The following is a 115,343-nucleotide window of genomic DNA, read 5'->3' on the forward strand; positions in this document are numbered from 1 at the left end:
AACAGCCGCCCCTTGCTCGTCTCGACGATCCACTTCTCGTTCTTTAGCCCACGCCTTACACGCTTGGCAGACAGCAACTCAGTCAAAAAATGCTTCTTCAGCCAGCCCGCAATCTCGTCTATTAGCTGGTCCTCAGTCGTTAACGGCATTGAAATCCACCCTTTCTAATCAGCAGTTTGGATACCTATCCCTAAGGGAGCATTTGCTGACTTCTGATACCACCTGTTCCTCCCCGCCAGAAACGGGGTTGCAGCAAAATGTCACTGAATGGAGAACTCACCTGTTCATGAGGAGCGAGTATGACCGTAAGTTAGCCTTCGCGATTAAATTCCATGCCCCTCAAGTAATTCCTCCCAATTGCCAGCAATAACTTGCCGCTACTTATGATACAGTTCTCCGTATCATCCCAAAGGCGAAAAAAAGAATCTGATCTGTAAAAGATCAGACTCCTTATTTTAGCTCTCCGCCAATCACGAATAGCCCCTTTGGGCCGTCCAAAAGGGCTGTTCTTCCTGCGGCTATTGTGATTCGACTTCTGCCGCGACTGCTTCGGCTGGTGTCATCAAGCCTTGAACGGCGCCAAGAAACGGGCGTACGGACCTGATCATGCCGTATCCCAACTTCACGACCGGGACAAATCGCTGGATCATACCGAACAACCGTATGCCGCCGCCGAGTGCTCCCGTAGCAGCACCACCAAGTCCACCGAGGCCGCCAAATCCCCCGAACAGAGATCCTAATATGGGAAGAAAAGCTGATATTTGGGCGTCCGGCTTGCGGGAGCGGGAACGGACGGAAGACTTGCGCGATCGTGAACGGACGGATGGCTTACGTGAGCCGCTCCGTCTGCTGCCGGAACGACTGCCCGGGGCCTGGAGCCGGCTCTGTCCTGCTTAGACCTTGAGCCTTGATTCCCAGATGAGGTGCTCTGCTGAGCACCGACGCTAGCCAGCGCCAAGCCGCTGCTGTTCATGTCAGTAATGTAGCCGATGTAGGTTTTGCCGCTGTGCAGGGTGATACATACCGGCCGACCCTGAAGCCGTATAGCCTGTGTGAACACCTCTTTGGATTGTGCCATGGAAGTTCTTCACCTCGCTCACTGGTTATAGTTCATTGTACGCCAAGGGCGGACTACCTGCTTGTGCGAATGCAGCATGTGCACATGCCCTCTTCGCAGTGAAACACCAGTTCCCGGAGCCTGCTACCATTTGTAGGCAAACCAAAACCCCCTCAAAAGATACTTTCTTCAGAGGGGGCTTTCCGTCATTTATTTATACGAGCAGCTTCGATTACTTTACGATCGACATGATGACCGTGACGGCTTCTGCCCGCGTAGCTTTTTCTCCAGGCGCGAAGCGGTTACCGCTGACGCCTTGGATCAGTCCAGCTTGATAAGCCGCCGCGACGTAAGGTACTGCCCAGGAAGGGATATAATCCGCGTCGTTGAAGGCCAGCTTCGCAGCCGAATCAAGCGGCAGTCCGGCAGCGCGCACGAGAATAACTGCCATCTCCAAGCGCGTGAGCTGCTGATTAGGACGGAACGTTCCGTCCGTGTATCCGCTAATTAATCCAGAACCGACGGATTGATTAATCGCTTCAAGCGCCCATCCCGGGAATTGGCCTTGATCCGTAAAAGGAGTAATCTTTGATGTCCCCTTGATGGATAGCGCCCGAGAAATCATCGTTACGAATTCAGCGCGACTCACCTGCTGGTTCGGACGGAACGTTCCGTCCGCGTAACCGGTGACGATGCCTTTCGCAAGTGCTTTTTCAATTGAGCTTTTCGCCCAGTGGCCAGCAACATCGGTCACAGTCGAGGTGGAGCCTGTGCTGCTCCCGTACCACCGTTATTGGTATTTCCGTTATTGGAGCTCCCCCGTTAGGGCTGCCGCTATTACTGTTATTGTTATTACTGTTGTTAGCTGAATTGCTACTATTTCCAGTGTTAGTGCCAGCGTTTCCGCCATTACTTCCTCCTGTATTACCTCCGTTGTTGCCTCCATTACCGCCGTTGTTACCTCCGGTATTACCTCCGTTGTCACCACCATTTCCGCCGTTATCGCCTCCGGTATTACCTCCGTTGTCACCGCCATTGCCGCCATTGTTGCCTCCAGTATTACCTCCGTTGTCACCACCGTTGTCACCACCGTTACCGTTATTGGTCACGGCAATGGTCTCCGCAGAACTGGACTTTCCGTTAACCGCCTTGATGGCGAACTGGTAGGAATTATGCGGATCAAGTCCTGTGACGGTATAGCTGAAGGACGACGCATTTGCATCTGGGACGATTCTGGCATTCCAGTTCGGATCAAGTTGTCCATTCTTTTCGTAAATCCGGTATGCCGACGCCACGGAGCCGCTTTCCGACTTGCTCCAGGACAACACGGCCTGCCCATTCTGGATCGGACTCATCATGGCGCCTTGAACTGGACCTGGCTTGGCATCACTTTTGGTCAGGTTGAACTGATCGTATACATCCGTCGTACCCGTCTCTGTCGTCGTATAAGCCTTGAACGAAATGCTATCGTTCGTAATCGTAATGCCCGTGAACATCTCTTTACCTGGCTGCCCGTACTTGAATGCATACGGGAACGGTCCGCTCTTCGGCGTGTATCGTTTATCCCCTGCCGCATTACTCACAAGATACAAGGTTCCATTAGGGTTATCCATATTGCCGTTTGCGTCGACAGCTACCTTTTCAGGCACGTTGTTATACATTGGATACGTGCGGGTATAGGTATGGTCATGTCCACTTAGTACGACGTCAACGCCGATTTCATCGAACAAAGCGACAAGCTTGTCGCGGAAAAAGAGGACGTCACTATCCGAAGAGTGATTGGCCACTGAATATGGGGACTTATGGAACAAGACGATCTTCCACTTTTTATCCGTCTTGGCAGCCTCAGCACGAAGCCATTCCTCCTGCTTCTGATATACGGTGTCTATGTCTTTGGCTTCATTGTACTCCGTATTGATGACCATGAAGTGCGCCGGGCCGTAGTCAAAGGAATAGACCGATCCATCCGGCTTGGCCCCCGTATATGAGATGTTTGGCAAATTGAAATGATACCAGAAATTGTTGTTGGCTTTGCTCTCATGGTTACCCAGAGCCGGTACGAGTGGTGTATCTTTTAAGATGGAGTTCGGCTGGTTCAGTAACCACATCCATTGATTCTCGATATCCCCGTTATCGACAAGGTCACCCGTAATGGTGATAAAACGGGAATCCGGAAACTTTTTGAGGGCTTCATCAAGCGTGTGCTTCCAAGTCACGTATTCCCTTTCCGTCGTGCCCTGAGGGTCTGTCGTATACAGGAAAGTAAATGATTCCGGGTTCTGATCCGCCGTCTTAAAGGTTCCGATATCGCTCCAACGTCCCGCTTCGCCGTCACCGACACGGTAGCTGTATTCCGTACCTGGCTTCAGTCCGGTTGCCGTTACTTTATGGTCGGTATAAGACGTTTTTTTGCCTGCGCTTTTATCAGAACTCGATTGATAAACGTCAATCGGCATCGAATTTCCTTCGAAAGTCATGACACCCTCGGACGGCCAGTTACTGCCGGCAGCGCGAGATGCTTCAATCACTTCCACCTTCGTTCCCGTCACGGTTGGAATCGTGTACCAAGCGAATCCCTGGGAAGTTTGAACATCGCCGTTGAACGTCAGCGCGATCGCAGTTGGCGTCTCAGGTCCTGACGTAGAACCGCCGCCTGTTCCTGTATCTGTTGGGTTTGCAATCAGTTGCATATCAAAGTACAGATCCGAGCTGCTTTCGCTGCGCTGATGCACCTCGGCCGCGAGCGTGTTGACACCTTCGCGCAGAACCCCCTTCAGAGCTTGCGTTAGATCGGCCGTTTCGGTCACCGGCTCATCGATAGTCGTCGCGCTGAGCGTCTGGTAACCCGCTTCGCCATCCGGCATGTTGTAACGATAGACCTCTTGACCATTGGCATACAGAATGACGCCGTCGTCGATGCCAAAGGTTCCTACGATTTTTTTATAGTCAGCTAGACCCTTTACATTCATCGTCGTCCGGAAATACGATGTTATATATTTTTTGCTGCTGCTTGGCCCATAGCTGATGACTTGCTTAATACCGCCGAATACGGCCGTCGCTTTGGACACCGGATACCCAAGTGGAGCTGGGCCCGCGCTCCAGGCCGAATCGTTAAAATTCTCGGCGCGCCAGGCCGCACCTTGGTCGGAACCGTTATCGAGATATCTCCACGTCGAATTCGGAGCCATCAGCTTGATATTGGAAGTTTCAGCATTGCCGCTCTCTCCGTTATCATTGCTGCCATTTCCAGCGCCATTGTCACTACCATTGCCGCCAGGACCGCCGCTGCCGTTATTTTCATCTCCGCTGCCGGAACCATTTTGGCGCAGCTGTGCGGTAAGCTTCATGTCAAAATATAAATCTGAGCTGGATGCGCTCTGATTATGTACTTCCGCCGTAAACAGATTGTCGCCGTCCTTCAGCGCCCCCTTGAGGGTATCAGTCAGATCGGCATAAGTGACTACCGGCAGATCCTTGTTGGAGGTGGCCAGCTTACCGTATCCGACTTGGCCAACGGGCATTCCCGTCCGATAGATCTCTTGGCCATTGGCATACAAGATCAAGCCATCGTCCACACCAAACGTACCCTGAAAGGACGCGTAAGCATTGACGTCGGGGATGGAAATGATCTTGCTGAAATAAGACGTGATATGCTTGTTAGATGCATCGCCGCCAAAGCTGATGATCGTGTTGACTTTGCCAAACTCCTTGTCAGGCGCTACATCGCCCGAAGTCACTCCGCTTTTGACCTTGTATCCAAGGGGGGATAGCCCTACCGGCCAAGTGGAAAAATCGAACGCGCTCGTCATCGCCCCGCTGTAGTCGAGCCCTTCATCATTGTAGCTCCAGGTAGAGCTCGCAGGGATCAGATCCACGAAAGTAGAGCTTCCCGTCTGCACCATATCCGCTTCCGCTTGGACCTGGACACCCGGAAATGCCGCTGTAACAATCATAAAAATGGCTATCAACATTATGAGCCATTTCCGCCTATCAGATATACGCATCATATACACCTCACAGATAAGATAAGATTAGATCTTATCCTATCAGCGAATCATTCGGTAAATATTAATACCATGTAAATCATCTATAAAGTTATGAGACTCCACCCAAAATAACTCCTTGCTACAATTTCCCTAATTCATCTACAAACGCCACCAGACTGAATTGTTCCAACTGGTATAGACTTCTGCCTTCATTCTCACTACAATTGAATCAATGATTTGGAGATAACCATCACTTAACATAACCGGAGGTATACATCCATGATTAAGCATGGCGCAGAGTATTATATATCCAAGCTTGGGCTCGAACCCCATCCAGAAGGTGGGTATTACAAGAGAACTTTTGAATCTGAAGAAAAAACTTCAGATCAAGAATTGTCTGTTTCCTTTGAAGGGACAAGACTGCTGTATACAAGCATCTACTTTTTATTAGACTCCAATAATATCTCTCATTTCCATCGTTTGAAATCAGATGAGCTATGGTATTATCACGCAGGAAGCCCATTAACCGTACATGTTATTGATGAGAATGGAGAATATAAAGAGTTAAAATTAGGAACTAACTTGGATCAGGGAGAAGTCCCGCAAGTGCTGGTCCCCAAAAATAGTATCTTTGCTTCATCTGTTACGGATCAAGATACCTTTTCTTTAGTAGGGTGCATGGTTTCACCTGGTTTTGAGTTTAGAGATTTTGAGCTATTTACACAGGACGAGCTCTTGGCCGAATACCCTCAACATAAGGATGCCATTATGAAGTTGGCTTATGAAGTGATTCCAGTTTAGTAACTTCATTAATCGATAGGTTATATAAACAAAGACGTATAGGGAAGCCCTACTCTAAAATGGAGTATGATCCCAAATACGTCTTGTTCTATGTATCAGTATAATTTAGTTAGTTTCGAAAACCCGAATTTTCTCATTTAACAAATGGGCGTTATTGTAAAGAACTTCAGATGAAGCTGCAATCTCTTGCATGACCGCGGATTGCTCCTGCGTGTAAGCAGAGGCATGTCTGGCACTGTTTGCAATCTGATCAGATATGGAGGCAATCTCCTTTGTCTCAAGAAGGGTTTGCTGAATTTGCTCTCTTTGCTCTGTGACCACCTCAGCAATAACTTGAACAGTTTCAGATGTTTGACCTGCGGCATCTGTGATATCTATAAGCGCATGATTTACTTGTGCGCCTTTGGATGCTTCTGCGTTAATGGAGCTTACCTGACTTGTAATCTGATGAACTACAAGGCTAATCTGCTCCTGAATTTGTTGAATTAGCTTATTGATACCATCTACGGCCATCGTGCTTTGCTCTGCAAGCTTGCGAATCTCTGTTGCCACAACAGCAAAGCCTCGCCCTTCCTCCCCTGCTCTTGCTGCCTCTATTGAAGCATTTAGAGCAAGCAGATGCGTTTGATTCGCTATTTCTCCTACGATGACTGAAATATTATTAATCTCTTGCGCATCATGATCAAGCTGATTGACCATCTCGATAGATTGCTCGCTGGATTTCGCCAGCTTCAGCATTCCTTCCACAAGTGAATGAACAATAACTTCACTTTCCAGTAAAGTATGAGACATGTTCTGAGCCAAGGTACGGGCTCGTTCTGCTTTGCTGCTTACATCATGAGCCGCTTCTGTAATACGTTCTACAGTGGAGAATGTGTTCCTAGTCGATTCCGCTTGCTGATCCGCGCCTTTTGAAATATCCGTGATCGTATTGGATATCTCCTCGACTTGTTGTGTTGCTTGCAGAAGTGTGCGGCTTAGTTCAGATGCGTTGGAATTTGTATGGGCTGAGTTATTCGTGATCTCTTGAATAATAAGCCTGAGATTATTAAGCATCTTGGAGAATGATGTATATAGGATTTGGATCTCATCATTTGAACGGTGTTCAGGAATCACGACGTTCAGCTTGCCTGTTGCTGCTTCATTTACAGTTGCTGTTAGCTTGACCAAAGGTCTGACTAAGTACAGAGCAGCCAGCCACCCAAGCAGGCCTGTCCAGAAAATACCGAGGGCTAGAATGATAGGTATGTACAACACATCATCCATGTGGGGAGCAAGATAGTCTTTTAATACAAATATGAAAAAACCACTTGTACTATAGGTGACTAATGAAACACCAGCAATGCCAAGAACCATTTTTTTGATTAAGCTGAACTTCATCCACATTACCCCCGTACATAAATTGGAATAATACAATTACACAGAAATTTGAAGGTTAATCAGAAGAGTTTGGGTTCTAAGATTGTTCATGAGTCCAAATTGTTTGCATATATCATACCCTAATACTGGATGCTACTCAATAATTTTCCGTTCCTCCGTATCACTCGAATAGCAAATTTAAAGGACCCCATGGATGCCCCCAGTGCTACTCGCTACAGATCCCCTTGCCACATCACGTCATCATTTAGGACCCACTGTGTTCTTTTCCCCATGTACACAATACTTCCAGCACAGGCATCAGTGTCAAACCTTTAGGCGACAAAGTATATTCAACTTTAGGTGGGACCTGCGGATATTCCGTACGTACAAGTAAGTTGTCAGCTTCCAGTTCTTTTAACTGGGAACTAAGCATTTTGTGTGTGATGTTCCCCAATGCTCGCTTAAGTTCGCCATAGCGGAGAGTTTCTCTTTTCCATAGCCAGAACAAAATATGCATTTTCCATTTTCCATGAATTAATGAAATTGCATAAGAAAATGGCACAACATTAACCTCTTCTTGATTTTCCATTTTACACTCTCCTTTTAGATAGTATCTACCCTAAAAGTGCATACTATACGTTTAGTCTACTCTTTTTTATTATTAATTACGAACTATAAACGAAAGGAAGAAAAGAAGAATGGAAAATAACAATTGGAATTTCCTGTTGCCTTATACCTTTACCAAAGGGATTACTCTAAAGAATAGGATCGTCATGGCGCCAATGACAACTATGTCGAGTTTCTTCGATGGTTCGATAACGCGTGACGAAGTAGATTATTATGCAGAAAGAGCGGGAGGTCCGGGCATGATCATCACGGGCGTCGCGTATGTTGTCGAGAATGGAAAAGGGTTTGAAGGCGAATTGTCCATTGCCAAGGATACCGATATCAAGGGACTCTCCAAGATTGCCAACGCTATTCATAAGAATGGTACAAAAGCGGTTATCCAAATCTTTCACGCCGGTCGCAAGACCAATTCCAAGATTCTCAGAGGTGTTCAACCTGTAAGTTCAAGTCCCATCGCAGCCACACATCCCGCAGACTCGGAGACACCGCGCGAATTAACTCATGAGGAGATAGATGGTATTATCCAAGACTTTGGCAAGGCTACTCTGCGGGCGATTCAGGCTGGGTTTGACGGGGTGGAACTACATGGGGCAAACACCTATCTTTTGCAGCAGTTTGTTTCTCCGCATTCCAATCGACGGTTAGATCAGTGGGGTGGCAGTTTTGAAAAGCGGGTCCGATTCCCACTGGCAGTTATTCAAAAAGTTGCATCCGTTATCGCCACCCATGCAAAAGAGCCATTTTTACTTGGCTACCGTCTTTCCCCGGAGGAAATTGAAACGCCAGGCATTAGGCTGGATGATTCTTTAGCCTTTGCCCGGATGCTGGGAGATACTCCGATTGATTACCTTCATCTCTCATTGGCCAACTATAAACGGACATCCCTTCATGAAACCTCTGATCAAGAGCCGCTTCTTGACAAGTTTGTTCAGGTTATGGCCAATAAGAAGCCGATCATAGGAATAGGCTCAGTCGAACGTCCAGAAGACGCGGAAGCTGTTATTCATTCCGGTGCGGCTTTGGTCGCGATTGGGCGGCAATTGATCCGCGAGCCGAAATGGGTGCAAAAAGTGGAAGCGGGTGATTCGGACAGTATCCGCTACCTTCTCTCCCCGTCCGAGTTGGATGAACTGCAGATCCCGTTGGCTATGCAAACCTACCTTGAAGGGTCGTTCAGGGAGGTCATGCACTTTTCCACCGATGTACCAGAAGAAGATAACTATCAGAAATCTCTAGCTCCAATGGAAGGCTTTGAGAAGAAGATGTAAAGAATGAAAGTTTGAGAAAAGGCAGCCAATCACAGGGATTGGCTGCCTTCAAAAGTATTTTATTAGATTATCGTTCGCAAAAGTATTCTAAAACAAATTGACGGAATTGCTTAGCGATCGGTGTAAAGTAGCGTTTTTCGTACCAAGCTAACCCAATAGTCCACCTACAAGATGGTTCGACAATTCGAAGTATATGTGGATACTCCTCTGATTTAGGCAGCTTTGACACTTCAGCACGAAAGCAACACCTAACCCCTGCTTAACTAATTCAGTGCCATCGGATGGATACTTTATTCCATGTAAACGGTCGATTTTGTCAGTTCTTCATATTCTGAATCCGATTCTGCCAATCGTTTTGCCCCTTCTTGAGCAATTTTCCAGGCACTTGTCCCCATTAATAAATGCAACGGTGGTTCGGACATCTCCGTCAACTTCCATACCGCTTCCGCTATTTTGGCAGGGTTGCTTAAAATGCCCATCCGCTCTTCGGGAGTGGAGGCATTCATGTTCCGTAAATGCTCCACAACTGGACTAATGACCGGATGGTAGGGTGCGCTTATCTGAGGGACACCCATGGACGAACCTGCCCAATCTGTCGCAATCCCGCCGGGCTCAACCGTAGTGACCTTGATACCAAATGAAGCCACTTCTTTTGCCAGCACCTCCGTAAAACCGTTGACGGCAAATTTGGAGCTTTGGTAAGCGCCTAGACCTGCACTACCGAAGCGTCCGCCAATCGAGGAGATATTAATAATTGAACCTTGCTTCTGCTCTCGCATCATCGGCAGAACGGCTTTTGTCACATATACCACGCCGAAGAAATTCGTAGCCACTTGATTTTGAAAATCCTCGATGCCTATATCCTCAATAGAAGCAACATTGGCATACCCTGCATTATTGACAAGAACATCAATTCTGCCAAAATGGCTCAAGCCCTTTTGAACGGCTGACTGTACTTCTTCAACATCAGTAACATCCAGTTTGAGCGTGAGAACACGATCCCCATGTTTAGCCGACAATTCCTCCAAAGAAGTAAGATTCCGTGCGGTTGCAATAACACAATCACCATGCTGCAGAGCTATTGATGCAATCTCGTGCCCCAATCCTCGAGAACTGCCGGTAACCAACCAAACTTTGTTTCTCATTCCATTCACCTCTCATGGTTTTGTCAAGATGGAGTATAATAAATTCGAGTTACTCGAAGTCAATATAAATTTAGAAGGGGGTCATCCAATGTCTTATTCTGTAAAGGAAGTCGCCGAAATGTTCCGTATTTCACCTCATACAGTGCGCTACTATACAGATCAGGAATTAATACCCGGTGTCACGCGGGATCATAATGGTCGCAGGATGTTTGATGATGCTTCACTCGGCTGGCTGCGAACGATTATAGCGTTTCGAACCGCAGGGATGTCGATTGATATGATTCGTCATTACCTGGATCTATATAACCAGGGTGAGGAGACGATCCCCGCAAGGTACCAATTGTTAGTGCAGCAGCAGCAACTCACCATGCAAAAAATTGACGACCTCACGCATCAGCTAGAAGTTATTAATGAGAAAGTCCAATCTTACAACGGCTGGACTCATCCTGCCGGAAGTACCCCAATCAAAAAGGGGCGATGAATTTGCCGTTATTTATGACACGTTTCTCCGCGCTATCTGTAACGGTTTAAAATTAATGCCTGATTTTCGGCTACGGTTGTCGTAAGCTCAGGGTATAATAATTTCAATCTTAATGCGTAGGGGTTACAAATATGATCCATAACGAGGAACGAAAAATCGAATATTATAAAGCGCTTGTCGAGAAAAGATCTGACTATGAAGGCGTCTTCTATGTAGGTGTCAAATCCACTGGTGTGTTCTGCCGGCCGACCTGTCCTGCTAGGAAGCCAAAATACGAAAACTGCGAGTTCTATGAGACTGCGCAACAAGCGCTTCTGGCTTCCTTCCGTCCCTGCCAGCGCTGCCGACCCTTGTCGCACCCGAATCAAGTCTCGGATATCGTCCGACTGCTCGTTGAAGCGGTTGAGCAAAACCCAGAGAAGCGATGGAAGGGACGCGATTTCAAGGCTCTATCCATCGATGAATCCACTGCCCGCCGTCAGTTCAAGAAGCGCTTTGGCATGACATTCGTCGAATACGCTCGAGCACGTCGAATGGGACTCGCTCTGAAGAGCATCCGATCGGGGGAAAAAATAATCGATACGCAATTAGCTTCAGGTTATGATTCCAGTAGCGGATTTAGAGATGCATTTTCTCGCATCATGGGCGCCCCTCCTACTCTCCTTGATGACAGCCGTATTCTTAAGGCAGCTTGGCTGGATACGCGGCTTGGCCCTATGATCGCCATAACGGACGAGGATGAGCTGTATCTATTGGAATTTGTGGACCGTCGAGGACTAGAACGCGAGGTTGAACGACTTAGGAAAAGATTAAAAGCAGCCATCATTCCCGGCCAAACAAAACCTATACAATGGATTAAACACGAACTGACTCAATATTTCGAGGGTACGTTAACTGAGTTTAAGACCCTCTTCATCTTATCGGGTCACCTTTCCAGCAAAGCGTATGGGAGCAATTAAAGCAAATTCCACCTGGGGAAACTCGTTCTTACTCCGACATTGCGCTGAAACTTGGCAAGCCCACCGCATATCGTGCGGTAGCTCAAGCGAATGGTGCCAATCAACTGGCGATCGTCATTCCCTGTCATCGCGTGATCAACTCCGATGGTGAGCTCGGCGGGTATGGTGGCGGACTAGCACGCAAAGAGTGGCTGCTAAATCACGAGAAGAACAAAGTACATTCATAAATGAAGCCCTCGCCGAAATGCGAGGGCTTCTAACACATGCGTACCGCATGAAGTAACAAGTTATTTTTTCTTCACCGGAATCCAAATCTCCCCTGTAACATACTCTCCCGTGCCATAATACATCTCGAAACTAGGGCCTTCAACCTGTTCGTATTCCAATGTCGGAAACCATTCGGAATAAATCCGTCCCCATAACTTAATTAAATCACATTGTGGTTCCGGGAAAATCGCCACGTTAGTGCCGGGACAGAAAGTTTTGTAAATCTCTCCGGAATTTCAAGGCCTTTTGGCAAAAAATAACTCACCATGTATTTAAAAGATGTTCCAGTATGATCATATAAGGCAGCGTGCAAGATGGTGTTACTAAAGCGTCCCAGTAATCCATTCATCCCTTCAACACTGCCATCTACATCACATTGTTGACGGAATTGAGCAACTTCAGCATATACTTTTTGGGGATCGGAATTGACCAGACCATAAGCTCCAAACATCTCAAAAGGGCCTTTTGATTCGATGCGGTAATTCATTTCGATATCTCCTTTAATTGAAATATGAAAGGACATTCGAGGATAGGCTTTTAGAGAAACGCCTTTATCGCGCGCAGATATCGGCATGATCCCATGAAGATTCTTAAACGCCCGTGCAAACGCTTCTGGCGAATCATATCCATATTTCATAGCTACATCAATAACCTTTACATCAGTTGTTTGCAGATCAAATGCTGCCAATGTCAACCGTCGACGCCGAATGTACTCAGATAACGACACTCCAGTAATAAACGGAAACATTCGTTGAAAATGATAAGTAGAGCAACAGGCTCTCTGCGCTATTTCATCATATGAGATATTATCCGCTAGGTTTGTTTCGATATATTCCATGGCGCTATTCATCCTATCCAACCAATCCATCGTTTTCCCTCCTTTCAAGAGTAAATTCTATCGGAGATAAAAAATGAATACCGTGCATTTTCTGCACGAAAAAATCAGCATGTCGATTGACTAACACCTTACATATTTGCGTTTGAAACCGAGTTGCCCTTTATCTACCGCCTTTTGGATATTAACGGAAGCATCCAGGAACTTGCTTTTTGCCATACCCTGGTTGACTTCTACTGGGCCTACTTCCTTTGTGATCGCAATCGCCTTATCATGAAGTGGCAGATAGGATACTCCTACAGTATAGATGAAATTATTCATCGCGTATTTCGTACGTTCAGGGGCTTTATGAATCGTATTTTTAATAAGCTCCAACATATCGGCAATTTTCTCTTCGGAAAATTCACTATCTGGACGATTCCCGAGCAGCCAGCAATAGCAACTCCAGCCCGCCGACATTTTTAGTTCTACGTCACTTGTAATCCATTTATCTGAAACTTCTTGCGCGATATCCGTTTCTGCCAGAGTTACCGCCACCACATAATCCGATAACATATAAAAATAAGCCTTTTCAATCCACCGTTCAAAATCGGTCTCAGACATTGCTTTGGGATCCGCAATCACCCCGGCAAAGTACATAGCATCATAATTCCCTGTAGCATAAAGCTGCTCGGCCAATGGTTGATTACGTTTTATTTTTCTGAAGAGGGGCTTCATCGCACCTGTAGCCACGCCAAAAAGGGGTTCGTGCGCACCATTAGATTGGTATATCTTCTTAGTACGTTCCTTACCGAGAGCTTCAAGCTCCTGCATAACCATTTCTAAGTTCATTAATTGCACCTCATTTTAATGGGCTTGCCGTTAGTGATTAAGACATCTTAACTTGAATATATCATAAGGCGGCCATAATCCAATAAATTCAGAGCTAGGACTAGAAAGAATGAAGGCCATCCTCTACGGGATGGCCTATTACAATTATTCTATTTCCTCTGCTGCAGACGGCGTTATTGCAACGACTTTTCGAACTTCGTTTTGATTACCGCCTACCACCATTAAAACGTAAACATCATATTCCGTATTATCATCATCGAGTTCCACTTCCAGGGATAATTGTCCACTATTACCAATGTCCCTATTGCCATAAGCAATCACAGACTCCTCACTGCCTAGATAATCAAAATCAAAGATTTGATCTATTGTAGGCGCTGGTGCCCCACTCTTTAAAACGACGTAACGTACCTCACCTGGTTTATTAGTTTTAACAACAATATTTATTAATTTGCTGCCAGGTATCTCTCCTGTAATCGCTTTGGGATATCCATCGCTAAATACACTTGGAGTCTCATAGCTTACGGTCATGACATCGCTGTCCACATAACCAGGTTTAACTGCAATTGCTTTTATCGTTGTACTTTGCTGAAGCTCAATCGGCTCTATATATTTTGTACCGTTGGTAGATGAAGGCTCAGTTCCATCTGTTGTATAGTAAATAACGGCTCCCGAAGTCGTTGTCGTAAGCTCAAGCGTTGTTTCGTTCTCAAAGGTGGCAGTTGGTTTTGCAACTTTTTGCCGAACCGGAGTTGTTGGGACTTCAGTTTCCGGCGTTGTTGTTGGTGTCGTCGGTGTCGGTGTTGTCGTCGGCTTCGGTACCTGCGGCTGCTGTGCTTGATCCTGCTGCTGCCTTTGTTGTTCCAAAGCTTTTTGTTGCTCCTCGAATTTTTGTCTTTCGGCATCCGAAAGTCCTTGTTTATACAATTCTTCCGCTAGCTTGGCGGCTTCTTCTTGTTTCTTCTTGTTCTCCTGCTCAAGCCGCTCTCTTTCCGCTTTAATCTTATCTAGTAGAGCTTGGTTTTGTGCTTCACGCTGCTTATTTTGCTCCTCCTGCCGCTTTCTGAGTTCTTCCTCCAATTGCTTCTGCCTCTCCTGCTGTTGCTTCTCCTCGTCCGATAATTGGAGTGGCGGAACATTATTCAAATCGATCTTTGTATCGGATTGCTTATTAGCCTCATCGATAAGTGCCTGCAATTGGCCTGGTTCTATTAAATTCTGATCACGAGCCTGCTTTAAAATATTAGCAATCAGATTATCTAAATTATTCTGGTATCGATCCAGCTCGTCTGGAGACAAGCCACCCGGATTTTCGCCAGGGTTAGAGCCGGAAGCTGCATTCCTCATTCTCTCCAGCATCTCCGCATTTTCCTGAACTATTTTCTGCATATCCCTTAATATAGCTTCGATAACAGCAGGTGAAGCCTGATTAACGAAGTCAGACAGGTCAACTGGATAAGGCATACTTGGTATTGTCGAATCTGATCCTGGAAAAAAGTTCAGTTGCTGCCCAGGATATACGAAGACTGGATCCTGGCCGGTTCGTTGTCGCTTCCCTGAACCAGGCCGCTGTTTACAGAAAGAGTTGGTATCCCCGTAACCGGATTGATGACCACAACAAAATTCGTGCCGCGAACATCGGTCAGAGCCGTCGGCGTCAGGATGTTGAAACTATCCTTAGCATTCACCAGCGAGGACACATTGGCCGAAGCCAGCCCGCTCCATAGCATAAAGCTCGTGTGCTTTATTTGAGATGCATTACTTAAATCTGAGATGTACAGCTCCGAGTTTTCGCTAATCGTAATTTCATCCTTACGGTCGACCGTTTTTAATATCGCGCTCGTCTTCTTTTCTGTGCGAATATGATCGCCTTGATGAAGATTCATGCCATTATAGGCCCGAAGGGTCATGGCACCGCCCGCCTGAGTGATCCAGACCTTTCCTTTAATCTGTTCAATCACCGCCGCACGCGATTTGCGATCTGCTGCAGGCAGCTTATCAACGACTTCTGTTATTTCTCGCAAAATAACGGTTCTTGTGTTTGGATCCCATTTGACATCTGCTCCGAATGCCTCACTGAAAAACCGGACTGGAACATAGGCACGGCCATCCTTCGTATAAGGTGACGCTTCCAACTGCCGCTCCTCTTCCGCTCCCGCCGCGGTATTCCTGATCGAAATCAACTGACTTCCCATTTGCAGCCTGATTCTTGCCTCGCCCTTCGTCAATTCAATGGTACGCTGATTATCCAGAGATTCAACTTTATAGCCCATCGATTCGCTTAAGACTCTTACAGGCACCATCGTGCGTCCCTTCACAATTTCGGGCTGCGCGTCAAAGCCGATTACCGAATCATCAACCACAACCTTCACCTGATCATTGTGAGGCAGGTTAGTTGGAAGCTGGTAATATTCAAGCTCGCGGATTTTATTGTTATAACTGTCCGCAATGAGCAAGCTGCCATTCGGTAGAACCGCTACATCCATCGGATTATGGAGCAGGTTGTGACCGTTAATGCCATCTACATGACCAAACTGTGCAGGTACACCGGCAATTGTACTCACATTTCCGTCAGTAAGATAACGAATCGTATGGTTCAAGCTGTCGGCAATAACCAGTCCCCCATCCTCCGTTACGGCGATCCCTCTAGGAAACAGAAAGCGTGCCTCCGAACTTGCTCCATCCGCATAACCGCCTTCGGCATATAGTTGGCCTTTCGCATACACAGGCTTCTCCCCCGTGGACAAACCTGCCGCGGTTGTAACCGTACCTTTGGCCAAATCAATATATCGGATAACATGGTTGCCTGTATCGCTAACATATAAATTGCCTTTATGGTCGATGGCTATGCTGGTAGGCTCATTAAACTTGGATTCCGACAATTTACCGTCCGCATAGTCCCCTGCAGGAACCACGTCAGCCGGCTATAACTTCAACAACGCGATTAGATGGAGCGTTAAGTGTAGTGACTTGTCCATCCGGCGTTATTCGCCGAATCAAGTGATTCAACGTATCCGCAACATACAAGGTCCCATCTGCCGCAACAGCCACATCCTGAGGATGATAGAATCTCGCTTCCGTGCCCGTACCGTCTTCATCGCCGATAATACCATCCCCGGCAACCGTTGCTACCATTCCGTCTTTAGATATTTTTCGTATCCGATGATTATCGGTATCTGCTATGTATACATTACCTTCCAAATCCGTATCCATTCCCGAAGGACCGTTGAATACTGCGGTTTCCTTAGCACCATCGTGCCAAGCTCCCTCAGGAGTTACGTTGTCTTTCGTGCCAAGCATAAAGCCCGCATAAGTAGAAACCTTTCCATTCTTAACCTGACGGATAAGATGATTTCGGGTGTCCGCCACAAGCACAGAACCATCTTTCAAGACAGCGATTCCCTGAGGCATACGAAAAGACGCCTCTGATGCCTCACCATCCCAATCGTCAAATTCACCGCTCCCTGCAAATACCGTTACTTTTGACAGAGCTTCTTGGCTGTTGCCCAGGGACGACTCGCTTTGAATTCCAGCAGCCCCCGTGGATGAGCTTCCAATTAGTGTGAAAATCATAACAGCGACCAGCAAACGACTAAATACTACCCTCATATTGATCCCCTTTCACTTCATAAGTTCAAACTTCCACCCTCTATTCGGCTGAAAGACTAACCAGCCTTTGCTTTGCGACCTGAGTAATCCCATCAACTGGAATTTTTGCTCCTTATACCATTCCATCTATTTCAGAAATTATAGATTAAAATTTAATAGATAAATAGTGAGCGTTGTCATTAATTTTGTCATGTGACAAATGTATCATTGGGATTTATTTTTGTGGGGAGGAGTTCTGCTGACAAACCTATTTAAAAATGCTAGCATATTACCTAATAATGCCGACAGATTACTATGCGAAGCATGGAGGAATTGGGACGATGCTTGAGAACCGTCGACTTAAAGTCATAATGGAAGTCCAACAACAAATGCTGTTATCTAACTTTGATTTGAAACTATTTATGCAGACGATCTGCGATCGGATGTGCCTATTAACCGATGCCGACGGTTCTACCATCGAGATGCTGGCGGGTGATGAAATGGTGTATGCCGCCGTCAGCGGCACCTTGCAGCCTCATCTTGGAATTCGAATAAATAAGAACGGTAGTTTGTCAGGCTTGTGCGTGACGGAGAAGAAAATCTTGTATTCGCCAGATACACAGCAGGACGATCGCGTCAACAAGGAAGCAACTATGAAAGTCGGCGCGCGGAGTATGGTCTGCGTCCCCCTGTTCGAATCTAGCAACGCCGTCGGCGTATTGAAAGTCATCTCCGGCCGTCCTGATGCTTTCTCCAGCCGCGATATCGAGACATTGCAGTTGTTATCGCTCGCACTCGGTTCGGAGCTAGGCAAGCAAATCAGTTATGACGACAAAGTTCGGATTCTGAACGATTACGAGAAATTATTGATTCAATTAAGAGCCGAGATTGAAAGACGGGAAAAACTGGAGAGCGAGCTTATTCAATTGACAGAGCGCGATATTCTAACGGGATTGCTGAATCGTAGAGGCTTTAGCGATCGAATCCAAGGCTGGATTAATCAGGCTAGTCGAGAAGAAAGCTTATTCGGGGTGTTTTACCTCGATTTGAATAAATTCAAGCAATGCAACGATACTTACGGACATGATGTCGGCGATCTCGTGCTTGTAGAATTCGCGAATCGTATCAAGAAAGCAGTTGGCGAGTCCGACCTGATCGCACGCGTGGGCGGCGATGAGTTCGTGGTTGCGGCATGGCTGCAGGACGACTACGCCGGCTTGATGCAGGTTGCCAAGCGCTTGACCGAGCAACTAGAGTCGCCAATGCAGATTAAAGAGCTTCAACTGATGATGTCTACCAGCGTCGGCTGTACGCTATGGGCAGTAGGCAAGACGGAGCTCGATCTCATTCGCGTGGCGGACCAATCGATGTATCTCGCCAAGTCCAACGGCATCAACCGGATTGCGGTTAATGGGGAGCTCATCGGATACCCTTGACCCAATAATATGGGAGTTTGTGGTAACGATTTTTCCATTGGCTGGGGAGTTCACATATATCTCTCCAGCGCATTTGGGGGGGACATTGCAATAGCAAGTTCCTACATCATACACTTATCAAGTTGTTCAAGAACAAATGGCCAAGCTTGTTCATGTGCGTTCTTCGATTCCTCGTCAGGAAACCCCTTATGTGTCAGATACAATCGTGAACCTTCACCGTAGGATTCAAGTTCAACTGTAACAACCGTTTCCGCCCCCTTGGTTCCACCCGCTCCAGTAACCCAAGTAATCTCAACAAGATTATTTGGTACAAGCTTTAAAAACCTTCCGTAATGAGGGGATCGTTTACCTTCATATTCGGTTTCAAAAAAGAATGTTGTGTTAACCTCTCCTTGCATTATTACACTACCAGGTACTGCGAACCAATGGTCAAACTGGCTTGTCCACGCATTGAAAAGTACACTTGGAGATGTTTCCATTATCCGTATTACTTTTAGATTAAAAGGTCTTGTTGAAAGGTCTGGCATGCTAATAGGTTGCATACAAATTCCACCTTGTCGTTTTGATTTTTAGTATTATTTTATCCTCATGATGCTCGTTCTACAATGATTCCAGTTCTCCGCGTTGTCTAAAACAGCAAGTTCTCTTATAAGTGTTTTATCCTTTGATATGACCATGGTGAATTGTTATGATCTATGTAAGATTACGATCCATGACTTTTGAGGAAAGAAGAGAAGGAAATGATAGAAATTAATACTGAAGTGGTACGTCAATTAATCAATAGCCAATTCCCTGAGTGGAAGGACTTAGATATAGTACCCGTTGAAAAAAGTGGACACGATAACCGCACTTATCGACTGGGAAGCGAGATGACGGTTCGTCTGCCGAGCCATGAACGTTACGCCTCGGCGGTTGAGAAAGAACTAACCTGGCTCCCTATTTTCGAGCCTCTTCTGTCATTGCCCATTCCAGCCCCTATTGCACAAGGTGAACCGACGAATGAATATCCCCTTCCATGGTCCGTCAACCGATGGATTGAAGGCGATACCGTTACACATTCCAACATACTCGATTTAAACGGATTTGCCGAAGATCTTGCGGATTTTCTAAAAGAACTACAAGCTATCGATGCAAGCCAAGGCATACCATCAGGCGAACAAAACTTTCATCGCGGAGGAAACTTAGCGGTTTACGATCAAGATACAAGGTCTGTCATTGACAAGCTATCCGGCCAATTTGATCAAAAGCTCTTAACAGAAATATGGGAGCTTGCCCTTGCGACAAGATATCAATCTGCACCGCTATGGATCCATGGTGACGTGGCAGTGGGCAATCTGCTTGTGCAAAATGGGCGACTGTGCGGCGTCATTGATTTCGGAACTATGGGCGTTGGCGACCCCTCCAGCGATCTTGTGATGGCATGGAATTTTTTTGATGATGTAAGTCGCAACATATTCCTGAGCCGCATGGACTTTGAGCAGGATACTGTTAATCGCGCACGCGGTTGGGCTTTATGGAAAGCACTCATCACCTACGTTGGGAATGAACCAAGCTCTGAAGCCTCAAATTGGGGAAAGCATGTGGTCGATGTCATTATTCGAGACTATAAATCTCTAAACTGTCTGTAACGGCACGTTCTCTATATATGATAAAGGCCGCTTAAATAGCGGCCAAAAACTAAAATATACCCTTCTTCTTACCGGGATCCATACTTCACAAATGCCACATCTAGCCAATGATCAAGACTAGCAGCTATTAATAAATCTTTTTCAAAAGCTCAATAACTTCATCTAGGGTGAGGCCGAAGGATTTATAGTAGGCTGTGTCGATTTCCATTTGCTTTAGGATCATGTCATTGCGTATTCGCAGCTTCTCCTCTGAGGTAAATTCGGCTACAAAACATCCTTTACCCGTTACAGTATTGATCAACCCACTTCGTTCGAGCTCTTCCCAAGCCTTCTTAACAGTGATGACACTAACCCCAAGCTCCAGAGCAGCTTGTCGAATGGGCGGCAAACAATATCCGCTCTCCAACTCGCCTTTCAGAATTTGAGCGCTGATCTGTTCGAAAAGCTGCTGATAAATCGGTGTTTCAGATGTGTTCGAAATCGATACGTTCATAATATCTCCACTTTTAAGAATCGTCTAACCGCAATCCGATAGGCAATCAGGGTAAATGCAATAAATACCACGATGCCTACGATCAGAATGGATAGTTGCAGCCCCGTATTGTTAGCGCCGGAACCATTGAATATATTATACACGAACGGACTCTGGATTCCGATCCATTGCGTAACTCCGGCAAAAAGCATAGCGCCCGTAATGGAAGCGATCCCCGCCTTGCCGAATTTATAAGCTGTCTTGTAATACATGGGTATAAAAAATATGTTGAAGATCGCAAACATAACAAAACAGAGTCCCCAAAAACCCAAGTGTGGTGCGAAGAAATAGTAGGTCAGATTCGGGTATAATCGAAGCGTAATCATGCCATAGATCATTGCTGTTACAAGATGCAATAGTTCCAAGATGACAATAACGGCGACCCTTGCTTTCACGATATCTTTTTTAGTTACAGGCATCATTGTGGTAAACATCAAATCGTTCTGAGATCTAAATCCATTAAACGTGTTCGGTATCGTGATCCAGCAAAAATACAGCGGGACCAGAAAATAAAGCCAGCCGGGTACAAGCATTAATGCACCCATAAGGAACGGAAAAAGTAAAAACATAGGATTTACGCCTAACTTCAAATCCTTCATCACCAAGTTATACATACGTATCCTCCTTTTTCGCGAAATATATCATAATCTCCTCAAGACTCGGCGTGGTCGCCTTTATGTTGGAGGATGGATCGAAGTCTTTGGTATGGATCAATCCTGTAAAGCCAAATGAATTGACTTTATAGGAAATTAACCGTTCCTTCACTTGGCTCAACTGGCTCTCGCTACCGCTAAGTAATCGATAGGATTCCATAAAATCATGTTTCTCAGAACTGGCGATGATTTGCCCGTTATCAATGAAGGTAATAAAATCTGCGCATTTCTCCAAGTCAGATGTAATGTGTGTCGAGAAAAGAATACTGATCTCACCATCAACGACGAGCTCTTGAAAAATATCTAACAGATCGTCTCTTGCGACCGGATCGAGTCCACTTGTCGGTTCATCCAGGATGAGAAGCTTCGCACCATGGGATAAAGCAAGGGCCAAGCCGTACTTTACTCTCATGCCTGTAGACAATTCAGCAATTTTTTTGTTTTCATCCAATTTGAATCTTCGAAGATAGCTATAATAGGTGTCATCATTCCAATTCGTGTAAAATTTCTTGATGACATTTGTCAAGGTTCTTATCTTGCTTCGCGTATAGAAATCTAGGCCGCCGAATGCATATCCAATGTCTTGCTTCAATTCAATCTCATGTTCGGCGATGTTCTTACCCAAAATGCATACCTCGCCGCTATCGATATAAATCATGTTCAAAATTGATTTGATCGTGGTTGTTTTCCCTGCGCCATTGGCACCGATAAACCCCATAATATATCCCTTCTCCAGCTGAAACGATACGTCTTTCAACTGAAAGTTAGGGTATTTCTTATTTAAGTTTCGAATGTCTAATGCCAGCATACCGTACCTCCTCGTAAAATTGTGAATGTTGTGTATACACAATGTATCACAGTGCTTTTTATATAGTCAACTGATTTTTAGCCTGATTTTGGATATTTTTTATATAGCTCCAATTCGAAAAAGTTCGAACAAGCATGGAAAAAGCCGCTGAAAGAGCACGAAAACGTGTCTTTGAATCAGCGGCTGTACATAATAAAAAAACTTCAAGTCTTATAAAATTGAGAAACAAGCATAATCTACATAAAAGAGTGATTTTTTCTTCCTACTTATGATACGGTTACCTGGCAATTGCAATTGAAAGCGCAAGGAACGCCGAATACATCTATAATGACGATCTCGCTCTTTTATTCGAAAAACTATTTGACCATTTCCCCGCTGAGCCATCAAGCCAAAGAATGGTTGCCTTGCAAGATGGGGACGTTCTAGGAACTATGTCCATCAAATGGGAAGCCAAATCCAGCATGAAGCAACAGAAGAAATTACCTCCGTGGAAGAGCTTCGACATGATCGGAAAATGGACTCTCTTTAAAATGTTGCTCGGATTACATTTCTTAGAGCACAAGCCCCAGGCTAGAGAATGCTATATTTTAGACATTGTTGTCCATCCAGACCATCGGGGCAAGGGAGTTGGAAAGCTATTGCTGCAGTGGGCGCAGCATTTTGTGCAAACGGATCCCGCCTAGATGTGCTAAGCTTGTATGTCTCCGGTAAAAACAAACGTGCCAAGCATCTATACGAGCAGCTATCATTCCGAACTCATTTACAACAGAATAGTATAGCGCGACATCTTCTATTCAATGAATTGAAATGGGATTATATGATGATGAGATTAAAATAGAGAATATGCCAGAAGGACGCACCCAAGTCCCTTGGATGCGTCCTAATATTGATATCGAATTCTGTTATTTAGTCCTATTCTCGAATATAATGACCATTTTCTTGCTGCCTAAATATTCAACAGAAGTATTAAGCTGCTCCGACACAAAACGCACAGGAACAAAAGTGCTGTTATTCCTCAGTAGTAAAGGAGCATCTGACATCACGGTTTGCTCGTTTATCTTAACCTGCTTATTCCCCACACTCCAACGAATCGTTTTACCGTCCTTTTGAATCGTTACCTCTTTCGTACTCTGGTTCCAATTCACCTTTGCCCCAAGCTTCTCGGAAATGAAACGAATAGGCACGTAGGTACGGCCTGTCTGAATAAATGGCGCTGCTGTTATATTGTAGATACTATCGCCCACATAAGCTGTCTTGCTGCCGATCATCAAGCGTTGAGTCTTACGCTGAGATCTAATACCATAAGGATCCGCACCTAATTTGTTAAATATTTTATAGGTTTGGGTTCCTTGGCTTAGGTCCAAGTAGTTATCGTTCAACTGCAGTCCGTAGCGTTCCGCCCCCGTATCCCAATGAAAATCATAACTATTATGTTGAATCGGCTCCAGATCCCATACCCGGTTGTTGTTCAAATTCAGGATTTTTAGAGCTTTCAAATTTCTTAACGGTTCCAAATTCCACACTCGGTTGTTATCCAAGTAGAGCATATCTAACTTGTTCAAATGTTTTAACGGTTCTAAGTCCTTAATCTTATTGGAGGATAGATCCAATGTAAACAAGTTGGTTAATTTTGCCAAAGGGGCAAGATTCTCGATGTTATTGTTATTAGCAGATAAACCTTCGAGATTGTTGAATCCTTCTAGTAACTTAAGATCAGTAACCCGGTTTCCGTCAATCCCCAGATACGTTAGACTTTTGGAAAGCTTCCGTAGCGGCGAAAAATCCTTAATTTTATTGTTAGATACATCGAGATATGTCAGCTTTTTCATGCTGCCTAGGGGAGCTATGTCTTCTATCGCATTATCGCCCATTTTCAAATACGCTAATTCTGCGGCACTAGAGATCGCCCCAACATTCGAAATTTGATTGTGGTCGGCGTCCAATTCGATTAGACTAGGCAATTGTTTCACTACATCCAAGGACGAGATCTGATTCCATTTTACTTCTAGATACTTCAAATCCTTGAGAGCGGACAATTCCTCAATCGATGAGATTTGATTTGCTTTGAGGCTGAGATGACGGATCTTTGTAAGATTCTTTAGCGGTGTAAGATCAGTAATCTCATTAATGTCTAAATCGAGTTCCGTGATATTGACGGCATACTCCAATCCCTGCAGATCTTTAATTCCTTTACCTGATAACGATACATTGGTGAGTGACTCTAAATCCGCTTTGGTAAGTGGTTCATCGCCTTTTTTTCCTAACCAAGAATTTATCGCTTGTTCAAGATTTTTATCTTTAATAACCGATTCTTGGCTAAGCCCCTCCATCGAAGCTTGTCCCGGGAGGACCAAACTCAGGACGAAAATAAAAGCAAACAATTGCACAGCAATACGTTTCTTCATGATGACCATCTCCTCTGATGACTGTATTATGTTTAAATGACCTCGAGCTGCTTGATAAGAACAGACATTATGTATATCCGCTACGTTATCGACAAATTAGTATAACACCTACAGTCTTCTTAACGAATAGGAAAATGTTGGGTAACGTGGAGATGACTCATATATCACCAATTGTGTCTAAAATCTGAAATCAAATATTTATTTTCCTAAAAAATGATTGTGAAATTATGTACAAACTTTCAAATGCGATGTATAGTAGTTAACAAAGGTAGCTACTAATAAAAAAACTAAATATCAGACAACAAGTGATTAATTTCACAAAAACATTTCATCTAGTCCCTTTTACTTGTAAAATGAATTCATATAATTCGGTATGGGGTGAGATGAGATGGAAAAAGTAATTCAATTGTTGAAATCATTCAACTTTACAGAATCGGAATCGAAAGTGTATATCTCTCTGTTAAAAAACGGAGCGGGTACAGGCTATGAAATCAGCAAAAATTCCGCTGTGCCTCGTTCTAAGGTGTACAACATCTTGGAGATTCTCATGGAAAAGGGATGCATTGTCGTATCAAAGCAAACCAATCCTGTTCATTACAGTGCCGTTCCTATTGAAGAATTCATTGAGAATATCAAGAGCAATGTCAACGACAGTCTGACTGAAGTAAAAAAGGAATTGAAAAGCTATAACCAGACGATGGACCTCGAAAACTTTTGGTATATTCGCGGATATAAAAATATTTTCAACAAGTGCAAATTATTGCTGAGTGAAGCTAAGTCCGAGGTATATGTCCAAGTCTGGAAAGAGGATATTAATCACATTATTGAGGAACTACGTGCCGTGGAGGAAAGGCTTGAACGGTCGGTAATTATTCTCTACAGCACAAACCATGATTATCAAGTTCCGCTCACTAACTACTACAAGCATGGCTTTGAGGAAGAAAAACTTCAGGAAAGCGGCGGAAGATGGATTAATATTGTGGTCGATTCCAAGGAAATCCTGTTCGGTCATATTCAAAATGACAAAAATGCTGAAGTGATATGGACGCAAAGCACTCCAATGGTCTTCCTGGCCAAAGAAAATATTATCCATGACGCTTACTGCCTAAGACTGATTGATGCAATGGGCAAGGATGCCAAGAAGCAGTTTGGTAACGAGCTAAAAGGGATCCGAAGCATTTTTAACCAAAAAAACGTAAAGAAGGATAAACAAAATGACAGCTGCGACGATTATACTGACCCTGGTGGTCCTGATTAATGTTATTTTTGCCGTAAGGTTCATTGTAGATGTGGTGAAGCACCGGGAGGAAATCAAGCAAGAGCCAGGTAACGGCTTTATGCTCGCATTATCCTCAACCTTGATTTTCTTCTTCTCAACCTTTGGAGTTTCGGACTTTGCAATTTCATCTATCTTGTACCGGAAAACAAAATGGGTGTCCGATAAGAAACTTCCGGGAACTTTAAATGCACAGTGCGTGATCCCTGTAGCGGTCATGGCTCTGGCATTCATAACAGTTATTGATGTGGACATTGTAACCCTAGTTGTATGTATAGTAGCCCAGATTATCGGAGCCTATATTGGCCCTCGGATTGTGGTGAAGTTGTCCCCTTCTATCATTCGCAAATTCATCGGAATAGGGCTTGTGATTGCCACACTGCTCATCCTTGCCGGAAAATTCGGCCTGATTCCATCCGGAGGAACCGCTACTGGCCTATATGGCGGAAAATTAGTCATCGCTGCAATCTGCCTGTTTGCTTATGGAGCACTCAATAATATCGGAATAGGATCTTATGCGTTAACCATGGTTACGGTTTATGCACTTGGTTTAAATCCATTGGTTGCCTTCCCGATCATGATGGGGCTTGTACTTTTTCCGTTCCAATCGGCAGTATGCAGTTTATTAAATATGGTGAGTACAGCAGAAAAATAACACTGTTTGCAGCTACATTCGGAATTATTGGAGTTCTGATTGCCGTCTATATTGTAAAGGGATTAAATGTGTCTGCCCTTCAATGGGTTGTTGCCGCGATTCTACTATATAGCGGGACAAGCATGTTGATTAATGAGTTCAAGAATAAAAAAGCGGTTCAACAAGAAGCAGCATAATACAAAAAATAGAGGTGCATCAGAATGCTAGTTTTAACTAAAGAGGATATTCAGAAGGTTTTTTCAATGAAAGAAGCGGTTGACGCAAGTAAACAAGCTCTGCGTTTATATACAGAAGGAGAATGTACGGTTCCTTTACGCGTTAATATCGATGTTCCCAAACAACAAGGGCAAAACCTTTTTATGCCAGCTTATGTCAAAGAGATGGATGCTACAGGCATTAAAATAGTGTCTGTGTTCCCGGGCAATATCGAGCTTGGCAAGCCTTCTGTTCCGGCTCAAATGATTTTACTGGATGGAAAAACGGGCGAAGTGTGCGCCATTATGGATGGAACCTACTTAACGCAGCTTAGAACCGGCGCTGTCCAGGGAGCGGCTACAGATATTTTATCCAGAAAAGATGCCAAGATTGCCGTCTTGTTTGGAACAGGTGGACAAGCCGCGACGCAGCTGGAAGCGATGCTTACAGTGCGGGAGCTTAAGGAAGTGCGGGTATTAGATATCAACTATGATCGGGCAAAAGCGTTTGCCGAGTCGATGCAACAGCAATTTTCCGCATTCAACGTAAGAATTGTTGCCGCAAGTAACGGAGATGAGGCCATTCGGGATGCGGACATCATTACAACAGTCACGACATCTACTCGTCCTGTATTTGACGGTAGTCTTGTGAAAAACGGCACTCATGTTAACGGAGTTGGCGCGTATACGCCACAAATGCAAGAACTGCCCGAGCAGATTGTTCAGCGGGCCAACAAAATTGTTTTTGACACCAGCGAAGGAGTCTTGGCGGAAGCGGGCGATCTGCTGATTCCTCTAGAAAAAGGCCTCGTATCCAAAGAGGACTTCACCGGTGAACTAGGACAAATTATTCTAGGCCAAGTACAGGGTAGAAACAGCGATGAGGAAATCACGTTGTTTAAAACTGTGGGAACCGCTGTGCTTGATGTTGTGACGGCACAGTTGATTTATCAAAAAGCTCTATCTACAAACGTAGGACAACATATAGTAATTTAAACAGCAGCTATAACTTCATGATGGACCGAAACCAAAGAAGAATCCAATTAATATCAAATCCGGTATGTGATGAGTTCCCTGAGAGAATTCATCATATACCGGATTTACTTGTTCCGTATATGGTCAACCTATACAGATTCAAATCTGCGTAACAAGTCCAATGCCTCTTCATGATCAGGCTCAAGTCTTAATAATTCTCGAATGTAATTCAGAGCATCTTCTTCTAATTCCAACTCGAAACAACATATAGCTAGACAATAATATACGGTAGGTACAATTTCCTCCTCGTCTTCGTGTACCGATATTTCTAAGAACCGCTTGGATTCATCGTACATTTCCATCTCAAAAAGGACCAATCCCGCATCAAGTGCTAGATCATAACGCTGCTCCATCACGTAGTACGATGACCACATTAGATGGATCCCTCTCAAAATATCCTGCAGTTCATCATCGCTTGCATCTGGCAACAGACTCGAGATCTGCTTCGCACTCTGAATAAAGAATTCCGCATCATATCCACCCAAACGCCAAAAGCTTAAAATTTGCTGTAGACCCATACTATCGATCTTGTTGTCCATCCATTCCTTAATACTAAAGAACTCATCCGGACCAAAACGTTCAATAAATCGACGATAAGCTAATCTTGTATTGGAATAGTTCATTGGCGTATCCATATGGATGATACAACCTACATTAATATTCTTATAATGTTGCGGGGAAACAACGCTATGGCTCCTCTATTTTCAAAAACATGCTGAATCGCATGGTAGTTGGCTGTAAAAGAAAAACTTCCATGTAAAATTAACTCTGGTGGTCCCGAGAACTTCCAGTAATCCAGCAGGTGATCGCCCTTGTCTGCTGTTATTAATAGGAATCCCGCCGGGACAACTGATTCAAACGATCTAAACAAGTCAAGCCGGCAACTGGAAACAGGATATGTGAGTCTTCTAGTTGCTCCTGGTACACGGCTATGACATTTCGATAAGGATACGATTCATGCTCGTACTCTGGTGTCTTCCGATATTCATATTTCAAAGAAATTTGATTTAATACCTCGGATGGTTGAAGTGAATCCATATGCTCTGGATATTCCACAGACACATCCGCTTCATGAATATGACCATCGCCAACATAAAGTAACTCTTGCGGAATACCATCAAAAAAGTAATTTGCCACAATGATGATAGGTTGTGCTAGGTCACCTGCACTAATCGTTGTTCCTGATACAACTAAGTTGAGCACAGTATCATTAACAGCATCAAATTGTGCGAAATCAACTAATCCTTCAGTGATATAAGATTGTAACGCAGGATGCTCCTTCCAAGCCAGAACATTATTCATCGGCAAATCTGTCATCACATAGCGAAACGGCGGCAATGGGATCCTCGCATAATCTCTCAACTTACACAGCTCATGGACTACATGATAAGCAAGACGCCCCGCCCCTGCTCCAAGTTCCACAATCAAGACAGGCTCTGAGATATGTCCCTGACTCGCACGATCCTGAAGAAGACCAAATATCATTTCCGCATAGGAAGTAGCAATCATCGGATTACTCGTAATGTATTGAGGAACTTGGTCATTATTCCAAGCCTTCGTTCCTTTTTGTTCATAATACGCCCGCTGCAAGTCCCATATAGGCGCCTCACTAAAGCGATAGCTTTGTTGTTTATTATCTGTCATTTCATCTAGCCTGCTCTCTTTTAGTTACTTACTACATGGCTATTACATAAATCAGCTCTGCTTTAATAATAACCTTATTAGCGTTTAATACCTAATTCCATTACGCTCGGGAACGCCCTACTTATGAAATGGTGCACCGCGCAGTCTCGAGCGGCAAGTTTTTGAGAGGCCATCCGGTTGAATGGTCCTCTCTTTTCAAAATGAACGACAAGTTGGGCTTCACCAATGGCCTTTTTTCTCCTATAAATAATCTGTAAGAATCCGAAAGGCACTCTGCGTATTAAACGACATGATTTGTTTAACTAATTCTGCGTCTGGGTATTCTCTTTGAAGCAACCGGTGGGGACCAGCACTGTAGGAAATATGATGATACAACTTATAAAAAGCCATCCTATGGGGGTCCAGCTGAGTATTCTTTAAGTAACGCCTGTAGTTGTCGAACCGGAACTCCATGAAGCTGTGTTCGTATTCAGGATCGAAAAACAAGGCACCTTCAATATCAATAAGCCACGGACGCAACTGATTGTCCACCAGAACATGGTTCGGTCCCAGCTCAGCATGGATAAAGCTGTAACATGATCTTGCACCAATTTTTGCAGCTAAAGCTTCTATTACTTGGATAAACTTGTCATGATGTTTCCGAAATTCCGAAACATTAGCAGACAAATATTCCAGCTGCCTGGCAAGCTCCTACCAATATAGATAAATGGCACCCGGAAGGCGCTTCCGGGATCGGTTCATGCAGCTTGCCCCAGTGTTCTCTGGTTTGTTGATGCATTCGGTTCAGCATCCCGGAAAAATCATACATTTGAAATGGTTATCCGTATCACAAGTAGCGCGAAATCAAAAGGCACCCAAAAGGGTGCCTTCAAACTTTTTAGACTGAGCCAAATTCTTTTATTAATGTGCGCCGCTTAATTTAACTAGAATTTTTGCTTGAGATTTATCATTAATTAACGCCTCAAAACCTTGTTTAGCGATATTATCGATATCAATTTTACTTGTAATAATGGATTGTGCGGGGAAGTCTTTACTAGCAAGTAATTCAATGATCTCATTGTAAGTTTCATTACTGTATCCCACAGATCCCATTAATTTCACGCCGCTAAAGAGTAGGGAAAAAGGGACACTAAGTTGAATACTTTGAGTGTGGAAGCTGACAACCATCATTGTGCCACGGATTTTAGTTGATTGAATAGCTTGATTAAATGTGGATTCAACGCCTGCAGCCTCAATTGCAACATCCGCTCCATCTGGGAATAATTTACGGATCTCTTCAACAGGGTTCACATCTTTAGCATTAAAGATATGTGTCGCACCCAATTCAGTTGCTTTGTCGAGCCGACTTTCTAATAAATCGACAACAACGATATTAGAAGCTCCTGCCGTTTTTGCACCTAAAACAGCAAATAGCCCAACAGGACCTGCGCCATAGATAACGACCGTATCTCCTTCCTTTACATTTGCATCCTTAATGGATTGGAAAGATACAGCTGCCGGTTCTACCATGGCTGCTAAATCTAGTGGTAAATAATCTGGAATTTTAAATATCGTTTTCTGTGGAAGTACTGCGTATTCAGCAAAACCTCCATCGATTTGTGCACCAACCGCATCTAGAGTGATAAAACGTTCAATTTCAGCATTCGAGGGATCCTTAAACATCATTGGATAAATGCATACTCTGTCCCCTCTTTAAATTTCGTAACATTAGACCCAACCTCTGCAATTTCACCAGAAAATTCGTGTCCGAGTATCGTATTCAGATTCATTGGTACTGAACTTGGATGCAAGTATGCGTGCAGATCAGAACCACAAATACCAGCCCATGCCACTTTAACCTTTACATCATCGGGTTGTATTTCTTTAGCTTCTCTTTCCTCAATACTAATTTCTCTTTCACCATGCCACACGGCAGCTTTCATAAGAAATACCTCCTCGAAGATCAATCAAATTAATGAATCCGTTGTAGACAACATAGTGTCTATAAACTACTATATTCCTTGAGTTCCTTTCCATCAATCAGCAATAATAATGCGAATGACGTTTAGTAGACACGAATGAAATCAGTGTCGGAAAAGTCAAATGATTAGGGAGATCCGAGATGAATAAATCAATTGATCCGCGTGTTACCCGCACACGGCGGTTACTAATGGATGCCTTGACTGAACTTATTGTTGAGGAGGGGGTTGAAGCCATTACCGTTCGCGAAATCGTTCGGAAAGCGGAGGTTAACCGATCAACGTTCTACCTCCATTTTCGTGACAAACAGAACATAGTAAACCACATGCAAGATGATATCTTGAATAAGCTGTCGGAATCATTGAAATCCCCGATATACACCTATGAGTTAGCATTACATGATTATCAAGTCTCAAAGAAGCCAATCCAATCACATACTACGATGTTCGAACATGTTCAGAAGCACGCATCTATTTATCGGACTATGTTAATTGAAGGGGAATTTCGTGAACGTATCACGCAAGTCATCAGAACAGAGGCACTTCGATATCAGCCTAGTTTCTGGGAAGCAGCCTTTGTGTCAAACGGAGTAGTTGGGGTCATTCTTTACTGGTTAGAGAACGGCATGAAGGAATCTATCATAGAAATGAGTTTATGGCTCACGCGAGTATCTTTGTTTCCGTTGGGGAAATTCGATTAACACATTCTCCATCCCTTTTTTATACATCAAAGAGATTTGATCCGCGATGTATTCAGAGCTAAATTGCGTGCCATCCTTAATCCACCACATAATAATCCCAAGTAGTGACGATGCAATAATATCAATCGAAACTACTTCCCTGGTATATTGAATCTCTCTCGTGTTTCTACGCTTTTCTATCGTGTTTATTAATAGGTTAAACATATGTTTTTTGAATCCTTTGTTCTCAAATAGTACAGCTAAAATTTTTCGATATTCATAAAAATAATTTAAAAATGTAACCAACGTTTCCTGCTCATTGCTACTTTTCCCTTGCAATAACGGATCAATCTTCATCGATAGGTCATCAAAGATCTCATGTACAATCTGACGTAACAAGTCGTTAATATCCTCATAATGCAAATAAAACGTTGCACGATTTAGTTCAGCACGTTTCGCAATTTTTTGAACGGTCAGTTGGGAGATATCGAGATCTTCAGTTATTAAGGAAAAAACAGCATTTTTCAGCATCCTTTTCGAACGAATGGCACGCGGGTCTTCTTTTTTATATATAGACATTTTATCCCTCTATCGTCGATTATTTCTCACTTCATTAACAGATCAATCTATTCTGTTGATTAGTCAACATTTTTAAAGAGATTGTAAATAGGCATTTTTCTTAAATGTTGATATGCTCTATTTTATTGACACACTGTCGAAAAAGCAACGAAAAGAGGGCTTAATCTATATGCAAGAAGACAACAAGAAAATAAACAAAGGGATATTACTCAGCATTCTAATCGTTGGCTGTTTCTTATCAACATTGAATCAAACGATATTAAATATCGCATTAAGTAATTTAATGGATGTATTTCATGTATCGGCGACAACCGTACAATGGATTTCAACGGGATTCATGCTGGTCAACGGGGTATTGATTCCAGTTACAGCCTATTTAATGAAACGCTTTACAACGCGTCAATTATTCATAAGTTCCATGCTATTTTTATTAATCGGTTCGATGATTTGTGCAGCGGCACCAAGCTTTAGTGTGCTATTAGCAGGGCGTATGATTCAAGCTGCTGGTGCAGGGATTATTATGCCACTTATGATGAGTGTCGTTCTCGCCATTTTCCCAATTGAAAAACGCGGGAGTGCAATGGGCTTACTGGGACTAGCGATGATCTTCGCTCCTGCCATTGGCCCTACACTTGCCGGATTTGTCATCCAATATTACTCTTGGCGCTGGTTATTTATCGGTCTGATCCCGCTTATCGTCATCGTCATTTTGTTAGCACTGAAATATTTAGTAAATGTATCTGAGACGTCTAAGGCGAAGCTCGATATACTAAGTGTTGTTTTATCAACCGTCGGGTTTGGATTTATTTTATATGGGTTCAGTAGTGCAGGCAGTAAAGGTTGGGGCGATGTAATCGTGGTCCTTTCATTAGTGATTGGTATCGTTGTAACAGCCATCTTCTGTATTCGACAAATAAAATCCAATGACCCTATGTTAAATCTATCTGTCTTTAAAAATAAAATCTTTACGTTAACGTCTCTTATTAACGTTTTAATCACAATGATGATGTACGCAGATATGATTTTATTGCCTATCTACCTACAAAAGGGTCGTGGATTTACAGCATTTGATGCAGGGCTCCTCTTATTACCAGGCGCACTCGTGAATGCGTTTATGTCACCGGTCACGGGTAGATTATATGATCGCTTTGGTGCTAAGCCGCTGTTTATCATTGGTTTACTGTTTATTATCCCATCCATGTGGGCGGTAACGGATTTATCTGAATCGACAACATATATGTATTTAATGATTCGTACGATTGGGCTTCGAATTGGACTAAGCTTCATTACAATGCCACTCAATACGGCTGGATTAAATGCGCTACCCAAACAACTCGGTATGCATGGCTCCGCAGTGAATAATACCGTTCGCCAAATTGCCGGGGCGATTGGAACTGCTGTCGTAATTACGATTTATACCGCGCAGGCAACAAGCCATGCAGCTACAGTGATGCAGACCAATCCTTCTACTTCTGCTGATCAGCTTAAATCCCTTGCTTCTATCCTAGGTGCAAGCGATGCCTATTATTTCATGATGATTTTAGCTATTGCGGCGCTTGCCATCACATTATTTATGCCTATGAAAAGGAAGGCAAAGGTGGAAGAAGAACGCCTAGCATAAATGTTCCGTTTGCCTAAAATAATCATGTTAGACTTCATATAGCATCACAAAAGCCACCCCTATCCGCGTATGCGTTCGGCTGGCTTTTGTATTTTTCCTTTAGCAATAGTAACTATATCGACGAGAACATAGTAACATTGAAAGCCGCATAAATTGCGGTTTTTTTGTTTTAACGCAATACCGTCCGAATAGATAGATTCATGTATGATCATTTGTGTATCCTGATACGCTATGAATTTTTTTGAAATTTTACGAGAAATAAGTGAACCGAAATTCGGTTTTTTACGCCTTATCTATATAGAGACAAATGTGAAAGGAGAGACATTATGGAAGTGGAGAACGAACAACGGCTAATGGATGAGATTAGGCAGGGGAATAAAGACGCTTTCCGGACGTTGGTGAATCCGCTGATTCCGAAGGCTTATCGGACCGCATATATGATGCTGCAATCCAAGCCGTTGGCGGAGGAAGCGGTACAAAACGCACTAATTGAATTGTATTCGACGATCGTGAGCGGCAAAGAAATTAACAGACTTCATGGTTGGTTTAGTAGGTTGCTATCTAACCGGGCGGTTGATATCCCGAGGAAAGAGCAGGGCAATAAGTACCTCAAGTTGGATCATCTGAACGTCTATATTCCAGCGCCCAAACTAGACCAGTATACGCTCTCACACTGTCCCAAACCGGAGATTTGATTACTGTGAACCGTGATTATACACTTCCGTTGAAGCCTTGATCAGCAAGGCATAACTGAATCAATTTCATAATTTTTTGTTACATTTCCGATAGGTTCTCATCGGTAGTCAGGCAAAGACACGGCGTTACGCCTCCTGCCAAGCCTTGGCAGTCTGCTTTCCTCCCCAAGATCATTAGTTAGTTAAATTGCCAGCAGCTTAAGCTCAAGTTGCCGAATTGATAGCTACGGTGAAGCAAATTCGCTTGACGGTCTCTGTCTCCAGCCCCCATCGCCAGCAACAAGGGAATGAAGTGCTCATTTGTCGGCACAGCCTCCCCAGCGTAAGGTGCCAATTCCCTATAATGAAACAGGGCATCGAGATCCCATGCTTCCAGCTTACTTTGCAGCCAGTTATCGAACGATTCTGCCCATTCGTCAATCCCTTCCTTATACCAATTAACCACTCGCAAATTATGAACGGTCCCGCCGCTGCCTATAATCAGGATATCCTGCTCCCGGAGCTCGGCCAGAGCTTTCCCGATTTGGTATTGCTGTTCATTGCTCAAATATCGGTTTACGGATAGCGCAACGACCGGAATATCCACATTGGGGTAGAGCAGCTTGAGGATGGACCAAGCACCGTGGTCCAGCCCTCTTCTTCATTCAATACACTCTGTATACCATTCCTCGCAAACAACGCATGAATTTGTTCACTCAGGGAACGCTCCCCTTTAGCGGGATAAGTCATCTGGTATAGTTCGTCTTGGAAACCCCCGAAATCGTAAATCGTGCTATAAGCATCGACTGCGCTGACGGTCTGCGTCGATTGCTCCCAATGTGCCGAGAAAAGTACGATTGCTTTAGGTTTGGCCGTATTCTCCGCGAATTGACCCAAAAAATCCGTATATTTATTCCTGTCTAAAACTATCGAAGGTGCCCCATGCGCGAAAAAGTAAGAAGGCATCATATGATTTTCACTCCTTATTAGAATCCATGCCGGAATCACGACTCAACCAGCTCACGAAATCGCTTTGATTGTCCTCGGAGACGGCATGATTGGTTGGATAAAGGTTAAAGGTTAAGCGAGACGTTAAATTTCTAAAATAATTAGCGGTTTCATGGCCAATTCGAACCGGGAATACGGAGTCGAACTCACCCAGCTCCCAACGTAAGATTGCCGCGAATGCCGACAATAATAAAATCGTCAGCCAACGGTTCAACTAGACCGAACATGTTTTTCTCATTCGAACCTTTGCCATGTAGCGTGAAGATGGTCGGGTAACGTTTGTCCGGTTCCATGTTGGAAGGAAAGTGAATGTCATAGTGATAAGTCGGGTCCATATAACCGTTCTCCTTCGTGTTAGGCATCGTGTTTTTTTATCTTGAATAGGTAATCGAGTGATAATGGCGAACGTTCCGCAACAATCAAATAAATAGCAATAACAATAAAGCTCAGGTCTAATTCATAACCGGCCATTTGGCCGTTCCCTAGCAATCCGATGGAAAGCTTCGTCGTAAAGATCGCCCCAATGAGAATCATTACGAATATAGCCGATACATATCTAGTGTAGATACCTATAATCAACATAACTCCACCTACCAGTTCGATAGTCGCTACTACATAAGCCAATACTCCGGGTACACCTATGGAATTAAACCAAGCTTCAACATTGCTCAGTCCCATATGCAGTTTATCAATCCCGTGGGCTAGAAATAATATTCCGAGCACCACGCGAGCTATAGTGGATACAGTTGTATTTTTTGTCATTTAGATTCTCTCCTCAATATTTTTATTATTCATAGAGATAATTATTTTGTATTGCTAATATAACGGGATTAAGGTAGCCTGTCAATAAAAATATTGTTATTATAGATTTATATTCTGTATTACAAATATTCTGAGGAGTGAATAATAAATGAACATTGGCTCCAATATAAGGGCCATTCGCAAACGAAAAAACCTGACCATCGCACAAATTTGCGAAGAAACCGGCTTGTCCCAAGGTTTCATGAGCCAGGTAGAGACGAATAAGACCTCCCCGTCTATCGCTACTTTGGAAGGTATTGCTAAAGCTTTGAGGGTTCCCTTGGCATACTTGCTGCTGCACCAAGAGGAACGCATGAATGTTGTGCGCAAAGGCGAACGGAAGATCACAACAAGCGGGAGCGAAAAATTAAGAGTGGAGCATCTTAGCTCCACCAAGAACATGAAGATGAGGCTCGTCGAGTTGCCTCCCGGTGCTTCGACAGGCGATGCTCCGCATGCCCACGAGGGCGAAGAGATTCACGTTGTTGTAAAGGGAGAATCTGCGCCGAGCAAGGGGAGGATGCAGCTGAATTTGTAGAGGGCGATTCATTCAGTTGGAATGCTTGCACACCTCATCTCGTGCGAAATATAAGCGAGGAGACGGCTCTAGTTCTTATCTCTGTGTATACAGAGAGCGATCAGTCACAGGATTATATATAAATGTGAAAGAAGCATGGCGGGCGCATAGTTACGAACCTTTCAATATCCAATTCTGTTTCATAAATCTACACAGAAAGCCGCCGAAGTAATCGGCGGCTTTCTTATTGATGATTCAACTATCATTCCACACGCCCCACTAACATTCCAAAACATTTCCCAATGTAAGTTTTTCGCCGTCACTTATGGTATGGTTCACCGTATCATCATTAGAGCGATAACTAAAGGGGCACCCGATCAGCTGCCCTTTTCAACATATAGACGTCCATCCGCTTATTACCCCTCACCTCACAGGAAATTTCAATTATGTGTGAAATACATCCGTACCGATGCTGTCAAAAAAATTCTTGATCAGCATTGCTGCTACATAGCTTGCTTCCTCCAGCAAGAAATGCCCGCCGCATAACAGATGCGTTGCCACACATCTTAATTCCCTTTCAAAAAATTCCGCTCCCTTTAAGGTAAATATAAAATCGTTACGGCCCCAAACGACAAGCACAGGTGGTTGATACGTGCGCAAATATTGCTGCCAGATAGGGTACTGCTCCACATTCTTGCGATAGTCGTAGCCAAGAGCAACTTGTATCTCCTGATTACCGGGGCGATTCAGAAACATTTGATCCATGTAGGGTCCATCGGGACTAACCCTTTCGGGATAGCATGCTCCAGTAAAGTACTGCTTCTTGGTGAAGTCGAAAGAGGTTACGGTGGCTGCGAATTCCTGCTGCGTCCGGGCATCCGGGTGCTCCCAGAGCGCCTTGAATAAATCAAATGGCGTTCCCAATCCCTCGAAGTTTACGACGGAATTTTGAATGATAAAGCCTCGGACGCGATGAGGGTGCCTGACAGCTAACCGAAATCCGACGGGACCACCATAATCGTGACAGTACAAAATAAACTTTGAAATAGACAGCTGATCTAATAGTTGCTCAATAATGAGCGAGAACTGTTCAAATGTATAAGCGAAATCGCTGATTGAGGGCATGTTGCTGTACCCAAAACCGGGGTAATCAGGCGCAATAAGGTAGAAGCGATCTGCAAGCAAAGGAAGAAGCTCCCTGAACATATGAGATGAACTAGGAAACCCGTGGAGAAGCACCAGTGCAGGATTTGAAGGTGAACCAGCCTCGCGATAAAAAACCGATAAGCCTTGTACCGTTGCATATTTGTAACGAACCCATTCCGACATCCAACATACACTCCTTCCCAACTGTCTTATAATATGTATGAAGCTAGTAGGGATATAGACGATTGGATGCTTGCCTATGTCTGATTTCTTACAAAGTCTTACTTCTCTATTGGTTCTGTTAATTCTCTTCTAAGTAAAGCAATTTCATGTTTATACGGAGGATTTTTGTATTTAATAGGTCCAATAGATGGGGTTTCAAGCAGTTTGGGGAGATTAGAAAGCTCCGGATGGTGAACAATATAGTCCAAGGCATGCAGACCTATAAATCCATGTCCGATATTCTCGTGCCGATCTTTACGGCAGCCACGTTCGTTCTTGGAATCATTAATGTGAAGTACTTTTAACCGATTAAGCCCAATGATGCGATCGAACTGATCAAGCACGCCGTCAAAGTCATGGACAATATCGTATCCGGCATCATGAACGTGGCAAGTGTCCAGGCAAATTGAAAGACTCTCATTGTAAGTTACTCCATCTATAATACGAGCAAGTTCCTCAAAGCGAACACCACATTCCGTCCCTTTACCTGCCATTGTCTCTAACGAGATTTGAACCTTTTCATGCCGGGTAAGAACTTCATTTAGCCCCTCAATGATCTTATGGAGCCCTTTGCCTACTCCTTCTCCAACGTGTGATCCGGGATGCATCACAATCTGTTTCGAACCTAATGCTCCCGTCCTGTCCATTTCATCGCGCATAAAGGCAATGCTATGACTGAATACTTGATTGTTCACGGAATTTCCCAGATTGACCAGGAAAGGAGCATGAACAACAATATTACTGATTCCATGCTCTTTCATATGTGCATGCCCCTCTGAAATCTTGTAATCAGAGATCGGCTTTCTTTTCGTATTTTGTGGAGCACCGGTGTATATTAGAAATGTATTAGCTCCATAAGAAGCAGCCTCTTTGCTGGCTTTAAGCAACATCTCCTTGCCGCCCATGGATACGTGACTTCCGATCAGCATGTATTGTCCCCCGAACGTTAAACTGGATATTTTCAGCGTTTACGGGAAGATAAGATGTTATACATCAGGCAATAAACGACTCAAACGATGACATTCGACCCTAGTCCACAACTCTCTATCTGGCCAGTGTTGCTTGTTGTCTCATCTGTTGTTTTGAACAAGCATACTGTTAAAGAGCCAGCGAAAGTTCCAGCTGAAATACTGGGGCAGATGCCAATCCTCATAGCCCTTTAATACCCCTTGTTCCAACCAGTAAGACTCTGATTTTCCGCTTGTTACAGCTATAGAAACATAAGCGATCGTTTCCTCCAAAAAGCGTATGACATCCGTGATTCGATCCGAGTTAGACACATCGCCGTGTCCCGGAACGATAGTATTGACCTTAAGGTCTTTTTGAATGCGTTTGAGAATGCGTATCCAAGCGTATGGATTACCGTATGGCATGACTGGAATCGTCTTAGTCGATATTAAATCGCCAGCGATCAAAGTTTGCTCTTCTGGTACGTACACAACAGCATCACTTAAAGAATGACCGCCTCCGTAAGATAAAACTTCGATAGTTCGCTTCGTTCCTTGAATAACGAGTTTATCTTCAAAAGTTATCGTAGGTATCACTCTACATAGAGAAGGGATGGCATCATACAGGGCTCGTTGTACGGAAAGATCATTGTCGATTTCGGTTAGCATGTGAGGATCTCTTTGCTGTGAACGTACATGATTTAGGCTAGTTATTAACTTTTCAATGTTTTGTTGCATATGATTAATATTCACTTCGTCCATATCAGACAGCAAATCTCTTGTCCAAACGGTAGATATAAATTCGCTTTTCATAAATTCCTGATTGCCGTTGACATGATCTCCATGAAAATGTGTATTCACGACATATTTAACCGGTTTGCTTGTTAATTGTTCAGCAGTCTGACGTAACAAAGCACCAGAATGCGGTAGGTTGGTTGTATCCACTACAACGGTTAAATCCCCAAGATCAATAATTGCTGCATTCCCCAGAGAACCGCTGCCTGGAACCGAAATAGCTCCCAGATACCTTCCGATGCTTGTTGAATTGTGAAATATTCGTTGTCCATTGTTATCCCCCTTTACTTGTTTGTTGTTCCCTGTATTTCCGCTAGTAAATTTAACTTACAAGTTAGAGTCGACTAGAAGTCAAGGAATTTTATAAGGCATAGTTAGGGACGATTGTAAATTTGACTTTGGGTTAACTGCAAACTGTATAATAGTTTTCAATATTAGCAAATAAAAAGGAGGGGCAGAAATCGGATGCTTACGATAAGTCAAGTGTCAGAAAAAACGGGATTAACTCCTTATACGATACGTTATTATGAGAAAATTGGGGTACTACATGAGCCCAAGCGTAGAAATGGAGGGGCACGTGTCTACAAAGAAAGCGAGGTCTCCTACATTCAATGTCTAAATAAACTAAAAAAATTAGGCTTATCGCTTGAGGAGATTACGGAATTTACTCGTGAGGGCTGCGTGATGGATAAAATTCAACAAGGGGAGAATCTTTCTAATTATACTCCTACCTTAGAAAAACGGATGGAAATCCTTGAGAAGCATTTGATGGGACTGGAAGCTAGGCGGCAAGAAATTGATAACATTATTTCTCTCACCGAAGAGAAACTTGCCCTGTACCGAGAACTTACGAAAGAAGTCATAGTAGATACTAAGTAATAACGGCGTGATCCTGTGTGAAAAGCCACTATGAATATTATCTTAGTGACTTGTCTTCAAAACCCCTTTCGAGGGGTTATTTTCATTTTCAGGATTCGTCCATATACCCGGTTAAACCGAAAATTTCTCCCTACTTGTAGTACGGTCCCCCGTAACGGGTTTATCAGCGAAATGCAACGCGTGCTTGCCGCGGTGTGACAGCTCCTAGAAATTTCTCCCATCACAGCGATCGAACTCCAAAATAATACAATTCGTAACATGACACAATTGATGACAAATCTCACTATTCGGCTAAGGAAAATTGTTCTATCATTTCTGTAGCAACAGTACCTATCATTTCTGCAGTTGAAAAACTCATACGGGTAAAAGCACAATACCCGCCCTATTAATTGTAAAATACCCAAACAAATTATTGAGCAGGAAGTGCGCATGACTGGTACAACGATAAAGAGTGGGAGGATAAATATTGCTAATATGTTTGGAGATTATGCCCAAGGGGACGAACGATGAGGTTAAAAATTATAGGTTTATTGATGGCGGTGCTGCTGTGCTTTAATTCTGCCATCTGCTTTGCCGATAGTGCAACAACAGCTACGAAGACTTCAGCCAACTTTACAGACTTAAAAGATCTGGATGCTGCAACAAAAGCCAAGTTCGACGCCATGATTAGCGCTGGGATTTTTGATGGCGTCAGCGATACGACATTCGGGCTCAAAGATGAAATGAACCGCGCCCAATTCGCAAAGGTTGCAGCATTGCTTATGGGTCTTGAAGTCAATAAATATCTGAAGACGTCCAGTTTCAGCGACGTTAAAACGGATGATCGCGCCAACGGTTATGCGCTGCCCTACATTGAAGCACTCAAAAATGCCGGCATTACGGATGGCTATGGCGAAGGTAGATACAATCCGGCTGGCAAAGTAACCAAAGAGCAGCTGGCCACGTTCTTGGTCCGAGTGTTAGGCAAGGACGCGGAAGCAAAAACGAAGACTGGCAACGATAGTACGGTATCCAAATGGGCCCAGGGTTATGTCTCTCTGGCGTTGAAACTAAATATATTGTCTAATGGCGCGAACGGAAAGTTCGGCGGCCAGGCCAACGCAACCCGCGATCTACTCCTTCTAGGCGCATACGAAGCCAAACAACAGTACGTTCCGCTGGATAAGCCGTCGGAGAAGGAAACGCCTTCGGAAAAGGAAACACCTTCACCCGCTCCAACATACGTGCCAACTCCAGTGGTCATAACGCCGTCGAAGCTCGCAACACCTACAGCAAACCCTGCTAGCGGTGCGACAGTTGCCAACAACAGCACTGTAACCCTAAGCAGCACGACAAGCGGCTCAACGTTCTACTACACGACGGACGGATCGGTACCTACGACAAGCAGCACATCTGGCAGCAACGTAACGATTACAGGCGCGCCTAACGATACTGTAACGGTTAAGGCCATCGCGGTTAAATCCGGTATGGTTGACAGTAACGTAGTAACGTTTACGTATACGCTCCAAGATCAAGTGGCAACACCTACAGCAAACCCTGCTAGCGGTGCGACAGTTGCCAACAACAGCACTGTAACCCTAAGCAGCACGACAAGCGGTGCTACGTTCTACTACACGACGGACGGATCGGTACCTAAGACAAGTAGCACATCTGGCAGCAACGTAACGATTACAGGCGCGCCTAACGATACTGTAACGGTTAAGGCCATCGCGGTTAAATCCGGTATGGTTGACAGTAACGTAGTAACGTTTACGTATACGCTCCAAGATCAAGTGGCAACACCTACAGCAAACCCTGCTAGCGGTGCGACAGTTGCCAACAACAGCACTGTAACCCTAAGCAGCACGACAAGCGGTGCTACGTTCTACTACACGACGGACGGATCGGTACCTAAGACAAGTAGCACATCTGGCAGCAACGTAACGATTACAGGCGCGCCTAACGATACTGTAACGGTTAAGGCCATCGCGGTTAAATCCGGTATGGCTGACAGTAGCGTAGTAACGTTTACCTACACGCTCCATAATCAAGTGGCAACACCTACAGCAAACCCTACTAGCGGTGCGACAGTTGCCAACAACAGCATTGTAACCCTAAGCAGCACAACAAGCGACGCAACGTTCTACTACACGACGGACGGATCGGTACCTACGACAAGCAGCACATCTGGCAGCAACGTAACGATTACAGGCGCGCCTAACGATACTATAACGGTTAAGGCCATCGCGGTTAAATCCGGTATGATCGACAGTAGCGTAGTAACGTTCACCTACACACTCCAAGATCAAGTGGCAACACCTACAGCAAATCCTGCTAGCGAAGCGATAGTTGCCAACAACAGCATTGTAACCCTAAGCAGCACAACAAGCGACGCAACGTTCTACTACACGACGGACGGATCGGTACCTACGACAAGCAGCACATCTGGCAGCAACGTAACGATTACAGGCGCGCCTAACGATACTGTAACGGTTAAGGCCATCGCGGTTAAATCCGGTATGGCCGATAGTAGCGTAGTAACGTTTACCTATACACTCCAAGATCTAATGGCAGCAATTCAAGCAGTAAATGATGCAACATCCACTGATGATATGTTTGCCGCGTTACTGTCTCCGCATTTGAACCTCGATCATACGGATTTTACGTCATTGGAGGTTTATGAACGGGAAATCGTAGCCCAGTATCTCCTCGATAATAGAGGATCAGGCTATGCCGATCGGGACAGCATCTCGCAAATATTCGTTAATATTATCGATATGATCTTAGATGATTGGAATGATATCGTCGCAGATGCAACTGCTCTTATAATTGGCTATGCTCCTGGAGATAGTATGAGTACCGTTACTCAAAATATTACCCTACCGACTATTGGTGCTTACAAAGGAGCTAACATTACTTGGACCTCTAGCGATCCCAATGTTATTTCTACCACTGGTCAAGTTACTCGTCCAGCACAAAATACATCAGTGTCTTTGACAGCTCTGCTTAGAAACAGATATGAGCATTTTCAAGTTGAGTTTTCTCTAGAAGTTATGGGAACTGCAAACCCGTAGATCCATAATGGTTTTTAGTAAAATTCAAAGGGATTCAGCCCTTAGGAGAAATCCTAAGGGCCTTTTCTTTGAGGAGATATCAATGAGACAGCAGGTCATTTCAGATAATGATCATCATTACATCAAATAGGCTCCTATTATTAATGAGTTCGATCTATAGGTTTGATTGGGGTGACAGTGCCTAAGGACTGCGCCTGCCACGAATTTCGCCCTACTTATGATACGGTTCACCGCAATGGCTAAAGGGCAAGTTAGAGTGGTTTCTTTGTTTTGTATTTCAAAAATATGCTTTTATTGAATCATTGAGTCGTCTCTTCATTTCATTGCGCACATGCTCAGGTTCAATGCATTGGCATTTATCTCCGAAGCTCATTAGGATTCCGTAACCATAATCATCTTCAATAAAATCAAAATATGCATAGAATTTGCCATTACCGAGGGGAGTAATGTTCTCTTCTCCGCAATAATCCAATATCCGGTCGAGGATGGAATGGTCAAGCTGCAATTTTATTTTTTGCATTTTCCTGGACATGGTATCTGTAAACTCTGAAAAAGCCGGGGAACCTCACCCATGGTAAAACGGTCTTCTGTTCTCTCCATTTCAGATATGCGGGATAGCTTGAATACCCGAAATTGCTGTCGGTTCAAACAATACCCCTGCACGTACCAATGATTTTCTTTCAATAATAGACGATGAGGTTCCAGGGTCCGCTTGACCTTGTCTCCTTTAGCGCTTAGATACATAAAAGACAGTATGCTGCAATTTTCCAAGGCTGTTCGAATCACTTCAACTTTGGTCTGCAGATCATTGCTGCCTAGCCAAGCGGATAAGTCAAAAGAGATTTGGTTGGCTTTCAGCGTAATTTCATGCTGTTTATCCTCCGGGATAAAGCTCTTTACTTTGGCCAGGGTAGCAGTGGTTTCCTCACCGGATAATGTATTGGATATAAAGCCAAGCCCCATCAGCATAGCGGTAATGTCCTTGACCGTAAAAAAACCTTTTTCTATCTTATACTGATTCATGATCCCAATTCCCCCGCCTACACCGGAGCTGGTCACAATCGGGATACCTGCTTGATTAATTGTTTCAATGTCACGATAAATGGTTCTAAGTGAAACTTCGAACAGCTCGGCCAGCTCTTTCCCGCCCATCTTCTCTCTTTGCAAGAGCAGCATAATGATAGCAATCATTCGTTCCAGCTTCATAATCATCCCCCTGAAGTTTATGTACTATGACTGACATACAAGCTGTCAGCGATACATTGCTATACTAAGTTTATCAAATGCTAAGGAGGAAATATAAGTGGATTATAAGAACGAATTTTACCACATATTAGACAAGACCAACGAAATTGCTCTGGCAACAGCGGTAGCAGGTCTACCCAATGTAAGGATTGTCAACTTCTGCTATGATGCCAGCAAGCCGGGAATCCTGTATTTTGCGACGGACAGGGAGAATCAGAAGGTGGCTGAGTTTTCTCAAAATAACAATGTTGCCTTCACAACCGTCCCCTCTGACGGATCTTCCGTGCCGCATGCCCGCTCCAATCATGCAGTTGTACATAAGAGCAGGTACACCATAGAAGAGATCAAGGACCTGTTTTCCCAAAAAATTCCCGGATATGATGAGACGCTCGCAGCCATTGGCGACACATTGGATGTTTTTGAAATCCACATCAAGGATGTTTTTGTCATCGTGGATTATGAGACTGCCGGAGTGGTTTCTTTTGAGGTATAGCACTGCCAGAAATTCAGCATTCGACGTTTGTTATCGCAGTGTATACGGACTCAAAATAGAACTCTATTGCTTCGGAAACATCGGGACCACCAGCCTTTGATTGGATGATCTGATCATACTTAGCTTTTCTATAACGTTAAGAATGGAACTCATATGGTACCTCCCCTTGCAAATCGAATCAAATCCAAAATCTTGAATATATCATATTCTTAACCTAGTACAAAGACCCCTTTTTCGAGGGGTCTCCTTTTCAATAAGAAGGGTGTATTTTAAAGCAACTTAATCAGCTCTTCTAGCTCATCAACCAATACTTTTGCAGATTCAAAATCAGTATTTTTTAAAGCCAATTCTATTTTCATTTCAACTGCTTTTTTATTTTGTTCAGCTTCTAAATAGTCTTTATTAAAATGACTAGCATAAATCATCTGTCTAAATTTACGCATACTCATTTTTCTTATCGTCTTATCGTCGATGATTAAAACATAATCCATACCATTTACAACAGAATAGAAATCATGTGAAATCATGAGAATCGCACCTTTATAGTCTTCAATGGCTTTCTCCAATGCGATTTGTGAATAGGTATCTAAATGGCTTGTCGGTTCATCTAGAAGCAATACGTTTGCTTTACTGGCAGCAACTTTGGCCAATTGAAGCGTATTTTTTTCTCCACCAGATAGAGATTCTATCTTCTGATTAACGATTTCTCCTTCAAACCCATAGCCAGAAATATACGATCTAATCTCATCATACGTTTTAAACCCAGCATCGATGAATTCTTCGAGTATTGTATTAGAATCCTTTAGCATTTCGCCTTGAATCTGAGATAAATAAGCCACTTTAACATCAGCATTTATTTCAATTGAATCCTGATTGTTTTTATAGATATCTCGGAGTAAAGTCGTTTTCCGGTACCATTTGAACCAATAATGGCTACTTTATCCGTAGATTTTATCTCAAAGTTAACATGGTCTAGCAGCAGCTCATCAAAGGCAACACGATAATTATTAACATTTACAACAACGGTATCTTCCATTTCATGATCCATATCAAAACGAATATTCGGTTGCTTCATATCAACAAATGGCGCTTTAATTCTACGTGCTTCCAATCTTTCTTGAAACTTAACTCTGGCTTTTAGTGCTCTCCCTCTAGATGCATCTGCATCAACAGTCGCGATAGCTCTAAGATTATCAATGATGTTATCGTATCTCTCAATTTCTTCTTGTTCAGCGACTGCGATTTCTTGCAACTCAATTTTAGTCTGAAGTAATGAGAAGTTATAATCAATATATCGCCCTTCAAACTCTTGGATCTCTTTATTTTCAAGGTGTATAATTTTGTTGAAACAATGATTCAATAGATATCGGTTGTGCGTAACAACTAGCAGCATTCCTTTGTGAGAATTAATAAGATCTCTTAGCGCATTTAGGTTTTCAAAATCTAAAAATACATCAGGTTCGTCCATAATCATTAAGTCTGGACTACTAAGCATTTCCTTCATCACTTGAATAAGTTTGAATTCCCCACCACTCAGATCGGATACCCTAACATCTTTTAAATTCATGAGGTTTGCTAGATTTAGTTTCTTATTAATTTTGCTCTCAAAATCATCCCCACCGATTGAATCAAATGCGTCTAAAGCTAATTGATACTTTTCTAATAATGAATCAATATCCGATGATGTTTCCATCTCTGTACAAATAGATGTTATTTCATTTTGTATCTTAATAAATTCTTCCGCTATATATTCAAAAACTGTTGTTTCTTTCGTTTTATCTTGTTGGGGGAATTGACTTACATGCCCAATTTTGCAATTCGGGTCAACTTCTAATTTGCCCTCGAACAAATATCTTTCTGGATCCATCAGTATATCTATTAATGTACTTTTCCCATTGCCACTCGTTCCTATAAAAGCGCAATGTTGTGCCTCTTCAAGCGTAAATGAAATGTTTTTATATAGTTCTTTTTGCGGGAATGAGTAAGATAATTTATCAACCTTTATCACAGTATTACCTTCCTTTCTAACTAAAATAGTGACTATTATTAGGTGTATTACAAAATATAGATTTTGAGTGTAACACTGTTTACAACCAACTTCAAACCATTTGAATCCCATCGCTTGGAGTATCGGTAAAAAGTTCCACACTGCCTCCTGACAAATAGCCTAGCTGTTCCATTTCTTTCGAGTTGTATTGCCGCTACTTATGATACGGTTCAGCTTAACGGGGGCATCGGCGATAATTAAGAAAGGAGCAGCCAAGGATGCTCCTCATTCAATCACTTATTTATCACCTAGCTTTATCCCCGCTATTCAACCTGTTATGTACATGAAAAGTTACCTTTGTCCCTGTACCTAACGTACTTGTGATATGAAGTCCTGTTCCGAAGTGCCGTTTTAATCGCTGATCCGTATTAATCAATCCGACCCCTGAACGACTATCTGCTTTTCTTTCAAATATTCGTTGCAATTGAGCCTCGTCTATTCCGTCCCCATCGTCTTCAACGGTTATCTCTGCATGCGTCTTATAGACAAGAATCCGAATTAGAATCGTTCCTCCACGATTACGCTTCATTATGCCATGTCTTATCGCATTTTCAACGAGAGGCTGGATCGTAAGAAATGGGACTTTTATGTCCCCGCAGCCATCTATCTCCCAAATAACCTGTAACCTTTCTTCAAACCGAGCCTTTTCAATATATAGATAAGAACGCACTAGACTTAACTCCTCTTCGATCGGAACAAGCCTATCCATATTTTGGAATTTAAATTTATTCCTCAAAAAATTGCTGAATTCATCGAGCAAATTACGCATCTTATCCAAATCAATATCGCTTAAAGCTACTACAGCATTCAACGCATTAAATATAAAATGAGGCTGGATTTGCGCTTGCAGCCATGCAGCTTCTAATCGCAGTTGTTCCCGAACGGATCGTTTAATCGTAGTTAACGCCTCGATCCGCGATTTTATTTCTATTGCTTCCACTGGCTTCGTCACATAATCGTTTGCCCCCGCTATAAAACCGCTCTGAATATCTTTCGGTTGACTTCTTGCGGTAAGGAGCAATACAGGGAGCTCCGTAAGTGTAAACCGCTCACGAATCATTCGTGTCAGCTCATAACCGGACATTCGCGGCATCATGATATCGGAGATGACCAGATCCCATTCCTTTGTATCTAGTACAGCCAACGCTTCTTTACCGCTCGTTACCATCATTACCTCATATTCGTCCGGTGGTAGTATGGCTTCAAGCACTTGAAGATTGATAGGGTCATCATCAACAATTAATAGGATCGGACGGTCACGATTCATTTCTAATAAAGTTGTTGGTTTCGCAGCCATCGGGATATCTGCCTTTTCCGCTTTTATCGAAACATTTTCTTGAATCGGCTTGAATTGTAATGGTAAAGAATCAAATGAGTTCGTCACATCATTCTCTTCCACCACTTTCAAGTCTGCTAGCTCTAATGAAAATGTAAATGTTGAACCTTCTCCTAAAGCAGAAGACACATCTAACGTACCCCATGAAGCTCAACTAGTTGCTTGCTTATGCTTAAACCTAACCCAAAGCCGCCTTCAATCATGGTCACACTCGTACTGCCTTGCTCATACGGACGGAATAAGCGCTTAAGCATGTGCTCATCCATTCCGATCCCCGTATCAGCAATCACAATATACGCTCTTCCGTCTTTGGCAAAAGCTTGAATCGAAATTGTCCCTTCATTCGTATATTTCACAGCATTATGAAGTAGATTGAACACGATTTGGATCACTCGATTCTCATCCGCAATTACTGGGGAAAATCTTCGGAAATCTGATTTGCAATTTGGACAGACTTTACTTCTGCATTAAATTGCAGCATATCCATTACTCCGGTCACGATCGGCTGAATAAATATGACTTTTTTCTGTAGACGCGGATTGCCTTCCTGTAAGCTCATTACATCAATTAAGTCGTTTAATATCCATGTCAGCCGACGTCCTACAGATAAGACCGTTTCAAGCTCCTTGATGCTCCGTTCCTGCAATAAATGCTGCTCCCTTTGTAAAACAGATTGTGACATGTTAAGAATGCTATGCAGCGGATTTTTAAATTCATGCGAAGTGTTTGCCAGAAATTGATCCTTATGATCATTCATTCTTTGCAAGGTTGCAGCAAGCTCTTTGGTGTTCGCATGCATGATAAAGTAACCCTTAAACCATTCAGAGGCTAAACACCCCATCGCAATAATCATATCGAACGGATAGTAGACAAGACTCAAACCGCTATCCAACAAGATTAACGACCAAAGACAATGGTTCATCATCGCAAGAAAAGAGAAAAGCAGTAAAAGATTGCTCTTTAAATCTTTGATTACTTTTTTAAACATTGTAATCAGCGTAATAACTCCAGCAGTACCAAGTAATAGATAATAAACCGGAAAGAGCATAATCACTTGAGTTGGATCTAAAAACAAAGTGATGCCAGCAGTCCCTAGATTCATTACTTTATAGACAGGGTACATCCTACGCCAATATGGAAGCTCGCGATGATTCGTACACTGGAGCAAAGCATAGGCTGCAATAACGAAAGCAATATTAGCCACCCTGAAATCCCAATTAACCCCAATGTAGTATAATTGATGGAACAACTTCTCATCCGTACTAAAGACACTCATGATCGTTACACATAATGCAAGCAAACTGAAATAAAGCAGCTTCTTTTCCTTATTTCCTAGCAAATACAAAATAAGCGCATAGACAGCATGCATAATAAATATAATCGCTGCCAAAAATTGCATAAAAGTGGAAGCTTTCGTCTCTTTGGCAATGGCTTCTTTTGAACCAAATTTAACGGATCGAACAATGCCCCCGCTTCGACTATCCACATAATTTGCCGCCTGAATGACGAGTTCGATTACACCGTTGTCATCTGCTGTAAAGGTTGTAGAATAAGGTAAGTCCTTCGAAATATATTCATCCTTTGTTGTCGCTACCTGTCCGGATTTAGTAAGCAATCGACCGTTTACATATAATTCTGATGCAGTGCGTACGCTGGGTACACGAATACTATAATTAAGGTGCTTTGCTGGGTCTACATAAAGACGCAAACGATAAGAGCCATACCCGTATGGAGATGGCTTGTCAGCATGCAAAGCTTCACTCCATCCTCCCGGTACCTGAATATGCCTTGGCGCATTATCGCCTAACAATTGTTGCCGACTACCATCTATCAACCATTGCGAAGGATAAAACTCCCATTCGCCATCAAGTAAGAGAATGCTGCCATCTTCTGCATTCCAATTACGCAAATCGGATTGCCCATTATAAATTGACGCCTGTTTGGGAACATGAAACGATTCCATCCACAAAATGCGCAAACCGGTTAAAACAACTAATATGGAGACTAGCAATAATATAATATAGCTCTTTTTCATTTGATATTTAGATGAGTGCGTTTCCAAGAAGTATTTCTCCCCTAGTCATTTTCTTCTAAGACATTTAAATAAGTACTTACTGTCCATAATTTATCACAGTTAATATAGCAGAGAAACGGACGATAGAGATATCTTTATGTCTATTATATAGAATTGCCTACTTGGAATTTCGCGAGCTTGTTGTTCAAAGGTAATTTCTAGGTGCCGTCAAGCCGAGGGCCTCGAGCACGCAAGCGAGCCTCCCGGAAACCGTACTGTACACTCCTTTTCACTACTAATGAAGTTCCTTATCGATTATATGTTGTGACTTCCTTTGTACAACACCCATCCGAGCATAGATATGAAGAGCGACAGCCTTACAATCTCTCCTGCATCACTCACTACAGCTGTTATGATAAGAATAACCACACACCTTGGGGGATTAAGCCAATTAATTCGCCCTATTTATGATAAGGTTCAGCTTAACGGGGGCATCGGCAAAAAAAGCGATTATTCCCTTTTAATAGTGGAGTTATCTTTGGGCTTGAAAATTTTAAATCAACCTTCTATAATTTGCTTAAAGCAAACAAATTATTGGAGGGAGTACAATCAATGAATGCAAATAAAGAAATGATGAAAGAATTGGCTTTGACTATGTTGACTGTTGCTCATGAAATTAAAGATCTGCAGTCCAGAGGGATCGATCAGGTAACGGCTCTCATCTTGGATTATTGTCATACGCACGAGGCAGTTCGTGCCTCCGACATCGCAGCCGTCCTTGAAGTAAACCCGTCCTCCATTACCCGTCGAATTCAAGCCTTGGAGCAAGACGGGGTCATTCGTTTGACCAAAGACCCTGCCGATCAACGCTCCGTTCTTATTAGCGTTACGAGCGATGGCAAGCGGCTATTAGATACTTTGACTGAACAGGCTACTCATTTATTCTCCTCAATAATCGGTCATTGGGACGCGGATGATATCCAAGATATAACGAATTTAATGTCCAGATTCTCAAATGAGCTAACAAGCTGGAAGGCGAAATACCCCATAAGCGATAAAAAAGCCCATCGCAGAAAAATAATCCAATCCTGGAAAACGGAAAAGCCGTAATTAAGTAAATGAACAGGCTCTGCCTGATTCTTTACACTTATATTTGCTTAACACAAACAAATTTAATGAGAAGGTGAATTAAACGTGGCAAAAAGCAATACAGGCTTGATTTTAACCGGATTGTTGATCAGTCTTTTCGTTGCCGCATTAGATCAGACTGTTGTGTCTACAGCCATGGGAACGATCGTTGCTGATCTTGGCGGAATCGATAAATATGTATGGGTATCATCCGCTTACTTCATCGCGGAACTCGCAGGCATGCCGATTTACGGTAAACTCTCGGATATGTTCGGACGCAAACGTTTTTTTGTGTTCGGCGTATTCATCTTTCTTCTTGGATCGATTCTTTGTGGACTCGCTCACAATATGGTTGAGCTTAGTATCTATCGAGCTATTCAAGGTATCGGGGGTGGTGTTGTAGAACCTATTGTCTTCACCATTGCCTATAGTATTATTCCGGATGAAAAAAGAGGACGGATCGGAGGATTATTCGGGTCGGCATTCGGCTTGGCAAGCATTCTGGGGCCCCTATTGGGCTCCTATTTAACGGAGATGCTTGGTTGGCGCTGGATCTTTTATCTCAATTTGATCCCGGGACTGATCAGCCTGGGTTTGGTCATTTTCTTTTATCGGGAAACCCATACCCGCTCCAATCAAAAGATTGATTGGCTGGGAACGTTCACGCTTGTAGGTTCTCTTGTTTGCTTGTCTTTTGCCTTGGAGATGGGAGGGAGTGAATACGAATGGACTTCTCCTGTCATCGTTACATTATTTTTCATGTTCGTACTGCTGTTCTGTACCTTCTTATATGCCGAAAAGAAAGTGCCGGAGCCGATCATTTCATTCCGAATGTTCAAGAACAGACTCCTCTCCACATGCCTCCTATTGGCATTTATATATGGAGCAGCCTACATTGTTGTAATCGTGTATATGCCCTTATTCGTACAAGGTGTTATGGGACGACCAGCAATCAATTCTGGATTCATTTTGATACCTCTGCTTCTTAGCTCGATCCTAACCAGCATGACCGGTTCGACGCTCATTAGGAAAATCGGTTATCGCGTTACTATGCTGATATCTGGATGCGTCTACGCGAGCGGCGTTTTTCTTCTGATTCGAATGACCGAGGACACGACACCGTTGTTGTCTGCTCTCTACATGATCGTTATCGGAATTGGGGTCGGCTTTTCTTTCTCTGTCCTAAGCATTGGGACGAATCGGAGCGTCGACGGGGCTGAGCGGGGAGCCGCAAACTCCATTCTAACGTTTCTGCGCGCATTCGGCATGACCGTCGGCATTACCGTATTTGGCATCATTCAGAAGAATTTGCTGACCAATCAGATAAGCAAGTTGCTATCCGATAATGAAAATGCAAAGGGGCATCTGCAAAACCTGAATCCGGAAGCTCTGCTGACGCAGGGAGGGCGTTCGCAAATCCCTGATGATTTATTGAGAAGGATGACCGGAGCGTTTGCCTACTCGCTCACTCACATGTTTATGTGGTTATTTGTTCCCGCGACGTTAATATTGGTCTTTGCTCTTCGAATGAGCAAGGAGAAACAAGTTGCCAACGGTCGGCCTTATGGACAAACCGATTAAGACCAAGGGCGGTTCGCTTAAGCATCAGTAGTATCACTCTACATGTTTCGCGGCTAAGGCCAAAAATTTCGCCCTACTTATGATACGGTTCAGCTTAACGGGGGCATCGGCGAAAAATGCGCCTAAGTGTGCCGCGCGGCATGGCAATAAACTCGTCAGTTGCTTGCCGCCGCGCTACTTCGTCTTTGTTCTTAACAGCGTCATGACGAAATAAATCGGCAGCATCGACTTAGTGAAACACGAAAATATATAAGTTGATTTTACTTATCAAGAATTATTAAAAAAGAGTTGATATTTATGCCTATTTGTTTTAAACTTATGAAAAAACATACCGATTGAATGTTTTTAGGAGGGGCAATTTGAGGAAAAAATATACAGCAAAGGAAGTCAGAAACTTAATACTAGATACTGCTTCTGTTTTATTTATTGAGAAAGGGTATGAGCAAACTTCTATCAGTGATATTGTTGCTGGATTGGATGGACTCACTCGGGGTGCTATTTACCATCATTTTGAATCCAAATATCAAATTATTGTAGGAATCGCAAAAAGGTTTATACCAGAACAAGATTTATTAGATTCTATCGATGAGCGAGATGATTTAAGTGGTTTAGAAAGAATTCAAAACATTTTACTCGAAACTATGTTTAATGAGGATATTACGAAATCGACAGCAATTTCGTTGTCCTTACTTAGGGATCCAACTTTTATTTCGATTTATAACACTCAAATTTGCGAAGTTCTGGCTCCAAAAATAGAAAAGTATATTAATGCAGGTAATGAGGATGGCTCTATCACAGTACCACAACCAGAACAAATGGCAGAAATCATTATTTTATTAACAAGTACTTGGTTCATTCAAGCACTATTTCCAAATACAGTTGAGACGTTTTTTGAAAAATTAAAAGCTGCTCAATATGTGTTAAAAGAAAGTGGAGTAAATGTTATAAGTGATGAAGTCTTTTCAACAATCTTACGGAGGCTACTAAGTAAAAAAAGGAGTAAGTAATGAAAAAAACTTCAAAAATTTTGGGGATTATTTCACTATCAATACTAATCATTATTGCATTGTTTTTTGTAGGAGTTTTTATTAACAATAAAATTCAACTGAGTCGTGAAGGAAAGAAGATAGTTTCTTACGGTGAAACTGTTGTTATAGATGGAAAAAAAATGCAATTCCAGATCTCTGGGAAAGGTGAAAAGACAATCGTTTTATTACCTGGCTATATGACAGCTGCACCAATAATTGATTTCAAACAACTGATTAATGAGTTAGAAAAAAATTATCGAGTTATTGCGGTAGAACCTTTTGGGTATGGTTTAAGTGATGATACGGACAAAGAAAGATCTGTTGAAAATTTAACCGAGGAAATACATGAAGTTTTGGTTAAGCAGGGAATTAATAAGTATACTATTATGGGGCATTCTATTTCAGGGGTCTACTCTCTTGAGTATATTAAAAAATATCCTCATGAAGTTGAAGCTTTTATAGGAATTGATAATAGCCTTCCTTCACAAGGGGGTGCTGATGATAATAAAGAGGGGACCATTGAATTTTTAAGTAAGTCGGGACTATTCCGATTACTCTCAAATATGAACGCCAACATGTTGAACATTCCGGATGTGGGAGATAAACTAGGTGAACAGTATAAATATATATCACTTAAAAATATAGGGTCAAAAGCAACAATGAATGAAGGCAAATCAATGCTAGAAAATTTTAATAAAACTGCTGAGATACAGTATCCTAAAAGTCTACCCGTTTTATATTTTTTGGCTACTGAAAGTACTGATACTGATGATAACTGGTTGAAGATTCATCAAGACATGGTTAAAAATAGTGAAAAATCAGCTATTAAAATAATAAAGGGAGGACACTATTTACATCATACTGAATCAAAGCAATTAGCTGAATTTACTGCATCTTTTTTAGAATGATAATTTATTAAAACTTTATTGACAACTGGACCCAATCTGGCGATTTTACGGTATCCTTAAGGTCTCACTCTCAAAGGATAAAATCCCTGAAAGGGTTATAGACCGTAGTCTACCCGATTTCCGAGCGGACAACGGCGAAAAATGCGCCCAAGTGTGCCGCGCGGCGGTATTCCGAGCTTCAAAACGACTTGCGTTTTGCAGGTAAGCTCTGTAACGTAGAGCTTACCGAACTACTGCCAAAAACCACGAGAGCCGAAGCAACCGGGCAATTCCTTCATAATCCCTCTCAAATCATTCACCGAAGTCAAGTTTGTAATTAGTCCCGCTCCTCCTCTATGCTTTACTCGAATCCGAACTTGTACAATATGGGGGAATGGGCTAATGGAATGGGATGAATTACGGAGTCGCTCCGATAGGCTTTATGGCACTCAAGCATCTGATGCTGGTTTAACCGGGCAATCGATTGACGCTTATCAAGTTGAATTGCTCAAGCTGTATGATCGCTGGACTGGAGTAAATACAGAAATCTCCTTGCAGGGTAATTCCGTGTGACCAGCATGTGCCCAGAACAGGTGTACGATTCTCGACCCAAATGAATCCAGATAAACCAAAACCACCAATAACCCGAAATGGCATTGGTGGTTTTTCGTTTTTAATTATTGTTAAATGCTTGAATTAGCTCTTTATTGATCCGCTTTATGATCTCAATCTTATTACTATCCAGATTGCTTATCATGGCAATAAACTCGTCAGTTGCTTGTTGCCGCGCTACCTCGTCTTTGTTTTTAACAGTGTCATGACCAAATAAATCGGCGACATCGATTTGGAGAGCTGCATATATTTTCTCCAAAGTATCTATGGTGAAGTTCCGTTCTCCCGTCGCCAAGATGATCTCCGTGACCTTCTCACTGGACTTATCCGTTACGGATGAATCTCTCATGTAAATGCTTCTCTAATGCTCTTCCACCTGTGGTCCAAGAATTCAACTTAACCCCCATTAAAGTAGATAGAGTACAAAATTCAGGAATTATTACCGACCAAATTATTGACTATATTTCTACAAGTAAGTATGTTATTGCAGATTTAACTGGCGAGAGACCTAATACTTATTATGAAGCAGGTTTTGCACATGCATTAAATAAAGAAACTATCCTGACTATAAAAAGGGGAGAAAAGATTCATTTTGATCTTTCAAGTCATCGTTTCATACAATTGGAAACTGAAGCAGATCTACGTAAACAATTAAGAGATAGATTCAGCAATCTGACTAGTAATAATGATAAGTAATTTTGAGGGGTCGCTAAGTGTATTTTACTTAGCGACCTTTTATGTTGCAGTAATTACGCATAACGTCGTATTCACGAACTGCGTAAATCCCCCCGATTTACTTATATCCCTGAAATTTGCAATAAATCCGACTCACTTATAGTAGCACAATATGGGAAAATGTAGCGCAATATTGCTTCCTTATCAAAGCAAAAACCCCTCAACCCAAAGGCCGTAGAGGTTAAAATTCAATCTATTCCACAAGCGCACTAACACTTCAAACTTCAATTTTTCGCCGTCACTTATGGTAAGGTTTGTCATTTATGCCTGCCTGAAAAATACTTTGTCTTCGTTATATTTGGCCTTGCCTTCATTAATGATATACGTTTCATAAATTTCTCTGTGGATAGGATCTTCAACGATACAAACTTCGATTTTCGTTACTTCGTCTCTATGCATTCTGATCGGGGATACGGTATCCTCAAAATGTTTTTTTATTCTCGGTCTAAGCTTTCTGGCTTTTCCGACGAACAACAATTCATCTTTATCGTTGTAAAACATGAAAATTCCACCTAACTCTCTAGTGATCAGGTGAAATTCCGTGAAGCCGTAAATGTTGCTTTCCTGTGAACCAACCTGTTTGGTAATGGTGACATTAGGTGTGGGAATGATGATATTGATCATAATAGTCTACTTCCTTTACTTGTATTAGATTGTGTACTGTGCTCGTACTTCAAGCATACTACATGGTATCACATTATACCCAACTTCTTACGATGCTCCATGAGCGTATATGGAAAATCGGTAGATTTCATGGAGTTCGAGCACCATCATACTCTTCAGGTCCAAGCCCATAAGAATCCGTCGCGGTCCCAAGCAATTCTGCCGCCGTGGAGTTTGCGGAAAGCCTTCTTCACCTCTTTAGACAGCGATGTATTTCCATTCTCATTCACGAATACGAATTGTTCTCCGAAATGGGTCTTCACATATTCAATCGCATCGGCCTGGTATAGCGTTCCCGTAAACCTGATTTCCTTGACCATCCATTCCGCCACTTCCTGTGCGGTTACTTCCATAGGATTATTCTCCTTTCTACTCGCTTATTGCCCCATTGCTGGGTGTGAGGTGAGAAAAACGCAAAAATGATGACAAAGCTGCGCGCAAGATTCGCTGATGGTAGTAGGAAGCCAATAACAACGAAGACCTAACACATGCCTGCTGCGCATTCGCCTGACATCAAAATCCACATACCTTCCAACATTCCTCAGACAACTTCACCAATATTATTTTTCGCCCTACTTATGATACGGTTCACCATATCATCTATAAAGCGAACTTAACTCCTATCAAAAGAACTCGTCCATAAGGTAATAAGTGCATCACAAAGAGATCGAGCTAACCTTTGATGAGAAGATTGAGGAATACTTCCAAACTATTGCCCCTTCCGCTAATGATGAAGCAGAGGGGCTTTTTGTGTTCCTAGCAAAATAGTTCGTAGTAAGTAGAAGATTATGATAGCAATCTAATTTTTTATATCGTATGATTCTTAACATACAATAAGAGTTTGCAATAATAAGCTTCATAATATATATCTTATTACACTTTAGGGGAATAAATTTATATTTTCCGTACGGGAGTTTTTTCGGAATGGAGAGACTATGAAAAAAATTATTGCCTTTATGATTGCATTACTTATACTGTTCACCGGATTCGCAACACCAGGTTATGCATTATCAGATTCGCAATCTGATTCAATACAAACATTGTTGGATGATGCAAGCCGTATATCAGGTGTACCGGGAATGTCAATCTCAATACTTGCGAACAATGAAGTGCACTACTTTTCTTCTGGGTACGCAGATCGCGAAAAGGGACTGTCGGCAAGTGAAAATACTCTATATGAGCTGGCTTCGGTAAGTAAATCCTTTACCGGCATGGGTATTCTGCTGATGGAAGAACAAGGACTGCTGTCAATGTCAGACTCTATCCATAAATATTTGCCTTGGTTTACGTTAAAGTATCAGGGGAAACACGTTGATATGCAAAGTATGACACTCAATAACTTTTTACACCATACTAGCGGCTTAACAAATGGCCCTCACAATCAAAACATTCCACAAGGCAATACGCCGGATATGTTGCAAAAAACCGTAGAAATGCTCGTAGATTCTGAATTGTCGTTCTATCCTGGTGAGCAGCATAATTACGGAACTGTTAATTATGACGTATTAGGTCTGGTTATTGAGATTGTGTCGGGACAAAGCTATGAAGACTTTATGAAGGAACAGGTATTTCAGCCGTTGGGTCTTCACCAGACGTATGTTTATAAAGAAGATGCTCAAGCCACCGGACAGTTGGCACAGGGCTACCGTTCTTCCTTTTTTATGACAACTCCATATAACGCGCCAGATTATTCCGGGAATAAACCCGCAGCCTACATCATTTCTAGTACAAAAGATATGGCACGTTGGATGGGCATACAGATGGGTATTGTGCAGGATATACCTGAAATATTCCATACAGTTATCGAAAAATCACATCAGGGTGATATGTCTGTTCCGGCTGTCAACGAAATGTATTATGCGGCGGGCTGGTCGGTAAACGCCAACCAAACGATTATAGAGCACCCAGGGGGAAATCCTGAATTTCGGGACCGAAATGGCCATATTGCTAAATGAACGAACAGCCATCTGCTTGCTGACCAACGGCGCAAATATCAATAGAAGCATGGTACTAAAAGTTAAAGATATATTAGACGGCAATCTGACGCAGTCATATGGAATAAGCGGCACACAGCTTTTGGACATCATTTTGTCGTCTACCACAATTATTCTTTGCCTATTGGCTGTTCTGTTCTTTCTCTTAGGATTACGCAGAAAGAAAACGAATGAGCGGCAGCCAATGACAAAAAAGCGAATAATCGTAACAGCTATTTTGCTGATTGCTACGATTGTCCAGTGTATTATGTTCTATGCATTAGATTGGTCAGCGATACTAATTTGGCAAACATATAGTGTTCTTACAGCTTTGATTTCGTCGGCATTATTAACAGTAAGCATTACATGGTTTGTATACACTCACCGATATAATGCCTCGCTCCGAAAATAAGCATTCCATTCGTTCGCCTTATTGAAAAAACGCGAAGATTTCTTTTAATGAGAGAACAATATCAGCAAAGAGGAAGTGCCAGGCACCCCCTATTTTCGAGCTTGACAAAATTGATGAAAATGAAAGAATAATTACCTGTTATACCGTCGAAAACCCGTAAGAAAAGAAAAGAGACTCCTTGCGGGAATCCCTATAATCGAAGTTTAAAATAATCATTTCCCTTCTCTTATTCACTCGATCTTGAAGAAACCCAAAGATCATTTCTGCATATGCAGCAACGATCATGGGATTACTCGTTAGCGATTTGATTTATGCCTCGCATTTAAAACGTTCTGACTTTTGATGAGAATTAAACCCTAAATGATTGAGAAATACAGTAGCTCCTCTCTCCTAAGGATCAGGGAAACAATAGACCCAGATTTATGCAGTACCAAAAATCCTTTTAACGATTCTTTTGTTGTTTATATTTCCTTATTCTGTAATATTTTTTTGCGATGTTGAAATTTTAGCCCTTCTTCAGATGAAGCGATCAATATTCCAAGCCTTCTTAATCGTGTCTCTTCTTTCTTGGCGCTCATTACCCACCAGATAGAATCTCTTTTATAGGATGGTGGTAAATTAGTGAAGAATAGCCCGGCTGTTTGATTTGCCTTGATTTGTTCTTCATATTCTTTGGCAAGTTCCACGTTTCTTTGTTCAGAGGAATAGCCTTGTGCATCGGTTCTGTTGTTAAAGACGTGCATTCCTTCTGGTCTCATCTTTCCAAGCTGTATTAGTGCTTTTACCTTCTTTACGTTCACAGCACTCCATACACTATTTACTTTGCGCGGAGTAAAGCGAATCTTATAGCTTTGTTTATCAATGGTTTTTCGTATACCGTCAATCCACCCAAAACAAAGAGCGGCATCTACTGATGCAGACCAAGTAAGGCTTGCACGCCCTGTACTTATCCCAAAATAGCCCACCCAAATTTCACTAGCTTCAGCATGATGTTCTTCTAACCAATCGTTAAACTCTTCTTGGTTGTTGAAAAAAACTACATCTCCCATTGTTCCAGCCATTTTAAAATCGCTTGGTTTGTTTCTTCCGGCTTTTCTTCCTGGATCCAATGACCGCAATCCAGATTGACCACTTCCACATTGGGCACGAACTTTGTCAGGTTTTCAGACTTCGCAACCACATCCCGGTCGCCGTAGATCATGAGGGTCGGCTGCTGGATGATTGGGTTCACTTTCGCCAATAAGCGCCAGTTGCGGTCAAGGTTCCTGTACCAATTTATGCTGCCCGTGAACCCTGATGTTTCAAAAGCGGAGACGTAAACGGCTAGCTCGCTTTCGCTCAATACGGGCTCACCGAGCGGTGTTTCTGCTCTGGCGAGATTGATCAACGCCATACCTGGCTCAGGTGCTCTGAGAGGCTCGTTCTTCCGGTACAGGTTGCGAAGGAACCTGTATGTATTGTCTTCGAATACGGCGTCCGCGACGCCTGGCTGTCGATTGAAGTGGACGAAATAGAAATCGCCGCCAAGTATTTCTTCCATGAACTCGATCCAGGGTTTTTCTCCGCGCTCTTGGTAAGGCAAGCTCAGATTTATCACTTTATTGACGCGGTTTGGATGCAACAAGGTCAGTCCCCAAACGACGAATGCACCCCAGTCATGACCGACAAAGGTAGCGTCCTCGTATCCATAGTGATCGAGAAGCGCGATGAGATCACCCGACAAGTGTTCAATGTCATAGTCTGTTACTTCGGTCGGACGGGATGAGTTGCCGTAACCCCGCTGGTTGGGGACGATGACATGGTAGCCCGCTGCGGCAAGTGCGTCCATCTGATGGCGCCAAGAAAAGGCATGCTCTGGCCAGCCGTGGCAGAGTACAATAGGTTTTCCTGCGTTTCTCGGCCTGCTTCAAACACTTCGAGTTCCACACCGTTGGCTGAAATATGGGTGGGCTTGGGGAAATCGGTTGGATTAAACATTGAATTAAAACCTCCTTCTTGTGATACTTGTAGTATATTGGATAAAAGGTGACATCAAGGTGTCACCTTTCTGAAATCATGTAAAAAAGAGGGCAATTATGGACAAAGTGGAGAGACTCATTTCGATTATCATGATATTGCTGAAAAAAGAGGTTGTTTCTACAACGGAATTCTCACAACTATTCAATGTCTCCAAAAGAACGATCCTTCGCGATATGGAAACATTGAGCTTATCGAACATCCCGATCTACTCTGTCAATGGGGTCAAAGGGGGCTACGGCATAATGGATGAATACAAGGTTGATAAACGCCTTTTAAGCAGCTCCGATTTACAGAATATATTAACTGCGCTCGGCGGATTTGAACAAATCCTCCGTACTGAAGAAGTTGAAAGAACGATAAAAAAAATAGAGGCAATGGTTAGTCCATTGTCTCTAAATCGTTCCATTCAACTGTCGTTTTATGATTGGGAAGGTCGGTCCGAGATTCTTGAAACCTTAAAGACATGTCAAGAATCCATTTCAAAAAAGAGGCTGGTTTCGTTTGATTATACAGATAAGGGCGGGGCTGTAACGAATAGAATGGTCGAGCCCTATGAGCTGCATTTTAGCGAATCGAGTTGGTACTTGAAAGGATTCTGTTTACATCGACAGGGATATCGAACTTTCAAGTTATCTCGGATCGATCATATTACTATGGATGAACGCGCGTTTCATCCTAGAGACGATTGGTCAGAGCAAGTACACGAAGCAAATTATCTACCTGAATTCGTCACGATTAAGGCATGGATATCGCCTAGCATAAAAGATTTAAATCATCGAAAGGTATGGTCGAAGAAGTATTGAAGACCATAGTTCTGGATTTTTATTAGCAACCATTTATGTCCCACAAAATCGTATGGGATTTCAACTTTTAGCAAGCTTCGGCACTCATCTAAAAGTTGTAGAGCCCAAAACCTATGTTGAAGACTTTCGAAATTATTTATATCAAATGATAGAGAACTATTCCTGATATATTTAGCATTAAAGCTTCAACCTTCAACTCAACTTTCCGCCCTATTTATGGTACGGTTCTCCGTAACATCTATAGGGCGAATTAGATTATGAACGGTAACGAAAAGCATGCTCCCCTAGAGGCCGCAAGGCTTACATCCTCCTTAATCTCGACCATTTTATTAAATCGGAACATAGTAGACGGTCAGAGTTCCCGAAAGCGGATGCTTCTACTCCGCCGCTTCCGCCAACCATACTTGCATAGCCGGAGATTCTGCCCGATTCAAACGTAGGACGATTTCGGTTTTATCTCATCCGGCGGCATGACTTCGACAAGGACGCATACTGACTCTCGCAGTTGATTCAAGGCAAACACGCCTTCATCATCGAGCATTTTCATCGCCAGCTCCATGGCCTTCAGTCTCAAATCAAACTCGTGATTCCCTTCATCATTCTCAAGATCCGCATTGAAAGGACGCTCGATAAATCGTTGTTTAACGTGATCGAAGTTCTCATCCCCAAAACAACAATAGTGCGAATCGGCGTAGGACCATTTGATGAGTTCTGCAATCGTCGATCCCGGTGTGTCACTTTCGTCTCCTTGCCTGGCCGATTCTATCTCCAAAGCTTCCCACGACCAGGCGGAGATGCTTGGCGCATGTCCCTCGCCAGTAGTATATAGCGTACAGTAATAGTAACGTTCACCATTTTCAAAAAGAGCGCGAAAAGGCGTTCTGGCAGCATCGGCAATCTCTATCGCCAGCGTCTCTATTTCTTGCATCGGCTTCATGACAACGCCCCTCCTCTCCGTTAGTCGATCAGCTCAGATTATTTAAGAACGCTCGTCAATCAGCCGTTCTAGAAACTCCGCAAACGTTGAAGCATACTCGTCGATCAAATCATTCATGAGATCATAACACATGACCGGAAATTCTCCCTGACTATCTCTAGCAGACGTATCAAAAAAATAAAGCTCGTCGCTATCCGGCACGAACAAGTCCAGTCTGTGGGGAAACCGGCTACCCACCATTCTTCAGCTATATTCAGTCTGTGTATATAAAGAAGGTCGCCGTCGTAATACTCTCTGTGTTCCGGAGCAGCAATCGTTAGAATATTCCGCCATTTAGCCCGGCATAACCATAATGAATCAACCACCAGCGATAAGATGGCGGCAGGCGGAATCCTAATTCCTCTTCGGCTTCTGCTATCCAGCTTTCTTCCGCACCATGACCAGGAAACCATTTTAAAGCGGAAGTCGTTTTCAGTTTTTCTGCCAAACGCTCATACATGAGTTCGATCCTCTCTTCCTATTCATGAGTTTATTGTAAGTTTTGAATATCTCTCCTGCCTTCTACAAATGATATGGCAGCGCTTTTCCTACTACAAGGTTGTCAGGATGAACGTCAGTTGGCTCATAGTCATTCATGCGGAGAAGGATATACTCAATTTCTTCTAATGGCATCTGCAATTTTTGGCTGACTTCATAAAGACCCATGTCTTGCGAAAGAAGTTTCCGTGCTTGATTTATCTTTCCATTTAGCCAATTGTTTTTAAGCATCCATTTTTTCACCAGGTCCAGTAGTTGATTTTGGGTTTCCTTATCTGCATGCTGTTTATATTTAGCAACGGACTCTAACAGATAGTTATAGAGGTAAATACCTAATACCTCACGTTGCTCATGCTTGGACAACCGTTGATACTGCTCATAACTAATGCTGATATCTAAATCGAGGGTATGATCCCTGCTATCAAAACGTCTGGATGTTTTTCGACCATAACTTTCAGGTAAAACACGCAATACAAAAAAGATATCATAGGGAAACTTCCATGTATTTGCTAATTCCTCTAACGGTAGCAGTTCATCTCTCAATTGACCCACACACGTTCCATGTGTATCCAGAGTAAAAACTAGTTTCATGCATACCTCCCTCTCCCACACTTCAGGAGCACCCAGATCATCTGTTATTTCCTGAGATCGCTTCGCACCCTTTCGACAAGAGCCACTGCTCCATAACGGCAAACGCCTGTTGTGCATCCTGTTCATAGAAGACGGCCACCTCTTGCTGGTAGGCATAATTCAATCGTACATAGCCACCTAGTTGCCGGTAGAACAGGAAGCAAGCATATTGGGTCTCAATGGACAAATCAGGTGGAAAATCCGCTTGGCACATTCCGGCAAGATCGGGCAGCGAAAGCTGGTCCTGCCCTTGTGGTAAACGCAAAAAGAGATGGCTCCGAGTGCCCGTCCACGGTTCATAATAGACAGCCTCCTCTTGACTGATTCCATACACCTGACGATATACTTCGTCCAGCACCAAGGCGTACATTCCATCGTCTTCCTGCTCGCGTACCTGCAAAGAAATCGCCTTTACGTGTACCGCGTGCCGAGGTAGCCAGAGCAGCCCAGCCGTCTGGGGATGCACTGCCAGAAAATCACCATCCACCGTTGTACCTATTACGATGCACTCGCCGATCTGTTGCTCAGTAATGGGGCTGTCTTCGTCATGCTCCCATAACCCGTACTCGGCAAAAGGTTTAAGCACCTCCGTATCTGGAAACTGGACATTCAACCACCCTCTGTAAGTCCCTTCGCCGAATCGCCGCAAAAACCGGAGGTAGCCCGGTGGATAAACAGTGGCGTCTTTCTTCGTAAGTGCTTGGTTTCGGCCATCAGACAGCGGTTTTGGTCGAGATACAATGTACATAAATACTCCTCCTGTTACCATAATGATCAATAGGCATAGCTCGGTTTGAAATGAAACGGACCTGCACTTCGCTTTGGAATGAAGCAGCAAAATACAAATCTGAACAGCAGTTACCATAATTGGTATAATCTGTACCGAGGCTTTCGTTTAGAAGTTTAGCGGTGACCGCCAGTCAAGAGACGGTTATAAGCTTTTTTGTTTTGAAACTCCACCATACCGCCGAACATGATGCAACGAGCAATACCCAGGTACAGATAAACTTTATCGCAAACATTATTTCGGCATTCCTCCATTATCCTTAATTATACATAGGTTCAAGTCAACAGGTCTTCTACCGCACGATGGTCCGACTTTATTGACAGCTAATTAAATTTCACAACAGAACTCGCTCCGAGTAACTTAAAATTAGGGTTGATTTCACAGGCAGACGAGGTAGAGGGGGAGAGGGATTCTGGAGAAACGAAGTGGTCGCCAAGACTACTCCCTTTTATTGAAAACCCAATTTTAATAAAGATTGTTGTATTTCCTGGTCTGCTTTACTTTTGAAAGTTGCAAACTCCACTGAAGATAAAGAATTTGGAAGTTTCTGATTGATAAAGGAATCAAAATCGATTGCCGTTTTGAAAATGTGAAGCTTGTGCAGCAAAGGCAGTTGCTCCATTCCCATCAAACGAGTCAAGCCTTTACAATTCCTGATAGATAGCTCCTCCAGTGCCTTCATTTCCTGGTTAAAGCTGATTTCTTGCAGCTGGATTTGATCCTCAATAACAAGTCTATTCAGGGCTTGAAAGGCCGTAATATTGGTCAGATCATGAAAACCGCGGACTCTACTGATTTCCAGGTCCTCGATTTCATTCTCTTCAATTTCCTGAATATGCTCTCGGCCTCCAAGCAAAATGCGAAGGTTCTTCAGCTTCCTCAGCCGGTTAATAAAATGTAACGGCAGTTTGCTGATCGAATGCAGCGCGAGGTAATTCAAGTCCTCCAGATAACCTATTGCATCAAGGTTTTTAACCTTGCCCCTACATGCAACTCTTCCAGATAAGAGAACTCTTTAAAATATTGCAGGTTAAGGATCTTTTTATCCGAGATAATGTTTAAAATTTTTAGAGATCGCAACGTATCAATCCCCAAAATTTCCGAATTCTCCAGCTCGTATATGCCTAAGCTCAAACTGTACAGGTTATCCAGCTTGGCCAATGCTTCGGTGTGATGGGCCTGGACGAGACTATTGAGCTGCAGCATTTTGACATGGGGAATCCGCAAGAGATTTTGACAATCAAAAGACAGGGAATAGTGGGCGTAAAAACGTACTCCGAAATCCTCATCCCAGCGCGCGCAAAGCTCATCCACTTCTTCCAAGATGGAGCCATAAAACTCAGGGTGAGAGAACTGGACAATTACTTGGTTGCCGCCACGTAAGTCCTGCTCGATCTGAACCCGGTCCAGCGCAATAGGATTATTGATCAGTATTCTTTTTTCCATATTTTGCGCATTCGTAAATCCTCCTATTTGATCACAAGTCCATATTTACTGAAAATCCACGATTTGCTCAAGTCGTGAATCGCATCATGGCTTATACGCACAGAGGGCTTTTGCTCCTTCATAGCATCTACGTCATGCGCCGAGAAGCGAAGCGGCTTTGTCACTTTTTTAATAGCGCCCGTTATTTCATCGAAAAACGTATATGTTAACGGCTTATGGTCCCGGATATCCTCATAGATATAATACTTCCCTTTTTTATCTTCCAAATCTATTTGAAAGCCTTTAGGAAATGAAAGCAAGATACACGGCAGTTCATCCTCTGCCCATTGTCCGCAATATGGAAAATGGACACCTTCATTTCTCGCAAAAAATCCGGAGCTTTCATCATCAAACGCAACAGAAATGGAATAAACAAAGAAGGGGTGACAATCATTCCTTTTCTCCTCTGCCGCAAAATACTGATAATATGTCTGATACGCCTCATACACCTGATTCTGATCATGCTCTGTGTGGGCATAATTAGTAAGATGAAATTGCGCTTGCTTATGTTCAAAAAGCTTCAAAACGCTTTTAAACTCTTCCGGACTTATGAAGAATTTAAGTTTATAAAATCCGCTGTTCTTTAATTTGTCCATTTCTTTTCTCTCACCTCCGCTCTTCATCATCTCTATTTAAAGCAAGGAAGCGTGCCTATACAGCTCATGTATTTTCAAATTCATATTTCTCAAATCGTTTTCTGAGCGTTTCTTCGTGCGGTATCCACTCCGAATCACTCCATAAAGACATTCTTATGAGTTCTGACAGCTTATCTACGGCTTTTTCCGGACTCGTGATGCTAATCAAGTCTTCAAAATCCTCATTACGGATATCCAACGCTTTCCGCAAGTAGTCATTATTAAGACGCTCTTCTTTGAGTTGTTCATACTCATCCCTCGTCCACTGTTCACAAAAGATTCTTTCGGCCTGAATGTCTCCATTCTCGAAAAACGACAACTCGAATATTTCCTCATTCATATATCCGGTGGTCATCACTGGCTCCTCGATAAGCCGGGTCAACGTTTTGCCGATCTCCTTCACCGTACCCCATACAAAATAATCGTGGAGCACGCTGATCCAGTTCTCGTTGCTTTTGCTTACGTACATGACATCTTTGGTCTCTTCAGCCTCATTATTTGGCTTGCCTAATACTTTGGCATGCCCATCGCTTAGCTCTCTTAATGCTTCGACAGTCTTCTCAAGGTTTTTCGACTTGATATGCAAATTTGCGAATGATCTTCCCACGAAATGGCCTCCTCTAATCGCTTACTTACTCAGCCTGAATCTTGAATATATCCTACAGATTTGCTCAATGTATGTCTCTTATTTCCATTATAGTAATCTAATCGCTTGTCATGAGTCTACCTACTTTTCACCTGAATTTTGGAAATGGCAAGGGTAGAGATATAGTCTTGTCCTTTCAGCACAATCTCCAGCTCCTTCCCTACGCGCTCCGCTCCCTCATTAAAATAAAAGAGGGTGTCCCTCCGTCATTTTATGACTTTTGGGACACCCTCTGTCGAACTATTCAACTTCCCCTACAACACTCTCCAACTGTCCACAACAAAATTTTTCGCCGTTACTTGTGGTAGGGTTCACCCCGATTGATCTTCACCGCGCGATAAATCTGCTCGGTGAGCACCAGCCGCATCAGCTGATGCGGCAGCGTCATGCGCCCGAAGCTGAGCTTCTGCTGGGCGCGACGCAGCACTTGATCGGAGAGCCCATGGCTCCCTCCGATCACGAACGCGACATGGCTCGACCCGTAGGTGCCGAGCCGGTCGAGTTCGGTGGCCAGCTCCTCCGAGCTCCAGAGCTGGCCGCCAATAGCGAGCGCGACTACATGCGCGCTCTCTTCACATGCGCGAGGATGCGTTCGCCCTCGCGCTCTTTCACGATCGACACCTCGGCTTCGCTCAAGGTGTCCGGGGCTTTCTCGTCCGCAACCTCAATCATCTGGAATTTGATGTAAGGGCTCAGGCGCTTGGCGTACTCCTGAATGCCCAGTACCAAATACTTTTCTTTTAATTTGCCCACAGCAATAATTTGAATCAACATATAAATCCTCCGTCCCGACGATTAGTCCATTTCATTCATTTATTGAGAACGCCCGCGGGGCGTGATCAGTCTGCCTGGTTCTAACGAAACGTGGTATCGCTATTTGCGCCAAAAAGGGCTGTTAAAAATTCTAACGAAACAGGGTATCACTATTAATCTCAAAACACAGATAAAAGCCTGAATTCAGCCCAAATAACGATCTCCAGTTTCGTTAGATTCAAATAGTCCCGTTTTTACTTCAATAACGATATGGAGTTTCGTTAGAGATAATTAAAGTTCTAAGTTACCCGCTCCATTTTATCAAAAATCCCCATTAAAGTATCCCAGGCCGCGCAATAAACCTGCAATACATCTCGTACTTCCTGCATATCCATATATCAGCATGGCTCTAACCCCCATCCCCATCACGCGATCTGGAGGTACTTTGAATGAAACCTAAATATGTACGAGAGTTCTTCCTCTTCCCGACATCAGTATCATGTGCGTAATCTTTCTGATCAGCTTCGGCTTTCTGATTCCAAACCTAGCATCCGTAGGCCCATGGATTGCTCTAGTTATCGGCATGGTCGCCTATTCTGCTGCAGAGTACTTCATACATCGCTTTCTGTTTCATATAAGAACCCCAAAGAACCCATTCTTTCTCAAAATGATTAAGCGGCTTCATTATGATCACCACGCAAGTCCAAATGACCTACATTTGTTGTTCCTGCCCTTATGGTACTCTCTTCCGAACATCGCCATCGCCGGGGCAGCAGCCTACCTTATCTCATCAAGTCTTGTGATTACAAGAGCCTTTATTGCAGGAATAATCTTATTCTTACTGTTCTACGAATGGAAGCATTATATCGCCCATCGCCCAGTCACCCCGCTCTCCCCGTGGGGACGATGGATGAAGAAAGTCCACTTATGGCATCATTTCAAGAACGAGAATTACTGGTACGGTGTCACGAACCCCGTCTTTGACTTTGCACTCAGAACCTTTGAAGACCAGAAAAACGTAGAACTAAGCCAAACCGCACGAAATCTGGAACAACGCGGTGATAAAAAGCTTGATCTATAACTATTCCCCTCTCTAACCGTGCATTGAAATACCACTAAACGATTTCAGCCCGACAAACGCAAGGTTTGCGGGCTGATCTTATCATCACTGCTATTTCTTAATATTCGCCAGTTTCTCCTGGGCCATGCGGATCATCTCTCGGACCATAGAGCCGCCGATCTTACCGCCGATTTTCCCGACCGATTCAGTCGTCAAATCGCTGTTATCTCCCTCCGTCAGCGGAATACCCATCTCCTCCGCTACCTCGTACTTTACATCATCCGGATGGTTGGGGTCTACGTCATAGCCCTCTTTTCTCATCACTTCAGCTTTAAATGACTGCATTTGCTGCTCAACCCCGGGCACGGCATACCTTCTGCGTCTTCTAGACATATCCTCTGAATCACTCTCCACATCTATTTTGGCCTAATATGCCCTGATTCAGCAGAAGATATCCTCCATAAGGTGGTTTTTGAACACGCACTATACGTCCTTTCTTTGTACCCATCTAGTGACAGCGATCCTAACATTCGCAGGTTTCCCCTAATTTGAGACGGTGGTAGCCGCCATACCACTCATCAGCACCTTTTAACTTCAACCAATTGGCGTCGCCTGACAACACCTGCTGTCCCAAATCAGTTAAGCGAATTTCGCATTGTCTAAAAGACGGATCGGTATGCTTATAATCAGGAAAAGTATCCAAGCCCTGAATATGCAGCAGCGGGTAAGACTCCTCCGTCATCTTCCGCAATCGGTACCAATACTCTAGATCACCCATGCCAAGCACATGCAGCCGATCGCCTACATGATGAAACAACTCGTATGGATGAACAATTCCCGCCGACACAGCTTCTAACGTAACTTGTTCAATGATCCCGACTCCATTATCTCTAGAAGGAATCCTGTCCAAATGAGCCCGAAATGCAGCCTGTACAAAAGGTAATGCCTCCGTGTCTTCTTCGACGACCTGGACATGCTTACTCCATTCCTCTGATGTGTACGCCTCCCACACTTTTCGCCCTAATTGAAGCTGGTCCGGCCCAACAGACTGCCATGTCCCTGACAATGTCTGAAGCTGCTTCGCAGAGAGCTGCCCTAATCCCGGAACAACTCGATACCCGGATACGCACCGATACACAACAGATTTAACTTGGTACTTCCCAAGGATTGATGGGAGAACCAGTTCAATAGATAACAGAGCATCGTCTGATCGAACAAGTCATGCTCGAACCATAGAATAACTTCATCATAGTTAGCAAAGTTTTGGAGGACCTGTTCCTGCTCTTTACAACCCTGAATATACACTTCCGGAGGAATCCCTAGTGTTTGTTGCAAATATTGAGCACGCTGCTTAAGGTTGTCCCCACTCATCTCCCGAAATACGGGACCATGAGGATACACCTCTCTCCATACCAGAATCTCTCCTTGAACTCCGCTCTCTTTCAGCTTATCAGCAACAGAATCCCCGTTTACAATATGCAACATTTTACTGCCTCCTTCATAGAGATCGAGAAATACGGATATAAAATCAGCAACATGGAGCGAATTTTTCAGCATACGCCGCGCGTCGAACAATCTTTTCTTCAGTGCAGACACAGATACACTTAAATAGTCAGAGATCTCTTGGACGGAATAACCTTGAAAGTAATACAGTTGTACAGCAATTCGCATATTAGGTGATAATTGTGCAATAGAGGAGTATAGAATCTTTTGCATCTCTCTTCGTTCCACCAAATCTGCCACGCTGGATTGTTCACTCACAATTTGCTCTACTTCATGAATGGGTACGATGGGAAGCTGCTTTCGACGCAATATTCGATAGCATTGGCGCTCTACAATCACCTTGAACCAGCCTGGAAAAGCCGCCTGCTCACGAAGCTTAGGCAAATTCATAAATGCTTCCGCAAACGCCTCTTGAACAGCGTCTTCCGCTAAATGCACATCGCGTAATATTTCATAAGCAACGGTCAGCGCCATCCCTCTAAACTGCTGTACAATGTACTCCTGTGCTGCCCCTTCACCGCGCTTCGCGGCCTCTATCCATTGAAGCACTTCTTGATGTCCCCCTTCATCCGTCTTCTCCTATTCAAGTGCCGATAACGCTTCAAATGGTTACATATACAATTTCACTTAAGACACTTCGCATTTATGCAATATCTCTCTATACGAACTATGAACATAATCATATCAAACTTAAAATATCCTCTAAACACAGAACCTGTAAAATAGGTTAATATAAGACTATAACTATGTAGGACATTACATATTCGGAGAAAGTTACGGTGATGACATGAATATCAAGGACGCTCTAATCCTTCTATTCACACATGGGCTGCCTATTCTATTTTTTGCTTATATGGCCACGGATGTATTGCTTCGTAATAAGAGAAAGGTAGAGCATATCCTGCTTAGTCTCATCTGCTTATGTTATCTTCTTCTATTCGCTGAGGAATATGTTAGACATCAGGTCCCGCTAGAATATAGCCCAATCCTATCCGCTGTATGGTTAAGCAGTACGGGAATTCTAATTCCGGGATTTGGTGCCCATTTCCTAATCAAACTCACACATCTCGACCAAAAAATGCCGCGAGTGATCTACCCTTATGTTTTTTATTTGCCGCTGCTCTTTGTTGTCATTAATCTTGCAACCGGTGCTGACCTAATATCATCTCAACAATTCTACGAGCAAGGCATGTGGAAGCTGCCTGTTTATAATACCGGATACTACATAGCCATGACATCCAGTGTGGTTATGGACCTCCTCTTCTGATTCTCCTCATCTTTGCCAAAACAAAAGCCGATACAAACGAACAGAAATCCATCTACAATTTGTTGATCAGTGGGATTATCGCCGTGGTGATCTGGCATGGTATGTTTGGCTTTATTAATTACGGTGCCATCCTACCGCCTTATCCGTATTTATACAGTGGTATCATATGGTGCTACTTTTTGCGTCAAACGATGAGAAAGCATGATTTTCTGAGTTTGTATGATAAGCGATATGAGAAGCTATTTCATATGAATCCCGATCCAATCGTTCTTGCCGATCTGAAAGGAACGGTCAAAGAGGCAAACCCTAGGGCACTGAACTTATTGGGCTTAGATAAAATAAATTCCGTACCTATATTGGATTTGCTAGGCAGTAAGATTAAAGATCAAATTCAAGCCAGAAGAGTAATCCGCCATGATGAGACGGAGCTCCTGCTTGAGAGTACATCATTCACTCTACAAGTAGACGCCGATTATGTATGGGTTGATAATGAACAGCATGTGCTGCTGATTCTCCGTGATATCACGATGCAGAAGCAGTATCAGGAGGAAATCCAGTTTCTTGCCTTCCATGATCCTCTTACACGGATGCCGAATCGGAGATTCTTCCATGACAAATTGAATGAAGCCTTGGCAGAATCGGAGCGTAACAACGAGACACTCGCCCTCTTCCTGATTGACCTCGATAAGATCAAATGGCTTAACGATAATCTAGGACATCTGCCGGTGATGAAGTGCTAAAGCAGGCCGCCCGTATTATTAACGAGGCCGCGGCTCCCCGTGGCATGACTGCCAGAATGGGTGGAGATGAGTTTATCATGTATATTGGCCACTCACCTTCGAAGCAAGAGGTCCGCGATATTACGGATAGAATGCAGATCAGCCTATCCAAATACATGTCCAGGTATGGAGTAACTCCTGTTGGCATGAGTATTGGAATAAGCTACTACCCAGCTGATGGTATGGATGGACAAGCCTTAATCCATATTGCTGATAACGCGATGTATCAAATTAAGAAGAGTCGTTCAATACAAGAACATAAAGGAGCTGCCTCGGTTTAAAGCCAGCAGCTCCTTTACTCTAAAACACTTTCCTATAAGTTAAAATCGATTTGAGAAATGAATTATAGCGCCTGGAATAACCTCTCCCCTTTGGTCGCAATGTACTTATACATCATACCGCATACCACCAACATCATGACTCCAATACCCGACAGGATGAGATTGACGTTCACGTGGGATAGGAGCAGCAATACGGCAATGGGTATCACTATGCTGACAAAGTTCAATAACATAGATACGTATACCGATGCACACTGCTTAATCACAGTGACTTCGCTGGTCCAGTCTAGTTTAGGAAACTTCAAATTAACGATAACTCCGAGCATAGCTGAATAGCATGCATAGATCATTGGGATCACAAGCAATAGCAAGCTTTCAATCCACCCGTACGCAAAGATATCATGAGCAGCAGACAGCTAATCACCGAAATCGGAATGGTGACGGTAAGATTAACCGCTACTTTGCTAAGCAGGACAGTCTTTTTTGATACGGGCGAGCTTTTGAGTATCCATAGATGGTTACCTTCCAGAGAAATCGAACTTGACGCTGTACAGCTTAATACGATAGTCAAAGAAACGACCATTGGAGCCATTCTACCCAAGTATTCAGACAATTGTGGAATTTCTAGCAACTGTCCAAGATTCTCCGAGCTAATAAACAAGAGGGCAATCGACGCCACAAGCAGAAAAATTATAATGATACTCGTATTCAGCACATATAAGGAAGAACTGAAGTATCGACGCAGCTCCTTAATATACAAAGCACGAAAAGGAGAAGATGTTCTTAGTGACCTCATCACATATTTACTTCTTGTATGAGATGTCGTCAAACCTGTGTGTATCGCTTTATATCTTGTGCCAAGTACTATAGAGAACAAGATGAACGCCAGGACCGAAATGGCAATAAATAATAGCAATGGACCGATCTGATAGGAGCAAACGGCATCTACATACATGGCTGCAAGAGGATACATTTTAAATATCATATCCGCCAATTGTGTACTCATATCGGTAAGCACCTGCTCATTTCCATTGATACGGAACGAACCGATCATAACACCAATGATTACAACCATAGTTAGGATGAGGCCAATCATTCGACTCGCTCTAAATCGCGAGGATATCCAGCTGATCAGCGCACCTATAAGGGTAGCCGCAATAATGGGCAATAACGGAATGAACAGGACTGTAACTAGAAAAAACAGATAGTATACAGCTTCAGGATTCACTTTGATCGCATACACCGCACCAGCAGGCACAATTAGTATCAAAGTGAAAAATAAATTCAGCACATAGAGATGTAGAACACGACTCGCTACCACATGGCTTGTTTTAATGGGTAACGACATGACCAGATCATAGTCTTTATAGCCAAATAAGACTCCGCTAGCCTTATAGATCGTTGTAAAGAACCCGACCATGGATGCTGCCGCCATCATAATAGCTAATAATAGATCCATACGTTCTATTTGTTCAAAGGTCTGTGCCAGCCCGTAACTGTACCCAAAGGAAGTTGCTGCAATCAAAACCATTCCTATTACAATACTGATGCTGAGTAGAAGAAATTTACGATTTTCCTTAACATCGTGTGCGTGCAATGCTTTATTCAATCCAAATGTGGATAGCAGCTGTACCTTCATTAATCTCCATACATTCATCATTTATCTATCAACTCCAGGAACACATCTTCAAGGCTGTGATCACCCTTCACATCCTCTGTCCTTCCATGGGTGATCAACTGACCCGCTTTGATAATAGCAATCTTATTACACAGCTTCTCAGCCACATCAAGTACATGGGTGGAGAAGAAGATGGCACTACCATTCCTGCACAAGTCTGCCATGATCGTCTTTAACGTGTGAGCAGCCTGCGGATCAAGCCCGACAAAAGGTTCATCCAGAACCAATAGCTTCGGCCTATGAATCAGAGCGGAGATGATCGCAAGCTTCTGCTTCATACCATGAGAGTACGAGGAGATCAAATTGCCTAAACTGTCAGTAATCTGAAAAGCATCGCCATATTTCTTAATCAACAGCTCACGATCTGTTCGTGAGACGCTATAGAGATCGCCAATAAAATTCAAGTACTGTATGCCCGTAAGATGATCGTATAGGTCCGGGTTGTCCGGAATATACGCAGTAACCCTTTTGCAGGCAACGGGGTCCTTCTTGATCGAGATGCCGTCAATTTCTATATCCCCTTCTTCAAAGTCTAGGACACCAACCACTGAACGGATCGTCGTCGTTTTTCCTGCACCGTTATGTCCAATGAAACCGTAAATATCACCTTTTTCAACCACTAGATTCAAATCATCTACGGCCTTCTTGCCACCCTTATAGCTCTTCGTAAAATGTCTTATTGTGAGCATCTTCCCTCACCTCTCCATAGGCGTAATATACAACTTAGCGCAGCATTCTAGCTTCTTTCTATCCGCTTTGCTAGTAGAATAACTATAATACGCTTAGCCTATGCAGAACGTTCAATTGTATCCGCTATTAAATAGTCCCTCCGCCGATAATGACGCACCCATAAATAAGAGCATCACCTTGCTTCATACCTCATGCCCCCTTTTTAGCAGCCTCATTTCCGTTCATACCTTGACTGCAAGTTTCTTGTAACTTCATCATTACTTCGATTATACAAAATGACGTAACGTCACTTTCAAGAGTTTATTTCATGAAGCGACCGCGATAATAAAACAAGCCCTCCCCGAATGGGAAGAGCTTGTTGTTCTTCATATTTTATGATCACACAACCAAAAACTTGGCCTCATGATCGCATTCTTCACATTTTACTGGTGGATCCCAATCAATAAACTTCGTATGTTCTAGATCCACAACGTCCGGTGCTTCTTCAAACTCTTTAATGAACTTATCGATTGCTACATCTACATGATCTTTGCACACTACATACATATACCTAAAGCATCCTCTCTGTTGCCGCAGCTTCTCAAAGCATACGCTTCTATAATTACAGATTGCCCTGTATCTGTTCTACCATACTCCGGTGCAAAAAGGAACCAATTTGCACATACTTCTGCGTGGAAAATATGTCCCCGCCTCCTATGGGTATCCTCCTGACGATAATCAGTTACCTTCTTGACTTAAGTCAATGAACGGAATCCAGCTCCTATCTAAAATAAGAGCAGATATCTTCATACAGGAGGTTTATTCTAATGAAAACTGTTAAAAAATTATCAGACCAACGGATATCTGCGTTAACTGCCAGTACATCACTAATTGTCATGGCACTCGTAGCATTCTTTGCCTATGGCTTCATTCATGGACGCCTTGTGGTACAGGATAATCCGGCACTGACATTTCAGAACATCCTTGCCTCGGTCAACCTGTTCAAAGCCGAGCTCCTCGGATGGTTGATCATTCTAATCTGTGACGTTATCGCTGCTTGGGCGCTCTATATCGTCCTGGCACCCATCCACAAAGGTCTTTCCCTATTTGGAGCCTGGCTCCGACTTATCTATTCCGCCATGCTCGGTATAGCTATCCTGAATTTAGTGTTTGTACTACTGCTTTCCAAGAATATCCCTTATTTATCTTCATTTGACGCCAGTCAGATTCAAGCCCTAATGATGGTATCTCTTGAAGCATTTCAATCAATCTGGTCGATCGGCTTGATCATTTTTGGAGGACATCTTCTCATTGTGGGCTACTTAGCTCTCCGATCTGGCAACATTCCAAGAATCATCAGCATTCTCGTGCTGCTTGGAGGAATTGGTTATATTTCTATTCACTTATGCAATATCTTTCTACCAGACTATAGTAAATGGATCTCAACTCTTACCCTTATATTCACACTCCCAATGACTCTAGGAGAGCTGGGACTAGCCATCTGGCTGCTATTTAAAAATCCTGCTCGTGAATCCGTCTCTTGATTCGACTTAATGACTCTGGAGTCATGCCGAGATAACTGGCTAATTGATGCTGAGGTACACGTTCGGCTAAATCAGGCCTTCTCCGCACTAATGCCTTATACCGCTCTTCAGGTGTAGAGGAGATGAATGAAGACCATTCATCTTGAACCTCCCCGAGGTTCTCCTCTACCATTTTGCGGATCATCGTCTCCAGTTGTGCATATTTACTGAACATACCCTGTTCCATATCAAGATCACCAACCACCAATACACAGTCTTCCAGACAAGTTAAAGTGTAAGGGGACGACCGATCCTGTCTATAATAATTGAAAATAGAAGCAGCTTGCTCTTCGGTATAGAAATTAGAGGTCGTCTCTTTCCCTGCCTCATCGATGAAATATTGCCTTACACATCCCTTCAGAACAAAATAGCATTTCGTTGGAACGTCCCCCTGCCTAAGGAGTACTGTCCCCTTCTTATATTCCTCCATACATATATCATCAATAATCGCTTGCTGTTCTTCTTCGCTAAGCGTTGTAAACTTAGACAGATACTTCATTAATATGCTTCTCATTGGGATCCCTCTCAGGTTCAGAAATTACGATGAACTTCATTCTCTATTTGTTATAGACTATAACATGAAATGATTTAGTCCCATAGATCGCCTTAATTAACAATTGACGGCTTTGGAGCTATCAAAATAAAATTGGAATATATTATGAGGATTAAAGAGCTTCCCTCGAACGTTCACAAGCGAAGATGAGTGATTCGAATTAGCAGGCTCCATAGAGAAAAAGGGGACGACAAATGCGAAAAATAACGGTAGCCGCATTGATCATTTTTTGCGGTTTGTTCATTCTGATGACAACGTACCAGCTGGCTGCCAATCGATCCGTTGAGAGCAGCCTTCCTGAAGCTGTGAACGGCAAAATGGATTTATCACAATGGAACTTCGCCACGGACGGCAGCGTACGCTTGGATGGAGAATGGGAATATTATCAGGATCGGCTACTGAATCCAGAAGATCCTAAGGCAGAGAATCGTCCTCCGGTGATGACGGGATATGTTCACGTACCGGATCAATGGGATCGTTATAAGGTCGTAGGGGGAAATGAATCTGCTTATGGACAAGCTACTTTCAGGCTACGAGTCGTACTACCGGAAGATAAAGGGCGGATCTATGGGATCAGACAGACCAATATCAAAACCGCTCATAGACTGTTTGTGAATGGCCTAGAGATCGGCTCTCGCGGGCAACCTGGGACGGACAAGCAGGCGACAGTGTCCTCCAATGCACCTTATGTTCGTTATTTCTCAGTAGACGGTAATACAGCAGACATCATTATACAGGTCGCAAATTATCGGTATTTTCAGGGTGGGATAACCCATTCAATATACTTAGGAGATCAGAAAGACATCCAATCTGCACGTGAGATGGCCGTTGCCAAAGATTTGATCGCTGCTGCGGTGTTCTTGTTAATGGGCAGCTATTTCATTGTACTGTTCTGGATGCGAGGACTTGAACGTTCTTGGCTTTATTTTGGCTTATGCTGTCTTTCGATGTGCCTGTTCACGTTGACACACGGCGAGAAAATCACGACACTGCTTCTTCCGGGAATCCCTTATGAGCTATATACCAAAATGCAAGACTTTACCGGTGTGTCATCGGAACTATTTCTACTATTATATGCGAAGCATTCCTTCCCCGGTCTGTTCCACAAACTCGCGTTGCGAGGATTTGGAGCGCTGATTGCTGTACGAATGTTGGTCATTCTAGTGACTCCGGCATCTATTTTTTCCCATTTAAGCAACGTAAGTTTCGTCTTGACCTTTGTAGCGGTTCTTTATGTGGTCTTCATAATGGCTGTAGCTGCGATGCGAAATATGGAAGGTTCGGTATATATGCTAATCGGAGCGCTGTCGCTGCTTACAATGGATGCGGTATCCACCCTGCAATTTTTCGGAGTTGCGGCAGCCTCTTCCGTTCAAAATACCGCATGGATATGTTTTGTTATCGCACAAGGGCTGTTATTGTCCGGAAGGTTCGTGAATGCATTTAATACCGTACATGAGCTTTCGAATCGGCTGCGTTCCATGGACCATTTGAAGGACGAATTTCTGGCCAACACGTCCCATGAGATGAGGACACCGTTACACGGTATTATCAATATTGCCCAATCACTGCTGGAAGGCGCAGCAGGTCCAATGACGCCGCAGCAGGAGGAGAACGTAGCGCTTATTGCAAGTTCCGGCAAGAGAATGGCTAATCTAGTGGGTGATCTGCTCGACTTCTCCAAATTGAAGCATGGAGAGCTCGTTCTAAACCACCAGTCCGTTGCTTTACGTCCGATTGTACGCATTGAATTGGAGTTATTCCGCCATCTGGTGGGAGATAAGCCAGTCAGTCTTATTGACCGTACCAGTAATCGGCACTTTGTCTACGCAGATGAAGACCGCTTGACGCAAATTTTGAACAATCTGCTCGGAAATGCACTAAAGTTTACTGCTTCAGGGGAGATCATCGTATCAGCGAAGGAAGAGGACGGCTGGCTGGCGATATCCGTAGCGGATACCGGTATTGGCATTCCGCACGATAAGCTGGACACGATATTCGAATCGTTCGAACAAGCTGGCAGCTTGATAGCCCTAGAGTATGGTGGTACGGGGCTTGGGCTTAGCATTACAAAGCATTTGGTCGAATTGCACGGCGGAACGATTCAAGTGAAGTCAGAGCCCGGTAAAGGTTCCGTATTTACGTTTACAGTGCCGCTTGCCACAGCGACGGATAAGTATGAGGATGAGATGGAGAGGGATAGTTCCGATGCTTGGCTGGAGACGGCAGCCGCTTCTCATGCCTCTTGGGTGCAACCTATTAGGCTGGAGGGTGATGGAGCTTTCACCATTCTTGTTGTGGATGACGACGCTACCAATCGACAAGTGCTGCTCAACTTTTTATCGATGGAGAAGTATACGGTTATTGCCGTATCCAGTGGGATTGAGGCGATCCGCCAGCTTGAGCGTAACCGGCGAATTGATCTGGCGGTTGTCGATCTGATGATGCCTGGCATGTCCGGTTACGAGGTATGCCAGAGCATTCGCAAGCGATTCTCGCTATCCGAGCTGCCGGTGCTGCTGCTCACGGCAAGAAATAGACCGGAGGAAATCATGGCAGCGTTCGATGCCGGTGTTAATGACTTTCTGGGCAAGCCGGTCGAGGCGGGTGAGATGAAAGCTCGTATTCGGACCTTGCTAAAGATGAAGAAGTCAGCTAGCGAATTAGTAAGCGCCGAGATGGCCTTCCTACAGGCGCAGATCAAGCCCCATTTTCTGTACAATGCACTAAATACGATCTCCGCTTACTCGCTTGATGATGCACAAGCTGCCCGGGACTTGCTGGCCAAGTTTAGCCAGTATTTGCGACGCAGCTTTGATTTCAGAAATCTGGACAGACTGGTTCCGCTGCGTAAAGAGCTCGAGCTTGTAGAGGCGTACCTATCGATTGAGAAAGCCCGTTTTGGAGATCGTCTACACATCGTGTACGACATAGAGGATAATGTGAACTGTCTGCTACCGCCACTCGTCATTCAGCCGTTAGTGGAAAATGCGGTGCAGCATGGCTTGGCCAACCGGAAACAGGGAGGTACAGTTATCCTCTCCATTCGAGCGGTAAAAGACAATGTCGTTATAACGGTAGAAGATAATGGATCAGGGCTTCAAAAGTCTCTCGCGGATCAATCACCTGAAAAAAGTGAAAAGGCAAACAGCGGCGTTGCACTGAAAAATATCCAGCAACGGTTGATGCGAATCTACGGCCACGGTTTTAACATGGATAGCAAGGCGACCGGAGGTACGGTCGTTACGATTCATATTCCGAAGGGAGAACACAATCATGATTAGAGTAATGGCGGTCGACGATGAACTGCCAGCATTGAGAATGGCCGAAAGTGTACTACGAACCTTCGACGATGTGCAGATTTGCGGTCTTTATAATGATCCGGAGGAGCTGCTAGAGCAAATGGACACGGTGGACGTGGACATGGTGTTCATCGATATCGAAATGCCCGGCATGAGCGGTCTTGAGTTAGCTGGCCGGATTCAAGAGCATAAGTCCGACGTCGCTATTGCGTTCGTGACAGCCTATGAGCATTATGCGGTCGATGCTTTTGAGACGGAAGCGCTCGATTATGTGATGAAGCCAATAACGGTGGAACGGTTACGTAAAACATTGGATCGGGTTACCAAGAAGCAAGGGGCAAGAACTGTGAATACACATTTGAAACGCGTGTCTGTTCAAAGTCTAGGGCGATTTGCCGTGGAATCCGAGGATGGAAAGAAGCTGAAATTCCACAGAGCAAAGACGGAAGAGATGCTTGCCTTCTTACTTCATCAACAAAATCAACCCATTTCCAAAGAAAGTATAATGGATGCCATGTGGGGGATCGAGACGCCGAGCGGGCGCAGTCAATGCTGTATACGACGATGTATCAGCTGCGCAAAGAGCTAGAGGCGTTCGGATTATTCGAAGTTATAGAGCAGAGTCGAGCTGGTGGGGGACGTTACCGTTTATTATGGGCTCCGGACAACTGGGATTACGATGAGTTTGAGATCATGTACCAACAATTCATAGAAAGCAATGATAGGACGACAGCAGCAAGCGCAATAGAGTTGTATAGAGGCGGGTATTTGACAGATAACGGATATGAATGGGCGACGGAAAAAAGGATCGTATTGGAATTGAAGGTCGTCGAGCTGCTGGAATATATGGCCGATTACGAGGTTAAGCAGCGCCGATTCGGGTCTGCATTATCACTCTTGCAAAGGTGGGAGAATTTACAGCCATATACGATACGTGTTCATGACAAAATTATTGCGCTCCATCTACTCATGAGCAATGCGGACGCGGCCGACGCGCATGAGAAGAAAGTAGAAGACTTGTTTGCCAGCGAATTGGGCATTTCTCCGGACATTGATAGGAAGATATTGGAGCTACATCCTTTGTCAGTATTTTAAATAGAATGAAAGCGGCTCTCCCGACTACAGGACGGGAGGCCTTTTTGTTATGTTCAAATTCGGTTCAAATTCGATAAGTATAATGTCGAACAGAGGCGAATAGGGAAAGAAAATGATTTAGTTACCACATATCTATCTCTAGAAGGAGGACATGATGAGAACGAAGTTTTTCAAAGGATTTCTGATTTTCAGCTTAATGCTGCAATTATTTATCAACGTATTTGCCAATCCGGTCGCTCAGGCGGCATCTCTTGATATTCGGGACAACTACACGATTTCTACGGTTGCCGGAACGGGGGTGGCTGGAAATGGTGAGAAAGGGCTAGATTTGTATATGGCTGGCCCCCAGGGCATAGCTCTCGATTCGGCTGGCAATATATACTTTGCCGAATTCAGTTCCCACAGAGTTCGCAAGCTTGCGCCGAATGGTCAAGTAACAACGGTCGCAGGCAATAGTATCCCCGGCAGTGACGGAATGGGTGGAGCGGCCACGGCAGGTCAGCTCTATAGTCCAAGAGGGATTGTGCTGCTTGGCCACAAGCTGTACATTGCAGATCAAGGAAGCAACACGATTAAAATGGTTGATTTGGATACCGGAATCTTAACCAAGATCGCCGGAACAGGAACTGCTGGGTTTGCGGACGGCCCGGCTGCGAATGCGCAATTCAATAGTCCTTATGCGATTGATGCAGATACAAACGGAAATTTGTACATTGCGGATTACTCCAACTATCGTATCCGGAAAATCGATAAGAACGGCAACGTTACGACCGTCGCAGGGAATGGAACTCAACCGGCGCAAGGCACTGCCGACTGGGTTCCGAATAATATCGACGCCCTGTCTGCCAAACTATTGAGCCCTGTATCTATTAAGATAGATAAGGTTGGAAATATCTATTTCGGTACAAATGCGAATCTCCTCCAAAAGGTAGATGCATCAGGGAAAATATGGAACGTAATAGGTAATGGGTCATTGGGCGACCCAAACAACGGAGCCACAGCCGCCTCGGTGGCGTTTGCCCCGCCAATGGGATTGGATATCAAACCTGGGACGAATGAAATTTACATAACCACGACTTTTTCTAGGAAAATATACCGTTTGGATGCTGCTGGAAAAATAAATACAGTCGTAGGTAGGGAACTTATCCACCCGTCAATAAGGACGATGGACCTGCGTCGACCAGGGACTTAGATTATCCGACTTTCGTGAATTTCGATTCGGAAGGCAATCTATATTTTGAAGATGCCCAGAAGATTCGAAAATTGACCACGGATGGTCAGATCGTTACATTGGCGGGACAAGGTACTATGGATATACAAGGGATTGGTCCGGCAACTTCGGCACAGCTGGATCATCCCGAGGATGTAGTTGTCGATGCCAATAATAACCTCTACATATCGGATCCGGGGAATCATCGGGTCATGGAGGTTTATGCGACGAATGGAAGAATGATTCAATATGCAGGAACAGAAATTCAAGGGGACACCCAGGTGACGTACGCAAGAGCCTCTCATTTCAATCGTCCGAGCGGACTGGCCGTCCGAGGCGTTGGATCTTTATATATTGCCGATTCTCTTAATCATCGGGTTCGTTCTACCGTCCCGGTAGCTTATGGCGCCATGATGACCTCAAGTTATGGCGCCGGGAACGGTACTTCGGGCTTTAGCGGAGACGGCGGATATAGCATGGCTGGGCAGTTGAACTCGCCTTCCGGAATGGCCATTGACCCTACATCGTCTTCGCAGGATTATTATATTGCGGATACGGTCAATAACCGCATTCGCAAAGTAACAGGTAATACGAGCAATATAATGACTTATGCCGGCAACGGGACGGCAGGATATACAGGCGACGGCGGGAGCAGGGCGGGAGCGCAATTGAATGCTCCTCGCGGAGTGGCTGTCGACAGCCAGGGGAACGTATATATTGCCGATACGGGCAACCATGTAGTTCGGAAAGTGGCGAAAGCGACGGGAATCATCACAACCTTCGCCGGGAGTGGCGAACAAGGGTACAACGGAGACGGCGGTCAGGCTTCTTCGGCTCAGTTGAGCAGCCCTTGGGATTTGGCTTTTGACAAATATGACAATCTCTATATCACGGACACAGGCAATCACGCGATTCGCAGAGTGGATCTAAATGGTTCAATCATGACCGTAGCCGGCAACGGCGAGGCAGGCTTCAGCGGAGAAGGTACTTCAGCGTTGACTGCGAAATTGAACAGTCCGACAGGTATTTTCGTCACAAGCAAGGGCGAAATCTATATTGCAGATCGCGATAACAATCGGGTTCGCAAGGTTGTCCAGCAGACAATAGCCAAAGCGAGCGCTAGTATTACCTCGCACATAACGGGGAATGCGCAGAGCGTTGCCGTAACCGTCAATACGTTCGGAGTGGTAGACGGATCAGCTGTCACCGTTCAACTCGTGGATGGCAAAGGTAATGCTGTTGCAGATGTTAAGGGTACAGGTTCGATCGCAAACAATTCGGCAGTTGTCAATGTCACGATTCCTGCGGCGGTGAACGGCGGCCAGTATCGGTTCAAAGTTCAAGTCTCGGGTTTAGCCGAAGAGAAAAGAATCGACTACCGTATCAAATTATTCCCTGCCGATCATGCCGACTTGCACGATCTTGCGGTGAACGGCGCCACTATAGCCGGATTTGCTAAGGATACGCTGGAGTATGATGTGGAATTGCCCTTTGGCACGATAGAAGCGCCGACAGTGACTGCCGCTTCCGAAGCCGAAGATGCGAGCGCCGTCGTCACTCCAGCCGTCAGCTTGCCGGGTACAACGACGATCGTCGTCACCGCGGAGGATGGAACGACGACCAAGACGTATCACGTGAACTTTACGCTAGCGCTCAATCCAGCTAAAGCTATAACTGGTTTCGTCTTCGACGGCTTGAGTCCAACCGTAGAGGGAACGGTTGACGAGGCTACGAAAACCGTTGCGGTTACAGTTCCATACGGAACGGACGTTACAAATATCTCTCCGACAATCGTTCATACGGGGGCCACCTTATCTCCGGAAAACGGCGTAACGCAAGACTTCTCCAGCCCGGTGACCTACACGGTAACGGCAGCTGACGGAAGCACGGCAAACTATGTTGTAACTGTCACGATCGGGGATCCATCTACCAACGCCGACTTAAGTAATCTAACGGTTGATGGAATAACTATTAACGACTTTGCTTCGGATACGACTACTTATGATGTCGTATTGCCGTACGGAACGACCGAGGTACCGATCGTAGATGTAACGGTTCACGATAAGGGGAAAGCGAATGCCGTTGTTGCCCCAGCTACGGATCTGCCGGGCACAACGATGATCGTCGTTACCGCAGAGGATGGAACGACGACCAAGACGTACCAGTTGAATTTTACGGTCGCTTTGAATACGGCTAAAGAAATAACCGGATTTCGCTTTGACAGCTTTAATCCAACCGTAACGGGAACAGTATACGAAGATGCAAGAACCATTACGATCATAGTTCCTTATGGAACGGACCTTACAAATCTGTCGCCAACAATTATTCATACGGGAGCAACCTTGTCTCCGGCAAGCGGCGAGGCGCAAGACTTTCTACCCCAGTGACCTATACGGTAACGGCAGCTAACGGAAGCACGGCCGATTACGTCGTGACCGTCACAATCGGAGATCCTTCCAGCGATGCAGATTTGAGCCATCTTACGCTGTCCGCCGGAAGCCTTACGCCTAAGTTCATAGCTTACGGGACAGATTACGCCGCAACCGTAAGCAATGCAACGTCCAGCGTTACGGTTACGCCTACCACATCTCATGCTCACGCCAGCGTTGTCGTGAATGGACAGCTTGTCCATAGCGGAGCAGCTAGCCAAGTGATCCCGCTGGCAGTTGGGACAAACATGATCACAATCATCGTTACAGCTGAGGACGGGATAACGACTCAAACCTACACCGTAATGGTGACGCGTCAAGCGGCTTCCGGCAGCGGATCGTCCGGATCATCGTCTCCAACTCATACAACTACGACAGAAATCATAACAGTCGATGTAACTGCAGGCGACAAAGGGGGCGTGTATAAAACCATAATCGAACGCACCACCAATTCGGATGGAACGAAGAGCGACCACGTAACCCTTTTGCCAGAGAAAGCGAAAGAAGCTATAGACAAAACAAAAGCTGCAGGCGCCGATACGGTGCGTATCCTCATTCCCGACACCAAAAATGAGGTGAAGGAAGTTCGCGTAGATTTGCCTTCTCAGGCCATTCGAACGATAGCGGACAGCGGGTTGGCTCTACAAATTGATACGGACAACGGTATCATCACGATTCCGAACGGTTCCTTGCAAGATATGAATTCTGATCTTTATTTTCACATTGTGCCTATTAAACAAGAAACCGAGCGCAAGCAAGTGGAAGAGAGAGCGAAGAAAGAGCAAGTCGTTCGAGAAGCGTTAGGCGATGGCAGCGTAAAAATTGTAGGCCGTCCGATGACCATCGAGACGAATATGAGCAGTCATAAAGTTCAAATTACACTGCCGATAGATCGTTCGCTGCTCCCGCAGGATGCGAAGGACAAAGAAACGTTTTTGGAGAACCTGGTCATTTTCATTGAGCATAGCGACGGAGAGAAAGCTCTCGTTCGATCGGTTCTGGGCGATTACCCGGATGGAAGACTGGGCTTAACCTTTACGATTGAGAAATTCAGTACATTTACGATTCTTAATATGGACAATTGGTCCAAGTATATAGCTGCGGGGCAAACAGACGCCAATGGATCACATAAAGCCTATATCAACGGATATCCGGATCACACCTTCAAGCCTGCAAACTCGCTTACTAGAGCAGAGATAGCTGCGATCCTGTCTCGCATACTTGAAGCTCCGCAAGCGAAAGCCGATATTTCTTACCCTGATGTATCTCAGAAGCATTGGGCCAATGACGTTATTGCTCAAGCGAGTCAGACCGGGCTGATGAAAGGATATCCGGATGGCAGCTTTAATCCCGATGGAGTGATTACACGGGCAGAAATGGCGGCTATCTTGGCAAGATGGATGCAACTAAACGGAACACCAGATCAGAGCTTTACAGATGTGCAAGGTCACTGGGCGGAGCAGGTTATTGCTCAAGTGAACCAGGCTGGGTACATGACCGGTTATCCGAATGGCAGCTTCCAGCCAGACAAAGCGTTAACACGGGCCGAGGCTGTGGCGATAATCAACAGAGTAATTAAACGCGGGCCTCTCTACGGAACAACGTTCAAATCTTGGTCAGACGTTGCGGACGATCATTGGGCATTGAATGAGATCGAAGAAGCTTCACTAGATCATCGCTATGTCGCTCGTCCGGAAGGCGGGGAAGAACAAACGAAATAAAAATGGTGATGTTGTGGGTCTAAAGGACGAGCTTGTTCTACTAATAACACACGGTTTGCCCATTCTATTCTTCACATATATGGCAACGGATGTGTTACTACGCAACAAGAGAAAAACAGAGAATGTGCTGCTATGCCTTATCTGCCTATGCTACCTTCTTCTTTTCGCCGAAGAATATGTTAGGAACCAGGTCAGTATCGAATATAGCCGGTTGCTCTCTTCCGTCTGGTTTAGCAGCACAGGAATATTAATTCCTGGTCTCTGCTTTCATTTTCTGTTCAAATTGACTCGCTTGGAAGCGAGCATGCCAAGGATTGTTTATCCTTATATATTCTATCTACCACTGCTCCTTATCATCGTTAGCTTTGTAACAGGTGCGGAATTGATCTCGGCACAGCAATTTTATGAGTTAGGCATGTGGAAGTTGCCCGTCTATAACACAAGATATTACCTGACGTTGACGATCGCCGTCATAACAGAAATTCTATTTCTCATTCCTCTATTTATTGCCAAGCAGAGGGCAGATACGGATGAGCAAAAGTCGATCTACCATTTATTAATTATCGGAATTATAGCTTCTATAATCTTGAATTGCGTATTGGGCTATATCAACTACGGCGGGAATATGCCTCCATATCCCTACATATATAATGGAATTATATGGTGTTACCTTTTGCGCCATACGATGCATAGGCATGACTTCCTTAGCTATTACGATAAACGGTATGAGAAGCTATTCCATCTGAACCCCGATCCGATCGTACTTATCGATCTTGAAGGAAAGATTAAGGAGGCCAACTCTGGAGCAATTAACTTATTGGGGGCACATACGATAAGTTCGACCCCTATTTTCAATCTATTAAGTGATCGGATCAAGGAACAAATACATGACAGGAAGGTAATCTATCATTATGAAACTAAGCTCCTGTTAGAAAACAAACAACCCCTTCTACAAATCGATGGAGACTATGTATCAGTGGATAATGAGTTGCATGTCCTCTTGATTCTCCGGAATATTACGATGCAGAAGAAGTATCAGGAAGAAATTCAATTTCTGGCCTTTCATGACCCGCTTACTCGAATTCCGAATCGGAGATTATTTCATAAGAAATTAAACGAGGCCCTATCGGAAGCGCAGCAGAGCAACGAAACACTGGCTCTGCTGCTTATCGATCTTGATCAAATGAAGTGGTTAAACGATAATTGGGGACATTTGGCCGGGGATGAAGTGCTAATACAAGCAGCCCGCATTATTGGTGATAAAGCTACTCCATACGGAATGGCTGCAAGAATGGGCGGGGATGAATTTATAATGTATGCCCGTCATTCGCCATCAGAATACCAAATTCAGGCGATAATAAGCGAGATGCAACTTGCCCTTACTCAATATATGAAAAAATTCTTCGGAGAAACATCTGTTGGAATGAGTATCGGTGTAAGCTATTACCCTGCTGACGGTACTGATGGACAAACCCTAATCAACATAGCTGATAAAGCTATGTATCAAATGAAGAAAAGCCGTTAACGGCGTACAGCCCTCCTCTATATCGATTCCAATGTAGAGCAGACATGATCATATTGAGAAAATAATAAGGCGCATGAGCTGATAGAACAGCTTCATGCGCCTATATGTTAGCCGCTGCTATACGCGGCTGAGTATACTTATTATCTATCACCAAGCCCGGATTCGATCTCTGAATCGGACGGCTTATCCGTCAGCTTACAGTTAAATGTCTGCAGCTTGCCATCGCGATAAAAAGTGATCTCTAGCGTATCTCCGACCTTCTTCTGGTCGTACAAATACTTGCGAAGTTCCCGTGTCGAAGCGACGGGTTCTTTATCCAGTTGCACGATAACGTCGTTGAGCTGCAATCCCGCTAATTTACCTGGACCATGCGCTTCTAGTACGATGACCCCAGACGTAATATTCTGCGGTAACTTCAACTGCTTGCGCTGTTCAGCATCAATTGGAGCATAAGGATTATCAAGATCTAGCGTATATACCCCGAGATATGGACGGATAACCTTGCCATACTGCATAATACCGTCCACCGTCTTCATCACATCATTTACCGGAATAGCAAAACCGAGACCTTCCACGCCCGTATCGGAAATCTTCATCGTATTAATCCCAATCAGACGGCCCTTTAAATCCACCAATGCACCACCGCTGTTGCCCTCATTGATCGCAGCATCGATCTGAATAACTTTCTGTTCCCAATCATAGACCCCATCCTGGTTAAGCGATATGGGAATCAGACGGCTCGTATAACTAATGATCCCCGACGTCAATGTCCCCCCAAGTCCGAGCGGATTTCCGACGGCAATGACCGTCTCACCGGCCCGCAGTTTATCGGAATCGCCAAGATCAATCACTGAGCTAATCCCTTTGGCATCTATACTCAGCACAGCTATATCATTAATGGAATCCTGACCAACAATCTCCGCCTCTCGCGACACACCGTCGCTGGACACGACCTCTAGATCATCCGCCCCGCTAATCACATGACTATTCGTAATAATATAAGCCTTGCCGTCTTCTTGCTTGAAGATCACCCGGACCCCAGTGCTGCATCCTCATTAAATTTTCTACTGAATTCGTTATGATTCAGAATGCTTACCACACTCGGAGCCACTTTAGCGGCTGCTATGCTAATCCGGTTGAACGGATCGCTTGGATCCTCGCCAGTACTAACCGTATTGATTAAATCCACAGGGGTCTTCACGGGGTGAAAGCCGAAAAAAACACTAAACAGCATCACTACAAAGGTTGCGCTAAGCAAAGAGGAGATCAATGAGACTTGCCAGGTGGATAAGCCCTTCTTCCTTTGCTTCGGCGCCCTCCAGCCTTGCTCCTGTTTCGGTGATCTACGCAAATGCCGTCTAGATATCTTTGTGGAGTAAAAATCATCATCGAACAATCCCATCAAGTCTCCCCCTCCATGACTCTGCCCTAGGTATATGTATATTTCTCATCCAGTTCTTCGGCTGGTCAATCCCATCAGAGTCGTAAGTTCCCCTTCAAACTGTATGCCGGTACAGCAAAGCCATATGACCACACAATTACCAATTTATTTGACGTCAACATCGACCTATAAGTTTCATCTCCTGAAGCCAATTTCTAATCTTTTTGGGCTGATCAGGAATGTTTGTCCCAAATCTGGACTACACTACTTCTAAGCGATAGTTTTATAGAATCTAGCCTATAGTTTTATTCTATCATATCCTAAGCTATACCGGATGGGACTATAGTATTTTCCAATCAGGGAAATTTCGCTAGTAATCGCTTACAAAATAACTTTTTTCTGTTCTCTACTACTGCTACCAATTTAATCTGATATACAAATATCTCTAAAGGAGCAATACGCCTATGAATTCCAATTCCTTCTCTCCATTACAAGAAGTCCATATGCTGGCCAAGTTAGCCGACATAAAAGAAGAGCATTACCATCAACTGGTAACGCTCAGCGCAATAATAGAACTATTAATCGAGAAAGGGATGATTACCCGGGCCGAAATTGAGGCAAAAGCAGTCGAGCTGAATTCTTTTATAAGTCAGCCACCGTATCCCACGGTGTAGGTCGATCAAAATAAGTGTCGCATAATTTAAATTCGCTGTCCTTATAGAAGCAGCCGCGGTCCTCCATGGCGCCCCGCACCGACATTCTAGCCAGATCCGGTATGTTATGCTCACGGCTCAAATGAGCAAGATAGATCCGCTTGATCCTTCCGCTCAGAATCTCGCTCATCAATTCGCCTGTCGCTTCATTGGACAAATGACCCATATCGCCGAGAATACGCCGTTTGATATTCCACGGATATCGTCCCATACGCAGCATCTCGATATCATGATTCGCTTCCAGCACAATGACATCGGAATCGGCTATCGACATTTTCACTTTATCGCTGGCATAGCCTAGATCCGTACATACGCTTAGCTTCTCCTTACCGTCATAGAAGCAGTAAGCTACAGGCTCAGCGGCGTCATGTGAAATGCCGAAGGATTCCACCCTAAGTGAACCGAAATCCCGAGTCTCACCCGTCCCGAGGATTCGACGGTTCTCTTCGGCAATCTTGCCGACTGCCTTCTCCATCGCTCCCCAAGTCTTCTCATTTGCATAGATGGGGAGGTTATATTTCCTCGCAACCGCTCCAAGTCCTTTAATATGATCCGAATGCTCATGCGTTACCAGGATTCCCTGGATCTCTTCACCAGAGACCCCACGTTCCCCAGCAGCTCATCAATACGCTTTGCGCTAAATCCGGCATCGATCATCAATGTCGTCTCTCCATTAGCAACCAGTGTCGCATTCCCCGTTGATCCGCTTGATAATACTGAAAATCGTAGACCCATTTCCCCATTACTCCTTCGCTTTCTCTGTATTCGGACTGATGACGTCCCCGCTGATTCCCTGCACGTAATACTCTTTGCCGCTCTCCAGAATAAACCGCCAAGCCGGCGATGCAGGAAGGTGGGCATCCGAATTGAACACCTCGCCATAATAACCAAGCTCTATCTCTGTAACGACCGCACCATCCGGAAGGAAGTTCTCGATCAAATTACCAAGAGCTTTAGAAGCGGATAATACCCGTTGCTCCTTCTCATCCCCCGGATCGCTGATCTCAATCTTAGGTTGTGTATACGATATAATTTTCTGCTCGCTGTAATAAAGCGTAAGATTAATCTTGAATAGTGGCCATTTACCATCGACCAGAGGGTGCAGTATGAATTCTCCAGCCCGGCTGGCCGCTTCATCATACCGGTATTCCCCGATATCGGGGATACTTCCCTTCAATGCGTTAACCAATTCCTTACTCGTAAAGATCAGCTTGCTATCTACAGGAGACTCTAGATCAATCATCCGGTCGTTCTGATCCCCGTCTAAAAAGCGATAAGAGATCTTCGGCAACGCAGGCGTATCTCCCGGAATTTTCGCCAGAATCTTGATCCCCTTCTCATCCATCGCCTTCTGAATGTTGCTCTCCAGTGAAGTGAAGTCCAGATTGGAATCCGCCTGCTCCTGCAGATCATTCCATAGCTGATAACCAAGTACCAGATTTAGCAGCAAAAAAGCATAGATCAACACATTCTTCGCACGGCTCCAATCCATCCTTCAGCCTCCTTTCCAATCTCCACACGTACATTAAATCATTAAGCTGTAGATTGGTTTTCTCACGACACTTTAGCCCTTATGGCAGAATTCTCGTGGCCCCGTTCTGCAACTCAGCAACCCACATCGGTGTCAACTTGAGCCCCTCCTCACCAAGCGAAGGGAGATAAGCAGGATACAAGCGCTTGATAACGGATTCTCGGCTTAACAGTTCAAGCTTCTTCCGCAGTTCTTCCCGCCTGCTAGCTGTACAACCTTCTTATCCGAGCCCTCCCCGATCGAATAGATCAGTGACCGCTCATAACCCATAATTGTCCCTTGGCGAAGTTCAAGCGAGATAACGCCGTAGCGGAAGGTCGATTGATCAATGATTGGGAACGCGCCATACTGTCCAGAACCATAATACTGCTGGAAAACAACCGACTGTGATTCCATGCTGGCCCCTTCATTCTGATCCAACCGATATTTCCCGTTCCAGCCTCCATGTTGATTGACGAAATCGACAGCAGACAGCGCATTCCGACCTGGACTGCTCTCACCAGCTACAGCCGCCGCTGCAGGGTCCGTATAATTGATCCAATTACGGCCCTGACGCACCTGCAAGCTCCGCCTACCGTCCGTATAAATCTCCGATCCATCCTTCTCGCGAATATAGCGGGTAATACTTGGATCAAAGAACAGACTGCTCTGCATCTGCTCTGTAGAGAACAATCCTACGGGCAGTGTCGTCTCGACCATTTCAATCGGCTGCTCCGGAATGTAATATCCTTTCTCCATCGTATAAGAGATCCAATCCTTGCCGAAATCAGCCTGTTGCTTCACGTCCTGTACCGTCAAATCGGCCTTGGTCGCTTCATAGACGACATCACCCCGTGAACTGAAGAAGAATACTCTTACCTGATCCTCCGTCTCGGTGCTGTAAATCAAGAGCCGGCTTATGCTCTCACCTTCGAACAGCGGATCTTTGGCAATCTGCATCACCTTCTGCAGAAGCTCCACCGGAACTCCTTTGCCGAAATCCAGTTCAAGCCCGACCTGATCGCCGCGAATTTCCGACCAATTGATGTTCTGTACGGGATAACGTTGGAACCCGTCGAACTGCCGACCCTTCAACCGAGAGTAGATCAGGTTATAGAATGTCGATTCTGGATAAAAGACCGTATGGCGATTATTGCCCAAATGAACGGTAATCTGTGAAGGATAGAGCAGTTCATCGGCTTCCAATTCCGTCCCCATATTCTCGGTCTTCACATAATCATTTGCCGTCTTCACAACCGGATCGCTGCCCGGTAGACGATAAATTAAGAAATAACTCTGGATCAAACTGCAGACAACAAGCAAAACAAGTGCCAGTGATTTTATATTTTCCCTCATGGCATCCTGCCCCTTGTTCCTGCAGCGGCAGTGTGAAGGTCACTTTCGTCCCTTTGCCCAGCTCCGATTGCAGCCAGATCGTTCCACCATGCGCTTTAACAATTTCCCGGGCAATGGACAAACCGAGGCCTGTACCGCCCATATTTCTTGAACGGGCCTTGTCTACCCGATAGAAACGCTCGAAGATTCGCTCCTGATCCTTCTTCGGAATCCCCATCCCGTTATCTTGTACGGATATGGCCAGCATTCCATCATGCATGTCCCTTGCTTCAAGAGAGAGCGTCCCGCCCTCCGGCGTATACTTGAGTGCATTAGAGATCAGATTGTCCAATACCTGGTCGATCTGATCTCGGTCAATCCATACAGTGCCTACACCGTTGTCTGCACTCAAGTTAGGCTTAATCCCCTTCTCCTGCATCTGGAACGAGAAACGGTCAGCAACTTCCTCCAACATATCCATCACATTCATCGGACGCTTGCGCAGTTCAGCCTCCTTCGAATCGAGCCGCGATAAATGCAGCAGATCCGTAACGAGCCGGATCATCCGTTCCGTCTGGTTCTGGATTACCGAAGCGAACTTTGGACCAAGCTCCGCATCCTGCATAGCGCCATCCTCCAGCGCCTCCGTATAGCTCTTGATCGTTGTTAGCGGTGTACGCAGCTCATGAGACACGTTGGCTACGAATTCACGACGTGATGCTTCCAGCTTCTCCTGCTCGGTCACGTCCTGTAACACCGCAATCGTACCGACAATCCCGATCTCGCGGCGATGAATCGGCGTGAAAGTCACTCGAATCATGAACTCATCGCCCTCAAAAGTCTCATTCTCCAACAAAGTAGAATGCATTGTTCCCTGAGCCAGAATGGCCTGCTCTTCCTCTGTAAGATGAAGCAGCTCCATAATATCCATATTGCCTGCCAGCTCTTCATCAACCATAAGCATCTCGCTTGCACGTCTGTTCATGAGAATCACCTTATTATTCTCATCCGTGGCGATAACACCATCGCTCATATTGGTCAAAATCGAAGCCAACTTTTCCTTCTCCTCTTCGTTCTGAGCGAGTGCATCACTCAGCCTGCTCGTCATGTAATTGAACGCCTTGCTGAGCTGGCCAATCTCATCACTACCGAATTCGGGCATCTTCTGGTGGAACCGTCCTCCGCCACAGCCGTCGCACGCCGCGTCAGTTCCTTGATCGGCGCAGTGATCGTATGCGCGAGAATGACTCCCAGTACGGCTGTCAGTCCCAGTGCCAGCAATATTCCGGATATAAAAATATTGTTAATCCGCTCCATCGTCGCATATAACTCGCTCATCGAGGCAGCGATATAGATCGCTCCAACGATCTTGCCGTCGCTGACTACGGGCTTGGCTACGACCTTCTTGCGGATGTTGTCATCATCGATAATATACTCCTCATTGTCACGGATACCCTGTAGTGCACGGCTGACCACCGTCTGTGTGTTCTTTGTGCCGACATAATCAGCATGCGACGGCTTAGAGGTCGTCAGTACTTTGCCACTGGCATCGAGCACCTGAATCTCCGCTCCATTGATCGTGAACAGGTTATTGACCAATACACGCAGATTTTCCATCGACTCTTCCGCCGACTCCCCGACAACGCCCAAATTCTGTGCCGCCAGTACGGAGAGTAACTCCGCCCGCTCCTGCAATTCCTTCGTAAAATTGCTGGTTAACGAGGTCTTCATTGCGCTCACAAAATAAACCCCGATCAGCTGCATGGCAATCAAGATCAACAGCACATAAATAATGATCAGCTTTACTTGGAGCGTCCGAAAGAAAGCGGGCAACCGCATCTAAAAACCACCCACCTTGGAACTGCGCATCATATACCCCAGCCCGCGCCGTGTCAATATATATTCCGGCTTGCTCGGATCCTTCTCGATCTTCTCCCGTAATCGGCGGATCGTCACGTCCACAGTCCGCACATCACCGAAGTATTCATATCCCCATACCGCTTGCAGTAGATGTTCACGGGTCATCACCTTGCCTGTATTCCTCACCAAATAATAGAGTAGCTCGAACTCTCGATGCGTCAGATCAAGAGGCTCCCCATTCTTATATACCGTGTACATATTCGTATCAATAAACAATTCGAACAAGCTGACTCCCTGCCGTTCATCCGGCTCTTCTAACGCAGCTGGTTTCTGCTGCCGGCGCATTTGTACCTTTACCCGGGCTAGCAGCTCCCGCGTACCGAAGGGCTTGGTCACATAATCATCCGCGCCAAGCTCAAGGCCCAGCACTTTATCAATTTCTCCGTCCTTAGCAGTCAGCATGATGATCGGAGTTTCCAGCTTGGCCCGGACCTCCTTGCAGACATCCATCCCGTCCTTACCAGGCAGCATCAGGTCAAGCAGAATCAGATCGGGTTGCTCCGAGAACGCAAGCTCAACAGCAGTGATACCATCGAAAGCGAGTATAACCTCATACCCTTCTTCTCCAGATTAAATTTTAGAATATCCGCAATCGGCTGTTCGTCATCAACTACGAGAATTTTCCCTTGCATAGCATCATTCACCCCATACCTTCTGGCTTGACCAATCTCTTATTATCTTACCATATCAGACAATCCTCTTCATAACCTATAGTTATTTCTTAACCTCACCGGGACATAAAAAGGACCCGGTCTAATCATCGACCAGGTCCTTAGTCAGGCTATCATATCAATTGTCATAATTGCGATATTATAAAAACTTCAATGGATTCTGCAAGCTGCCATTCTTATGAATTTCAAAGTGAAGATGGGTTCCCGTAGAACGTCCGGTATTGCCCATAACTCCGATCTTCGAACCTTTTTCCACAACTTGTCCCTTCTTTACGCTGATCTTACTCAAATGACCGTACAGCGTCTGATATCCATTCTTATGATCCACGATAATACAGTTACCATACCCTGATTTCTGGCCAGCAAAGCTAATCACACCATCGTCGGCAGCCATAATCGTCTTATTGCTGGCTACAAGGTCAACGCCCTTATGCATTTTGCCCCAGCGCTTTCCGAAGCTGCTGGATAAGCGGGCTCCCGATACCGGCCAAGCGAAATCACCAGATCCTTCGCCAAGAACAACCTTCGTACCCTTCACAACGATCTTCGGTGAAGACTCCTTCGTTACCGTTTGTCCAAGCCATTCCTCAGCAATCACTTCACCATTTTCTTTCGTGATTCGGTACTCCACTGTCTTAAGACCACTGGAGCCTTCGGCAATCACCTTCGACTCCCCGGAGCGCATGCTATCGCTCTTGCGAATCTCGATCTGCGGCTCAGTTTCGATCTCCTCAGATACATGTTCTACAGTACGAACTGTAAGCGACGGCTGCACCGTCTTAATATTTAGGACCTCACCAATTTGCATGGTGAACTCTTTGATCTCAGGATTGTTTACCTTCAATTCATGTTGAGTGATCGCAAATTTCTTGGCGATCGAAGAGATCGTGTCACCCTCTCGAACCTCATAAGTGATCGCCGACTCGTCACCCTTCAGGATTCGCTCAATGGCCTTATCTACATCCATGACCTTGTTCGGATCTGTCTTCGTAGCAATCCTAGCAACATCCTCTTTGATCTTCACCGATTCAATCGTAGTTCCATGACTATCTGTTGCTTCTGCACTCGTCTGCTGGATACCGCCCGTCTTCTTAACCTTGGCCGCGAATCCTTGTACAGCTTGCATCTGCGGTGCATATTTACCCTGCAACTTGCTCAGCACCTCATCCGCCGTAGCCTGATCCTTCACGATCCCAATCAATTTGCCATCGACTCTTAGCTCGACACCCTTAGCATAACCCTTGAGCATGCCGCCCAGCTTCGCAAGTGTCTGTTCCGAATCGACTTCGGCTTTATACGATTTCTCCATCTCCGTAGTGATGCCATCTGTATATAATCCCATTTCAGCCTGGGGATATTTCTTATTTAATTCTTGTTCTTTCTGTTGGTACAGAGTCTGTAATTGTCCTTCATCCGAAATCGTACCAATCTCCTGCCCGTTTACATACACCCGGTAATAAGGCACCATATTTGCTTCAACATATTGCTGACCTGCAAAATAGACAGTACCCGCAAGTACGACAGTCGCGATCGCGCTAACCGCTATAATACGGGTCTTTCTACGGCGGCCCGTGGCAGCCGGAATGGCCTCGTGGTGCTCGGACATCTCTTGATCGTTTTCCGGGCGGCTGTTCATGGATGCATCTTCAGACTTCTTGCGCCATAGCTGCCACCGATTTCCCCTGAAACCTATCATATTGATCTCCTTTTCCATATCGACTATGTAAGACTACAGTTTAAATAGTTTCAAAATTTTAACCTTTTACAACTATTTAATACTTTATCACAGCCAGGTAAGGGATTTCAACTAGAGTAAAAAACGAAAAAACCCGCTTGTAGTGCGGGTTTGCGATGTATTTCATGTAATTGGATGGTCTAGTATATAATTTACATTTTTGCTAATATTGGCGACAATCTTTAAAAACGCTTAACAATACGTGTTCAAAAAGTTCGGTTCTTAGCACCGAAGCTTATGCTTCCGACGTGCTTTTTTGAGAACGCTACGACTACCTCTATAAGAACTCATTTTTTTAATATATTCATCATCTTAGTATACTCCGCCTTATCCAAATACTTGGATAAGATCTGCTCGATCTCTATCATTTCCGTCTCCGTTAACCCATCCTCCATCGCTTCGGTCAGTTTCTGCATCTCCTCCTGAGGCAGCTTCGTCATGAGAATCTTGAACACTTCCTCCTTCTCCTGATTAGGAAGCTCATCCTTCCTCGCTATCAGATCATCCGGTGTGACCAGTACCTGACCCTGCTGTTCTGATGCATTTTGCCCAGCCTGAGAGGATATCCCCCCATCGCCGAAACCGAATCCTCTGGTGCTTGCCCATCCTCTTGACCGGTCCCAGCAGGCTTATCATTTCCAACTGTTCCGTCAGAACCTACCGCATTCGTATCGGATCCCACACCATCGCTTGAACTAGTATCGCTACCCGTCTCTGAAAGAGATCCCAATCCTCCTGTATCCGCTGTTCTATCCGGCAACCCATCCTCCGTCCCCGTCTTATCAGCCACCTTGTTCCCGGTCTTGCCTCCGAAACCTAGTATTCCTTTGACCATACCACCCAAAGTCGGCGTCTCCCCGGTGATCGGTATATTATAACTGCCCAGCAATGACTGAATATACGAATTGACTACATAGCCTGTCGTCATTACTGTAAGCAAGCTAATGACAATTGCTGTAATGGACAGCTTGAACAGCCTCCACATCCACTTCATTCGATTTCCTCCTTCTAGTCAGCCTATCGATCTATGTATCTTCCGGCATTCTATCAACAGTATGGACGACAGATGTGGAGTTCAACCTCATTTAAGCCAAAAAGCCGCTTCAAGAGCGGCTAAATCCTCTCTTGAAGCGGCTTTTCTTATCATCGTACTCTCTAATTCAAATTATTCGTAAATCGGTAATACTTGATTCGTCTGGCTGCGGTTGCGACCAACAGAGAAGATCGCAATCGGAATTCCTGTTAGCTCGGATACACGCTGTACATAATTGCGGGCGTTCTCCGGCAAATCAGCAAGTGTCTTCGCTTCGGAAATATCCTCAGACCAACCTGGGAGCTCCTCATAGATCGCTTCACATTCTGCCAGCATCTTCAAACTAGCCGGATAATGTGTGATAACTTCTCCACGGTATTTGTAGCCCGTGCAGATCTTGACCGTCTTCAGTCCAGTCAAGACGTCGATCGAGTTAAGCGACAGACCCGTCAACCCGCTAACGCGGCGAGCATGACGCACAACCACGCTATCGAACCAGCCAACACGGCGTGGACGGCCGGTAACCGTACCATATTCATGACCAGTCTCACGGATGGTATCGCCGATTTCATCATTAAGCTCGGTCGGGAACGGTCCATCCCCTACACGAGTCGTATAAGATTTGGCTACACCGATGACTTGGTCAATCCGCGAAGGACCTACACCAGAACCGATACATACGCCACCCGCGGACGGATTGGACGATGTAACGAACGGATAAGTACCTTGGTCAATATCAAGCATAACGCCTTGTGCCCCTTCAAAAAGCACCTTTTTCTGTGCATCGATTGCATCGTTAAGCACGACAGAAGTGTCAATCACATAAGGGCGAACCAATTCAGCATATTCAAGATATTGCTTCAGCACCTCTTCTACATCAAGTGGCTCTGCTCCATAGACCTGCTGAATGATTTGATTCTTCTCCTTCATCAAATGACGAAGTTTCGTCTCAAACTCCTCAGCATCCATCAGATCCGCGATCCGGATCCCGTTCCGCGCAGCCTTGTCCATATAAGCCGGACCGATTCCTTTACGAGTCGTACCGATCTTGTTCGGACCCTTACGATCCTCTTCAAGTGCATCAAGGAGCAAATGATATGGCATAATGACATGAGCACGGTCACTGATCACCAAGTTCTTCGTGCTGAAGCCATTCTCATGGATATAATTAATTTCTTCCAGTAAGGCAGCCGGGTTAACTACCATCCCGTTACCGATGACGCATTTCTTATCTTCATAGAAGACACCCGACGGAATTAGGCTGAGTTTGTACTTCTTACCGTCAATCAGGATCGTGTGACCGGCATTGTTACCGCCTTGATAACGGGCCACCACATCTGCGCTTTCCGCCAGATAATCCGTGATTTTACCTTTGCCTTCGTCTCCCCATTGGGTTCCAACAACGACTACCGTTGACATGTACATTCCCCCGCCTGGTGCTATAATTGCACCAATTAATAAAATTGATGAGTGGAGCGCCGATTATTACGTTCGCCCCAACCTCTAAGACTTCCTACTGAACAACCACAAATAGCGCTGCTCCCGAGCAGCAATACAAGTTTAACAGCCTCATTTTTCAAAGTCAAATAAAAAACGAACAATCAAACGGACAGCCGTGGGATTGTTCGGAATTATGGAAGATGTTCTCTATTCGTATTGTAGTATACCCGAGTAGCGAACTGTTTATCCGGCAAACGCATCAGTATGCGCGCGCTCATAGTTCGCAAATTTATTATAATTTTTCAGGAAGACCAGCTCGACGGTACCAACAGGGCCGTTCCGCTGCTTAGCGATAATAATTTCAATAATGTTCTTTTTCTCTGTCTCCTGATTATAGTAATCATCACGGTATAAGAAAGCGACGATATCCGCGTCCTGCTCGATGGAACCGGATTCCCGAAGGTCAGACATCATCGGGCGCTTGTCCTGACGTTGCTCTACACCCCGGCTAAGCTGAGACAGTGCAATAACCGGCACTTCCAGCTCCCGCGCGATTTGCTTCAGGGTACGAGAAATTTCTGATACCTCCTGCTGGCGGTTCTCGCCAGCTTTGCCCGTCCGTGAATGAGCTGAAGATAATCGATCACGATCATTCCAAGCCCCTTTTCCTTCTTGAGACGGCGGCATTTAGCGCGAATATCAGCAACGGTTACCCCAGGGGTATCGTCAATATATATCTCTGCCTCCGACAAAGCAGCAATGCCCATCGTCAGCTTGGCCCAGTCATCATCACTCTTGAATTCACCCGTTCTCATTACACTAGCGTCCAAATTGGCTTCAGCACAAATCATCCGCTGTACGAGCTGAGCGGCCGACATTTCCAGACTGAAGATCGCTACGGTCTCTTGGCCCTAACCGCCACGTTCTGAGCAATATTCAGCGCGAAGGCCGTCTTACCGACGGAAGGACGGGCTGCTACGATAATAAGGTCATTTCGTTGGAAGCCGGCTGTCATCTTATCGAGATCAACGAATCCGGAAGGAATCCCCGTCGTATTCCCCTTATTCTGATGCAGCTCTTCGACACGCTCGAATACTTCCATCACAACATCGCGGATGGCGATGAACCCGCTGCCGGAGCGGCGGTTCGATATTTCCAGAATACGACGCTCGGCATCGCTTAATAGGGAGGAGACATCCTCTCCACCGGTATATCCCTCGCTCACGATCTGAGTTGCCGTCCGGATCAGACGCCGGAGCATCGACTTCTCTTCAATAATCTGCGCATAATATTCCACATTTGCGGCCGTAGGAACAGCATGAGCCAGCTTAGCCAGATAACTGACACCGCCGGTATCCTCTAGTTCACCCCGGTCTTGTAAGCGCGAAGTCAGCGTAACAAGGTCGATAGGTTGGCCTTCTTCGCCAAGCTGCACCATCGCTTCAAAGATCAATTGGTGGGGCTTGTCATAGAAATCCTCGGTCCTCACTCGCTCCATCGCGGTGATTAGCGCTTCAGATTGAAGCAAGATCGCTCCGAGCACGGCCTGTTCCGCCTCAAGATTTTGCGGGGGTATCCGGTCGTAAAACAGATCTGTGCTACTCATTTTATTCCTCCGTTACATGTACCTTGAATGTTGCCTTCACTTCATGATGAAGCTTCACACTAACTTGAGTTACGCCGAGCGTACGGATCGGCTCGTCCATTTCGATCTTGCGCTTATCAATTTTCACACCAGCCTTGCCCATTGCTTCAGCCACTTGCTTGCTCGTAATCGCACCGAACAAGCGGCCGCCTTCACCCGCCTTGGCTTGAAGCTCAATCGTCATCTCTTCCAGCTTCTTGCCTAGGTTAATTGCATCCTGCTTCTCCTGGTCCTTACGCTTCTGTTCAGCCGCAGTCTGATGTTCTAATGTTTTCACATTGCCCTCGGTTGCTGGGCGAACCAGCCCACGCGGCATCAGAAAGTTTGATGCGTATCCTTCCGAGACTTCCTTAATTTCCCCTTTTTTACCTTGACCCTTAACATCTTTCAAGAAGATAACTTTCATTCGAATAACCCCTCTTCCTTATCTATTTGCTCCAGTACCTCTAGCAGTCTCTTCTCTGCATCAGCCTGGGTGCCCTCTAATTGTGCTGCGGCGTTTGTTAAATGTCCGCCGCCTCCAAGCCGCTCCATGACGACCTGGACATTCATGCTCCCGAGTGAACGGGCGCTAATTCCTATCAACCCATCTGGGCGCTCGCTAATGACAAAAGAGGCGAGCACAGTGGTCATATTCAATAGCGTATCGGCCACCTGAGCGATTAGCATCTGTGGGATCTTACGATTTGGCTCCGTGACAGCCAGTGCAATATGACCGTAGATGATTTGAGCATGCTTGATAATGTCCGCCTTAGCGATGTACTCCTGCAGATCTTCCTTCAGGAGCCGCTGCACCATGACTGTATCGGCCCCCATACGCCGCAGGAAGGCTGCAGCCTCAAAAGTTCGAGAACCGGTATGAAGTGCAAAATGCTTCGTATCCACCGTGATCCCGGCCAGTAAAGACGTGGCCTCTAGCGGACTAAGCTCGACCTTCTCATGAATATACTGAATCAACTCCGTCACCAACTCCGAGGCTGAGGAAGCATAAGGCTCCAGATACACCAATACAGCGTCATTAATAAACTCTTCACCACGGCGATGGTGATCCACGACAACCACACGTTTCGCTGCGCTCACAAGTCGTGGTTCCATCGTCAGGGACGGCTTATGCGTATCAACCAGAATCAACAGCGTATTCGGCGTCATCATGCCCATCGCCTGTTCCGGACTGACGAAGCGCCTTAATAATGTGTCTTCCTGTTCAATGCGATCCAAGAGACGCTTAATGCTCGGGTTCGGCCCATCGAGCACGATGTGAGCCTCGACATTGAACATATCGGCGGCCTTTAACACACCGATAGAGGCACCAATCACGTCAAAGTCAGGGACGCGATGGCCCATAATGATGACACGATCACTCTCTTGCATCAGATCGCGGAGCGCATGCGCGATGACGCGAGCTCGAACGCGCGTCCGCTTCTCTACGGCGCCTGTCTTACCGCCGTAGAAGGACATGCGTTGACCCGCCTTCACAGCGGCTTGGTCACCCCCTCGGCCGAGAGCCATATCCAGACTGGACTGGGCTAATTCGCCCAGTTCGCTCAGGCTCTCGGTGCCGAAGGCCAGGCCGATGCTCAGCGTCATCGGCACCTTGAGGTCCGCTGTCATCTCGCGGACCTCATCCAGGATCACGAACCTGCTCTGTTCGAGCTGGCCTAGCGACTTCTGATTCATAATCATCAGATAACGTTCAGAAGATAACCGCCGCAGATAGAGGCGATATTGCTTCGCCCAATCGGTAATCGATGTTGCTACGCGGGCGATCAATGCTGTCCGCTGCTGATCGTCCATCCCTTGTGCAGCTTCATCCAGATTATCGAGCATCACAATCCCAAGCGCGACCTTCTCATTCTCATACCGCTCGCGCAGTACAGCAAGCTCGGTCATATCATGAATATATATCAACCGTTCATCGGCATCGATTGTCATCTCATAGTACCGCTCATTGACGATGACTTCTACCATAGACTTACCGTTCCCATGATCATGAACGAGCTGCGGCAGCGGCGGCAATAACTCTGATAAGGGGATTCCGACTACACTCCCCCGCCCGAACATTCCGCTTACAAAGCGGTTATGCCATTCAACGGTACGATCCTCGCCATAGAGTAGAAGGCCAAACGGTAAGCGACTCACCGCTTCGCCTTCTACTCGCTTGATCCGGTAAGTCAGATCCGTTACATACTTCACCAGTTCCTTGCGGAAGCGCCGCTCTGCTTGCAGCATAACATAGGCTAAACCACCAACGAAGCAAAGACTGACCAGACCGAGGATCCAGTTGTAATAGGAGACAAATATGACCAACAGCAGCTCGAGCATAAATACCCATACCGTCTGATAACCATACCATCGTTTTTGCAGAAGATTAGGCATTCCTTTTCACCCTATCGTTTTGATTTCGTAATCATGTCACGCAGTGGAAAGGCAATGTCCGCGATCCCTACAATCCATAACGGTAGAAGCGGTATAAAGACCATCGCGATGACGAGCAGAATAGGCAGTACCGGATTCCACTTACGTTGATAAGCAATGAAAAGAAGAGGCTCGCTGCCTGAATCATAAATAAGAACTGTAATAACGGCGTCATATTCACCAAAATGGTCCCCAAGAACCCTTCACTTATAGCCGCTCCACCAAGCATATTCAGGATCAGACAAATCAAATAATACCAAATTAAAGAGCGCGGCAAACGCCAATTCCGGAACGCCGGCATCTTTGGAACAATAAGCCCCATGCTACCCAGCGTTGGACGTGAAATAGCCTGAGTTACCGCCGCAATAATAAGCGAGCAAACAATCAGCGTAAATGGAAGCATCCGTACGGTCAGAGAGGAGAATTGCTGAATCATCTCCGGAGACCACACTAGACTGCTGCCAAGACCGCTTCCTATCGAACCGTCCGCTACGTTCTTAAATGGATCCATTGCTGCGTTAATCATGTCTTCAATAGCCCAAGACAAATGAAAATCAAATAATACCGTACTAATCAGCAGCACTAGCAGAAATTCTACCAAAATCGTGCCTGCTCCCATCATCACCGTTCGGAAAGCAGGTGCCCGCTTCTTATACAACTCTCCCATCACAATCGAAGGGATTATAAAATACAGGGCCTGCAACAGAATGGTCGGTCCGCACAGTATAGCCGCCAAAATCCATGCCGGTACGATATGCAACAGGAACAACCGCCTTGATAAGGTTGAATATAACAGGACGGTCGGAACCAAAAGGAAGAATACCGTAATGACGGCAAGTGGAGTAGCTAAAGATAACAGGAGCAATAAATAAACAACGCTCCAAGCGACCGATGTCCAGCGCAGTTTCAAAATAAGTTCACCTCTTACGCATATGATCTTCAAGTGTAGAAATATCCTGATACCAGTCTTCGAGTTGATGACCATCCTGCTTGTGCTTCTTTAACTTCTCCAAAATGGAGTCATCTAAATCTCGATGAGAAATCCCCAGCCTGCGTCCCAATATATAACTACTGACGATTAAACTGGCCAGGCTATCCGTTACCCGTGTCGTGCTGCCTTCCCACAATGCTTTGAATAAACGGGATACGTGATCGACTACTTCCGTTTTAAGCCATTCAATCACTTTGGCGCGTTTGGCCACATCCATTTCCTTATGCATGGCAGACAGCTTTCCACCTTTCCAAGAGAACTTTGCTCTTCATTATAGCATAATGCAATCGCACCAAGACTTGCAAACCTAATAAGGTAGCATTTAAGTAATTATTTTCTGACGACGGAATCGTCCCTAGTCACGAATTTCTCGCAATATTCTATGATCTGACTACGGCGGACAATACCGATAAATCTACCCATATCGTCAACGACAGGGACAAAATTCTGCACTTTAGCCAGATTGATTAAATCCTCCATGTTGGCATCGATCGAGACTGCCTTATTATCCATCCGAAGCGGCACATCCTGTAGATAAAATTTTGAAGCGTTCTCAAAATTCACCTTACCATCCGAATTTTTCATATACCAGAGCAGATCGCCTTCTGTGACTGTTCCGACATACTCCCGTGATGTCCGATAATTGGCACCGCTGTATAACGATGATGCTCCATACGTTCCAGCGTCTGTCTTAGCGTTGAATCTACCCTAACGGCAGCAACATCATTTTTCGGCAATAGAAAAAACGCAATATTCATTCGAGTGGAATCCTCCTCTACCCTTTTCATACTCCCCAGTTTAAGGGGGATTATAAGCGATCACAGTGCGCATTTATACATCTACTGAAAATGCCACTTGTGTTCTCTAGCGCGACAAATCGGCAGCCGGAAACCGGACTGCCGAATTATAAACGAAGAATGGCTTTATTAAATAGATATGACTGCTAAAATGTACTCATTCTTTAACTGTTGAAGGTTGATCATTCTTATCGCGGGAGTCCGGCATAAGCAGTTGCTCTGGCTTTGTATCCGGATTACTCCAGCTATCAATCATTTGCTTAGCGAACTCGAGGTCTTCTTTATCTACCGAATCATAGTAAACTCCGTTCTTACGGAAACCCTCGCCCATGATAGTGAAGCCTTTAATGGAAGGAGACTCACCTAACAACACTTGCTTCGATAAATCTATAATGTAGCTTGGCATCATATCTGTCTTGAAGTTTTCACCCAGCATGTCCATTAAGTCAGGGATCTTCGATACCTGGTTCAGGTTCATCATTCTGTTCACAATCGCGTTAAGGAAGATTTGATGTCTGCCTGTCCGATTAAAATCGCTGTCTTCGCGATATCTAACGTAATTCAGAGCCTCTTCCCCGCTATAAATCGGTTTGTTAGCCTTGATCGTAAACTTCTCATGCTCTTTCTGCTTATTGACGATATCCTTCGTAATCGGAAGCTCTACCCCGCCCAAAGCATCGACGATGTCGCGCAGCCCCTTAAAATTAATCGCGGCATAATAATCTACAGGGTGACCCATGAACTCTTGTACCGTGTCCTTGGCCATTTTCGCCCCGCCAAAAGCATAAGCATGGTTGATTTTATCTTCCTTGCCTCTACCTACGATCTCAGTATAAGTATCACGAGGGATGGAGACAAGCAGTACACGAGAGTCCTCTGGACGTACTACTGCATAGATCATCGTATCGGATCGTGCCGGTTCATTATCCCGCTGATCTATGCCTAGAAGCAACATACTGAAGGGCTTAAACTTCTCCGACGCGGGGACTTGGTTAGGCTGCTCCTCTTCAACTGGAGCATAAGACTTATCAAGCTTCTTCTCTACTTGACCCGACAGGAATAGATCAAAAGCCATAACCGCCAGCTCTTTCCTGAAGATATACCCCCCGTCCCAACGAGCAATAGAACAACTAGGACAATGAGCGTTATCTTACCTTTATTTTTACGTTTCTTGACCTTGGATTTGGCTTTATTCTTTAAATGTTGTTTTCGCTCTAGCATCTTTGCCTCCGATAATTGAAAGTAAAATAATTGCTTATATCTCAAGACGACATACTCTATATCATTGTAAACGGATATCTAGCGAAAAAAGCTACAAAAAAGACACGGTACTATTAAATTTGAATCAAAATAACTCTATCGTCTCGTAATATATCATATTTTGGAATTTAGATACAACTTACCTTGTTACATCGATTCTTGATTCTGCCTAATAATAGTAAAGGCCTCACTCTAATACTAGAGCAGGCCTTGTCTCTTTTCCATAAATTTTAAGTTATATACCCGATTATAGTCTTCTGAAATAGTTAAGCAAAATGGCAGGCAACAAAATGGGAATTACCCATATCACGATATTCAGGAGTCTGTTGTTTGCAAATATCGGATGCCATTGGACAACGAGTATGGAATTTACACCCTGAAGGAGGATTCGCTGGGCTAGGAATATCTCCTTGCAATACGATCCGTTCCCGTTTGAGCGTTGGATCAGGAATAGGAATCGCTGACATCAGTGCTTTCGTATATGGATGAAGAGGATTACGGAATAATTCCTCACTAGTGGCCATTTCGACCATCGATCCTAAATACATAACACCTACACGATTACAAAGATGCTCTACCACACTTAGATCATGAGAAATAAACAAATAAGTAAGGTCCCTGTCACGCTGTAAATCACTAAGCAGATTTATGATTTGTGCCTGAATCGATACATCCAGCGCGGAGACAGGTTCATCAGCCACAATAAAATCCGGTTGCATAATAAGGGCACGAGCAATCCCAATCCGCTGTCGTTGTCCCCCTGAGAACTCATGAGGAAAACGATTATAGTGATAGGAAGAGAGACCGCAAATTTCCAAAGTCTCCATGACTAATTCCTTCACTTTTTTGCGATCCTTCATCCCGTGATCATATAGTGCTTCACCAATTGCTTCACCCACCTTAATTCGTGGGTTCAATGAACTAAAGGGATCCTGAAAGACGATCTGCATCTTGGGCCGCAATCTGCGCAAATCTTCTTTCGACAACTGGTGAATATCTTGACCATTAAAGATTACCTTTCCGTCTGTCTTTTCGCCCAATCGTAGAATGGTCCTTCCAATCGTCGACTTGCCGCAACCAGACTCGCCTACCAGACCTAGAGATTCCCCCGCTTAATGCTAAAAGAAACCCCATCCACGGCTTTCACATGCCCAACGGTCCGCTGAAACACCCCTCCGGTAATCGGAAAGTATTTTTTTAATTCCTCCACCTGCAACAAGGTTTTACTCATGATTTTTACCTTCTTCCTCATACAACCAGCAGGCTGTCTTATGCATATTGTCTCCATGAGCACGGAACGGAGGTTGCTTCACTTTGCATATTTCCATGCAAAACTCACATCGATCATGGAAATGACAGTTATCACCGAGTTCGACCGGATTTGGAACCTGGCCTGGTATTGAATATAATCGTTCCTGCTTCTGGTTAATAACTGGTTTAGCCTTTAGCAACCCTTTGGTATAGGGATGCTGTGGATCTTTAAATAATTCGAGCACTGGTGCCTCTTCAATAATCTTCCCTGCATACATTACGATGACATAATCGGCCATCTCTGCCACAACACCAAGATCATGCGTGATTAACATGATTGATGTGCCCAGTTTACTCTTAAGCTCTCGCATCAGATCGAGGATTTGGGCTTGTATAGTTACATCCAGAGCTGTCGTTGGTTCATCAGCGATTAATAGCTTAGGATCACAGCTTAACGCAATCGCGATCATAATCCGCTGCCTCATCCCTCCACTAAGCTCATGTGGATAAGAATAGAAGATCTCTTCAGGTCTAGGGATACCTACAAGGCTAATAAGTTCAATCGCCTTCTTCTTGGCTTCCTTCCGATCTAATAACAAATGCAGCATTAGCGGTTCTGTGATTTGCTCTCCTATGGTGAGCACTGGATTCAAAGAAGACATCGGCTCCTGAAATATAATAGAGATCTCTTTGCCTCGTATCCTCGACATTTCTTTCTTATTAAATTGAAGAAGGTCCTTGCCCTCGAACAGGATCTCACCGCCAGCAATGACTCCATGTGGTGCTTCCACTAATCGCATTAAGGACATTGCAGTTACACTTTTACCACAGCCCGACTCTCCAACAACGCCTACCGTCTCTCCTTCGCGAATCGAAAAGCTTACATCATCGACAGCTTTAACAATCCCCGCTGAAGTATGGAAATGGGTCTCTAAATTACGGAATTGCACGAGTTCTTTAGCCATTTAATTGCATCTCCTCACTTACGCTTCGTTTTTCTGGTTGCGTTACTTCTTCATCTTAGGGTCGAGTGCGTCACGAAGACCGTCACCGATTAAATTTATTGCAACCGTCGTAATCAAGATACACATTCCAGGCGGAATCCAAATCCACGGTCTCTTGCGGAAGTCAATCAAATTGTTGGCATCAGATATCATATTCCCCCATGAAGGAGTCGGTGGTATCACACCAAGACCTAAGAAACTCAGAGCAGATTCATATAGTATGGCGCCCGCTACGGTAAGCGTAGCTGTTACTATAATTATTGGAATCGTATTAGGTATCAAATGACGAAAGATTTTACGCCGATCTCTAAGTCCAAGCGCTTCTGTAGCCATCATGAACTCTTGTTCGCGTAGGGTAAGAATTTGCCCTCGTACAAGCCTCGCCAATGTTGTCCAGCTAAGTAAACCAATAATCAGCATCAGGAAATATATCCGATATTTTGGGTCTACCTTTAAGTCAGAAAGAACGGCACCGAGAATAATCAATATCGGAAGCGTTGGAATAGACATGAAAATATCTGCGATACGCATGATAATCGCATCTGTCGCTTTACGATAAAATCCAGCCAATGCCCCCAGTGTGGCGCCGATCACTACCGCGATAAATGTTGCCACCAATCCTACTAATAAGGAAATACGCCCTGATAACATAACACGCAGGAGAATATCCCTACCAAGTTTATCTGTTCCAAACCAGAAGCTAGAACTCGGAGGCATGTTCTTGTTCGATTTAGAATATTCATACAAATCGTAAGGTGAAAAGAACGGACCGATAAAACATATTAAAAACATAACGACTAATATAATGAGACCGCCTAGAGCAAGCCGATTGCGCGTAAAACGATAAAAGGCTATTTTCCAAGGCGATGTAGATTCCTCAATTTTAGACTTCTTTGCTGTATTTTTATTTATAGTAACCGCTTTTTCAGTAGCCATTGCCTATCTCCCTCCTACTTCAACCGTATTCTAGGGTCTGCCATACCGTATAATACGTCGGAGAGCAGATTGCCTAACAAAGTAAGTAATGCTAAAAAGATGGTGAAGCCGAGCATGAAGGGATAGTCCCGCATGTTAATCGAGTTGAGATAGACTTGACCAACTCCGGGCCAGACAAAAATCTGTTCCATGATCATGGCACCACTGAATAAAGCAGGCAATTCAAATCCAAGTAATGTAATTGCTGGGATCATTGCATTACGAAAAGCATGTTTGAAAATAACGGTTCTCTCTTTCAAGCCTTTTGCACGAGCTGTTCTAATATAGTCTTGTCTGATAACCTCCAACATGCTTGTACGGAAGTACCTTGTTAAACTACCTGTACTTAACATCGTTAACACCGTGACCGGAAGGAAGCTGTGATACGCTACATCTTTAATATAAGCCCAGCCTGTCGCTTTCAAGCCTGCCGTCGTCATCCCGCCAACCGGGAAGATATTGAATTGTAAGGCGAAAATTTTAATAAGTAAGAGTCCGATAAAAAAAGAAGGTAATGACATACATATAAAGACTAGTAACGTCACTATCTTATCAAATAGTGAATATTGGAACTTAGCTGAAAATATACCTGTTAACATAGCAATGAGCCAACTGAGAATCAAGCTGGCAAAGGCAATAATAAATGAATTCCATACGTAATCTTTAACTACACTTGTAACCAGTTTCTTATGCACAAGTGAATCTCCCATATTACCTTTAACCATATTGCCCACCCAAATGAAATACCGTTGGTATTCAGGCTTATCCAGTCCATAGATGCTACGAAGTTCGGCTGCCTTCTCCTTCGTCATATTCGGATTCTGACGGGCAGTTATGTAATCCCCAGGTACCATTGCGGAAATTGCGAACACAATAATGGAGATGCCAATCATTGTGGGGATCATTTGTAATAGTCGTCGAATAATATATTGCTTCATTAGAATACTTCCCCCTGGCTTTTGAAATGCGGGTGTACCTGTAATCAGGCACACCCGCAATCATATTATTGTTGCAATTCCACTTGATACAAGCTGAATGGGAACTCCTTGTAAGGAGAAATATCAAATCCTTGTGCGCGGCCGTTAACTCCCGTCATATTGTTTCTTTGATATAAGAAGATATTTGGAAGATCTGCATTTAATTCCTGGTACATTTGCTTATAAATTTCTTTACGTTTCGCAATATCCAGTTCTTTCTTGCCTTCTGCCATTAATTGGTCAACCTTGGCATTGGAATAACCTGTATCATTTTGTGCGCCCTTCGTAATATAGACAGTGTTATCTGGGTCAGGTGTCAAGCCCCAAGCAGCGAAGAACATATCAAAGTCGCCAGCCGTTTTCTTATCCATAATGGCATTGAAGTCCAAAGTCTCGGATACTAAGTCGATGCCCAGTTCCTTATAGTTCTGCGTCATAATTGGCAACAGAGCGTCAACTACTGGGTTATCCGCTGTAGCGGAGAAATTAATTTTGAACTTCTCCCCATTCTTTACACGGATTCCATCAGACCCTACAGTCCATCCAGCTTCATCTAACAATTGTTTTGCTTTGTCTAAATCAAAGTCATAATGGTTGATACCTTCATCCGTATAAGCCCATGATACCGAGGACTCCGGAATATTGATAACTTTCGCATATTGGCCATAGATCAGTTCAACAATATCATCACGATTCAAACCGTAAGTAAGAGCTTGACGAACCTTCTGATCTTGGAATTTCGGTAAATTATGATTAAATGCAATATATCCGTAACCGTTGTTCGGAAGAATATAAGAATCTATGAAACCAAGTTCCTTCAACGCTTCAACATTATCTTCCGATACGGTTATATTTTCGTTCATATCTGTCTCGCCCGATTGAAGCATCGCAATTTGCGTTGTATTACCCGTTGTTTTGAAGATTACGTTTTTAACTTTTGGAGCGCCTTTGAAATAATCTTCGTTTGCCTCCAGATCAATTTCTTGTCCTGGTTTGTAATTTGCCAACTTATATTGGCCACTGCCAAGCGGTTTGTTATTCAGTGCTTTAACTGAATCTAGGCTACCTTGCTTATAGCCAACGCCATAGTAGTGTTCTGGAAGAATATATATACCACCCAGCTCAACTGCAGTTAATGCAGTAGCTTCAGTCAATGAAACTTCAACGGTGTTATCATCAATCACTTTAATACCGGAGATTTCACTAGCTTTGCCATCATGATATTCTTGAGCGCCAACGATATGGTAGCTAAGTGGATCAGATTCGCCGTCATAGCTTTGATCCAGCATTAATTTCAAAGTAAAGTAGTAATCCTTAACCGTCATTGGAGTTCCATCTGTGAACTTTACACCTGGTTTCAGATGATAAGTATATTTCAAACCGTCGTCAGAAATATCGATTTTGTCAGCGAGACTATTCTGGTAAGATCCGTCTGCTTTAACTTCAATAAATGAATCAAATACGGAGTAACAAACATAGAAATCGTAAGCGGTTTCCATAAATAGTGGGCTGAATACCCCTTTTGGATCCGTCATACCTACAATCAGCGTGTCTTTACGATTCTTTGCGATATCCGGGTTCTTGCTCATATCTGTTGCTTTGATAATTCCAGAAGATTCATCAGTTCCTTGTTGCTCTGTATTACCGCTGTCGCCTGTGTCATTACCTTTGTTAGTACTTTCATTTGTGGTGTTGCTTGGTTTGTTACCGCTATTCGCAGTCTCACCCTTATTACCGCTGCAAGCGGATAAAGTAAGAGTTAGCGTGAGGGCAACAGCTAAGAAGCCGATCCATCTTTTCCCCATTTTGAAATCCTCCTCAATTTTTTCTTTGTTTTTAGTGAATATATTATAAAAAATAATATATCATTAAATAAACATACGAAAACTTGGTTTAATCCAT

Annotated in this window: 92 protein-coding genes and 21 pseudogenes (1 of these 113 cut by a window edge); 38 read left to right on the forward strand and 75 right to left on the reverse strand. The window is 44.4% G+C overall.

Annotation, left to right across the window (positions count from 1 at the left end):
• The 4 genes from RE628_RS28250 to RE628_RS28265 form a co-directional block, all read right to left on the reverse strand.
• Positions 1–149: the 5' portion of a hypothetical protein gene (locus RE628_RS28250; RefSeq protein ID WP_309156648.1), read on the reverse strand. It extends 115 nt beyond the left edge of the window; only the first 149 of its 264 coding nucleotides appear in the window; the start codon lies at positions 147–149; its stop codon lies beyond the left edge, outside the window.
• A 587-nt stretch (positions 150–736) separates the two neighbouring features.
• Positions 737–1,078, reverse strand: coding sequence for a hypothetical protein (locus RE628_RS29925; RefSeq protein WP_375143018.1), 342 nt, complete (start codon positions 1,076–1,078; stop codon positions 737–739).
• 211 nt (positions 1,079–1,289) lie between these two features.
• Positions 1,290–1,811 (reverse strand): S-layer homology domain-containing protein, encoded by a 522-nt coding sequence (locus RE628_RS28260; RefSeq protein ID WP_309156649.1) that lies wholly within the window; start codon positions 1,809–1,811, stop codon positions 1,290–1,292.
• Entirely contained in the window at positions 1,771–5,028 is a 3,258-nt protein-coding gene (locus tag RE628_RS28265) for a fibronectin type III domain-containing protein (RefSeq protein WP_309156650.1), read from the reverse strand. Before RE628_RS28265 ends, RE628_RS28260 begins: the two co-directional genes overlap by 41 nt.
• 294 nt (positions 5,029–5,322) lie before the next feature.
• Here RE628_RS28265 and RE628_RS28270 point away from each other — a divergent pair, with 294 nt between their 5' ends.
• Positions 5,323–5,844, forward strand: a complete 522-nt coding sequence (locus tag RE628_RS28270) for a cupin domain-containing protein (protein WP_309156651.1) — start codon at positions 5,323–5,325, stop codon at positions 5,842–5,844.
• A 105-nt stretch (positions 5,845–5,949) separates the two neighbouring features.
• Here the strand turns inward: RE628_RS28270 and RE628_RS28275 are convergent, their stop codons facing one another.
• Complete coding sequence (locus RE628_RS28275; RefSeq protein WP_309156652.1) at positions 5,950–7,224, reverse strand: methyl-accepting chemotaxis protein; 1,275 nt, start codon at positions 7,222–7,224, stop codon at positions 5,950–5,952.
• 244 nt (positions 7,225–7,468) lie between these two features.
• Positions 7,469–7,792: a winged helix-turn-helix transcriptional regulator gene (locus tag RE628_RS28280; protein WP_309156653.1), complete on the reverse strand. Its 324-nt coding sequence runs from the start codon at positions 7,790–7,792 to the stop codon at positions 7,469–7,471.
• Positions 7,793–7,901: 109 nt separating this feature from the next.
• Between RE628_RS28280 and RE628_RS28285 the strand changes: the two genes are divergently transcribed.
• A complete protein-coding gene (locus tag RE628_RS28285) occupies positions 7,902–9,098 on the forward strand; it encodes an NADH-dependent flavin oxidoreductase (RefSeq protein ID WP_309156655.1) in 1,197 nt (398 codons plus the stop codon).
• A 290-nt stretch (positions 9,099–9,388) separates the two neighbouring features.
• Here the strand turns inward: RE628_RS28285 and RE628_RS28290 are convergent, their stop codons facing one another.
• A complete protein-coding gene (locus RE628_RS28290) occupies positions 9,389–10,243 on the reverse strand; it encodes an SDR family NAD(P)-dependent oxidoreductase (protein ID WP_309156656.1) in 855 nt (284 codons plus the stop codon).
• Between the two features lie 88 nt (positions 10,244–10,331).
• Here RE628_RS28290 and RE628_RS28295 point away from each other — a divergent pair, with 88 nt between their 5' ends.
• Both RE628_RS28295 and RE628_RS28300 read left to right on the forward strand, forming a co-directional pair.
• Positions 10,332–10,724, forward strand: a complete 393-nt coding sequence (locus RE628_RS28295) for a MerR family transcriptional regulator (RefSeq protein WP_309156657.1) — start codon at positions 10,332–10,334, stop codon at positions 10,722–10,724.
• A gap of 131 nt (positions 10,725–10,855) precedes the next feature.
• A pseudogene (locus tag RE628_RS28300) lies at positions 10,856–11,910 on the forward strand (bifunctional transcriptional activator/DNA repair enzyme AdaA).
• A gap of 60 nt (positions 11,911–11,970) precedes the next feature.
• Here RE628_RS28300 and RE628_RS28310 read toward each other — a convergent pair.
• The 5 genes and pseudogenes from RE628_RS28310 to RE628_RS28330 form a co-directional block, all read right to left on the reverse strand.
• A pseudogene (locus RE628_RS28310) lies at positions 11,971–12,818 on the reverse strand (helix-turn-helix domain-containing protein).
• A gap of 90 nt (positions 12,819–12,908) precedes the next feature.
• Positions 12,909–13,616: a DNA alkylation repair protein gene (locus RE628_RS28315; RefSeq protein WP_309156660.1), complete on the reverse strand. Its 708-nt coding sequence runs from the start codon at positions 13,614–13,616 to the stop codon at positions 12,909–12,911.
• A 144-nt stretch (positions 13,617–13,760) separates the two neighbouring features.
• Positions 13,761–15,077: a chitobiase/beta-hexosaminidase C-terminal domain-containing protein gene (locus RE628_RS28320; protein WP_309156661.1), complete on the reverse strand. Its 1,317-nt coding sequence runs from the start codon at positions 15,075–15,077 to the stop codon at positions 13,761–13,763.
• A gap of 35 nt (positions 15,078–15,112) precedes the next feature.
• Positions 15,113–16,528, reverse strand: coding sequence for a stalk domain-containing protein (locus RE628_RS28325; protein WP_309156662.1), 1,416 nt, complete (start codon positions 16,526–16,528; stop codon positions 15,113–15,115).
• 1 nt (position 16,529) lies between these two features.
• Entirely contained in the window at positions 16,530–17,222 is a 693-nt protein-coding gene (locus RE628_RS28330; RefSeq protein ID WP_309156663.1) for an NHL domain-containing protein, read from the reverse strand.
• 278 nt (positions 17,223–17,500) lie between these two features.
• On the opposite strand from RE628_RS28330, the gene RE628_RS28335 reads away from it, so the two are divergent.
• Complete coding sequence (locus RE628_RS28335) at positions 17,501–18,637, forward strand: sensor domain-containing diguanylate cyclase (RefSeq protein ID WP_309156664.1); 1,137 nt, start codon at positions 17,501–17,503, stop codon at positions 18,635–18,637.
• A 101-nt stretch (positions 18,638–18,738) separates the two neighbouring features.
• On the opposite strand, the gene RE628_RS28340 is transcribed toward RE628_RS28335, so the two are convergent.
• Positions 18,739–19,179, reverse strand: coding sequence for an SRPBCC family protein (locus RE628_RS28340; protein WP_309156665.1), 441 nt, complete (start codon positions 19,177–19,179; stop codon positions 18,739–18,741).
• A gap of 198 nt (positions 19,180–19,377) precedes the next feature.
• Here RE628_RS28340 and RE628_RS28345 point away from each other — a divergent pair, with 198 nt between their 5' ends.
• Positions 19,378–20,265 (forward strand): aminoglycoside phosphotransferase family protein, encoded by an 888-nt coding sequence (locus tag RE628_RS28345; RefSeq protein ID WP_309156666.1) that lies wholly within the window; start codon positions 19,378–19,380, stop codon positions 20,263–20,265.
• A gap of 127 nt (positions 20,266–20,392) precedes the next feature.
• On the opposite strand, the gene RE628_RS28350 is transcribed toward RE628_RS28345, so the two are convergent.
• Genes RE628_RS28350 through RE628_RS28360 form a run of 3 tightly spaced genes read right to left on the reverse strand, consistent with a single transcriptional unit; the run spans position 20,393 to position 22,258 of the window.
• Complete coding sequence (locus tag RE628_RS28350; RefSeq protein ID WP_309156667.1) at positions 20,393–20,758, reverse strand: GntR family transcriptional regulator; 366 nt, start codon at positions 20,756–20,758, stop codon at positions 20,393–20,395.
• Positions 20,755–21,411: an ABC-2 transporter permease gene (locus tag RE628_RS28355; RefSeq protein WP_309156668.1), complete on the reverse strand. Its 657-nt coding sequence runs from the start codon at positions 21,409–21,411 to the stop codon at positions 20,755–20,757. The genes RE628_RS28350 and RE628_RS28355 overlap by 4 nt, the downstream gene beginning before the upstream one ends.
• Positions 21,404–22,258 (reverse strand): ABC transporter ATP-binding protein, encoded by an 855-nt coding sequence (locus RE628_RS28360; RefSeq protein ID WP_309156669.1) that lies wholly within the window; start codon positions 22,256–22,258, stop codon positions 21,404–21,406. Before RE628_RS28360 ends, RE628_RS28355 begins: the two co-directional genes overlap by 8 nt.
• 395 nt (positions 22,259–22,653) lie before the next feature.
• Between RE628_RS28360 and RE628_RS28365 the strand changes: the two genes are divergently transcribed.
• Positions 22,654–22,941, forward strand: a complete 288-nt coding sequence (locus RE628_RS28365) for a GNAT family N-acetyltransferase (protein ID WP_309156670.1) — start codon at positions 22,654–22,656, stop codon at positions 22,939–22,941.
• A gap of 219 nt (positions 22,942–23,160) precedes the next feature.
• Here RE628_RS28365 and RE628_RS28370 read toward each other — a convergent pair whose 3' ends face one another.
• Positions 23,161–24,663: a stalk domain-containing protein gene (locus RE628_RS28370; RefSeq protein WP_309156671.1), complete on the reverse strand. Its 1,503-nt coding sequence runs from the start codon at positions 24,661–24,663 to the stop codon at positions 23,161–23,163.
• Positions 24,664–25,051: 388 nt separating this feature from the next.
• Between RE628_RS28370 and RE628_RS28375 the strand changes: the two genes are divergently transcribed.
• Genes RE628_RS28375 through RE628_RS28390 form a run of 4 tightly spaced genes read left to right on the forward strand, consistent with a single transcriptional unit; the run spans position 25,052 to position 27,784 of the window.
• Entirely contained in the window at positions 25,052–25,921 is an 870-nt protein-coding gene (locus RE628_RS28375) for a TrmB family transcriptional regulator (protein ID WP_309156672.1), read from the forward strand.
• Positions 25,878–26,594, forward strand: a complete 717-nt coding sequence (locus tag RE628_RS28380; protein WP_309156673.1) for a TSUP family transporter — start codon at positions 25,878–25,880, stop codon at positions 26,592–26,594. Before RE628_RS28375 ends, RE628_RS28380 begins: the two co-directional genes overlap by 44 nt.
• Positions 26,555–26,770 carry a hypothetical protein gene (locus RE628_RS28385; RefSeq protein ID WP_309156674.1) on the forward strand — a complete coding sequence of 72 codons (216 nt, stop codon included), beginning with the start codon at positions 26,555–26,557 and terminating at the stop codon, positions 26,768–26,770. Before RE628_RS28380 ends, RE628_RS28385 begins: the two co-directional genes overlap by 40 nt.
• A gap of 24 nt (positions 26,771–26,794) precedes the next feature.
• On the forward strand, positions 26,795–27,784 hold the full coding sequence (locus RE628_RS28390; RefSeq protein WP_309156675.1) for an ornithine cyclodeaminase family protein: 990 nt from the start codon (positions 26,795–26,797) through the stop codon (positions 27,782–27,784).
• Between the two features lie 128 nt (positions 27,785–27,912).
• Here RE628_RS28390 and RE628_RS28395 read toward each other — a convergent pair.
• The 3 genes and pseudogenes from RE628_RS28395 to RE628_RS28405 form a co-directional block, all read right to left on the reverse strand.
• A pseudogene (locus tag RE628_RS28395) lies at positions 27,913–29,467 on the reverse strand (tetratricopeptide repeat protein).
• A gap of 240 nt (positions 29,468–29,707) precedes the next feature.
• Positions 29,708–30,133: a hypothetical protein gene (locus RE628_RS28400; RefSeq protein ID WP_309156676.1), complete on the reverse strand. Its 426-nt coding sequence runs from the start codon at positions 30,131–30,133 to the stop codon at positions 29,708–29,710.
• Positions 30,134–30,367: 234 nt separating this feature from the next.
• Positions 30,368–31,389 (reverse strand): annotated as a pseudogene (locus RE628_RS28405) (2,3-butanediol dehydrogenase).
• A gap of 179 nt (positions 31,390–31,568) precedes the next feature.
• Here RE628_RS28405 and RE628_RS28410 point away from each other — a divergent pair.
• Complete coding sequence (locus RE628_RS28410) at positions 31,569–32,126, forward strand: TetR/AcrR family transcriptional regulator (protein WP_309156677.1); 558 nt, start codon at positions 31,569–31,571, stop codon at positions 32,124–32,126.
• Here the strand turns inward: RE628_RS28410 and RE628_RS28415 are convergent.
• Positions 32,079–32,684, reverse strand: a complete 606-nt coding sequence (locus RE628_RS28415; RefSeq protein ID WP_309156678.1) for a TetR/AcrR family transcriptional regulator — start codon at positions 32,682–32,684, stop codon at positions 32,079–32,081. The genes RE628_RS28410 and RE628_RS28415 overlap by 48 nt on opposite strands.
• A 169-nt stretch (positions 32,685–32,853) precedes the next feature.
• On the opposite strand from RE628_RS28415, the gene RE628_RS28420 reads away from it, so the two are divergent.
• The gene (locus RE628_RS28420; protein WP_309156679.1) at positions 32,854–34,305 is read left to right on the forward strand and encodes a DHA2 family efflux MFS transporter permease subunit; all 1,452 of its coding nucleotides are present in this window, start codon (positions 32,854–32,856) and stop codon (positions 34,303–34,305) included.
• Positions 34,306–34,631: 326 nt separating this feature from the next.
• Positions 34,632–35,000 (forward strand): RNA polymerase sigma factor, encoded by a 369-nt coding sequence (locus tag RE628_RS28425; RefSeq protein WP_309156680.1) that lies wholly within the window; start codon positions 34,632–34,634, stop codon positions 34,998–35,000.
• A gap of 178 nt (positions 35,001–35,178) precedes the next feature.
• Here RE628_RS28425 and RE628_RS28430 read toward each other — a convergent pair.
• The 3 genes and pseudogenes from RE628_RS28430 to RE628_RS28440 form a co-directional block, all read right to left on the reverse strand.
• A pseudogene (locus RE628_RS28430) lies at positions 35,179–35,948 on the reverse strand (DODA-type extradiol aromatic ring-opening family dioxygenase).
• A 185-nt stretch (positions 35,949–36,133) separates the two neighbouring features.
• Positions 36,134–36,322: an alpha/beta hydrolase gene (locus RE628_RS28435; RefSeq protein WP_309156681.1), complete on the reverse strand. Its 189-nt coding sequence runs from the start codon at positions 36,320–36,322 to the stop codon at positions 36,134–36,136.
• A 19-nt stretch (positions 36,323–36,341) separates the two neighbouring features.
• Positions 36,342–36,749 (reverse strand): DoxX family protein, encoded by a 408-nt coding sequence (locus tag RE628_RS28440; RefSeq protein ID WP_309156682.1) that lies wholly within the window; start codon positions 36,747–36,749, stop codon positions 36,342–36,344.
• A 148-nt stretch (positions 36,750–36,897) separates the two neighbouring features.
• Between RE628_RS28440 and RE628_RS28445 the strand changes: the two are divergent.
• Positions 36,898–37,448: pseudogene (locus RE628_RS28445) on the forward strand (helix-turn-helix domain-containing protein).
• Between the two features lie 301 nt (positions 37,449–37,749).
• Here RE628_RS28445 and RE628_RS28450 read toward each other — a convergent pair.
• From RE628_RS28450 to RE628_RS28460, 3 genes are all read right to left on the reverse strand, one after another.
• A complete protein-coding gene (locus tag RE628_RS28450) occupies positions 37,750–38,634 on the reverse strand; it encodes an alpha/beta fold hydrolase (RefSeq protein ID WP_309156684.1) in 885 nt (294 codons plus the stop codon).
• A gap of 98 nt (positions 38,635–38,732) precedes the next feature.
• A complete protein-coding gene (locus RE628_RS28455; protein ID WP_309156685.1) occupies positions 38,733–39,602 on the reverse strand; it encodes a deoxyribonuclease IV in 870 nt (289 codons plus the stop codon).
• Between the two features lie 141 nt (positions 39,603–39,743).
• Positions 39,744–40,565 carry an MBL fold metallo-hydrolase gene (locus tag RE628_RS28460; RefSeq protein WP_309156686.1) on the reverse strand — a complete coding sequence of 274 codons (822 nt, stop codon included), beginning with the start codon at positions 40,563–40,565 and terminating at the stop codon, positions 39,744–39,746.
• Between the two features lie 333 nt (positions 40,566–40,898).
• Here RE628_RS28460 and RE628_RS28465 point away from each other — a divergent pair, with 333 nt between their 5' ends.
• Both RE628_RS28465 and RE628_RS28470 read left to right on the forward strand, forming a co-directional pair.
• Positions 40,899–41,294 (forward strand): MerR family transcriptional regulator, encoded by a 396-nt coding sequence (locus RE628_RS28465; protein WP_309156687.1) that lies wholly within the window; start codon positions 40,899–40,901, stop codon positions 41,292–41,294.
• Positions 41,295–41,800: 506 nt separating this feature from the next.
• Positions 41,801–44,347: a chitobiase/beta-hexosaminidase C-terminal domain-containing protein gene (locus RE628_RS28470; protein ID WP_309156688.1), complete on the forward strand. Its 2,547-nt coding sequence runs from the start codon at positions 41,801–41,803 to the stop codon at positions 44,345–44,347.
• A 277-nt stretch (positions 44,348–44,624) separates the two neighbouring features.
• Here the strand turns inward: RE628_RS28470 and RE628_RS28475 are convergent, their stop codons facing one another.
• Both RE628_RS28475 and RE628_RS28480 read right to left on the reverse strand, forming a co-directional pair.
• The gene (locus tag RE628_RS28475) at positions 44,625–44,867 is read right to left on the reverse strand and encodes a WCX domain-containing protein (protein ID WP_309156689.1); all 243 of its coding nucleotides are present in this window, start codon (positions 44,865–44,867) and stop codon (positions 44,625–44,627) included.
• The gene (locus tag RE628_RS28480; RefSeq protein WP_309156690.1) at positions 44,855–45,553 is read right to left on the reverse strand and encodes a helix-turn-helix transcriptional regulator; all 699 of its coding nucleotides are present in this window, start codon (positions 45,551–45,553) and stop codon (positions 44,855–44,857) included. Before RE628_RS28480 ends, RE628_RS28475 begins: the two co-directional genes overlap by 13 nt.
• Before the next feature lie 97 nt (positions 45,554–45,650).
• On the opposite strand from RE628_RS28480, the gene RE628_RS28485 reads away from it, so the two are divergent.
• Positions 45,651–46,085, forward strand: a complete 435-nt coding sequence (locus RE628_RS28485) for a pyridoxamine 5'-phosphate oxidase family protein (protein WP_309156691.1) — start codon at positions 45,651–45,653, stop codon at positions 46,083–46,085.
• Positions 46,086–46,354: 269 nt separating this feature from the next.
• On the opposite strand, the pseudogene RE628_RS28490 reads toward RE628_RS28485, so the two are convergent.
• Both RE628_RS28490 and RE628_RS28495 read right to left on the reverse strand, forming a co-directional pair.
• Positions 46,355–48,093 (reverse strand): annotated as a pseudogene (locus RE628_RS28490) (ABC-F family ATP-binding cassette domain-containing protein).
• 283 nt (positions 48,094–48,376) lie between these two features.
• A pseudogene (locus RE628_RS28495) lies at positions 48,377–51,503 on the reverse strand (ATP-binding protein).
• A gap of 591 nt (positions 51,504–52,094) precedes the next feature.
• On the opposite strand from RE628_RS28495, the gene RE628_RS28500 reads away from it, so the two are divergent.
• The 5 genes from RE628_RS28500 (at position 52,095) to RE628_RS28520 (ending at position 56,679) form a co-directional block, all read left to right on the forward strand.
• A complete protein-coding gene (locus tag RE628_RS28500) occupies positions 52,095–52,592 on the forward strand; it encodes a MarR family winged helix-turn-helix transcriptional regulator (RefSeq protein WP_309156692.1) in 498 nt (165 codons plus the stop codon).
• A gap of 84 nt (positions 52,593–52,676) precedes the next feature.
• Positions 52,677–54,191, forward strand: coding sequence for an MDR family MFS transporter (locus tag RE628_RS28505; protein WP_309156693.1), 1,515 nt, complete (start codon positions 52,677–52,679; stop codon positions 54,189–54,191).
• Positions 54,192–54,550: 359 nt separating this feature from the next.
• Positions 54,551–55,198 carry a TetR/AcrR family transcriptional regulator gene (locus RE628_RS28510; protein ID WP_309156694.1) on the forward strand — a complete coding sequence of 216 codons (648 nt, stop codon included), beginning with the start codon at positions 54,551–54,553 and terminating at the stop codon, positions 55,196–55,198.
• Entirely contained in the window at positions 55,198–56,127 is a 930-nt protein-coding gene (locus tag RE628_RS28515) for an alpha/beta hydrolase (protein ID WP_309156695.1), read from the forward strand. Before RE628_RS28510 ends, RE628_RS28515 begins: the two co-directional genes overlap by 1 nt.
• Before the next feature lie 381 nt (positions 56,128–56,508).
• On the forward strand, positions 56,509–56,679 hold the full coding sequence (locus RE628_RS28520; RefSeq protein WP_309156696.1) for a hypothetical protein: 171 nt from the start codon (positions 56,509–56,511) through the stop codon (positions 56,677–56,679).
• A 100-nt stretch (positions 56,680–56,779) separates the two neighbouring features.
• On the opposite strand, the gene RE628_RS28525 is transcribed toward RE628_RS28520, so the two are convergent.
• Complete coding sequence (locus RE628_RS28525) at positions 56,780–57,067, reverse strand: XRE family transcriptional regulator (RefSeq protein ID WP_309156697.1); 288 nt, start codon at positions 57,065–57,067, stop codon at positions 56,780–56,782.
• Between the two features lie 29 nt (positions 57,068–57,096).
• Between RE628_RS28525 and RE628_RS28530 the strand changes: the two genes are divergently transcribed.
• Entirely contained in the window at positions 57,097–57,414 is a 318-nt protein-coding gene (locus RE628_RS28530) for a hypothetical protein (protein WP_309156698.1), read from the forward strand.
• Positions 57,415–57,714: 300 nt separating this feature from the next.
• On the opposite strand, the gene RE628_RS28535 is transcribed toward RE628_RS28530, so the two are convergent.
• Entirely contained in the window at positions 57,715–58,077 is a 363-nt protein-coding gene (locus RE628_RS28535; RefSeq protein WP_309156699.1) for a nucleotide excision repair endonuclease, read from the reverse strand.
• Positions 58,078–58,232: 155 nt separating this feature from the next.
• Positions 58,233–58,469 (reverse strand): DUF6953 family protein, encoded by a 237-nt coding sequence (locus RE628_RS28540; protein ID WP_127004066.1) that lies wholly within the window; start codon positions 58,467–58,469, stop codon positions 58,233–58,235.
• A gap of 582 nt (positions 58,470–59,051) precedes the next feature.
• Between RE628_RS28540 and RE628_RS28545 the strand changes: the two are divergent.
• Positions 59,052–60,501 (forward strand): annotated as a pseudogene (locus RE628_RS28545) (serine hydrolase domain-containing protein).
• Positions 60,502–60,962: 461 nt separating this feature from the next.
• On the opposite strand, the gene RE628_RS28550 reads toward RE628_RS28545, so the two are convergent.
• Positions 60,963–61,562, reverse strand: coding sequence for a YdeI/OmpD-associated family protein (locus tag RE628_RS28550; RefSeq protein ID WP_309156700.1), 600 nt, complete (start codon positions 61,560–61,562; stop codon positions 60,963–60,965).
• A complete protein-coding gene (locus tag RE628_RS28555) occupies positions 61,538–62,329 on the reverse strand; it encodes an alpha/beta fold hydrolase (protein ID WP_309156701.1) in 792 nt (263 codons plus the stop codon). The genes RE628_RS28550 and RE628_RS28555 overlap by 25 nt, the downstream gene beginning before the upstream one ends.
• 247 nt (positions 62,330–62,576) lie before the next feature.
• Between RE628_RS28555 and RE628_RS28560 the strand changes: the two are divergent.
• Positions 62,577–63,489, forward strand: a pseudogene (locus RE628_RS28560) (helix-turn-helix transcriptional regulator).
• A 264-nt stretch (positions 63,490–63,753) separates the two neighbouring features.
• On the opposite strand, the gene RE628_RS28565 reads toward RE628_RS28560, so the two are convergent.
• From RE628_RS28565 to rlmH, 9 genes and pseudogenes are all read right to left on the reverse strand, one after another.
• Positions 63,754–64,260 carry a DUF4303 domain-containing protein gene (locus RE628_RS28565; RefSeq protein WP_309156702.1) on the reverse strand — a complete coding sequence of 169 codons (507 nt, stop codon included), beginning with the start codon at positions 64,258–64,260 and terminating at the stop codon, positions 63,754–63,756.
• 316 nt (positions 64,261–64,576) lie between these two features.
• Positions 64,577–64,759, reverse strand: coding sequence for an SMI1/KNR4 family protein (locus RE628_RS28570; RefSeq protein WP_309156704.1), 183 nt, complete (start codon positions 64,757–64,759; stop codon positions 64,577–64,579).
• A gap of 62 nt (positions 64,760–64,821) precedes the next feature.
• Positions 64,822–65,388, reverse strand: coding sequence for an Imm44 family immunity protein (locus tag RE628_RS28575; RefSeq protein WP_309156706.1), 567 nt, complete (start codon positions 65,386–65,388; stop codon positions 64,822–64,824).
• Positions 65,389–65,425: 37 nt separating this feature from the next.
• Positions 65,426–66,292, reverse strand: a complete 867-nt coding sequence (locus RE628_RS28580) for a hypothetical protein (RefSeq protein WP_309156708.1) — start codon at positions 66,290–66,292, stop codon at positions 65,426–65,428.
• Positions 66,293–66,662: 370 nt separating this feature from the next.
• Complete coding sequence (locus RE628_RS28585) at positions 66,663–67,154, reverse strand: hypothetical protein (RefSeq protein WP_309156711.1); 492 nt, start codon at positions 67,152–67,154, stop codon at positions 66,663–66,665.
• A gap of 14 nt (positions 67,155–67,168) precedes the next feature.
• Positions 67,169–67,660, reverse strand: coding sequence for a hypothetical protein (locus tag RE628_RS28590; protein WP_309156713.1), 492 nt, complete (start codon positions 67,658–67,660; stop codon positions 67,169–67,171).
• A 23-nt stretch (positions 67,661–67,683) separates the two neighbouring features.
• Positions 67,684–68,295, reverse strand: a complete 612-nt coding sequence (locus tag RE628_RS28595) for a hypothetical protein (RefSeq protein ID WP_309156715.1) — start codon at positions 68,293–68,295, stop codon at positions 67,684–67,686.
• A 64-nt stretch (positions 68,296–68,359) separates the two neighbouring features.
• Positions 68,360–68,941 (reverse strand): hypothetical protein, encoded by a 582-nt coding sequence (locus RE628_RS28600; protein WP_309156718.1) that lies wholly within the window; start codon positions 68,939–68,941, stop codon positions 68,360–68,362.
• 334 nt (positions 68,942–69,275) lie between these two features.
• Positions 69,276–69,754: pseudogene (rlmH, locus tag RE628_RS28605) on the reverse strand (23S rRNA (pseudouridine(1915)-N(3))-methyltransferase RlmH).
• A 428-nt stretch (positions 69,755–70,182) separates the two neighbouring features.
• On the opposite strand from rlmH, the pseudogene RE628_RS28610 reads away from it, so the two are divergent.
• Positions 70,183–70,814, forward strand: a pseudogene (locus RE628_RS28610) (sterol desaturase family protein).
• 90 nt (positions 70,815–70,904) lie between these two features.
• Here RE628_RS28610 and RE628_RS28615 read toward each other — a convergent pair.
• The 3 genes from RE628_RS28615 to RE628_RS28625 form a co-directional block, all read right to left on the reverse strand.
• Positions 70,905–71,186 (reverse strand): small, acid-soluble spore protein, alpha/beta type, encoded by a 282-nt coding sequence (locus tag RE628_RS28615; RefSeq protein ID WP_309156720.1) that lies wholly within the window; start codon positions 71,184–71,186, stop codon positions 70,905–70,907.
• A gap of 130 nt (positions 71,187–71,316) precedes the next feature.
• Positions 71,317–71,931 carry a hypothetical protein gene (locus tag RE628_RS28620; protein WP_309159612.1) on the reverse strand — a complete coding sequence of 205 codons (615 nt, stop codon included), beginning with the start codon at positions 71,929–71,931 and terminating at the stop codon, positions 71,317–71,319.
• Positions 71,889–72,845: a sigma-70 family RNA polymerase sigma factor gene (locus RE628_RS28625; protein ID WP_309156722.1), complete on the reverse strand. Its 957-nt coding sequence runs from the start codon at positions 72,843–72,845 to the stop codon at positions 71,889–71,891. Before RE628_RS28625 ends, RE628_RS28620 begins: the two co-directional genes overlap by 43 nt.
• A gap of 238 nt (positions 72,846–73,083) precedes the next feature.
• Between RE628_RS28625 and RE628_RS28630 the strand changes: the two genes are divergently transcribed.
• A complete protein-coding gene (locus RE628_RS28630) occupies positions 73,084–73,563 on the forward strand; it encodes a hypothetical protein (protein ID WP_309156724.1) in 480 nt (159 codons plus the stop codon).
• Between the two features lie 191 nt (positions 73,564–73,754).
• Positions 73,755–74,623 (forward strand): annotated as a pseudogene (locus RE628_RS28635) (diguanylate cyclase domain-containing protein).
• Between the two features lie 62 nt (positions 74,624–74,685).
• On the opposite strand, the gene RE628_RS28640 reads toward RE628_RS28635, so the two are convergent.
• The 4 genes from RE628_RS28640 to RE628_RS28655 all read right to left on the reverse strand — a co-directional run bounded on the left by RE628_RS28640 (position 74,686) and on the right by RE628_RS28655 (position 77,537).
• Positions 74,686–74,994: a hypothetical protein gene (locus RE628_RS28640; RefSeq protein WP_309156726.1), complete on the reverse strand. Its 309-nt coding sequence runs from the start codon at positions 74,992–74,994 to the stop codon at positions 74,686–74,688.
• A complete protein-coding gene (locus RE628_RS28645) occupies positions 74,979–76,283 on the reverse strand; it encodes a putative ABC transporter permease subunit (protein WP_309156728.1) in 1,305 nt (434 codons plus the stop codon). The genes RE628_RS28640 and RE628_RS28645 overlap by 16 nt, the downstream gene beginning before the upstream one ends.
• Positions 76,280–76,990: an ABC transporter ATP-binding protein gene (locus RE628_RS28650; protein ID WP_309156730.1), complete on the reverse strand. Its 711-nt coding sequence runs from the start codon at positions 76,988–76,990 to the stop codon at positions 76,280–76,282. Before RE628_RS28650 ends, RE628_RS28645 begins: the two co-directional genes overlap by 4 nt.
• 379 nt (positions 76,991–77,369) lie before the next feature.
• Positions 77,370–77,537 carry a CxxH/CxxC protein gene (locus RE628_RS28655; RefSeq protein WP_309156733.1) on the reverse strand — a complete coding sequence of 56 codons (168 nt, stop codon included), beginning with the start codon at positions 77,535–77,537 and terminating at the stop codon, positions 77,370–77,372.
• 260 nt (positions 77,538–77,797) lie between these two features.
• Here RE628_RS28655 and RE628_RS28660 point away from each other — a divergent pair, with 260 nt between their 5' ends.
• Complete coding sequence (locus RE628_RS28660; protein ID WP_309156736.1) at positions 77,798–78,514, forward strand: DUF4386 domain-containing protein; 717 nt, start codon at positions 77,798–77,800, stop codon at positions 78,512–78,514.
• Here the strand turns inward: RE628_RS28660 and RE628_RS28665 are convergent.
• A complete protein-coding gene (locus RE628_RS28665; RefSeq protein ID WP_309156738.1) occupies positions 78,483–79,067 on the reverse strand; it encodes a Crp/Fnr family transcriptional regulator in 585 nt (194 codons plus the stop codon). The two genes, RE628_RS28660 and RE628_RS28665, sit on opposite strands and share 32 nt — an antisense overlap.
• Positions 79,068–79,300: 233 nt before the next feature.
• Here RE628_RS28665 and RE628_RS28670 point away from each other — a divergent pair, with 233 nt between their 5' ends.
• The 7 genes from RE628_RS28670 to RE628_RS28700 all read left to right on the forward strand — a co-directional run bounded on the left by RE628_RS28670 (position 79,301) and on the right by RE628_RS28700 (position 90,388).
• Positions 79,301–82,390, forward strand: coding sequence for a hybrid sensor histidine kinase/response regulator (locus tag RE628_RS28670; protein WP_309156740.1), 3,090 nt, complete (start codon positions 79,301–79,303; stop codon positions 82,388–82,390).
• Complete coding sequence (locus RE628_RS28675; RefSeq protein ID WP_309156742.1) at positions 82,383–82,997, forward strand: LytR/AlgR family response regulator transcription factor; 615 nt, start codon at positions 82,383–82,385, stop codon at positions 82,995–82,997. Before RE628_RS28670 ends, RE628_RS28675 begins: the two co-directional genes overlap by 8 nt.
• On the forward strand, positions 82,958–83,503 hold the full coding sequence (locus RE628_RS28680; protein WP_309156744.1) for an AfsR/SARP family transcriptional regulator: 546 nt from the start codon (positions 82,958–82,960) through the stop codon (positions 83,501–83,503). Before RE628_RS28675 ends, RE628_RS28680 begins: the two co-directional genes overlap by 40 nt.
• Before the next feature lie 151 nt (positions 83,504–83,654).
• Positions 83,655–84,695, forward strand: coding sequence for an NHL domain-containing protein (locus RE628_RS28685; protein WP_309156746.1), 1,041 nt, complete (start codon positions 83,655–83,657; stop codon positions 84,693–84,695).
• A 14-nt stretch (positions 84,696–84,709) separates the two neighbouring features.
• Positions 84,710–87,100 carry an SGBP N-terminal domain-containing protein gene (locus RE628_RS28690; RefSeq protein WP_309156748.1) on the forward strand — a complete coding sequence of 797 codons (2,391 nt, stop codon included), beginning with the start codon at positions 84,710–84,712 and terminating at the stop codon, positions 87,098–87,100.
• Positions 87,097–88,863: an S-layer homology domain-containing protein gene (locus tag RE628_RS28695; protein WP_309156750.1), complete on the forward strand. Its 1,767-nt coding sequence runs from the start codon at positions 87,097–87,099 to the stop codon at positions 88,861–88,863. Before RE628_RS28690 ends, RE628_RS28695 begins: the two co-directional genes overlap by 4 nt.
• Positions 88,823–90,388 (forward strand): sensor domain-containing diguanylate cyclase, encoded by a 1,566-nt coding sequence (locus RE628_RS28700; RefSeq protein WP_309156751.1) that lies wholly within the window; start codon positions 88,823–88,825, stop codon positions 90,386–90,388. The genes RE628_RS28695 and RE628_RS28700 overlap by 41 nt, the downstream gene beginning before the upstream one ends.
• Before the next feature lie 140 nt (positions 90,389–90,528).
• On the opposite strand, the pseudogene RE628_RS28705 reads toward RE628_RS28700, so the two are convergent.
• Positions 90,529–91,790: pseudogene (locus tag RE628_RS28705) on the reverse strand (S1C family serine protease).
• A gap of 443 nt (positions 91,791–92,233) precedes the next feature.
• On the opposite strand from RE628_RS28705, the gene RE628_RS28710 reads away from it, so the two are divergent.
• Positions 92,234–92,443 (forward strand): hypothetical protein, encoded by a 210-nt coding sequence (locus tag RE628_RS28710; RefSeq protein WP_309156752.1) that lies wholly within the window; start codon positions 92,234–92,236, stop codon positions 92,441–92,443.
• On the opposite strand, the pseudogene RE628_RS28715 reads toward RE628_RS28710, so the two are convergent.
• The 21 genes and pseudogenes from RE628_RS28715 to RE628_RS28815 all read right to left on the reverse strand — a co-directional run bounded on the left by RE628_RS28715 (position 92,412) and on the right by RE628_RS28815 (position 115,246).
• Positions 92,412–93,217: pseudogene (locus RE628_RS28715) on the reverse strand (MBL fold metallo-hydrolase). The gene RE628_RS28710 and the pseudogene RE628_RS28715 overlap by 32 nt on opposite strands.
• A 7-nt stretch (positions 93,218–93,224) precedes the next feature.
• Positions 93,225–93,974: a two-component system regulatory protein YycI gene (gene yycI / locus RE628_RS28720; RefSeq protein WP_309156753.1), complete on the reverse strand. Its 750-nt coding sequence runs from the start codon at positions 93,972–93,974 to the stop codon at positions 93,225–93,227.
• Between the two features lie 204 nt (positions 93,975–94,178).
• On the reverse strand, positions 94,179–95,348 hold the full coding sequence (locus tag RE628_RS28725; RefSeq protein ID WP_309156754.1) for a YycH family regulatory protein: 1,170 nt from the start codon (positions 95,346–95,348) through the stop codon (positions 94,179–94,181).
• Between the two features lie 10 nt (positions 95,349–95,358).
• Positions 95,359–97,166: pseudogene (gene walK / locus RE628_RS28730) on the reverse strand (cell wall metabolism sensor histidine kinase WalK); the annotation flags it as partial.
• Positions 97,167–97,879: pseudogene (gene yycF, locus RE628_RS28735) on the reverse strand (response regulator YycF).
• A gap of 178 nt (positions 97,880–98,057) precedes the next feature.
• Positions 98,058–99,614, reverse strand: coding sequence for a peptidoglycan DD-metalloendopeptidase family protein (locus tag RE628_RS28740; RefSeq protein ID WP_309156755.1), 1,557 nt, complete (start codon positions 99,612–99,614; stop codon positions 98,058–98,060).
• 326 nt (positions 99,615–99,940) lie between these two features.
• Positions 99,941–100,108, reverse strand: a complete 168-nt coding sequence (locus tag RE628_RS28745; RefSeq protein ID WP_309156756.1) for a hypothetical protein — start codon at positions 100,106–100,108, stop codon at positions 99,941–99,943.
• A 41-nt stretch (positions 100,109–100,149) separates the two neighbouring features.
• Positions 100,150–100,647, reverse strand: coding sequence for a hypothetical protein (locus RE628_RS28750; RefSeq protein WP_309156757.1), 498 nt, complete (start codon positions 100,645–100,647; stop codon positions 100,150–100,152).
• 171 nt (positions 100,648–100,818) lie between these two features.
• Positions 100,819–102,105 (reverse strand): adenylosuccinate synthase, encoded by a 1,287-nt coding sequence (locus tag RE628_RS28755; RefSeq protein ID WP_309156758.1) that lies wholly within the window; start codon positions 102,103–102,105, stop codon positions 100,819–100,821.
• Positions 102,106–102,369: 264 nt separating this feature from the next.
• Positions 102,370–103,732: pseudogene (dnaB, locus tag RE628_RS28760) on the reverse strand (replicative DNA helicase).
• 1 nt (position 103,733) lies between these two features.
• Positions 103,734–104,177, reverse strand: a complete 444-nt coding sequence (gene rplI, locus RE628_RS28765; protein ID WP_309156759.1) for a 50S ribosomal protein L9 — start codon at positions 104,175–104,177, stop codon at positions 103,734–103,736.
• Positions 104,174–106,147 carry a DHH family phosphoesterase gene (locus RE628_RS28770; RefSeq protein WP_309156760.1) on the reverse strand — a complete coding sequence of 658 codons (1,974 nt, stop codon included), beginning with the start codon at positions 106,145–106,147 and terminating at the stop codon, positions 104,174–104,176. The genes rplI and RE628_RS28770 overlap by 4 nt, the downstream gene beginning before the upstream one ends.
• Before the next feature lie 67 nt (positions 106,148–106,214).
• Positions 106,215–107,096, reverse strand: coding sequence for a DUF2232 domain-containing protein (locus RE628_RS28775; RefSeq protein ID WP_309156761.1), 882 nt, complete (start codon positions 107,094–107,096; stop codon positions 106,215–106,217).
• Positions 107,097–107,103: 7 nt separating this feature from the next.
• Entirely contained in the window at positions 107,104–107,406 is a 303-nt protein-coding gene (locus tag RE628_RS28780; RefSeq protein ID WP_309156762.1) for a MazG-like family protein, read from the reverse strand.
• A gap of 101 nt (positions 107,407–107,507) precedes the next feature.
• A pseudogene (locus tag RE628_RS28785) lies at positions 107,508–107,935 on the reverse strand (CBS domain-containing protein).
• 196 nt (positions 107,936–108,131) lie between these two features.
• Positions 108,132–109,195 (reverse strand): annotated as a pseudogene (locus tag RE628_RS28790) (LCP family protein).
• A 305-nt stretch (positions 109,196–109,500) separates the two neighbouring features.
• Positions 109,501–110,465: pseudogene (locus RE628_RS28795) on the reverse strand (ABC transporter ATP-binding protein).
• Positions 110,458–111,450, reverse strand: coding sequence for an ABC transporter ATP-binding protein (locus RE628_RS28800; RefSeq protein ID WP_309156763.1), 993 nt, complete (start codon positions 111,448–111,450; stop codon positions 110,458–110,460). The pseudogene RE628_RS28795 and the gene RE628_RS28800 overlap by 8 nt, the downstream one beginning before the upstream one ends.
• 42 nt (positions 111,451–111,492) lie before the next feature.
• Positions 111,493–112,425 (reverse strand): oligopeptide ABC transporter permease, encoded by a 933-nt coding sequence (gene opp4C, locus RE628_RS28805; RefSeq protein ID WP_309156764.1) that lies wholly within the window; start codon positions 112,423–112,425, stop codon positions 111,493–111,495.
• 14 nt (positions 112,426–112,439) lie between these two features.
• Entirely contained in the window at positions 112,440–113,402 is a 963-nt protein-coding gene (locus RE628_RS28810; protein WP_309156765.1) for an ABC transporter permease, read from the reverse strand.
• 65 nt (positions 113,403–113,467) lie between these two features.
• Positions 113,468–115,246: an ABC transporter substrate-binding protein gene (locus RE628_RS28815; RefSeq protein WP_309156766.1), complete on the reverse strand. Its 1,779-nt coding sequence runs from the start codon at positions 115,244–115,246 to the stop codon at positions 113,468–113,470.
• Between the last annotated feature and the right edge of the window lie 97 nt (positions 115,247–115,343).

This window comes from Paenibacillus sp. D2_2 (genome assembly GCF_031199965.1).
Taxonomy (GTDB): domain Bacteria; phylum Bacillota; class Bacilli; order Paenibacillales; family Paenibacillaceae; genus Fontibacillus.

Coding starts and splice junctions, on each gene's coding strand:
- RE628_RS29925 (WP_375143018.1), bottom strand. CDS start 1,078: ATGGCACAATCCAAAGAGGTGTTCACACAGGCTATACGGCTTCAGGGT.
- RE628_RS28265 (WP_309156650.1), bottom strand. CDS start 5,028: ATGTTGATAGCCATTTTTATGATTGTTACAGCGGCATTTCCGGGTGTC.
- RE628_RS28270 (WP_309156651.1), top strand. CDS start 5,323: ATGATTAAGCATGGCGCAGAGTATTATATATCCAAGCTTGGGCTCGAA.
- RE628_RS28275 (WP_309156652.1), bottom strand. CDS start 7,224: ATGAAGTTCAGCTTAATCAAAAAAATGGTTCTTGGCATTGCTGGTGTT.
- RE628_RS28280 (WP_309156653.1), bottom strand. CDS start 7,792: ATGGAAAATCAAGAAGAGGTTAATGTTGTGCCATTTTCTTATGCAATT.
- RE628_RS28285 (WP_309156655.1), top strand. CDS start 7,902: ATGGAAAATAACAATTGGAATTTCCTGTTGCCTTATACCTTTACCAAA.
- RE628_RS28290 (WP_309156656.1), bottom strand. CDS start 10,243: ATGAGAAACAAAGTTTGGTTGGTTACCGGCAGTTCTCGAGGATTGGGG.
- RE628_RS28295 (WP_309156657.1), top strand. CDS start 10,332: ATGTCTTATTCTGTAAAGGAAGTCGCCGAAATGTTCCGTATTTCACCT.
- RE628_RS28315 (WP_309156660.1), bottom strand. CDS start 13,616: ATGAACTTAGAAATGGTTATGCAGGAGCTTGAAGCTCTCGGTAAGGAA.
- RE628_RS28320 (WP_309156661.1), bottom strand. CDS start 15,077: ATGCCTTATCCAGTTGACCTGTCTGACTTCGTTAATCAGGCTTCACCT.
- RE628_RS28330 (WP_309156663.1), bottom strand. CDS start 17,222: ATGAGGGTAGTATTTAGTCGTTTGCTGGTCGCTGTTATGATTTTCACA.
- RE628_RS28335 (WP_309156664.1), top strand. CDS start 17,501: ATGCCGACAGATTACTATGCGAAGCATGGAGGAATTGGGACGATGCTT.
- RE628_RS28340 (WP_309156665.1), bottom strand. CDS start 19,179: ATGCAACCTATTAGCATGCCAGACCTTTCAACAAGACCTTTTAATCTA.
- RE628_RS28345 (WP_309156666.1), top strand. CDS start 19,378: ATGATAGAAATTAATACTGAAGTGGTACGTCAATTAATCAATAGCCAA.
- RE628_RS28350 (WP_309156667.1), bottom strand. CDS start 20,758: ATGAACGTATCGATTTCGAACACATCTGAAACACCGATTTATCAGCAG.
- RE628_RS28355 (WP_309156668.1), bottom strand. CDS start 21,411: ATGTATAACTTGGTGATGAAGGATTTGAAGTTAGGCGTAAATCCTATG.
- RE628_RS28360 (WP_309156669.1), bottom strand. CDS start 22,258: ATGCTGGCATTAGACATTCGAAACTTAAATAAGAAATACCCTAACTTT.
- RE628_RS28365 (WP_309156670.1), top strand. CDS start 22,654: ATGGTTGCCTTGCAAGATGGGGACGTTCTAGGAACTATGTCCATCAAA.
- RE628_RS28370 (WP_309156671.1), bottom strand. CDS start 24,663: ATGAAGAAACGTATTGCTGTGCAATTGTTTGCTTTTATTTTCGTCCTG.
- RE628_RS28375 (WP_309156672.1), top strand. CDS start 25,052: ATGGAAAAAGTAATTCAATTGTTGAAATCATTCAACTTTACAGAATCG.
- RE628_RS28380 (WP_309156673.1), top strand. CDS start 25,878: ATGACAGCTGCGACGATTATACTGACCCTGGTGGTCCTGATTAATGTT.
- RE628_RS28385 (WP_309156674.1), top strand. CDS start 26,555: ATGCAGTTTATTAAATATGGTGAGTACAGCAGAAAAATAACACTGTTT.
- RE628_RS28390 (WP_309156675.1), top strand. CDS start 26,795: ATGCTAGTTTTAACTAAAGAGGATATTCAGAAGGTTTTTTCAATGAAA.
- RE628_RS28410 (WP_309156677.1), top strand. CDS start 31,569: ATGAATAAATCAATTGATCCGCGTGTTACCCGCACACGGCGGTTACTA.
- RE628_RS28415 (WP_309156678.1), bottom strand. CDS start 32,684: ATGTCTATATATAAAAAAGAAGACCCGCGTGCCATTCGTTCGAAAAGG.
- RE628_RS28420 (WP_309156679.1), top strand. CDS start 32,854: ATGCAAGAAGACAACAAGAAAATAAACAAAGGGATATTACTCAGCATT.
- RE628_RS28425 (WP_309156680.1), top strand. CDS start 34,632: ATGGAAGTGGAGAACGAACAACGGCTAATGGATGAGATTAGGCAGGGG.
- RE628_RS28435 (WP_309156681.1), bottom strand. CDS start 36,322: ATGGACCCGACTTATCACTATGACATTCACTTTCCTTCCAACATGGAA.
- RE628_RS28440 (WP_309156682.1), bottom strand. CDS start 36,749: ATGACAAAAAATACAACTGTATCCACTATAGCTCGCGTGGTGCTCGGA.
- RE628_RS28450 (WP_309156684.1), bottom strand. CDS start 38,634: ATGTCGGAATGGGTTCGTTACAAATATGCAACGGTACAAGGCTTATCG.
- RE628_RS28455 (WP_309156685.1), bottom strand. CDS start 39,602: ATGCTGATCGGAAGTCACGTATCCATGGGCGGCAAGGAGATGTTGCTT.
- RE628_RS28470 (WP_309156688.1), top strand. CDS start 41,801: ATGAGGTTAAAAATTATAGGTTTATTGATGGCGGTGCTGCTGTGCTTT.
- RE628_RS28475 (WP_309156689.1), bottom strand. CDS start 44,867: ATGCAAAAAATAAAATTGCAGCTTGACCATTCCATCCTCGACCGGATA.
- RE628_RS28480 (WP_309156690.1), bottom strand. CDS start 45,553: ATGAAGCTGGAACGAATGATTGCTATCATTATGCTGCTCTTGCAAAGA.
- RE628_RS28500 (WP_309156692.1), top strand. CDS start 52,095: ATGAATGCAAATAAAGAAATGATGAAAGAATTGGCTTTGACTATGTTG.
- RE628_RS28515 (WP_309156695.1), top strand. CDS start 55,198: ATGAAAAAAACTTCAAAAATTTTGGGGATTATTTCACTATCAATACTA.
- RE628_RS28520 (WP_309156696.1), top strand. CDS start 56,509: ATGGAATGGGATGAATTACGGAGTCGCTCCGATAGGCTTTATGGCACT.
- RE628_RS28525 (WP_309156697.1), bottom strand. CDS start 57,067: ATGAGAGATTCATCCGTAACGGATAAGTCCAGTGAGAAGGTCACGGAG.
- RE628_RS28535 (WP_309156699.1), bottom strand. CDS start 58,077: ATGATCAATATCATCATTCCCACACCTAATGTCACCATTACCAAACAG.
- RE628_RS28540 (WP_127004066.1), bottom strand. CDS start 58,469: ATGGAAGTAACCGCACAGGAAGTGGCGGAATGGATGGTCAAGGAAATC.
- RE628_RS28550 (WP_309156700.1), bottom strand. CDS start 61,562: ATGGCTGGAACAATGGGAGATGTAGTTTTTTTCAACAACCAAGAAGAG.
- RE628_RS28555 (WP_309156701.1), bottom strand. CDS start 62,329: ATGGACGCACTTGCCGCAGCGGGCTACCATGTCATCGTCCCCAACCAG.
- RE628_RS28565 (WP_309156702.1), bottom strand. CDS start 64,260: ATGAAGCCGATGCAAGAAATAGAGACGCTGGCGATAGAGATTGCCGAT.
- RE628_RS28570 (WP_309156704.1), bottom strand. CDS start 64,759: ATGTATGAGCGTTTGGCAGAAAAACTGAAAACGACTTCCGCTTTAAAA.
- RE628_RS28575 (WP_309156706.1), bottom strand. CDS start 65,388: ATGAAACTAGTTTTTACTCTGGATACACATGGAACGTGTGTGGGTCAA.
- RE628_RS28580 (WP_309156708.1), bottom strand. CDS start 66,292: ATGGTAACTGCTGTTCAGATTTGTATTTTGCTGCTTCATTCCAAAGCG.
- RE628_RS28590 (WP_309156713.1), bottom strand. CDS start 67,660: ATGGAAAAAAGAATACTGATCAATAATCCTATTGCGCTGGACCGGGTT.
- RE628_RS28595 (WP_309156715.1), bottom strand. CDS start 68,295: ATGGACAAATTAAAGAACAGCGGATTTTATAAACTTAAATTCTTCATA.
- RE628_RS28615 (WP_309156720.1), bottom strand. CDS start 71,186: ATGTCTAGAAGACGCAGAAGGTATGCCGTGCCCGGGGTTGAGCAGCAA.
- RE628_RS28630 (WP_309156724.1), top strand. CDS start 73,084: ATGAATATCAAGGACGCTCTAATCCTTCTATTCACACATGGGCTGCCT.
- RE628_RS28645 (WP_309156728.1), bottom strand. CDS start 76,283: ATGATGAATGTATGGAGATTAATGAAGGTACAGCTGCTATCCACATTT.
- RE628_RS28650 (WP_309156730.1), bottom strand. CDS start 76,990: ATGCTCACAATAAGACATTTTACGAAGAGCTATAAGGGTGGCAAGAAG.
- RE628_RS28655 (WP_309156733.1), bottom strand. CDS start 77,537: ATGTATGTAGTGTGCAAAGATCATGTAGATGTAGCAATCGATAAGTTC.
- RE628_RS28660 (WP_309156736.1), top strand. CDS start 77,798: ATGAAAACTGTTAAAAAATTATCAGACCAACGGATATCTGCGTTAACT.
- RE628_RS28665 (WP_309156738.1), bottom strand. CDS start 79,067: ATGAGAAGCATATTAATGAAGTATCTGTCTAAGTTTACAACGCTTAGC.
- RE628_RS28670 (WP_309156740.1), top strand. CDS start 79,301: ATGCGAAAAATAACGGTAGCCGCATTGATCATTTTTTGCGGTTTGTTC.
- RE628_RS28675 (WP_309156742.1), top strand. CDS start 82,383: ATGATTAGAGTAATGGCGGTCGACGATGAACTGCCAGCATTGAGAATG.
- RE628_RS28680 (WP_309156744.1), top strand. CDS start 82,958: ATGCTGTATACGACGATGTATCAGCTGCGCAAAGAGCTAGAGGCGTTC.
- RE628_RS28685 (WP_309156746.1), top strand. CDS start 83,655: ATGATGAGAACGAAGTTTTTCAAAGGATTTCTGATTTTCAGCTTAATG.
- RE628_RS28700 (WP_309156751.1), top strand. CDS start 88,823: ATGTCGCTCGTCCGGAAGGCGGGGAAGAACAAACGAAATAAAAATGGT.
- RE628_RS28710 (WP_309156752.1), top strand. CDS start 92,234: ATGAATTCCAATTCCTTCTCTCCATTACAAGAAGTCCATATGCTGGCC.
- yycI (WP_309156753.1), bottom strand. CDS start 93,974: ATGGATTGGAGCCGTGCGAAGAATGTGTTGATCTATGCTTTTTTGCTG.
- RE628_RS28725 (WP_309156754.1), bottom strand. CDS start 95,348: ATGAGGGAAAATATAAAATCACTGGCACTTGTTTTGCTTGTTGTCTGC.
- RE628_RS28740 (WP_309156755.1), bottom strand. CDS start 99,614: ATGATAGGTTTCAGGGGAAATCGGTGGCAGCTATGGCGCAAGAAGTCT.
- RE628_RS28750 (WP_309156757.1), bottom strand. CDS start 100,647: ATGAAGTGGATGTGGAGGCTGTTCAAGCTGTCCATTACAGCAATTGTC.
- RE628_RS28755 (WP_309156758.1), bottom strand. CDS start 102,105: ATGTCAACGGTAGTCGTTGTTGGAACCCAATGGGGAGACGAAGGCAAA.
- rplI (WP_309156759.1), bottom strand. CDS start 104,177: ATGAAAGTTATCTTCTTGAAAGATGTTAAGGGTCAAGGTAAAAAAGGG.
- RE628_RS28770 (WP_309156760.1), bottom strand. CDS start 106,147: ATGCCTAATCTTCTGCAAAAACGATGGTATGGTTATCAGACGGTATGG.
- RE628_RS28780 (WP_309156762.1), bottom strand. CDS start 107,406: ATGCATAAGGAAATGGATGTGGCCAAACGCGCCAAAGTGATTGAATGG.
- RE628_RS28800 (WP_309156763.1), bottom strand. CDS start 111,450: ATGGCTAAAGAACTCGTGCAATTCCGTAATTTAGAGACCCATTTCCAT.
- opp4C (WP_309156764.1), bottom strand. CDS start 112,425: ATGGCTACTGAAAAAGCGGTTACTATAAATAAAAATACAGCAAAGAAG.
- RE628_RS28810 (WP_309156765.1), bottom strand. CDS start 113,402: ATGAAGCAATATATTATTCGACGACTATTACAAATGATCCCCACAATG.
- RE628_RS28815 (WP_309156766.1), bottom strand. CDS start 115,246: ATGGGGAAAAGATGGATCGGCTTCTTAGCTGTTGCCCTCACGCTAACT.